The sequence below is a fragment of the Pelagibacterium flavum genome (assembly GCF_025854335.1).
Taxonomy (GTDB): domain Bacteria; phylum Pseudomonadota; class Alphaproteobacteria; order Rhizobiales; family Devosiaceae; genus Pelagibacterium; species Pelagibacterium flavum.
On sequence record NZ_CP107716.1, the window covers coordinates 3,686,574 to 3,801,916 of the forward strand.

The following is a 115,343-nucleotide window of genomic DNA, read 5'->3' on the forward strand; positions in this document are numbered from 1 at the left end:
GCACCATACACGCTCAATCTGCGCCATTTGCGTCTTGTGCTTGCCGTTGCCCAGACGGGTTCGGTCACAAAGGCCGCACAGATATGCAATATTTCCCAGCCGGCGGTGACCCAGGCGCTCAAGAAGCTCGAAACCCATTTCGGCAGCCCGCTGTTCGACCGCAACCTGAACGGCGTTTTCGTCAATGCCACCGGCCGCATTCTCGCCTCGCGGGTGGAGCGGGCTATGGACCTGCTCGACCGGGCAGTGAGCGCTCTTGGCACGGCGCCAAGGCTGACGGCGAGCACAGCCCGTCTCAAGGCGCTGATCGAGATGGCTCATTCTGAAAATTTTTCCATAGCGGCGCGCAATCTAGGCATCGCGCAGCCGACCATACATCGGGCGATCACCCAGTTGGAGGAGGAGGTTGGGCGCGTGCTGTTTCAGCGCACCCAGTTCGGCTCGATCCCCACGCGGTCGGGCCAAATGCTGGCCCAGGCGGCGCAACTGGCGTTTGCCGAACTGGCGCAAGCCGAGATGGAGATTGCCGAGGCGATCGGACAGGGCACGCTTTCGATCACCATCGGTGGCATGCCGCTTTCGCGCTCCTACGTCCTGCCCGGAACCATCGCAGATTTTCAAACCATGCACCCGCAGGTGCATTTCAGAATTGTCGAAGGGCCCTATGAGACGCTGCTTGCAGGACTGCGGCGGGCGGAAATCGACTTGCTGTTCGGGGCCTTGCGGTCTCCGGCGCCGGTCGATGACATCTTACAGGAGCACCTCTTCAATGACGAGCTGGTGATTGTCGCGGCGCCGCAGCATCCATTGAGTCAGGGCGCAGCACCCGACTTCGCCCAGGCGATGGAATTTCCATGGGTTGTAGCAATCCCGGGCACGCCCGCCCGTGACCAGTTCGATGCCCATATTCTCAAATCGGGGCTATCGCTGCCGGCAACGCTGGTCGAGACAAGCTCGATGATCCTGATGCGCGAACTGCTGCACAAGGGACCTTATCTGGGCGTTGTCTCCCGGCTGCAGGCGGAAAGTGAAATCGGCAAGGGACTGATGACCGCTTTGCCGCTGGGGATAGCGGAAAGCCGGCGCGCAATCGGGCTGACCGTACGCGCCAACTGGAAGCCAACCCGGATACAGAACGAATTTCTCGATCTGATCCGGGCCGAGTTCAAGAGCCGCTAGTTTTTAGAACACCATGCCATCGGCAAGTTTTCGTGCTGTTCTGAGGACGCCTGCGGAGAGGAGCTCTCCGTTCTGGTCGAGCTTTGCGATGACCGTGAATTCGCCGGTCGGGTGTTCGACGGACATGGATTTTTCCTGTCCTTCGGCAATTTGGGCGTATCGAGCCGCAGGTCCCTGGGGCAACAGGCAGGCGCTGGCAACGCTGACCGCAGCCAGAACACCGATCGCCTCGTGGCATTTATGGGGGATGAAGCTGCGTGTGGAAATGGCACCGCCGTTTTGGGCGGGACTGACCAGTGTCATCTTGGGGACCGATTTGGCCGAGACATCGCCCAGATTCATCATCGGGCCAACGGCGAGCCGGATCTCTTCAAGGCGCGCCTTTAGAGGTTCGTTGGCGTCCAGTTCAGCCGGAGACTCGGTGCCGGCGATGCCGAAATCGGCGACATCGAGAATGACGCAGGGCATGCCGTTGTCGATCATGGTGACTTCGATGCCATTGACACTGTCCACGGCGTTGCCGGTGGGCAGCAACGCGCCACAGGTCGAACCTGCCGTGTCCTCGAAAACAATTGGCATGGGGGCCGAAGTTCCCGGAACGCCATCGATACGGGCTTCGCCGGAGTAATCGACAACGCCGCCGGGAGTCTTGACGCTGGCGGTTGCGATCTGGCTGGTGTTTTCCATGAAGATCCGGACGTCGGTGACCCCGTCGCGCGGCGCGACCAGCCCGCGCTCGATGGCGAACGGGCCGACCCCGGCAAGGATATTGCCGCAATTCTGGCCGTCAGTGACGATGGGCTTGTCGACAAAGACCTGCAGGAACAGATAGTCGACGTCGACCCCTTCGCGTGTCGAGGGTTTGACCACGGCGACCTTGGAGGTCAGCGGGTGGGCGCCCCCCATGCCGTCGATCTGGCGTGGATCGGGCGAGCCCATGATCCTGAGCAGCAACGCATCGCGTTCGGCGGTGTCCAAGGGCAGGTCGGACGCAAGGAAGTAGCCGCCCTTTGAGGTACCGCCGCGCATCCACATGGCGCGTGTGCCGCTCTCTTTACTGGTCGCAATTCCGGACGGAAAACCGCTGGGCACTTTTCCTGGAGTTGCTTCAGACATACTTCAAACCCTTTTCGGCGAGCCGCTCGCGCATGCCGTAGATGTCGAGGCCGAGTTCGCCCGCCGCCAGACGCTTGCGCTTGGACTCTTCATTGGCGACGCGCTTCTGCGACGCTTCGAGCACTTCGGCGGCTTCCTCGCGGCGGACAACGCAGACCCCGTCATCATCGGCAACAATGATATCGCCGGGATTGACCAGTTCGCCCGCGCACACGATGGGCACATTGACCGAGCCGAGGGTTTCCTTGACGGTGCCTTGCGCAAAGATTGCCTTGGACCAGACAGGGAATTTCATGGTCGTGAGGTCGGCCACGTCGCGCACGCCGGCATCTATGATGAGGCCCTTGCAGCCGCGCGCCTGGGCCGAGGTGGCCAGCAGATCGCCGAAATAGCCGGCATCGGAGGGCGAGGTCGGCGCAAGGACGAGAATGTCGCCGTCCTTGAGCTGTTCGATGGCCACATGGACCATCCAGTTGTCGCAGGGTGGGGCCGAGATGGTTACTGCCGATGCCGCCAGCCGTGCGCCCGAATAGATGGGCCGCATATAGGCAGCAAGAAGCCCCTTGCGGCCCTGGGCTTCATGCACGGTGGCCACGCCGCATTCAGCAAGACCGGCGATGATTTCAGGATCGGCCCGTTCGATGGTCTGGACGACGACACCCATTAAAGTTCATCCACTGTGCGAGGATAGATCGACTGGAAGCCTTCGGCGTATTTTGCCGCCCGTCCGCCCGACTGTCCGCCCGAGTTGCGGGCGAAATGGTTGGCGCGGTTCTGGGCAACGTTTTCGTAATAGTGCCAGAGGTGCTCCTGGCCTTCCATGCACTGGATGGCCGCCCACTTCTTGTCCCACACCGGGGTGATGTCGAGGAAGGTGTCGGGCTTCCAGTCCATCTGTTCGGTCTGGTGCGGCTCGAACAGATAGACCTGCGGCGCGCCGAGAATCTTCTCGCCCGGGTTGTGGCCCCAGGCCTGCGCGATGGCGCGACATTCGAGGGTCCACTGCGACACATACATGTGGTCGGTGTTGTAGGGATCGTACTTGGAGTGCGTCATCATGAAGGATGGCTGCACCTTGCGCATGACACCGACAAGCCGATCCTTGGATTCGCGGGTCATCTCCAGCGGATAGTCGCCAAGATCGAAGAATTCGATGTCGTGGACGTCGAGCGCCTTGGCGGCGTTTTCGGCTTCCTTGCGGCGCTCGGTCTTGACCTTTTCCAAGGTCATGTCCGCGTGCTTCCAGAGCTTGGCGCTCTCGCCGCGCTCGCCGTAGGACAGGCACACGACGGTGACGTCATAGCCGAGCGAGGCGTGCAGAGCGATGGCACCACCACATCGCCAGACAAAGTCTGCCGAGTGCGCTGAAACGATAAGAGCTGTCTTGTTTGCCATGTGTTTCTGTCCTTGATGTCCTGGAGCGTTGAGCTCCTAGTTGTTTTTCTCCACGGGCGGCGTGCCGTGGGTGTGGAAGGTTTCGATCGTCTTAAGCCCCCAGGCCTGCCCCTTCTTGCGGTCGGCTTCGGTCCAGACCACGGGCTTCCAGTCGGGCGCCAGGATCAGGCGGGCGCCGGCATTGGCCAGTTCCACCCGGTTGCCCGCAGGCTCCCAGACATAGAGGAAGAAGGTGCCCTGGATGGCATGCTTGTGGGGGCCGGTTTCGATATGGACGCCGTTCTCGAGAAAGATATCGGCGGCGCGCAGAACATCCTCGCGCTGATCGGTGGCGTAGGTGACGTGATGGAAACGGCCCTGCCCGCCACCATGCTCCTCGGTGCAGGCAAGGTCATAGGTCTTGTTGTTGACGGTGAACCAGCACCCGCCCAGCCGACCATTGTCGAGCGCGATCATCTCGGTGACGCGACTGCCCAGGCATGTCTCCATGAACGCACGGAACTCGGTGACATCTTCTGCCAAAAGATTGAGGTGATCGATCCGGCGCGGACTGCAGCCCTGCCCATGATAGCGACTGGCCAGATTCTTGAGCGCCGAGGCATCCTCGGGTGCAGGCTCATAGACCCTTGTGTCCCAATAGATCTCGAAGACGTGCCCGAACGGATCCTCGAACCGGAACGCCTTGCCGTGACCGAGGTCACCGTCCACCCAGCCGATCGATTTGAACCGGCTGGCCTCAATGGCTTTCACCCGCCGCATCAGCGCCGCTTCGGACGACGCCCGATAGGCCACATGGCCAATGCCCGTCGTCTCCGAGCGCGTCAGCTTTAGCGTATGGAATTCGTAATCGTCCCAGGCCCGAAGATAAACGCTGTCGCCCTCACGACCGCTTACCTTGAGACCATAAACCCGCGTGAAAAAATCGAAGCTCTCCTCGAAGCGATTGCTCAGAAGTTCAACGTGACCCAAATGGGCGATATCGTAACAAGGCTCAGACAAAAAACCTGACTCCACTGGCTGGATCGAGGGCCAAATATGCCGGCACCGTAGGCGAGGTGGCCCGGCTATCACAAATTGATTTCTAAGCCCTAGATATAACTTTATGCTATACGTAATTGCCATCCAAACCGGGGACGACCATTGATTAGCCTAGCAGAGCGATGACGATGCTATAGCAATGCGCTCTATGAGATATTGAATCTGGCTATTGGCTGCGCTGCATGGTCCAGCTAATGACACCATGAACAAGAGGCGGCGGCAGAGCGAAAGAGGGACAATGCGATCGACCGAACGATCCCACGAAGAAAGCCAAGGCGTCAACAGATCAGCGTGCCGGTCGTGGTAACTGCATCCGACCGAGAGCCCGCGGGGCGGCTCGCGGCGTTTTCCAGCCCAGGCTACCGATTCTACTGGTTCGCCTTGATCCTTAACGGCTTCGCCGTGCAGATTCAGACGGTCGCCGTGGGGTGGTATATCTACGATCTGACCCGCAATCCCCTGGACCTGGGCATTGTGGGGTTGTCGCAGTTCATGCCGGCACTGCTGCTGGTGCTTGTCACAGGGCAAGTGGCCGATCGCTTCTCGCGCCGCTCGATCATGGGCGTGTGCATTGCTGCCGAAGCGATCGTTGCTACGCTGTTGCTGCTGGCCGCGTTGCTTGGCCTTGCGTCTCCGCTGCCGATCTTTGTCATCATTGCGCTGTTTGGCGTGGCGCGCGCCTTTTACAATCCGGCGCGACAATCGATCGTACCCAATCTCGTTCCGCCTGCGCATCTGCCCAACGCCATAGCGGCCAATTCCACCGGCAATCAGTTTGCAACGATCTGTGGCCCGGTCGCCGGGGGACTGCTTTATGCCATCGGGCCCGAATATGCCTATGGTGCGACAATTGGCCTGCTCATTGTGGCTTCGGCGCTGGTCTTCATCGGCGTTCCGCGTCTCAACAGCGCCAGTGGCCGGGCGCCCGCGAGCTGGCAGACCATCAGTGCGGGATTTCGCTATATCTGGAACAACAAGCCTTTGCTGGGCGCGATTTCGCTCGATCTGTTTGCCGTGCTCTTCGGGGGCGCACTGGCGCTGCTGCCGGTCTATGCGCGCGACATTCTGGCTGTGGGGCCCGAGGGGCTGGGGCTGTTGCGCGCCGGACCGGCGATCGGCGCGATTGCCGTGGGCATCGTGCTGATGACCCGCCCGATCCGCAACCATGCAGGCCTTATCATGTTCGTTTCGGTGGCCAGTTTTGGCCTGGCCACGTGGATATTTGCAGTTTCCCAGTCTCTCTGGCTGTCCTTTGCCATGCTGGTGCTGGTCGGCGGTTTCGACATGATCAGCGTCAATATTCGCTCCATACTGGTCCAGGTCTGGACGCCGGATGCGGTACGCGGGCGGGTCAACGCCGTCAACCAGGTGTTCATCGGCGCTTCGAACGAATTGGGCGCCTTCAGGGCCGGCGTGATGGCGGTGTGGGTTGGGCCGATCGCCGCGGTTGCCCTGGGCGGCGCCTTCATCGTCGGCATTTCGGCCGTCTGGGCCCTCATGTTCCCGCAACTCAGACGTGTGCAAAGGCTCGGGGACCAGCCCGGGCGTTAGCCGTGGTTACCGGCCCGGCCCGAGGTTCAATTATGAAACCCAATTCATAAGCCACGGCTATAAGTTGTTGGCAATTTCTCCCGATTGCAGCACCGTTCCAGCTAACACAGTCTGGAGGAAGCATGACCGACACCAATGGCAAATTGGCCCTCGCATTGCGGGGGTTCGGCGAAGCGGCAACGGCCTTTGCATCGGGCTGGAACCGAGACGCGCTGCACTCGCTGCGCGCTTTTGACGAAAAGATCGGTTCGGCAGATGAGCGCCAGGCGATTGTTGACCGGTGCCAACAAAATTCGGTCATCTGTTGCGATACGCCGCGGGAGGCCTATGCCGAGGCCGATATCGTCGTCAGCCTCGTTTACGCGGACCGGGCACTCGATGCGGCAAGAGACACGGCGCAATATCTCAGGCCCGGCACGCTCTATATCGACGGTAACTCATGTTCGCCCCAGACCAAGGCGCGTGCCGCCAGCGCATTGGAGCCGAGCGGCACCGACTATATCGACATGGCCGTCATGGCCCCGGTCTATCCCAAGAGGGAAAAGACGCCGATCCTTCTAGCCGGTCCGAAGGCCGAGCACGCGTCGGCGATCCTTGCGAAGCTGGGAATGGCGCCGCGCGTGGTGGGCGAGCGCGTGGGACAGGCATCGGCTATCAAGCTCACCCGCTCGGTGATGATAAAGGGCATGGAGGCCATTGTCGCCGAGTGCTTTCTTGCAGCGCGGCTTGGCGGTGTCGAAGATGAGGTTCTCGCTTCGCTCGAAGCGAGCGATCCTGAGATCGACTGGCACAAAAAGCGTGCCTATACGATGGACCGCATGACGGTCCACGGACGCCGGCGGGCGGCCGAGATGGTGGAAGCGGCCAATATGGTTGCCGAACTGGGGCTTCCCGACGACATGGCGCGCGCCACTGCGAAATGGGAACAGCTTCTGGGCGATCTGCCGGTCAAAACCGACTCGGTCGATGAGGTTCTTGCCGCTCTAGGCAAGATCTGAAACCCATTCCTGCGGGGTCGAGCGGGCGGGGTTTACCCGATATCGGGCCGCGTGCTCTATCTAGGGCACCCACATGGAACGGGCCATGGCCGTGACCGGCCGCGCCGGAGGAAACAAGATGAGCTTTACCACCCGGCCCGAGCTTTCCGGAACGTTCGGCATGGTGGCATCGACGCACTGGATCGCGTCGGCCACGGGCATGTCGATTCTCGAAAAGGGCGGCAATGCCTATGATGCTGCGGTCGCCACGGCGTTCGTGCTCAATGTGGTCGAACCGCATCTGAACGGTCCGCTGGGCGACCTGGTGGGCATGATCTGGCCGCGGGGAGAGGAGGCACCGACCGCTGTTTGCGGACAGGGCACGGCCCCTGCGGGCGCGACCATTGCGCATTATCGGTCCGAGGGGCTCGAACTGGTTCCGGGTTCGGGGCTGCTGGCGACGGTCATCCCCGGAGCGTTCGATGCGTTGATGCTCATTTTGCGCGACCACGGCACGATGGGGCTCGAAGACGTTCTTGTCCCGGCGATTGGCTATGCCGAAAACGGCCATCCAATGTTGCCGCAGGTCGCCAGTTCCATTTCGGGCCTTGCTGATTTCTTTAGCGATGAATGGCCAAGCTCGGCGCAAGTCTGGCTGAAAGGCGGATCGGCACCAAGGGCAGGCGAGCGTTTTGCCAACCCCGATCTCGCCCGTACATGGACCCGTCTGTTAAAGGAAACGGCAGCGATTGCCGATCGGAACGAACGGATCGAGGCCGCGCGGGACTGTTTTTACCGCGGGTTCGTGGCCGAGGCGATCCAGACCTATCTCGGCGATGCCTGCGTGATGGATGCGACCGGCGAGCGGCGCAGGGGCGTGCTGTCGGCTCAGGACATGGCCGGCTGGCGGGCCGGTTTCGAACCGGCGATTGCCGGGTCCTACGGGCAATGGTCGCTCTGGAAGTGCGGGCCGTGGACACAGGGACCGGTGCTGCTTCAGGCGCTCAACATGCTCGAGGGCACAGGTATTGCCGATGCCGATCCGCGCGGACCCGAGTTCGTCCATTGGGTTACAGAAGCGCTCAAGCTGGCCTTTGCGGACCGGGAAGCCTATTACGGCGACCCGGATCATTTCGATATTCCGTTGTCCACTCTGCTGTCGAAAGATTATGCGGCGCAGAGGCGTGAAATGATCGGCACTACGGCTTCTCACGACATGCGACCCGGAACCATCGATGGTTATGAAGGGTTGGCGCGGGCCGCGATCGAGCGCAGCGGCATGGCCGCAATCGTCGGGGATGGGCCCGGTATTGGCGAGCCGACCATGGCCCACCTTACATCCCGGCGCGGAGATACCGTTCACTTCGATATCGTCGACCGCTGGGGCAACATGATTTCAGCGACGCCTTCGGGCGGCTGGCTGCAATCCTCGCCGGTCATTCCCGGATTGGGCATGCCGCTTAACAGCCGAGCGCAGATGTTCTGGCTTACCGAAGGGCTCCCAACGTCCCTGGCGCCCGGGCGACGGCCCCGCACCACGCTGACCCCATCCATGGCGCTGAGCCCCGATGGGCGGCGACTGGCGTTCGGCACACCCGGAGGAGACCAGCAGGACCAATGGCAATTGAGCTTTTTCCTGCGGCTGGCCGATCACGACATGAATTTGCAGGAAGCAATCGATGCGCCGCTGTTCCACACCGGGCACCTGCAGGCCTCATTTTATCCGCGCCAGTTCAAGCCCGGGCACCTTCTGGTCGAACCGGCTTTCAGCGAAGAGACGATTGGTGTCCTGAGAAGCAAGGGCCACAATATCGAGGTTTCAGCGCCGTGGGCGGCGGGACGTCTGACCGCTGTGAGCCAGGACAGCGGCGGAATTTTCAGGGGCGCTGCAACGCCCCGGCTGATGCAGGCCTATGCCATCGGTAGATGAATAATATTCATCGACCTATGAGATGAAAGAAATTCTATAATACATTAGCACGTGGCAATCTGGTGTCGTCCGCCGAGGAGGGTGGATCTGTCATTCAGGGCGCAGCCTTGGATGTGCAGAATTTCAAATCCATAAGTGCCCGCATCCATGCAGGGCACCGGGAGGAAGACATGAAAGCACATACAATGGGCCGCCGGGCCTTGGGCGCTCTTGCGATTGGTCTGATGGCCACAATCGCCATGCCCGCAGCCGCCCAGGATCTTTCGGGAAAGACCGTCGAATTCGTGATCCCGTTCTCGGAATCGGGTGGTTCTGCCGCATGGGCCAACTTCTTTGCTCCGCTTTTGCGCGAGCATTTACCGGGCAATCCCACAACTGTCGTTCGATATCGGCCGGGCGCGGGCTCGACGGCCGGCGCGAACTGGTTCCAGGAGCAGACAACCGATGACGGCACGCTGATCTTCGGCTCTTCGGGCTCGACTCAGTTCCCCTATCTGCTGGGTGATCCGCGCGTGCGTTACGAATATCGCGACTGGCAGCCGGTCCTTGCCTCGGGCACCGGTGGCGTCGTCTATCTGCCGCCCGATCTGGGCGCGCGCTTCGATGGCGATTTCGACGATTTGCAGGACGAGTTCTTTATCTATGGCTCGCAGGGCGCGACGACGCTCGACCTTGTGCCGCTGCTCTCGTTCAAGATGCTCGGGCTCGATGTCGAGCCGGTGTTCGGTGTCGAAGGGCGCGGTGACGGACGGCTGATGTTCGAGCGTGGCGAAGCCAACATCGATTATCAGACTTCCTCGGCCTACATCCAGAACGTAGAGCCGCTCATCGAGCAAGGCCTTGCCGTTCCGGCATTTACGTTTGGCGCTCTCGATGATGCCGGCAATATCGTTCGCGATCCGACCTTCCCTGACCTTCCGAGCTTCAAGGAAGTCTGCGAAGCGACGGCCGAGTGTGAAACATCGGGCGTTGCCTGGGATGCGTGGAAAGCATTCTTCGTTGCCGGCTTTGCGGCGCAGAAGATGGTGTTTTTGCCCGGCACGGCCTCCGATGAGGTGGTCGAAATGTACTATACGGCCTTTGAGGAAATGACGGCTCGTGACGACTTCGCGGAGATGGCCGAAGCTACACTGGGCGTCTATCCGCAGTTGACCCGCGCCGCCGGCCAGGGCGCTTATGAGGCGGCGATCTCCGTGCCTGCTGAAGCCAAGCAGTATGTGCTTGACTGGCTTGCCGAGGACTATGGCGTGACGCTGGAATAAGTCACAGGGCTTCCGGGACTACCCGGAAGCCCGTTTGCCCTTGCACATCAGCGACGACAAGAGGCCGCCATGGAACTGTTTTCAACCGCGTTGCCCCAGCTTGGCGACGCTCTCGCTCTCGTTCTTCAGCCCGAGCAACTCATGTTCATGCTGGCGGGCGTTCTTTTGGGCCTTTCGGTCGGCGTGCTGCCCGGCCTGGGCGGGATTGCAGGACTTTCCCTGGTCCTGCCGTTCGTTTACGGCATGGATCCGGTATCCGGCCTGGCTCTCATGGTGGGGCTGGTGGCGGTCATTCCCACCTCCGATACGTTTTCATCGGTCCTGATGGGGATTCCCGGATCGTCGGCGTCTCAAGCCACAGTGCTTGACGGATTTCCCCTGGCAAAAAGGGGTGAGGCGACACGCGCATTGTCGGCAGCCTTTGTGTCCTCGCTGTTCGGCGGACTGTTTGGCGCCATTATTCTTACGTTCTTCATTTTGATCGCTCGCCCGATCGTTCTGAGTTTCGGGCTTCCCGAAATGATGATGATGACGTTCCTTGGCATGTCCATGGTCGCTATTCTTGCCGGCCGCGTGCCGCTCAAGGGCGTCGTTGCCGGCGGCCTGGGGCTGATGGTGGGAACGATCGGCGCTGCCGGCGCGGGCGGCAGCCTGCGCATGGCGACATACGACATCCCCTATCTCGTCGACGGCCTGCAACTGGTGATCGTCGGGCTGGGCATCTATGCCATTCCCGAAATCGTATCACTGCTGCGTCAGGACCGGCCCATCTCCAAAACGGAAACGCTGGGCGCGGGGTGGGCGGCCGGCTTGCGCGACTGGTGGATCAATCGCTGGCTTTCGCTGCGCTCGGCAACCATCGGCGTGCTGATCGGGGTCATCCCCGGCCTTGGCGGCTCGGTCGTGGATTGGATTGCCTATGGACACGCTGTCCAAAGCTCGAAAAATCGCGAGAATTTCGGCAAGGGCGACATTCGCGGCGTGATTGCCCCGGAGTCCTCGAACAACGCAAAGGAAGGCGGGGGACTGGTTCCCACGCTCATGTTCGGCATTCCCGGTTCGGGATCGATGGCGGTGTTTCTGGGTGGGCTTGCGTTGCTCGGGCTTTCGCCCGGCCCGCATATGGTGCGCCAGGACCTCAACATCACCTATACGATCGTATGGTCGCTCGCCATCGCCAACGTCATGGGAACGGCCCTTTGCATACTTGCTTCGCGCCAGATCGCGCGGCTGACCACGATCCGGTTCACGCTGCTTGCGCCGTTCCTTTTGCTCATCATCACGTTCGCGGCGTTTCAGGCGCAGCAATCGATCGGCGATCTGATCACGCTTGTGATCATCGGCGTTCTGGGCATTCTTTTGCGCCGGTTCGACTATTCGCGCCCGGCCTTCCTGATCGGCTTCGTTTTGGCTCATCAGGCCGAAAACTTCACCAATTCGGCCATCCAGATTGCCGGCGCCCGGTTCCGGCGCGATCTGGAAACCGGATTTGAGTATATCTTCACGCCCATCACCATCACCTTGCTGGTGATCACGCTTGCTTCGATCTTCATCGGCATCAAGCAGTCCAAAAACATCCGGGAAAACCTCGAGACGCCAACCGGCACCAAGCGGGCGCCGTTGATTTTCCTTCTGGCGATCGCGGCCTATCTTGCCGTGGCAGTGGCTGATGCCTGGTCGATCTCGCGTCTTGGCGACAAGATTTTCCCGCTGGTTGTGGGTTCGGTTACCCTGCTCGCCAGCATCGTGTTGCTGATCCGCATGCGGCTCAGGCCCGAGAGCGACGATGTGTTCATCGACTACGAACTGGGCCAGGACGATGGCAGCGCCCCACACGGGTTATGGCGGACGCTCGGCTGGTTCCTGGGGCTGCTGGCTCTGACTGGGCTGTTCGGGTTCATCATCGGGCTCGTGCTGTTCCTGCCGCTGTTTTTCCGGGTTCGAGCCGGTGTCAGCTGGATGAAGACCATCCTGCTTTCGGCTGGCGGCATCGCGTTCATCCTTGCCCTGGCCTACATTCTGGGCCGCGACTTCCCCGGCGGATTGCTGCAGGCCTATACCAACTTCGGGTGGCCCTTCAGATGATCGACAGCACCATTAGCTGAATGCGGAAAGGCGGACGCCCGCCTTTCCCTCGCAAACCAAATCTTTCGGGACGGCGCGCCGCCTGGCGCGGCGAGCGCAGACCCGAGTCCTTTTCATGCCCAATACAGAGTGAGCAATCGATGAGCACCCCCAAGACCTATGAAGTTCTCGCAAGAGCCTTCGCGCAGGAGCAGATCGACACGTGCTTTGCCTTGCTGGGCGATGCGAACATGAATTGGGGGACGACGCTGGCCGGGCTCGGGACCCGGATGATCTACGTTCGTCACGAACATTGCGCCGTCGCCGCGGCCATGGCGTATGCACGCAAGAGCGGCAAGACCGGGGTTGCCACGGTGACGTGCGGACCCGGACTGACCCAACTGATGACCGCCCTGCCCGCAGCCGTGCGGGCCAATTTGCCGCTTGTCATTTTTGCCGGCGAGGCGCCGCTGAAATCGGGCTGGTACAACCAAGGGATCGATCAGGCGCCATTCATCCGCGCTACGGGCGCGGCCTATCATTCGCTCCATCACATACCACGGATGCCTGAAGCCATTCGCGATGCGTTCCTGCAAGCGCGGATGACCCGGAAGCCCGTCGTTCTGGGTGTTCCTTTCGATTTGCAGGATCGCGACTGGCCGGGCGAGATGAGCCTGCCGGCGCCCTCGGCGGAATTGGTGCCCGATGTCGGGCCCGTCCCGCCAAATCCCGACGACATAGCCCGCGCCGCAACTGTCTTGCGCGACAGCAAAAAGGTTGTCGTGATGGCCGGCATGGGGGCCGTAATGGCCGATGCGGGCGAAGCGTGCAGGCGGCTCGCCGAGAAGTGCGACGGGCTGCTGGCGACGACGTTGCCAGCTCGCGGACTGTTCTACGATGATCCCTACTGCTTCGGCGTCGCCGGCGGTTTTTCCACCGAAGCCGGGCGCAAGCTCATGGCCGAAGCCGACCTCGTCATTGCAGTGGGCACCATCCTGGCCCATCACAATGCCGATGGCGGCAAGCTGTTCGGCAAGGCCCATGTGCTCCAGATCGATATCGAGCCGATTGCCGTGAGCCAGGGGCGTATTGCAGCGCACAGCCATATCCGCGCCGATGCGCGGCTGGGCATCGAGGCACTGACGGAAACAATCGAGGCGCGCGCCCGCCAGTGGCGCACGGAAGAAACGGCAAACCTTATTCGCGAAACGCGGCCCGATCCAGAGCCGTTCACGATCGAGGACGGAGTGCTGGACCCGCGGGCCGTTGTCGATGCTCTCGAAAAACATCTCCCGGCCAACTGGGAGATGGTCAACTCATCGGGCCATTGCTCCTATTTCTTTGCCCAGATGCCCTCGCGTCCGCAGCACCGGTTCCTGACCATTCGCGAGTTCGGGGCGATCGGCAACGGCATCTCGTTTGCGATGGGGGTGGCTGCCGCGCGGCCCAACGATACAGTCGTGCTGTTTGACGGCGATGGCAGCCTGATGATGCATATCCAGGAGATCGAGACCATTGCCCGGCACGGGCTCAATATCCTTATCTGCATTCTCAATGATGGCGCTTATGGATCGGAAATCCACAAGCTGCGCTCCGAGGGCCTGTCCGATGATGGTGCCGTGTTCGGTCGGCCCGACTTCGCCTCAATCGCCAGGGGATTTGGCATTGGCGGGCAAACGATCACCGATCTCGCCACCCTTCCGGCTTTGATCGAGGATTTCCGCGAGAAGGGCGGCGCGGCGATCTGGAATTTTCCGATTTCCGATCAGGTGATTTCGCCAGTGATCCGACGGGCCCACCCGCCGGCTTCTCACGCGTGAGCGTCGTCGACCTCCGAGAGCCGTTTGCGGATCATGGCGAGCAGGCTTTCGGCGGCATCTGACAAGGGCACGGCGCGCCGTGTGACGGCGACGACCGCGCGGGTCAGATCGACATCGTCAAAACTCAAGCCCACCAATTGGTGGGGTGCCTGATACATGGTCAGTCGCGGCAGCACGGTGATGGCGGTTCCCGCCGCCACAAGGTTCATTGCCGTGGCAGCATTTTGAACCTCAAAGCGCCAGTCGAGCTCCCTGCTGACGCTCCCCAGAGAATCCTCGATCAACTGACGGTTGGTGGACTGGGTGCGGATGCGGACCAGCGGCTCACCGAGCAGATCCTCGCGCCGCACGGACTTGCGCCCGGCCAGTCTGTGCTTGCGGTTGACCAGGAGAACATAGGGCTCGGTACACAGATATTCGGATTCGATGTCCCAGGGGGTGGCGCCGGTGATGGTGATGCCGAATTCGGCCTCGCCACGCTGGACGGTGCTGACAACTGCGGCTGCAGGCTGGTCGAGCAAAATGACGCTGAGGCCCTGATTGGCCTCTGAAAAAGTCTGCATCAATCCGGCCAGATAATAGCCGGCAATGGTTGGAACCGAGGCGAAGACCACCTTGCGCATGGCTTCCCTGCCACTGTTGCGCACGGTGCCGTAGAGCTCGGCCAGCGTCTCGAGGCGGCCACGCACCTGCGGCAGAAGGGCCTGACCGGCCATGGTCAGCGAAACCTCGCGTGAGGTGCGCACCAAAAGGCGTGTGCCCAAATCCTCCTCGATCTTGCGGATGCGGTGACTGAGCGCGGTCTGGGTCAGATTGAGCCGCTGCGCGGCGCGCGAAAAGCTGCCCAGCTCCGCCACTGCGACAAACGCTTCGAGCCCAAGATAATCGACGCGCATCGCCATGCCTCCAGATTCGGCGTGTCATACAGCTGTGCCTGGCAAATATGCCCCCTGCAAGCGATGAGCTTACACGGCTGGCAGCGGAAGGGACAGTTTCTTGTTGACTCGCACAAGCAATTTGTACATTTGTACAAGAAAGACGTACTAACGTCCGAATTGGGAGGTTCATGTGTCTCGAGGTAATGTGCGCGAAGCGCTGTTGAGTGCTGCGGTCACGCTGTTTTCATCCAACGGCTATAACGCGGTCTCGCTGCGCGAGATCGCCAAGGCCGCCGGCGCCAATGTCGGGAGCCTGACCTACCATTTCGGGTCAAAGGCCGCCCTTTTGCGAGAAATCTACCAGCGACACACCGAGCCAATGAACAATCGGCGTATGGAATTGCTGGGCGAAGCCCGCCGCATCCATGATCCCGAAGAGCGCCTGATGGCTATCCTGCGCGCCTATGTGCTGCCGGCCTTTTCGTCCTCATCGGATTTCGATGGTGGCGGCGTGGAATTCACGCGTATGCGGGCTGTGCTTTCGGCCGAGGGCAATGAGGACGCGCGCACCATTATTGCCGGAGCGTTCGACGTGACGAGCCGGGCCTTTCTCGATGCAATTGCCGATTGCCTGCCCGGCGCCGACCGCGAAGGTCTGGTCTGGCGCAGCCATTTTCTGCTTGGGGCGCTCTACTACGCCCTGATCAACCCCCAACGTGTCACCCGCCTTTCAGACGGCGCGGTGGACGGAAACGACCGCAATACCGCGGTCAACCAGATCGTGGAGGCCAGCTTTGCCAGCTTCCGCTCTCTGGACACGAGCGGTCGCGAAAAGCGGCCAGACCACGCGGCCTGATGGCCACCTTTTCTTTATGGGAGGTTCTAGCATGAACTTTAAACAACTGCTCGCCGGCGCGGGCCTGGCGATCGGACTTCTGGCCTCGCCAGCCCTGGCCCAGGAGCGCGTCTCCATCGGCACGGGCGGCACCGGCGGCCTGTTCTACATCATCGGCGCCGGCATGGCCGAAGTGCTCAACCAGCACATGGAAAACACCACCGCGCGCGCTGAAGTAACCGGCGCCTCGGTTGAAAACATCCGCCGCGTCGCGGCCGATCAGATGACCTTCGGGTTCTCCTCGTCCTCGACACTTTACGAGGCCAGCGTGGGCGAGGGTCCGTTCGAGGAAGCGCTTCCGGTGGCCGCCATGGCCTATCTCTATCCGGCCGTGCTCCAGATCGCGACAACCAGCGATACCGGTATCACCTCCATGGAGGAGCTGTCGGGAAAACGCATCAACCTCGGCCCTCCGGGTTCCAATTCGGCGGTTCTGGTTCAGCGCCTGATGGAAGCGTATGGCGTCTTTGATCCGGCCAATGCCCAGTTCCTCTCCTACACCGAAGGCACCGCGGCGCTGATGAACGGCCAGGTGGACGCTACTGTGGTTCTGGCCGGTGCCCCGACCGCTGCCCTTATCGATCTGGGTGCGCAGCGCGACATGGTCCTGCTTTCGATCGACGAGGAAACGGTTGCTCCCATGCTGGCGGAATACCCGTTCTATCAGGTCTATGAGATGGCTGCCGGCACTTACGAAGGCCAGGACGAACCGGTCATGGTCATCAACGACCCGGCGACGATCTTTACCAGCCAGTTTGCGAGCGACGAGCAGGTCTATGCCATCACCAAGGCGCTGTTCGACAATCTCGACGAGTTGGCACAGGTCCATCCCGAAGCCGCGAAAATCACTGTCGAGACGGCTGTGAACACGCCCATTGGCCTGCACCAGGGCGCACAGCTCTATTTCGACGAACAGGCCCAGTAACGGAAAGCCTTGATCATGTCGTTCCTGTCCCAACTTTACAGCAAGATCGCGCTGCCCAATGAGCATGGAACAAAGAAGGAGGCGATCATCGCCTCCTTCCTTTACACCATACTTGCCGTCGGCGTGACCGCCATCGTCATCTGGGGCGCCTATTTCGGGGGCATCACCGCCCTTGTCTTGCGCTCGATGTTCTATTCCATGGTGGCAATGGCGGGTTTGTTTGCCGTCAGTCTGGAGACACGGTTCGTCCCAACGCGTGTGATCTTCTACATTCTGGGGATCATCGCCCTGGTGCCAGGGATTTATCTCTGGCACTCCTATTTCGACATCGTCATGCGCGGCGCGCTCTCGACCCAGGTCGACGAGTGGATGTTCATTGCGCTTGTCATCATCACGCTCATTCTGGTGCGCAAGACGCTCGGCTGGGCGTTGCTCATCCTTTCGGTCACTGCACTGCTCTATGCCTATTTCGGCTATGTCATTCCCGGAAAATACGGCCATGGCGGCTATGATCTCGCCCGTCTGGCATCGACATTGTTCCTCTCCACCGAAGGCTTTTATGGCGCGCCGATGGGCGTGGCGGTCGAATACATTTTCCTGTTTGCCCTGCTCGGCACACTGCTCATGCAGATCGGGACCGGCGAAGTGTTCGTCGACGTGGCCCGCGGGGTTACCGGCCGCATCCAGGGCGGGCCGGGGCTTTCCGCCGCCGTATCGAGCACGCTGGTCGGCACCATCAACGGCAGCGCCGTCGCCAATGTGGTGACGACAGGGACATTCACCATTCCCCTCATGAAGCGCGTGGGCTATTCGGCCAAGCTGGCCGGCGCCATCGAAGCGGCTGCATCGTCGGCGGGACAGATATTGCCGCCGGTCATGGGTGCTGCTGCTTTCCTGATGGCGGAAATTATCGGGGTCCCCTATTCAACCATTGCGCTCGCGGCCCTCGTGCCCGGATTGCTTTACGTTCTGGCGCTGCTGGTCGCAGTGCGACTGGAGGCCGGCAAGCTGGACCTGGCGCGCGACACAACCGGCGGCGTCGGGTTTCTCATCGAAACGCTCAAGACGCGCGGCTATCTGCTGCTGCCGCTTATCGGCATCATCGTGCTTTTGTTCATGGGCATGACCCCAACGCGGGCTGCTGTCTACTGCATCGGCTTCGCGCTGCTCATCAGCCCGTGGCGCAAGGAAACGCGGATCGGGCTGACCGGACTTCTGGTTGTGTGCCGCAACACGCTTTTCGCAACACTGCCCATCGTGGCGGCTGTCGCGGCGGCCGGTATCGTCATCGGCGTGCTCAATCTCACCGGCATGGGGCTGATGCTTTCGAGCCTCATCGTTGAGGTGGGTGCGGGCAATATCTGGGCAATCCTGCTGCTAACGGCCCTCGCCTCATTTGTCCTGGGCATGGGGCTGCCGACTTCGGCCGCCTATCTGCTGCTGGCCGTGCTTGTGGCGCCGGCGCTGACGCAGCTCGGTCTGCCGGCGATCTCGGCGCACATGTTCATCTTCTATTTCGGGCTGGTCTCGGCGATCACCCCGCCGGTCGCGCTCGCCGCCTATGCGGCGGCCTCGATTTCGGGCGCCGATGCCAATGAGACGGCAGTGGAATCGATCCGGCTCGGGTTCGTCAAACTGCTCGTGCCATTCCTTTTCGTGACCATGCCAGGGATTTTGATGATCGGCACGCCGCTGCAGATCGTGCTCGGTATCGTGTTTGCAGCGTTCGCCGTCATTTCGATCACCGTCGCCTTTGCGGGCTGGCTGGTTCGCCCCATCTCCTGGCTGGAGCGCGGGGCGCTGGTTGTGGGCACGGCGCTGGTCTGCTGGCCGACCCCGGTGGACGCCACCGATGCGGTAACGCTCGGCGCGCGACTTGCCGGGCTGGCCATCATCGGCCTTTCGATCTTTCGCATGGTCACGGCCGCACCACGTCCCACCATTGAAGTCCAACCCAACTAAGAAGACGCCAATACATGTCCTTGCCTCCCCATCCCTCTCCCAAAAAGCCCGATCTGGTTCTGCCTGAGGGTGCGTGCGATGCCCATTGCCACGTTTTCGGCCCCGGAGACATATTTCCTTACTCCAGCTCTGCGACCTATCGGCCCGAGGACGCACCAAAGGAAAGACTGTTCGCGCTCCACAAGCATCTGGGGCTGTCGCGCTCAGTGATCGTTCAGGCAAGCTGCCATGGGACCGACAACAGGGCGATGGTTGATGCGCTCAGGGCCGGCGCGGGCAATTACCGCGGCATCGCCATGGTGGAGCGCGATGTGACCGAGGCTGAGCTTCAGGACCTTCATGACGCCGGGGTGCGTGGCGTACGGTTCAACTTTGTTGCCCATCTGGGCGATGCCGCCAATCAGGAGGCCGTGCGCGACATCGTTGCCAAAATCAAGCCGCTGGGCTGGCACATCGTTGTGCATTTCGATTCCCACTGGCTAAAGGATCTGGCCCCGTTCCTGAAAGAGCTCGATATCGTTACCGTGATCGATCACATGGGGCGGATCGACGCCGGCGCCGGCGTCGGGCAGCAGGCTTTCCAGCTGCTCCTGGAGTTGATGGAAGACGAGCGCTTCTGGGTCAAGGTTTGCGGTTCCGAGCGGCTCTCGCGATCCGAGCCGCCCTTTCACAAGGCCGCCGAATATGGCCGGATGCTTGTCGAAAAATTCCCCCATCGCGTCTTGTGGGGCACCGACTGGCCGCATCCCAATATCAACGTCAACATGCCAGATGACGGGGAGCTGGTGGATTTGCTCAAGATCATCGCTCCCACGCCAGAAAGCCTGCAGCGACTGGTCGTGGACAACCCGACCCGGCTCTATTGGCCCGAAACGCTGTAATCGAGAGGGGCCGCCGGAGTTTCTCCAAGCGGCCCTTTTGTTTGCGGTCAGTGGTGATGGGCCGGTTCGGACAGGGGGCAATCGGAGGGGTAGCTTTCCCAATTGATCTCCACTGTGGCGTGGCCGATATCATAGCGCTGGGCGAGGGTTCTTTTGACCCGCTCTGAAATCGTACGATAGTCGGCTCCGGGTTTGAGCGAGACTTCCATGGTCGCTGCGGGCTTGCCCGAGGTTATCGACCATACATGGACGTGAGAAACGTCTTCGATATCAGGCACGGTATCGAGAATGTGCCTGCGGAGCGCATCGATTTCGACGTTTCCGGGCGTCCCCTCCATCAGGATTTGCACGGCATTGCGCAACAGCGCCCAGGCGGCGCGCAGAATCAGTACCGATAGCAGTACCGAGAGGATCGGATCGATCGGCGTCCAGCCGGTGAGATAGATCACAGCTGCCGCAACGATCGCGGCAACCGACCCCAGCAAATCCCCAAGGACGTGCAGCAGGGCACCACGAATGTTGACATGGTTGGTGTCGCCCTGGCGAAGCATGAAGAACACGGCGATATTGACGACCAGGCCCAGAACGGCGACCACCATCATGGGCCCGGCCAGAACCGGGTGGGGCATAAACAGGCGCTGAATGGCTTCGTAGGTGATCCAGGCGACCAGCGCAAAGAGCGTGATGGCATTGACGAAGCCCGCGAGCACTTCGAGCCGCATATAGCCGAACGTGCGCTTTGAATCGGAAAGCTTGCGGCCGAACCGAAAGCCTGCCCAGGCGAGCGCCAATGCCGCCGCGTCGGTCAGCATGTGCCCGGCATCGGCCACCAACGCCAAAGAGCCTGAGAGGATGCCGCCGATCAACTCGGCCACCATGAATCCGGCGGTCAGGGCGAACCCTGCAAGGACCACCCGTTCGTTGTTCTCGCCGACTTGGGGCGCATGGCTGTGGTGCCCTTGGCCATGGTGATGGTCGGACTGAGCGTGGCTATGGGGTGCGTCGCCGTGCTGGGTCGTCATTGCGTGTCAAATTTCCGGGTCGATCATTTGTTCCAACATATCAATATATATTCATTTGTAAATATGAAATACGGCGTCGACTGATCGACAGACAGCGGACTTGACGAGCGGCCAACGCTCTGCTCTCATAACAGAACAATGAAATATATTACATAATTATGTATCATTGAACAAAGGGAGCATCGTTATGAAGACTTTTCTCAAGGCAGCGGCCATCGCTGCCCTGGCCGGCATTTCATTGCCAAGTTTTGCCGTGGCGCAAACCGAAGGTGGCGCAATCGACGTCGCGACCATTGGCGAGCCGCCCACCCTCGACCCCATGACATCGACCGCCGATCTGGTCGGCATCATCACCCAGCACATGTTTGAAACGCTCTATACGTTCGATGCCAACTGGGCCGTCGTGCCGCTGCTGGCAGCGGACATGCCGGAGATTTCCGAAGACGGCACCGTCTATACAATCGCGCTGCGTGAAGGCGTTACCTTCCATGACGGCTCGGACATGACCGCCGAGGATGTCGTGGCCTCGCTCGAGCGCTGGCTGCGTATCGCAAGCCGCGGCATGCAGACGGCGGAAACCGTCGAAAGCGTCGAGGCCGTGGATGATTACACGGTGCAGATTACTCTGAGCGGACCCTATGCACCGCTTTTGTCCCTCTTGTCGCTCAACAACTCGGCCGCCATCGTCATTCCGTCGGAAATCGCCAGCGAAGACGTCATGGAAGATTTTGTCGGCACCGGGCCCTACCAGCTGGCCGAACGCCGCCCGGATCAATATATCCAGCTTACGCGGTTCGAGGACTACGCCTCGCGTGACGAAGAGTCCAACGGCTATGGCGGCGGGCGCCATCAGTATCTCGATGAAATCCGGTTCGTTCCCGTCCCCGACCCCAACACCCGCATCGAAGGTGCTGTCGCGGGCCAGTTCGATTATGTAGATTCCATTGCCGTGGAAGCCTATGACCGTATCGCTTCGGGCAATACCGAACCGGTGATGCTGGCTCCGTTCGGCTGGCCGGTGTTCGTGATGAACACTGCCGAAGGCGTCAACTCCGATATCGCCGTACGCAAGGCCATCCAGGCGGCGCTTGCTCCGCAGGACATGCTGCTGGCCGCGTTCGGGTCGGAAGAATTCTTTAAGGCCGATGGGGCGATGTATCCTGAAGGGTATGTCTGGCACACCGAGGCAGGCACCGAACCGTACAAACCGATGGGCGATACGGAACTGGCAAGCCAGTTGCTGGAAGACTCCTCTTACGACGGGTCGCCGCTGCGCATCCTCACCTCGCGCCAATACGAGTTCCATTACACGATGGCTCAGGTTGCCGAAGCCTATCTCGAGGCAGCCGGGTTCGACGTGCAGCTCGACGTTGTGGAATGGGCAACGCTGACCCAGCGGCGCACCGATCCGGCGCTGTGGGACATCTATATCACCCACTCGCCCTTCCTGCCCGAACCGTCTCTGACCGGCATCATGTCGGATTCCTCGCCCGGCTGGTGGGTGTCCGATGCCAAACATGAAGCGCTTGGCGCGTTCAATGCCGAAGCCGATCCAGAAGCCCGCGTCGAACTCTGGGCGGCGGTGCAGGAAGTGATCTATGAGGAAGTGCCTGCCTTCAAGGTCGGCAATTTCAATGCCGTTGCCGCCCAATCGCCGACCCTCGAAGGCATGAACCCCGCGCCATGGCCCTATTTCTGGAACGCCTGGCTGGAAGAATAAGCAATCCTCCTGCGGGCGCTGGCGTTTCCTGTCCTCCGGACAATGGCGGCGCCCGGGGAGATATCGAAGGGAGGGAGGGCCAGCAGTCCATTGCCAGTCCTTTCCGGCATGGCCATCCTTCCCTTCGCGTCCTTTTTTGAAAGTCGTTCCATGCTTGGCGCTGCGCTTAACAGATTGATCGGCATGCTCACGGTGATGGCCATCGTCGTGACGATTGTCTTTATCATTGTCCGGGTGACTCCGGGCGATCCGGCTGCGGTCATGCTCGGCCCCGATGCCACTGCGGCCGATGTCGAGGCACTGCGTCAACGGCTGGGCCTCGATGGCACGATCCTCGAGCAGTTCATCTCCTATGTCGGAGGCATTTTCCGCGGCGATCTCGGCCAGTCGATCTTTCTTGGCCAGCCGGTGACAACCGCGCTATGGATGCGGGCCGAGCCGACCTTTTTCCTCACCATCTTCTCGCTCGCCATTGCCACGGTGATCGCGCTGCCGATCGGTGTCGCTTCGGCCTATTGGCGCGGGTCGTGGTTCGATCAGGCCATGACCTCGCTGGCCATGTTCGCGGCTTCGGTTCCCAGTTTCTGGCTGGGGCTGATCTTCATCCAGACCTTCGCAGTGAGCCTTGGTTGGTTTCCGACCTCGGGCTATGGCGGGCCCTATTCGCCACTTGGCGAGCGGCTCTATCATCTGGTTCTGCCCGCCACGACGCTGGGGATCGTCTCGTCGGCGCTCATCATGCGCTTTACCCGCGCCTCAATGCTCGACGTTCTCAACGATGATTATGTGCGCACGGCGCGTTCCAAGGGCATGAGCGAGTGGCGCGTCGTCGTCCGCCATGCGCTCAAGAATGCTCTGATCCCAATTCTCACTGTTGTCGGGCTGACGGCGGCGCTGCTGATTTCAGGCGCCATCGTCACAGAGACGGTGTTCGCGCTACCCGGCGTCGGCAACCTGATCGTTTCGGCGGTGTTGCGGCGCGACTATCCGGTTATCCAGGGGGCGCTGCTGATCGTTGCCGGGCTCTATGTTCTGGTCAATTTCGTCATCGACATGCTCTATCTGCTCGTCGATCCGCGTGTGAGGTACTGATGGCCGCGCTCGCTTCGTCCGCACAGGGCAAATCACCCAACCTCTTGATCCGCCTTCTGGCGAGACCCACCGCTGCCGCCGGGCTGGTCGTCATCGTGCTGGTGGTGCTGGCCGCGATCCTTGCGCCGCTGCTTACGCCCCACAGCCCAAGCCAGCTTTCGATCGTCAACCGTCTGACCGCGCCCAACAATCAGTTCTGGCTGGGAACCGACGATCTGGGTCGCGATATTCTTACACGGGTACTCTATGCCGGGCAGACTTCGCTTTCGGTGGCCTTTTCGGTGGTTATCGTCGCCTCGCTGATCGGCATCGTGCTCGGGCTCGTGGCCGGATTTTTTCGTAAAGCCGACGCGCCGGTCTCGCGGGTGATCGATGCCATGATGGCGTTTCCCGATATCCTTTTGGCCATTGCGCTGGTTGCGGCGCTGGGCGCTTCGGCGTTCAACGTGGTTCTGGCCCTGGGGATCGTTTATGCGCCGCGCATGGCGCGGGTGGTGCGCGCCTCGACGCTGGTGATCCGGGAATTGCCCTATGTGGAGGCGGCCCGCGCGCTGGCGGTGCCGACCCCGGTTATTCTCGTGCGACACGTCTTGCGCAATGTCACCTCGCCGCTTCTGGTACAGGGCACCTTCATTTTCGCGCAAGCCATTCTGGCCGAAGCAGGATTGTCGTTTCTCGGAGTGGGCATTTCGCCCGATATCCCGACCTGGGGCACGATGATTTCGGCTGGCCGGCAATTCATGAATTCGGCAAGCTGGCTGCTGTTTTATCCGGGCCTCGCCATCGTCATCACCGTTCTGGCGCTCCAGCTTTTGGGCGACGGCCTGCGCGACCTCCTCGACCCCCGTCTTGCAAAGGACATCTAAATGATCGGCAATCAGTTTCCCCCCGCCGAAAAGCCGCTTCTGATCCGCAACGCAAAGCCCGTCGGTTTTGCCGGCGTTAAGTCGTCGGCCATCGATATCCTTGTCGGCAAGGACGGGAAGATCATCGAGACCGGAACCGCCATCGCCGTGCCCGATGACGCGGAAATCCTCGATGTTGGTGGCAGTTTTCTTTCGGCCGGCTGGACCGATATCCACACCCATATCTGGTATGGTGGTACCGATATTTCGCTCAGGCCCGAACAGTGCGGCGCGCGGCATGGAGTGACCACGATGGTCGATGCCGGCTCGGCGGGCGAGGCCAATTTCCATGGTCTGCGCGAGCTGATGATCGAGCCGGCGCTGGAAAATGTCTATGCGTTCTTAAACATCGGCTCGATCGGTCTGGTCGCCTGCAACCGGGTGACCGAGCTTCAGGACATGCGATCGATCGATATCGACCGGATCGCCGCCACTGTCGAAGCCAATCGCGACGTGATCGTCGGGCTCAAAGTCCGGGCCAGCGCGGTGATTTCCGGTGGCTGGGATCTGGTGCCGGTCAAGCTGGCCAAAAAGCTCGGCCGGGTGCTCAAGCTGCCGATCATGGTGCATGTGGGCGAGCCGCCCCCGCTTTACGATGATATTCTTTCGCTGCTGACCGAGGGCGACATCGTCACCCATTGTTTCAACGGCAAGGTGGGTGGCTCGATCCTCGAAGACGAAGATCTTTACGCTCTCGTCGAGGATGCGGCGGCGCGTGGTGTGGTGCTCGACGTCGGGCATGGCGGGGCGTCATTTTCGTTCGAGGTGGCCAAGGCAGCGCTCGAAAAGAACATGCTGCCCCAGACCATCTCGACCGATCTGCACAATCGCTCCATGGATGGCGCGGTTTGGGACATGGGCACCACCATGTCCAAATTGCTCTCGCTGGGCATGGGGTTTGAGCAGGTTATCCACGCGGCAACCATTGCCCCGCGCAAGGCGATACGGCGCGATCACACCGACCTGCTCGCCAAGGGAAAGCCGGCGGAATTTACGATTTTTGATCTCGAAAAAAGCGATATCGAAGTCAAGGATTCCAAGGGCATCACATCGACGCTGCACGAGATTTTCGAGCCGCGCCACGCCGTTCTCGGTGCGCGAGCCATCGCTGCGCATCGCTACCAGCCGGCGCCGGGTGCGCAACTGGCCAACTGCCCCCATTGCGGGTGGGCGCTATGAGAGAGCTTGCCCCCGATACGATCCTTTCGGTGCGCGATCTGCGCACGTGGTTTACGACCAAACGGCTGACGGCCAAGGCCGTTGACGGGGTGACGTTCGATCTCAAGCGCGGCCAGACGCTTGCTGTTGTGGGCGAGTCGGGGTCGGGGAAATCGGTGACCTCACTTTCGATCATGGGCCTTTTGTCCCGCCCCGGCGAAATCGAAAGCGGGGACGTGCTGTTCCGGGACTCCAAGGGCACTGTCCACGACCTTGCCAAGACGTCGCCGCGCAGTTTTCGCAAGCTGCGCGGCCGGGAGATCGCCATGATCTTTCAGGAGCCGATGACCAGTCTCAATCCGCTTTATACGGTGGGTGACCAGATCGGGGAAATGATCGCGCTGCATGAAAATATCAGGCGCGAAGATACCCGCAAGCGGGCGCTTGAGATGCTCGGGCACGTGGAAATCCCCGACGCGGCCAACCGGCTTGACGATTATCCGCACCAGATGTCGGGCGGCATGCGCCAGCGGGTGATGATCGCCATGGCGCTGGCCTGCAACCCATCGCTGCTGATCGCCGACGAGCCCACAACGGCGCTCGACGTCACCATCCAGGCGCAGATTCTCGATCTGTTGCGCCGGCTGCAGACCCAGTTCGGCATGTCGATCCTGTTCATTACCCACAATCTCGGCGTGGTTGCCGAAATCGCCCATGAGGTGGTGGTGATGTATGCCGGACGCGTTGTGGAGCAGGCGCCGGTCATCGAACTGTTTCAAAAGCAGAAGCATCCCTATACCGAGGGACTTCTGGCCTGTACGCCCAATGCGGAGCGCGATCTGGCCGCCGATGGGGAGCGCAAGGCGCTTTATTCCATTCCCGGCTCGGTGCCGCCCATTACGGCCCTGCCGCCAGGTTGCGCGTTCGAGCCAAGATGCCGCTACGCGATTTCTGCCTGCACCACCATCCCGCCCCAGCTCGAAAGCGCCGGTTCCGGTCGACTGTCGCGCTGCCTGAGGAGTGCCGAAATATGAGCGTCGCAATGGAAACGGCTCCGCTGCTGGCCATAGAGGGACTGGTCAAACGTTTTTCGGGACGTGGCGGCAGGACCGTTCATGCTGTCGAGGATGTGAGCTTTTCGATCAAGCGCGGCACGACCGTGGGGCTGGTGGGCGAATCGGGATCCGGCAAGACCACGGCCGGACGCACCCTGTTGCGGCTGATCGAGCCCACCGGCGGCAAGGCGGTGTTTGACGGCGTCGATATCTTTGCGCTGTCCGAGCGCGACATGCGAGCCTATCGCCAGCGCATGCAGATCATTTTTCAGGACCCGTTCTCCTCGCTCAACCCGCGCATGCGGATCGAGGCGATCCTTGGGGAGGCGCTCGACGCCTGCAATTACCCCAAGGGCGCAAAACGCAAGGAGCGGGTTGCAGAGCTTCTGACGCTTGTGGGACTTGCCCCCGAGCACGCCAGACGGTTCCCGCATGAATTTTCCGGCGGCCAGCGCCAGCGCATCGGGATCGCCCGGGCGCTTGCGGTCGAGCCTGAATTCGTGGTCGCCGACGAACCGGTTTCGGCGCTCGACGTCTCGGTGCAGGCGCAGGTGCTCAACTTGCTCAGCGATCTGCAGAAACGGCTGGGCCTGACGCTGCTGTTCATCGCCCATGACCTCTCGGTCGTTGAATATCTCTGTGACGAGGTGGTGGTGATGTATCTGGGGCGTGTCATGGAACGGGGCCCGTCGCGGACGGTCTATGCCAATCCGCGCCATCCCTATACGAAGGCTCTGCTGGCCACGGCGCCGGTCCCCGATCCGACGCGCCGCCGCGAACATGTACCGCTGGCCGGCGACATCCCCAGCCCTATCAACCCACCATCGGGATGCGTGTTTCGCACCCGCTGCCCGCATGCCGTCGCGGCGTGTGCCGAAATCATCCCGCCTACCGACCATCTGGGCGGCGATCACCACGTTGCCTGCATCCGCCACGAAGAGTTGGCGCAGGCGTCCTAGAACCCCAGCCCAGTTGAATTGGGCTAGGGTTCCAGGTCCTTGTTTTGTCGTGCGATCGAACCGGAAAAGTCCGCAACTTTTCGCTTCGCGGCCCTCCGGGTCCTGATCGCACTCTAACTGGAGTTTCCTATGACTGTCTCCGAGGCGAAAAAGCGCGCGGATCAAAGCCCCTACGACCGGCTGACCGCTTTGGGGCTGACCTTGCCCCCGGCCGCGCCGCCGATCGCCAACTTCGTCACCCATGTGATTGAAGGCAATATGCTCTATCTCTCGGGCCAGGGGCCGACCTATCCCGATGGCCGGCGCCATTCGGGCAAAGTGGGCGATGCCGTCTCCACCGAGGAGGCCTATGAACACGCCAAACTGACCGGACTCAATCTGATTGCCGTGATGGAGGAGGCGCTGGGCGATCTGGGCCGGGTGCGCCGCATCGTCAAGGTGCTGGGCATGGTCAATGCCACCGCTGACTTTATCGAGCATCCGCAGGTCATCAATGGCTGTTCGGACCTGTTCAATGCCGTATTTGCCGAGAAAGGCATTCATGCCCGTTCGGCCGTCGGCTTTTCCTCGCTCCCCAATGCGATCACGGTGGAAATCGAAGCCATCGTGGCCATAGACATCTGAGTACAGTTCAATGACCGATACCGATATTCGCAAAACGCTTGGCCTGCGCCCCGTCATCAATTGTTCGGGAACCATGACTTCGCTTGGCGCTTCAATCGTCGTGCCGCATGCAGTCGAGACCGTGGCTGCGGTCCTGTCGCAGTGGACCGAAATGTCCGACCTGCAGCGCATCGCCTCGCGCACCATTGCACGGCTGACCGGGGCAGAGGCGGGGTGCGTGACCGCATCCTGTTCTGCGGCCATCACGCTGGCCTGCGCCGCGGCGATGACGGGCAAGGATCTGGCCGCCATCGAGAGGCTGCCCGATGCGAGCGGGCTCAAGGACGAAATCGTCATCCAGACCGGGCACATGGTCTCCTATGGCGCGCCGGTGGAACAGGGCATCCGGCTTTCCGGCGCAAGGGTGGTGCCGGTGGGTCAGGCGACCAGCGCATATGCTTACCAATTGGCCGGAGCCATAACCGACAAGACTGCGGCGGCGGTTTATGTGATTTCGCACCACGTTGTCGATTACGGGCAGATCCCGCTCGAAACGTTCTGCGAGGTCGCGCATGAAAAAGGTGTGCCAGTGATCGTGGACGCGGCGTCCGAATATGATCTGGAAAAATTCTTGAAGGCAGGCGCCGATCTGGTGCTTTATTCCGGGCACAAGTTTCTGGGCGGGCCGACGTCGGGCATTGTTGCGGGCACTAAGGATTTCGTTGCCGCATGTTATCTGCAGAACCGGGGCGTCGGGCGCGGCATGAAGGTGGGCAAGGAAGGCGTGGCGGGAGTTATTGCGGCTCTTGAAGCCTGGGAGAGGCGCGACCACGCCGGGATCAGGGCCCGCGAGCAAAGGGCTCTCGATCTCTGGCAATCAACGCTGGAAGGGCGGGATGGCATCACCGCCATCATCGACCCTGACCCAACCGACAACCCGCTCGACCGGCTCAAGGTGCTGGTTGATCCCGAGGGCGCCAACATTTCGGCATGGGATCTTGCCGATCGGATGGCGCAAGGGGACAGGCCGGTGATCGTGCGCGACCATGAGGTCGAGCACAATTATTTCTATCTCGATCCCTGCAACCTGCACCCTGACGAGGAGATCGTCGTCGCCGAACGGCTGACCGAGGAACTCGATGCGGCGCGCAAATCCAATACGCCAATCGTTTCCGATTTGCGGCTGCGCATGCTGGCGCAGGAAAGGGCCATTCTCAACTGGCCCGATTGAGGACGCTGTATTTGCGCGCCGGGGAGAATAATGCAAACTGAACCCGGCGCGGCACTCACGGGAGGATCGGCGAAATGAGCACATTGGAAACGTCCAAGGACGCTGTGAAGGCCAAGCGCACGCGGACGAGTGCGCTCGATCGCATTCTGCAGGTGCTCGATTTTCTCCAGAGCAATGATGCGCCGGCGACGGCCTATGAAATCGCCCGCGCCGTGGGGGCGCCGCTTTCGACGGTCTATACGCTGGTCGAGGATCTTGTCGAAAAAGACATGCTGGACCGGTTCGAGGACGGAACGTTGTGGTTCGGGCATCGGCTGTATCATTACGGGCTGACCTATGCGCGCCACGTCGATCTTCTGACCGTCGCCAACCACGAGATGAGCGACCTTGCGCTGGCCTCGGGGGAGACGGTGCAGATTTGCGGGCGGGATGGCGATTTCATGGTGGTGCTGGGGATGGTCGACGGGCCGGACCATTTTCAGGTCGCCTCGCAAGTGGGCAGCCGCACGCCGCTCAACTGGTCGGCGTCGGGACGGTTGCTGGTGGGGCATCTGCCCGAGGATGAGCGGCGCGCGATCTTTTCGCATGCCAGTTGCCCATCGCCCACGGGCCGGGCGGAGACCGATATCGAGATTCTGACGGCAAGTTCGCGCCAGGCGCTCGATGCGGGGCTTTCCATACAGGCGGGGGAATCGGCCTATTCGATTGCCTGTATCGCGGCCCCGATCCTCGATAATGCGGGGACCTGCCGGGCGACGATTTCCATTGTGGTGCCCGATCAGAAGGTCAACCAGACCGATCCCGACCTTAAGGACCTGGTGCGGCAAAGCGCGATCAATATTGCCCGGCGGCTGGGCTGGTCGCGCTGAGCGGGGCGAGCAGGGCTTCGATTTTTTCGGCGATGCGCAGAACCGTCCAGTCGTGCCCGCCGGGGGCGAAGATCATCAGGCCGGTGGCGAGGGGCTGGCTGGCGTGCATCGGCACGGTGGCCGCGCAGCCATCGAGGAAATTGACCGCCGAGGGGTTACGGAGCATCAAGCCGTTGAGGCGGTCGAAATCGGCTTTTACATCGGCAATCAGCGGCGCGACCGTGGGCACGGTGGGGGCAATCAGAACATCGAAGTCTTCCGCCTGAGCGGAGAAAGCGGCGATGGCGGATGCGCGTTGGGCGCGGGCGTCCGCCTCGTCCTGTGGCGTAAAACCCTGTGCGGCGCGGATGCGGCGCAAAACGTTGGGGTCTCCCGCGGTTTCCATGCGGTCGAGATGGCTGGCGTGGATGCGATAGGCTTCGGAGGCGACGATGACGCGGTTGCTGTTGCCGAACCCATCGAGCATGGGCAGGTCGATGTCGGTCAGCGCAAAGCCATTGGCGGCCAGAGTGGCGATGGCGCGCTGAAAATCGGCGGCGACCTGGGCATCGAGCCCTTCGGTCAGGATGCCGGTGGCGATGCCGATGCGCAGGGTTTCATGCTGTTGCGGCGGTGGCGTCGTGGCGGAAAGGACGGCGTGGACGGCGCTGCACTGGCTTATCGTGTGGGCCAGCGGGCCGATGCTGTCGCAGCTCTGGGACAGCGGAAACGCGCCATCGAGCGGGACGGCGGACTGGGTGGGCTTGAAGCCACACAGCCCATTGAGCGCCGCGGGAATGCGGACCGAGCCGCCGGTGTCGGTGCCCAGCGCGATATCGGCGATGCCCAGGGCGACCGACAAAGCGCCGCCCGAGGTCGACCCGCCCGATATCCGGGCGGGGTCGAAAATGTTGCCGGGGTCGCCGAAATGGGGGTTGAGGCCGACGCCGGAAAAGGCAAATTCACTCATTGTGGTGCGGCCGCACCCGACGGCCCCGGCGGCCCGCAGGCGATCGACCGCGGTTGCATCGGCGCTGGCCGGTGGGGCATCGGCAAGAATGGCCGAGCCGACCGAGGTCACCTGGCCCTTTTCGTCGAACAGATCCTTGATCGAGACCAGAATGGCTGCCAGCGGGCCCTTTTGGCGCTCGGTGTCACCGTCGAGGGCCCCGGCCTCGGCCATGATCCGGTCGGCGTCGAACTGGGTGAAGACCGAGCGCCGGACGGCGGGCTCCAGACCCATGGCGATGTCGATGGCGCGACGGGCGCGGTCCCTGGCGCTTGCGGCGGCGTTGCGGAGCGGGGAGATGTCGGCCATTGCAGCGATCCAAAGATTTTGGGGTTTGTGGTGTCCTAGCAGGGTTTTGTGCCGCTGCGCACGCCAAAACCTCCGACGGTCAATGACCTCGGGCTATGATCGCCATTCGAGCTTAGCTCTCATGGCCTTCTCACCTCCAATCGTGCCACCGGCACGATTGGCCGAAGGACGGATCGAAGTAGACGGCATGGGGCGATGAACGCTCCGCATGATTTAGTTTTTATATGAAGCGATCATCGCCCCACGCATCCGGGGTTTTTGGCTTAGTCGCCCTTCAGAAGGCTAGGGTCAATCCCCTCCGGGTTTCCCCGGTACGACGGCGTTAGCAAAATCGCGCCAGCCTCGAAATCGAGATCAGGCGGCCGGTTCACGCCGTCCGGCGCTTGTGACGTTTGGGCCTTCCCTGCGGCGACCCGCAAGGAACCCGGACCGACCCCGCCCAAACGTTCGTTGCGCTTGCGTCCATATGCGCGGGTTCGTGAGAGGGAGTATGGGGGAGGTTGTGGGTGCGGGGATAAGTTTCTTTGCGGCTGGGGCGTGTGGACGCTCATCATGATGGATTCCGGGGGGCCTTCGGCCATAGGCCTCAAGGCGTTCATGCGCTGCCAAAGCTCCACCGGAGCTTTGGCTTCGGCCAAGGCCGAACCGCTTCTCACCCCCGGAATGACAAGGGAGGGGTGGCATGTTCTCCAAAATCCCACACTCCTCCCCGCGTCATCCTCGGGCTTGACCCGGGGATCCGCTGCATTGGGCAGCCGGTGAAGGGGTTGGGAACGGTGAGAGGCCACACGTATCACTTCTGCGGTGCCCAACCGCGGCGTTGCAGATCCCCGGGTCAAGCCCGAGGATGACGACGGGGGTATGGTTGGCGGTGGCGATCGAGACGAGAGCGGGGCCACCGTGCTTAACTGTCCCGGACCCGATCCGGGACCCAGCGGCATCGCCGATGCTCTGGAGCGTGGGGCAAGGCTCATGGGTCCCGGCGTTCGCCGGGGCAGCGAGGGTGGTGGGGAACGCTATGGCAAGGGCGGCATTGGCGGGGGACAGGCACAAGGAGGCGGTGATGTTTTTTGATGGATGGGACGATCTGGTGCGGCTGGTGGTGATCGGGGTGCTGTCCTATGTGGGGCTGGTGGTGATCCTGCGGGCCACGGGCAAGCGCACGCTTTCGAAAATGAACGCGTTTGACCTGGTGATCACCGTGGCGCTGGGGTCGACCCTGTCTTCGGCGCTGCTCAGCCAGGACGTGTCGCTTTCCGAAGGGCTATTGGCGTTCGTCCTTTTATGCGCGCTGCAATATGGGGTGACGTTTTTGTCGGTGCGCTCGGACGCCGTGCAGGGGTTCGTCAAGGCCGAGCCGAGCCTGTTGTATTTCAAGGGGCGGTATCTGGACCGGCACCTCAAGCGCGAGCGGGTGACGCGCGAGGAAATTCTGGCGGCCATGCGGGCGAGCGGGGCGGGATCGCTGGGCGATGTCGAGGCCGTGGTGCTGGAAACCGACGGATCGTTTTCGGTGGTCAGAACGCTGGGGGACGATAAGGGCGCCATGGATACCGTGGAAGGGATGGCGGAGCAATCGGGGGCGTGAGGGCTCCCCTCTTGTGCGGATGCCATCGGCGGGTGGGGCGGCGCCCTGCCCGGTTAGATGCGCTTGAGGGCTTCGGGGGGCGTCCCTGCCGCCAAAGAACAGGTCCAGCGCCTGCAGGCGCGCGGACTGGGCAGGTGCGGCGTGCGCTCCGGCATCTCATCGCGCGTCATCCTCGGGCTTGACCCGGGGATCTGCAACGCCGCTGTTATGCAGCGCAGAAGTGGCGACCCCTCGCGTCTCCCGGCTTCTCAACCCCTTCGCCGGCTGCCAGATGCAGCGGATCCCCGGGTCAAGCCCGAGGATGACGATGGGGGTGGGGGATGTTTGGTGATGGAGCCGAGAGTGTGAGCCTCCCCCATCGCTGTCCCGGACTCGATCCGGGACCCAGCAGCCTTGCCGACCCTCCGGTGCGAGCGGAAAGGCACATGGACCCCGGCGTTCGCCGGGGAAGCGAGGGGGAGGGAAATCGCGGTACACAATCGAAGCGGTGGAGCGATTTGAGCGCCGAACGCCCAAGCGCTATGCGCGCGGGCAGAACCACATCCAATGGTTGCGTTTCTGGCCGGCGCGGAGTTCGGCGAGGGCGGTTTCGTAGATGGGGGCTTGGGCGGTGAGGAACGTTGCGGGTGTTCGTTTTGTCATGGCGCTCCTAGACCGTTAGGGCTTTCGCGAAACCATCCAGTACGTGACCTCCCGTGCGACCCGTGTTCGAAGGTCTTCTAGAGAAAGTCTACGATATTCCGCCGAACGAGGATGGCCTGGTATCTGGCGAAGAAGCGCCTCGCGATCATAACTTGAGTATATCTGCAGCATGCGATCGTATACAGCGATCGGATCAGAATTGTTTTGCTGGCTGCGTTTTTCGGGATCGCCGAAAATGATGTCACCGTACTTTGAAATCGCCGCTTGTTCTCGATCCGAGATCGGAATGGAGATGATGTGTTGTGCACGGGTATGGATATCTTTGACAATAGCCATAGCTTTCTCGCCCATCGAGCTTACATCAGTGACTTTTCCGATGCGGGAATCACCATTAACATCGGGATATTCAACCAGATCACCTATCCCGAAGGTTGCTTCTAGGCGTCCGTCTACGTCCATAAGTTCAGGCGGCGTACCGTCGAACGTTGTTGGAATCTGAGCTACTCCCCGAAAATGGGACGCTGACGTAAGCTACGAATTGTTGTCTGCTGGTCTTCGACGATGGAGATCAGAGATGTCGAAACGAAAGCAGCATTCGCCCGAGTTCAAGGCGAAGGTCGCCCTGGAAGCATTGAAGGGCGAAGAGACGGTATCGGAATTGGCGAGCCGGTTCGGTATCCACCCCACGATGATCCACCAATGGAAGCGGGCGTTACTCGAAGGGGCATCGGGTGTGTTCGAGCGTGGCGGGCGCAAAAAGCCAGAGATTGACGATGAACAGGTCAAGGATCTGCACGCCAAGATCGGAGAGCTGGCCGTCGCCAACGATTTTTTGTCACGAAAGCTCAAGCCCTGGGGCGGGAAGTGAGACGGGGGATGATAGAACCTGATCACCCCGTTCTCTCGATTGGCAAGCAGTGCACGCTGCTGTCGCTCTCGCGTTCCTCGTTCTACTACACGCCGAAAGGCGAGACCGAGATCAACCTCGCGCTAATGCGCAGGATCGATGAGCAATTCCTGGAGACACCCTTCTTCGGAGTCCGGCAGATGACCTGGCACCTGCGCAATGAAGGGCACCTGGTGAACGAGAAGCGCGTGCGGCGGCTGATGCGGCTCATGGGGCTGATGCCAATCTACCAGAAGCCCAATACCTCGAGACCGGCCAAGGGACACAAGGTTTGGCCGTATCTTCTAAAGGGATTGAGGGTGGAACGTCCGAACCAGGCCTGGGCTGCGGACATCACGTATCTTCCGATGCGCCGGGGCTTTCTCTACCTGGTGGCCATCATGGACTGGCACACCCGCAAAGTCTTGGCCTGGCGCATCTCGAACACGCTGGAGGCAGACTTCTGCATCGAAGCATTGAACGAGGCGGTCCACAAGTTCGGCCCACCCGAGGTCATGAACACCGATCAAGGCAGCCAGTTCACGTCCTTTGCCTGGACCGATCGGTTGCGACGAATGGGAGTGCGCATCTCCATGGATGGCAAGGGGCGGTTCCTCGACAATATCTTTGTCGAGCGGCTCTGGCGCACCCTCAAATACGAATGCGTCTATCTGCACGCTTGGGAAACTGGATCACAGGCTCGTGCTGGCGTCCGCGACTGGATGGAATTCTACAATCATCGACGCCCTCATTCCGCCCTTGGCGGTAAACCGCCTGCCGTGATCTATTGGCAGCGCATTGAGCAAAACCAACCCGACCAGCAGGTGCAACGAGTAGCTTAATTTACGCCGAAATCTGTCCAGCGATTGGGGGGTAGCTCAATCTTCTCTACCTCCCTAATGCAATCCAATACCCGTCCAATCTCACGATGATCATCTCTGGCCTGCATCGCCGCTTCTAATTCAACCTCCACTCCATACCTTAGACTCGGAATCTTGAAGCCCAGCAGAAAGGCGACTTGATCCGCTCCCACTGAGTTATCGTCAGCCAAGTGCCCGTGGTTTGTGATAAAAACATACGCGGGAGGGGGTGCCTCGCCGGCGATTCGGAGATCTTGCGCCTCATCGAGGATTTCGGACGCCAGCTTGCCAATATGTTTCCAGGTAGCTTGGTCCAAGGATGCCGCGATAGACAGCTCAAACCAAAACACCGCGTTATCTAGCTGTTTTTTAAGCACCGATGGAGCTGGTCTCTTAGCCACTGGCGGAGTTCGCCAACAAATGCCTCCGAGCGAGGATCAGGACTGGTCCGCCATCCTGACTTGCGTTTTGCCTCTACGGCGTATTGCTTTCCAGAAGAACCAGTTGCCAAGAACTCGGGTGTGCTTTGAACCGACGAGCTTGTCTCGGCCCAGCTCATGGAAAAGCCGGCCAACGCAAATGCGGCAAATACATACGTTTCGTAGGTAGCTGACCAAAATGTCTCCACCGCTCGCAATCGTTTTACTAAATGCGCGGAAGGTCGATCATTGTGCTCGAGAAGGTATAGGCCGTAAGCGAGACGAAATATCGATGATATGTAGCCGGCGTCATTGTGAACGATGATTGTTTGATTGGCGCCAATTTGCGCTCTTCGCTCGGCTTCCATTCTGGTTAGCCAAGCGAATAAGGGATGTGTATCCCCCGATTTCTGTTTCTTGGCTCCCCAGTCCCGGCCCAAGGTTTCCTTTAAAAAATAGAGTAAGAAATCCGTGAAATATAACCAACGCCGTGCCTCACGATAGAACACTCGCTTGCCAACAGCTACGATGCGATGGTCTCCGGCGATAGTGGATACTATGGGTTTTCCGTACCCCTGTTGAATTTGCCGAACTGCATTCCTTGCATCTTGGCGCTGAAACGCACGCGACGCGTCGCCCGCAAGATCGCTCGGGAGCGTATCAAGGCTGAATGCGCCGTGACAGTGCTTGTACTTTCTACCGCTTCTGCAAGGGCATGGCTGATTTCTCCTTATGCCGCTCACCGCACTCCCCTAATGCGCCGCTTCCCAGTTCTCCGCAGCCTTCGCATCCACCTGCAACGGCACTGACAACCGCAACGCCGGCTCCGCTGCCCCCTCCATCACCCGCTTGATAATCGGAATCGCCTGTTCGGCCTTGTCGGCGGGGGCCTCGAAAATCAGTTCGTCGTGGACCTGCAAGAGCATATCGGCGGGCACGTTCTCTTGCGTAAGGATGCGTTCCATGCGGATCATGGCGCGGCGGATGATATCGGCCGCCGAGCCCTGGATGGGGGCGTTGATGGAGGCGCGTTCGATGAAGGCGCGTTCCGACGGGTTCTTGGTGTTGACGTTTTCGAACGGGATCTTGCGGCCGAAAATGGTCGAGACGTAGCCCTGGGCCTTCACGATGCGGCGCTGTTCGGCCATGTAATCCTGAATGCCGGGGAAGCGGGCGAAATAGGTCTTTATGTACTCCCCCGCCTCGCCACGCGAAATGCCGAGCTGGTTGGCGAGGCCAAAGGCGGAAATGCCGTAGATGATGCCGAAATTGATGGCCTTGGCGCGGCGGCGGACCATGGGATCCATGTCCTTGATGGGGACATTGAACATTTCGGACGCCGTCATGGCGTGAATGTCCAGACCTTCCTCGAAGGCATCCTTTAGCGCATCGATATCGGCGATGTGGGCGAGAACGCGCAGCTCGATCTGGGAGTAATCGGCGGAAATCAAAAGATTGCCCGGCGCGGCGACGAAGGCGGTGCGGATCTTGCGGCCATCCTCGGTGCGAATGGGGATGTTTTGCAGGTTCGGTTCGTTGGACGAGAGGCGCCCGGTGGCGACCGAGGCCTGATTGTATGAGGTGTGAACGCGGTTGGTGCGCGCATTGATATAGGTGGGCAGCGCGTCGGTGTAGGTCGAGCGCAGCTTGGTGACGCCGCGCCAATCGAGAATGGTCTGGGCCAGCGGCACCCCTTGCGCGGCGAGATCGTCGAGCACCGAGGCGCCGGTGGCCCAGGCGCCGGTCTTGGTTTTTGTGCCGCCTTCGAGCCCCATCTTGCCGAACAGGATATCGCCCAATTGCTTGGGAGAGCCGAGATTGAACTTTTCGCCGGCCAGCGCGTGGGCGGTTTCTTCAAGTGCCGCGGCGCGCTGGGCGAAATCGCCCGAGAGGCGCGAAAGAATCTGGCGATCGACCGAAACGCCGCGCGCTTCCATGCGGGCGAGGACCGGGGTCAATGGGCGATCCAGCGTCTCGTAAACCGTGGTGACGCCCTGGGCGACCAGGCGGGGTTTGAGGATATGCCAGAGGCGCAGGGTGATATCGGCGTCTTCGGCGGCGTATTTCGCGGCGGGCTCGATTTCGAGCTTGTCGAAAGTGAGCTGGTTCTTGCCGGTGCCGGCGAGGTCGGTGAATTTGAGGCAGGTGTGATCGAGCCAGCGCAGGGCGAGCGCGTCCATGCCGTTGTTGCGGGCGCCATCGAGGGCGTAGCTCATCAGGAGCGTATCGTCGATGGGGGCCATGGTGATGGCATAGCGGGCAAAAATGCCCATGTCGTATTTGACGTTCTGGCCGATCTTGAGGATTGCCGGGTCTTCCAGCACCGGGCGCAGCATGTCGAGGGCGAGGCGCATATCCATCTGGCCCTCGGCGCGGCCGCCGCCGAACATGTCGTCATTGCCGGTGGTGTGGCCGAGCGGGATATAGCACGCCTTGCCGGGGCGGGTGGAGAGGCAAATGCCGACCAGATCGGCGGCCTGGTTGTCGAGCCCGGTTGTTTCGGTATCGACGGCGACATGGCCCGTCGCGATGATATCGGCGATCCAGTTGGCCAGCGCTGTCTCGTCGCGGACGATCTCGTAATCGTCGAGATTGCAGGGGATGGCGCGGATGGCCTCCAGCACCTTTTCGGCGTGGGCATCGGGGCCGCCGGCGCCGGTGGCGGGGGCCGGGCCATCGGAGACATCGACGGCGCCGGGGATCGAGGCGCCCTTGACCGCCAGTTCGGCATCGGGCTCGAAATCGTCGGGGTCGACCTCGAGCAGCGCGGCGATGCGGCGGGTGATGGAGGTGAACTCCATGGCTTTGAGGAAGGGGATCAGCGTTTTGGCTTGAAGCGGTTCGCGGGCCAGGGCGTCGAAGGGGAGTTCGACGGGGGTGTTGCAATCGAGCTCGACCAGCTTGCGCGAGATGCGGGCCAGTTCGGCATGTTCGATGATCGATTCGCGGCGCTTTTGCTGCTTGATTTCCGAAGCGCGGGCGAGAAGGGTTTCGAGATCGCCATATTCATTGATGAGCAGCGCCGCGGTCTTGATGCCGATGCCGGGGATGCCGGGGACGTTATCGACCGGATCGCCGCACAGGGCCTGAACGTCGACCACCTTGTCGGGGGTGACGCCGAATTTCTTGACCACCTCATCGGGGCCGATCCAGCGCAGGGGCGGCTGGCCGGGGCGGGCGATGGTATCGAGCATGCAGACATTGGGGCCGACAAGCTGCATCAGATCCTTGTCGGAAGAGACGATGGTGACCTTGCCGCCGGCGTCGCGGAACTGGCAGGCATAGGTGGCGATGATGTCGTCGGCCTCGAAGCCTTCCTGTTCGATCGAGGGCAGGCAGAAGGCGCGGGTGGCGGCGCGGGTGAGGGGGAACTGGGGGATCAGGTCTTCAGGGGCCTCGGGGCGGTGGGCCTTATACTGATCGTAAAGATCGTTGCGGAAGCTCTTGCCGGAATAATCGAAGATTACCGCGAAATGGGTGGGCTCGTTTTCGCCCTTTAAATCCTCGGTGAGCTTATAGAGCATGTTGCAAAAGCCCGAGACGGCGCCGACCGGCAGGCCGTCGGACTTGCGCGTCAAAGGCGGCAGCGCGTGATATGCGCGGAAGATGAAGGACGAGCCGTCGACGAGGACGAGATGCATTTAGGGCTCCCCGGGGCGCGGACTGGCGCGCCTTTACGATTCTGGTTGGGCGGACTTTCGCGCGATTATGCCGAAGGGGCAAGCGCCGTGGCGATCAGGGACGGCCGGCGGGGGAGCGGACGCCCATGAGCAGGGCCCAATAGGTGCCGTAGGTGTTATAGGTCGTGGCCGGGCCGCGCTCGATGGCGATGCCGAACTGGACGTAATCGGGGTTGACCATTGTCTTGTTGTGCGAGGGCGATTTGAGCCAGCCCACGATTGCCGTATCGAGATTGGGCGGGCCTCCGGCCAGGTTTTCGCCAGCCCCACCGCCAAACCCCATGCGGCGCAGGCGGGTGTGCAAGGTCTGCTCGGGAGCGGCTGTGTGGGCGACGACCGAATTTTCGGCCATCAGGCGCGCCTGCTCTTCGGCGGCCCTTTGCAGGGTCGCGTTGTGGCTCAAAAGCGGCAGGTTGCGCTCGGCGCGCATGGCGTTGAGTTTCCGGGTCGCTTCGGCAATCGAGACCGAGGACACCGGGGTGGCGCGCTCGGTGGTCATGATGACAGTGCCCGAGGAACAGGCCGCCAAAACGAACGCGGCGCCGCCGGATGCGGAAAGGGTGAGGAATCGGCGGCGGGTGATTTCGATCATGGGCGAGACTTTACCCAAACCGGGGCGGTTTGGAAGAGGTTAAAATGGCGCGGGGCCTGTCGCAGATGGGTCTTGCGCTTGGCGGCCATTCTCCCTATAACGCGCCGTCTCCGGTTGGTCCTTTGGGCCAGCCGCAGATTTCTATTGAACGAGCCGTCCGGCCAAAAGGCATGCCGTGGCAGCTCATGAAAGCGGACGTTCGGGAGACCGGACATCCAAGAAGACCAAAAAGGACCCGCAAAATGCCCAAGATGAAGACCAAGTCTGGCGCCAAGAAGCGCTTCAAGGTGACTGCCACCGGTAAGGTCATGGCTGGCCCCGCCGGCAAGCGCCACCGCCTTATCAGCCACAACGCAAAGTACATCCGCTCCAATCGCGGTACCTCGGTCATGTCCGACCCCGATACCAAGATTGTCAAGAAGTACATGCCGTACGACCGGTAAGCGGCTGCCTGCCACAGCGCTCACGTCAGATTTGAGGAATTAAGATATGTCCCGCGTAAAAAGAGGCGTTACCGCCCACGCCCGCCACAAGAAGGTGATCAAGGCCGCCAAAGGCTATTACGGTCGCCGTTCCACCAATTACCGCTCTGCCGTACAGGCCGTCGAGAAGGCCGGCCAGTACGCCTATCGCGACCGCAAGCAGAAGAAGCGCAATTTCCGCGCCCTGTGGATCCAGCGCATCAACGCCGCCGTGCGCAGCCATGGGTTGACCTATGGTCGATTTATCGACGGCCTCAGCAAGGCTGAGGTTGCTGTGGACCGCAAGGTTCTGGCCGATCTGGCAGTGCGCGAACCGGCAGCTTTCGAAGCGCTGGTTGCCAAGGCCAAGGAAGCCCTCGTCTATCTGGGCGACGTCGAAGCGACCACGCACGAGCGCATTTCCGCCTAAAAAGGCACCTGCGACTCCACCAGCCTTTATGGATCGCGTTGTCGAACCGAAAAAACCGGTTCCCACTTTTTCTGACAACGCTCCAGCCTGCTGAGGCCGAATTTGAAAGCCTTGCGCTGCCCCTTTTGGGGTGGCGCGGGGCTTTTTCGTTTGCTACCGCTTCGCCCGCAAAAAGAGTTTCCCATGTTAGAGAACATCATGTCCGACGAGATCGCCGACCTCAGCCAATCGATCCACGCCGCCATTGGAAATGCGCAGGATGAAGCCGCGCTCGAGACGGTGCGGGTTTCGGCATTGGGCAAGAAGGGGTCGATTTCGGCGCTGCTTGCCACGCTGGGAAAAATGACCCCGGAGGAACGCAAGGAAAAAGGCCCCGCGATCAACGGGCTCAAGGCCGAGATCGGCGCCGCCATCGAAACCCGACGCGAGGCGCTGGCTGCAGCCGCGCTCGAAAAGCGCCTGGCCAGCGAAAAGCTCGATGTGACCCTGCCGCTGCGCCCGGCCCCCACCGCCACAGGACGTGTCCATCCGGTGAGCCAGGTGATCGACGAGATCACGGCGATCTTTTCGGACATGGGGTTTGCGATTGCCGAAGGGCCGGACGTCGAGACCGATTATTACAATTTCACGGCGCTCAATTTCCCCGAGGGCCATCCGGCGCGCGAAATGCACGACACGTTCTTTTTCGAGCCCGATGCCGAGGGCAACCGCAAGCTGTTGCGCACCCATACCTCCCCGGTGCAGGTGCGCACCATGGAACAGAGCGAACCGCCGATCCGCATCATCATTCCCGGCCGCACCTATCGCAACGACTCAGACCAGACCCACACGCCGATGTTCCATCAGGTCGAGGGGCTGGTGATCGACAAGCAGAGCCATATCGGGCAATTGCGCTGGGTGCTCGAAGAATTCCTCAAGGCGTTTTTCGAAGTCGAGAGCGTTACGACCCGGTTCCGCCCGAGCTTTTTTCCCTTTACCGAGCCGAGCATGGAAGTGGACGTGCAATGCGACCGCTCGGGCAATGAAGTCAAGATCGGACAGGGCAATGACTGGCTGGAAATCCTGGGCTGCGGCATGGTGCATCCCAATGTGATCGAAGCCGGGGGGCTGGACCCCGATGTCTATCAGGGCTTTGCCTGGGGCATGGGGATCGACCGGCTCGCCATGCTCAAATACGGCATGGCCGATCTGCGCGCCTTCTTTGACGCCGACAAGCGCTGGCTCGACCATTACGGCTTCCGGCCGCTCGACCTGCCGACGCTGTTCGGGGGGCTGAGCGGTCCATGATCGAAAGCGTGACCAATTGGATTGCCGAGAATTGGACCCATATCGCGCCGCTATTCGCAGTGGCTTTGGCATGGATTCTAAGCCGTTATTTTACCGCCGCGCCAAAACTAAAGTATGGGCGAGCAAACAATAGCTTTCACTCACTGGCTCTCCCGGAAGACAATAGAGCTAATATTTATTGCGAGAAGCTGTACTTCCAAAATATTGGCGGAAAGGCTGCGACAAATGTCCAGATCTCCTTCCGCAACGCCCCAACAGACATTTCGACTTATCCGCCACTTCAGTACGAGACGGCGCAGGGCAAGGACGGTCATTTCTTTTTAATGATACCGTCGATCGCGCCAAAAGAGCTAATTATTATTGACACAATTCACGTAAACGCCCCTACCGCTGAGATCATAGCAGTTAGATGCTCGGAGGGTAGTGGCAAAGAGGTTCCGTTTTGGGTACTCCGCAGGTATGGCCGGATTGCAACATTTTTGGTCTTTGGGACGATGCTTCTTGGCGCCTATTATGCGCTTGTCCTCCTTTTCCAGTTCTTCGCAGCGGTGTTCGTATCTCAAGCTTGATAGCTTGACCTGTCGCTGGGCGCTTAAAAACACAGAGTAGCAAGATGAAATTCACGATTTCCTGGCTCAAGGATCACCTCGAGACCACTGCGTCCAATGCCGAAATCATCGACACGCTGACCATGATCGGGCTCGAGGTCGAGGACGTGAGCGATAGCGGCGCGGCGCTCAAAAGCTTCGTGACCGCGCATGTGGTTTCCGCCGAGCAGCACCCCAATGCCGACAAGCTGAGGGTGTGCAAGGTGGATGCGGGCACCGGGGAATTGATCGATGTGGTGTGCGGCGCCCCCAATGCGCGCACGGGGCTGAAATCTGTCTTTGCCTTTGCGGGCACCTATATCCCCGGCAAGGACATCACCATCGGCAAGGGCAATATCCGCGGGCAGGTGTCGAACGGCATGCTGTGCTCGAATGCCGAGCTCGAGCTGTCCGACGATCATGACGGGATCATCGAGTTGCCCGAGGACGCGCCGATCGGCGTGCCCTACCCCGATTATGCGGGGATAGATGAGGTGGTGATCGATATCGGGCTGACACCGAACCGGGGTGACGCCACCGGGGTTTACGGCATTGCGCGCGACCTGGCCGCGGCGGGACTTGGCACGCTCAAGGCAACCGACATGTCGCCGGTGGCCTCCAAAGGCGCCAGCCCCATTGCGCCGCTGCCGCACGAATTTGCCGAGAGCGAGCCCAAAGCCATCCGCAAGTTTGCCGGCCGCTACATTGCCGGCATCAAGAACGGCCCCTCCCCCGATTGGCTGGCGCAGCGCCTGCGCGCCGTCGGGCTGCGCCCGATCAACGCCGTGGTGGACATCACCAATCTGGTCTCTCTGGGCTGGGGGCGTCCGCTGCATGCCTATGACGCGGCCAAGATCGAGGGACAGATGGTGCTGCGCAACGCACGCGGCGAGGCGTTCGAGGCACTCGACAACAAGATCTATACGCTCGACGAAACCATGACGGTCATTGCCGACGACAAGGGCCCGCTCTGCCTTGGCGGGATCATTGGCGGCACCCGGTCGGGCGTTACCGAAGAGACTGTCGATGTGTTCATGGAGTGCGCGAGCTGGGACCCCGAGCTGATAGCCCAGTCGGGCCGCAAGACCGGTATCATCTCCGATGCCCGCTATCGCCTGGAGCGCTCGGTCGATCCGGCCCTGACCGAACCGGGACTGGAGCTTGCCACACGCCTTGTGCTGGAGCTGTGCGGCGGTGAGCCCATGGAGCCGGCCATTTCCGGCGAGGATGTTTTTCCCGATACCGTTGTGGAGTTCCCGCTTTCCGAAACCGCGCGCCTCACCGGGCTCGACGTTTCCCCCGACCGGGTGGAAGACATTCTGGGGCGGCTGGGCTTTGTGATGGAGGGCGACGGGCCCGTTCGGCATGTGACGGTGCCCTCGTGGCGCCCGGACGTGACGATCAAGGCGGACCTCGTCGAAGAGGTGATGCGCATTGTGGGCGTTGACCGCGTGCCGGTCGAACCCTTGCCGCGGCTTTCCGGCGTGGCGCCGAAAATGCTGACCCCGATCCAGAACCGGCGCCGCATCGTGCGACGGACGCTGGCGGCGCGCGGCATGGACGAGGCCATGACCTGGTCGTTCATCTCCACCGACCTTGCCCAAGCCTTCGGTGGCGGCAAGCCCGAATTGCGGCTGGCCAATGCCATTGCTTCGGACATGACCGACATGCGGCCATCGCTGTTGCCAGGCCTGCTCATGGGCGCGGCGCGCAACGGAAATCGCGGGCTGGACGATGTTGCGCTGTTTGAAGTGGGGCAGGTGTTTTTCTCCGATACGCCCGAGGGCCAGCGCACGCACGCAACCGGCATCCGGACGGGCACGTGCGGGATCGGCGGGGCCGGACGGCACTGGCAGGGCAAGGCCGAAAAGGTCGGGGTTTACGACGCCAAGGCAGACCTCGGCGCGGCGCTCGATGCTCTGGGTGTCGATATCGACAAGGTGCAGGTGGTTTCCGAACCGGCACCCTGGAGCCATCCGGGGCGCGGCGGACGCATCCAGCTCGGGCCCAAACTGATCCTTGGCTGGTTTGGGGAGCTGCATCCGGCAATGGCGGCAAAATTTGACCTTGGCGGCCCGGTTGCCGCGTTCGAGATCGATCTCGACGCGCTGCCCGAACCGCGCAAGAAGGCGACACGGGCCAAGCCGGCGCTGGCACTGTCCACGCTGCAGCCGGTGCGGCGCGATTTTGCCTTTGTTGTGGGTACAGATGTCGAAGCCGCAAATATCTTGCGCGCGGCCCGGGGTGCCGAAAAGGCGCTCGTCACCGAGGTGACGATCTTTGACGTTTTTTCCGGTGCTCATGTGGGCGAAGGCAACAAATCGGTGGCTATCGAAGTTACCCTGCAACCAAGGGACAAAACGCTGACCGATGAGGAGATCGAGGCGGTGTCGGGAAAGATCGTGGCGGCTGTAGAAAAAGCGACAGGGGGCGTGTTGCGTGGGTGAGGCTGCCCTCCGCCGGGCTGGAGCGCAGGTTCTGCGAACCGAGTTGAGCTTTGCGGCGCTGTCTGCGGACAACCCCGCACGGCGTCGGCCGCGATCGCCATGGCGTCCCCGTCCGGCCGGTTTCTGGACGGCATTCGAGGACAAGGCGCTTTATTACGACGCGTTCCGGGCCGTGAACGGCAAGGACGTTCTGCTGGTCGGCCCGACACCACTCAATCTTCGGTCCGGGCTTGCGGCGGCGCGCTACAGTGCGCTTCCGTCGGGGACGACGCTCAAGGCCGAATTGTTCCCCTCGCGCTCGACCATGCTGACCCGGCTTGCCGATGTGCCTGCCGATGCACAGGAGGTGCGGGTCGAGGCGTTCGGCGAGACTTTCGATCTGGCCATCCAGCCCAATTTCTCGACTGCCCTTTCGGGCGCGCGAATCCTGTTCACGATCAACAAGAACAACCGGCTCGAATGGATCGCCGATTGGGCGCATTGGCATGCGGCGCTGCATGGCACCGATACGGTGATCCTGTTCGACAACGGTTCGACCGATTATACGATCGATCAACTGGAAGCCACCCTGGCCGGCGTTGACGGGCTCAAGAGGGTGATCGTCATCGACGTGCCGCACAAGTTCGGGCCGATCGACACCTCGGTCCTGGTCACCAAGTTCTATCCGCGCTTCTTGCAGATATCGATGACCAACCTGGCGCTGCGCCGGTTCGGGATGGACGCGGAAGGCTTGCTCGATTGCGACATTGACGAGCTGACCTGGGCGGAGGGCCAATCGGTTTACCAGCGGGCCGGCCAAAGCGCTGTGGGCGTTGTGCGCATGCGCGGGCGGTGGATCGAAGCGGCGCGGGCCCCCGATATGGAGGCTCGCCATCACGCCTTCCGGCACAGGCTGGCCAATTTCCGCCATCGGCTATCGCCACCCAAATGGGTTCTGGATCCGCGCCGCGACTGGGTGAAACCCCTATCGGTCCACCCCTATCTCCACCGCATCCACGGCGCCCCCATAACGGCCCGCCAGCTTGATGACACTGCTATGTTCTTCCACTTCAAAGGCATCAACACCAATTGGAAGGAAGAGCGGACAGGAAACGGGAAAACACCCGGGCAGGTCAGGATCGACGATAGGCTTGCCGCCGCCATGTCGGCTTTCGCCGCGCAAATCAACGGGGCCTGAGCGGGCAGATGTTCGAAGCGATACGCGCGACGCTTTTGGTTTCCGGGTTGGTCTTTCCGGGGATTGCCGCCTATACGGCGGTTTACGTGACCCTGGGCATAATGCTGGCGATGGCGGCGACGGTGAGAAGATCGCATCTTGCCTCCCCCGTGATGTTGGCTGTTTTTGCTGCATTTGGCGCCATCGTGCTTTCCATCCTGCTCAATGGCGGAAGTGCCGGGAATTGGACGACCCTTGCGATGGTCCTTCCTTTCATCGCCGTGCCCCTGACAGGTGCGGGGCTGGTGAGCGTAACGCCGCGCCAGTTCGCGACATTTTGCCTGCTGGGCGCGCTGGCGGCGCTTGTGGTTGGCCTTGTCGATATCTTTGCATTGGACCTTCGCCGGGCCGGGGGCGAGAACAACCCGATCCATTATGCGAGCCTTGCGGGCATGCTGGGGATGGTCAGCCTGATCGGCGCGGTGGGGCATAAAGACCGCCTGCGCTATGTCTTTCTGCTCGGCCCGGCCGCGGCGTTTGCCACGGCGCTGCTTTCGGGATCACGGGGGCCGTTGCTGGCCGATGGGATAATGTTTTTCATCGCGATCGGGGCCGTCTGGAGTGATCGGCGGCTTCTCCAGGCGCTTCTGGTATTTCCGCTGGCGGGGCTGGCCGCGATCATAGTGTCGGGCGAGGGGGAGCGGGCGCTGCTGTTGTTCAGCGGCATTTTTTCCGAAACCACGATGCGATCGGACAGCAACAGGCTGATGATGTATCAGGCGGCAGCGCACATGTTCACGACCTCGCCCTTATGGGGTCATGGATTCGAAAATTTCATGGAAATTGCCGGCACGCTTTATCCGCCCATCGCGCGCTACGACAATTTGCATTCCGATATTTCCAACCTTGTGGCCGTTGGCGGGATATTAGGTGCGATCGGTTATGTGGGGCTGGTCGGCGCTCCGCTTTTCGCGCTTTTAAACCCGCTGGCTCGGCAGAACCGGACGCTTGTGACGCTTGCGTTGATGGTTTCGGTGGGCAATGGCGTTCTGGGACTGACCAATGCCATCATCGGATTGCTGCCGCAAATGACGCTGATGGTGCTCATGACCGGGTATGTGCTTGCCCTCGAGCGCGGGGCAACCGCGCTGAAGGACCAAGGAGCGCTGCATTGAGCCACGCCATCAAAATCCTCGCGATCTATAAATTCGTCGATCAGCCGGACTTTGAATCCCTCAAGACACCGCTGGCGGAGTTTTGTTGTGCGCGGGGGATCAAGGGGACGTTGCTCGTGGCGCCCGAGGGGATCAACGGGACGGTGGCGGGGGCGCCCGAGGCGATCGATGCGCTGGTGGGATGGCTCAATGACGGCAACATCTTCGGCGGGCGGTTCCGGGGAGCCGAGATCAAATATTCGTTTGCCGAAAGCCAGCCGTTCTATCGCATGAAAGTGCGGCTGAAGCCCGAGATCGTGACGCTGCGAGCCCCGGAGGCCAATCCGGGCCGGCAGGTTGGCACCTATGTCGACCCCCGGGACTGGAACGATCTGATCGACCAGGACGATGTGGTGGTCATCGATACGCGCAATGATTACGAGGTGGCGCTGGGAACGTTCCGGAACGCGAAAGACCCGCATACAGCGAGTTTTACCGAGTTCAAGGATTACGTTTCCAAAACGCTGGACCCCAAAAAGCACAAGAAAGTCGCCATGTTCTGCACTGGCGGAATACGGTGCGAAAAGGCCTCGTCCTACATGCTGGCGCAGGGGTTCGAGGAGGTGTTCCACCTCAAGGGCGGCATCCTCAATTATCTCGAACAAGTGCCCGAAGACAAAAGCCTTTGGGATGGGGAGTGTTTCGTTTTCGATGAGCGCGTTTCGGTGCGCCATGGACTGGAAATCGGCGATGCGCAATTGTGCCGGGCCTGCCGTCAGCCCCTGACGCCAGCCGACCGGGACCGCGAAGAGTTCATCGAAGGCGTGCAGTGCCACCATTGCGCAGGCGAAGAGAACGCAGCCAGGCGCCAGGCCGCAGCCGAGCGGCAAAGGCAGATCGAGTTGGCCGCGGCGCGTGGCGAGGCTCATATCGGCGAAGACGTGAGAAAGGCCGCAGAACAGCGGCGGCTGGCCAACAAGGCGCGGCGCGAGGCGGATCGGACCCGAAACCGAAAGGGGTAACCCATGGCGGTCAAACGGATCGTTGCCAATATCGAGGGCTCGCCCGAGACGGCAGCGCGGTTTTATGCAGACCTGCTCGGACTGGACACCATGATGGACATGGGCTGGATCCGCACCTATGGCACCGACGGGCAGATGTCGGTTCAGATGAGCATCATGTCAGAGGGCGGGTCGGGCACGCCGGTGCCCGACATATCCATCGAGGTCGACGATGTCGATTCCGTGCTGGAAAAAGCGCGGGCCATGGGCATTAACATCGAATACGGCCCGGCAGACGAGCCCTGGGGCGTGCGACGCTTTTACGTGCGCGATCCGTTCGGCAAGCTCATCAACATTCTTTCACACGTTCAGTAGCCACGCGGCGGGGCGGGATCGTCGTTGAGGATCAGGTACATATTGACCTGATCGAGCCAACGGCCATGCTTGAAACCCGATTGGGGCAGGATGCCGAGCATCTCAAAGCCATGCCGGACGTGAAAACGGATCGAATTTTCGTTCTTTGAGTCGATGACCCCGACCATAAGATGAAAGCCCTTGGCTTTCGCGTCGTCAATCAGGGCAGCCATCAGCGCCGAGCCCACCCCCCTGCCCTGCGCCTCGTCGCGCAGATAGATCGAATGCTCGACGGTCTTTCTATAGCCCGAGCGCGAGCGATAGGTGCCGTAGCTGCCGTGGCCGAGAACGCGGCCGTCCTCTTCGGCGACCAGAACGGCAAAGCCGTTTGCGTTGCGCTCATCCAGCCATGCCTTGCGATCGGCCAGGGTCTCCTCGGTTTCGCTCCAGATGGCGTCGAGCCTGCGGATGGCATCGTTGTGGATGTCGAGGATCTGGGGCAGATCGCTGTCAGTGGCGGGGCGGATATTCATTTGGGGCAATTGCACCTGTTCAAATCGGAATAACTGATGGTAAAATGAAATGATATAGAAGTATCAATTCTACCAATAGAATTTCCTTATGGATATAGATCAACTCCGCACGTTCGACCGGATCGCGCGCGACTTAAGCTTCACCAAGGCGGCGGCTCGGCTCAACGTGACCCAGGCCACGGTTTCGATGCGTGTACGGGTGCTCGAAGACTTCCTCGGTGTGCAGCTTTTTACGCGCGGGCGCAAGGTGACTCTGACCGATCAGGGCATGACCTTCCTGCCCTATGCGCGGCGCATTCTCAACTCGGTCCAGGAAGGCCGCGAGGCTCTGCGGCGGGTCGAGCGTGGACGGATCACCGTCGCTTCGTTGCGGTCCATGGTGACGCCGCTGATCTCGGAAAGTCTTTTGCGTTTTCAGGAGAGACACCGGGAGGTCGATGTGATCGTGCGCGAGGGGCACCACAATCACGTCACTGCCATGCTGCACGACCGGGTGGCGGAGCTGGGGATCATCGCCTGGCCCAATCTCGACCCGCTTGTGCCCGAGATCTATCCGATTGTGGTGATGCGCGAACCGGTGCCGCTGGTGCTGGCACCGCACCTGGCGGCGCAGCTTGAGCCCAACCCGAGCCTGGCCGATGTGCTGGCGTTGGTTCCAAGGGTGATTTCGCTGCGCTGGTGGCAGGTGGATCCCGAAGGCGCAACCGCGTTGGTGCGGCGAGCCCAGACGAGCGTGGAAATTCCCACGGGGCCGGCAAGGCGGCTGGCGCTGGCCGGAGAGGGGTTGGGGTTTTTCGTGCGCTCAACGGTGCGCCGCGAGATCGAGCGGGGCGAGCTGGTCGAGATCACGCCGCGCGATTTCATGCCACTGCATCGCGACATCGCCATCGTGGCGCTGTCGAAATCGGCTTTCGAGCGCGACATGGTGCGCGATTTCGCACGTGAAGTGGCAAAGGAAGCCGCGGCGCTGGGGACGATCCTTGAAGACCGGCTGAACGATTAGAGCAACCGCTCGATGGTCTGGCGCAGCAGGTCGAGATCGCTGTCACGCGAGAGGCGATGATCGCCATCGGGGATGAGGGTAAAGGTGACCGGATCGGAGACGAGGTGGCTGACCAGTTTCAGCGCGTGAGCCGGGGGCACGTCGGTATCATTGCCGCCCTGCAGGATGGCCACGGGACAGTGCGTGCGGATGGGAGCGCCGAACAGGATATGGTTTTCTCCGTCCTCGATCAGCGCGCGGGTGAGGACATAGGGTTCGTCCGAGTAGTCGGACGGTTGTTCCACCCTGCCCTTTTCCCACAGGTCGAGCAGTTCGGCATCGGTGAAGGTTTCGCGCATCAGATCGCGGGTCATGTCGGTGGCCGGAGCGATAAGCACCATGGCCTTGACCCGATCCACGCCGCGCTGGCGCAGGGCGCGATTGACCAGAAGGGCCAGCCAGCCGCCCATTGACGAGCCGACAACGATCTGGGGACCCTCTGTTGTGTCAAATACAGCCAGCGCCTCTTCGAGCCAGCGCGAAATCGTGCCGTGGAGAAAAGTGCCACCCGATTGCCCATGGCCGGAATAATCGAACCGGGTGACCGCCAGCCCCTTTTGCGCGCCGAAGTCGGCGAGCGCCTCGGCCTTGGAGCCGATCATGTCGGACTTGAACCCACCCAGCCAGAACAGGCCGGGCGTGCCGCCGGGGCGGCGCAGGGTGGCGATTTCGCGCGCATCGTCGCCGTGACCCACGGTCAGGGTGGCAGATCTGTCGCGCATTGCATTTTCCGGCTCGAACACCATATCGGGGATGTAGCCGCTGGGCCGTCAGATCGCAAGACCGCTTCACAGGCGATTGGCGAGCGAGCGGCATGGCGGTATGGCACGAGGTCTGCTTTGCCTGTTGACTTTGGGCCAGTTTACCAAGATTTTAGACGGGTTGCGCCAGCCATGAGCAGGCGTGCGCAGCTATGGGAAACCACTGAAAGGAAATTCAGCCATTCGTCGTCCGATGAGACCCGTGCAGCCCCAAAAGGATGGGCCGCGCTCCAACAATGAAATCAACGTCCCCGAAATCCAGCTTATCAACGCAGAAGGCACCAATGTCGGTGTCGTGCGGACCAGCGAAGCCATTGCCATGGCCATGGAAGCGGGGATGGACTTGGTCGAGATCTCACCCAATTCGGCACCGCCGGTGTGCAAGATCCTCGATCTGGGCAAGTTCAAATACGCCGCCCAGAAGAAGGCCGCCGAGGCCCGCAAGAAGCAGAAGGTGATTGAGGTCAAGGAGATCAAACTCCGGCCCAACATCGACACGCATGACTATGACGTGAAAATGCGTGCGCTGGAAAAGTTCATCGGCGAGGGCGACAAGGTCAAGGTGACCATGCGGTTCCGCGGCCGTGAAATGGCGCACCAGAACATCGGTCTGGAACTGCTGCACAAGGTCAAGGATCAGTTCGAGGAGATCACCAAGGTCGAATCCAACCCCCGGGCCGAAGGCCGACAGATGGTCATGGTGCTCGCGCCGCGCTGAGCCCATTGCCCGATCTGCCGCACGCACATGCAAAGGTGGCCGCAAGGCCGCCTTTTGTCGTTTGGGGGGAAGCGGCAAGTGTATGCAAACCGCAGCGAGCCGGCCCCGGCGAAAGGCCGATAGCCCAAAATTTGGGCACCGGGAAAAATCGGCCCACAAAAGCGCCTGTTTGGGCCAAAAATTGATCCTTCATTAACCCTGCGCGCCCTTACTGGTCCTACGCAATTTCCCAGAAGGGGCAAGGGGGCCGGTATCATGCTGTCCAGACTTAGCGTGGCGCAGCGCATCTATGCGCCGTTCGGCGCCATGATCGCGCTTTTGGCCGCGATCGTGGTGTTTTCCTATTTTGGCGTCAGCGCGGTATCGCAGACCTTTACAGATTACCGCACAGCCGCGCGGCAGACGCTGGCCATTTCCGGCTTTGTCGAACAGCTTTCGGCGGCTCGGCTGGCCGATCTCGACTATCGGCTGGAAACCTCGGCGGAAAAGGCGCAGACACTGGCCGACCGGATTGCAAATCTGCAAACCCATGATCCGCAGGTGATGGCCCTGTTTGAGGGCGACGCCGAGACCGAAACGGCGATAGCCGAATTTGCCAGGTCCGCGCAGGCCTATGAGGCCGCCTTTGTCGAAATGACCGAAACGCAATCGCAGATCGACGCCGGAATTGCCCAGCTGCGCGCCGTGGGCGATCAGTTGCGTGCCGATTCGAGCGCGGCGCTGCGTGCGGTGAGCGGCAATTTCAACGCCACGGGCTCGGCCGGTTTTGGCGTTCAGGCGACAATTCTCACCCAGTTCGAGGTCGAACAGTTCCTGCTGACGGCCGACCCTGCGCGGCTCGAGGCAGCGGCCGAGAATGCGAGCGTTGCCAAGGAGAATTTGCAAAAGCTGCACGATGCGGTGATTTCCAACTCTCAGAAGGCGACGGCCAATCGCATGATGGAGGGGGTCGATGCCTATATGGCGCATGCGGGCAGCGTCGCCGATGCGATCTATGCCCGAAACGCGGTGATGAGCGAGCAGCTCGACGTGCTCGGGCCGCAGATGCAAGAGGCTTTCGGCGCCATGCTGGCATCGGTTCAGGCGCGCCAGGATGCGCTCGGGCCCTCGGGTGCAGCCATCGCCGCCACCACGCTCAACGGCGTTCTTCTGGCTGGCCTTGCGGCGCTTATCGCCGGCAGCCTTCTGGCGGTGATGATCGGCCGGGGCCTGTCGGGCACCATCAAGCAGATTGCCGGGCGCATGCGCCAATTGGCCGATGGCGATCTCGATCTGGACCTCGATCAGCATCAGCGCCACGAAGTGGGCCAGATGGTCGAGGCGCTCACGGTGTTTCGCGACAATGGCCGGGCCATGCGCGACATGGACAGCGAGAAGGCGCAGATGGCGGCACGGGACGCCGAAGAGCACCGGCTGCGCGCCGATCTGCAGGCCCGCATCAAGAGCGTTGTTTCGGCCGCCGTGGCCGGCGACTTTTCCGGGCGTATCGATGTGCGTTACGACGACGCCGAGCTCGAGAGCTTCGCGCAGAGCGTCAACATGGTGATGGAAACCGTGGACCGGGGGCTTTCGGAGACCGGGCAGGTGCTCGCGGCAATGGCCGATGCCGATCTTTCTCTGCGGGTGAGCGGAACCTATGAGGGCGCGTTTGCGCAGCTCAAGGACGATACCAACGCAATGGCCGATACGTTTGCCGACATCGTGGGGCGGCTCAAAGACACATCGCGAGCGCTCAAGACAGCGACAGGCGAAATTCTTTCGGGCGCCAACGATCTGTCGGAACGTACGACGCGGCAGGCGGCGACCATCGAGGAAACCTCGGCCTCCATGGAACAGCTTGCCGTCGCGGTGACCGGAAACGCGCAAAAGGCCCAGGACGCGCTGGACAAGACGCGCGCGGCATCGGAGCTGGCCCAAAAGGGCGGCACGGTGATGGGCGAGGCCAATCAGGCCATGGAGCGCATCACGACATCTTCGGCCAAGGTGTCCGACATCATCAAGATGATCGACGATATTGCCTTCCAGACCAATCTTCTGGCTTTGAACGCTTCGGTGGAAGCGGCGCGGGCCGGCGAGGCGGGCAAGGGCTTTGCCGTGGTGGCCGTCGAAGTGCGGCGGCTCGCGCAATCGGCTGCTCAGGCCTCCTCGGAGGTCAAGGTGCTGATCGAGCAGAGCGCCAGCGAAGTGGGGGGCGGGTCCCGCCTTGTGGCACAGGCCACCGAAACACTGCGGGAAATCCGCGAGGCGGTGACCGAGAATGCCGAGATTATGGGCGGCATTTCCAATGCAAGCCGCGAGCAGGCTTCGGCGATCTCGGAAGTGTCCTCTGCCGTGCGTCTTCTCGACGAGATGACCCAGCACAACGCCGCGCTCGTGGAAGAAACCAACGCAACGATCGAGCAGACCGAGACGCAAGTGACGACACTGGACGGCATCGTTGCGCGCTTTAAGATCAATGGACATGCCATGGGCGATGACGAGGCCCGATGGGAGCACGACGAGCGCGAAGACCTCCCGGCGACGCAGCCTCGTCATGCCAGTGCGGGAAACGCAGCGATTGCGACCGACTGGTCCGAATTCTAGCCTGGGCGTTTCCTTCAGCCTGAACGCGAAAAGGCCCCGCCAGATGGCGGGGCTTTTGTTTGTCGGTTGCCCCTAGGTCAGGCGAGCGGCGCGCGCCGCCGGGCAAAGAAGGGTGTCACCGTGTGCGTGTCGCGGTGATTGCCGCCCGTGACCGCGGCGAACCAGGCGCCGGCGGCGCCAATCGCCAGCGACGCGGCGGTGAGGAAGGCGCCAAGAACACCCACCGCACGCGCCTGATCGGCGGCCGCGGCGATATCGTCCTGCACGGCCTGGGCCTGGGCGATAACCTCATCGACCCGCGCTTCGGCCTGAGCCTGATCGAGGTCGGTGCGCGCGGCGACGAGCTGGGCGAGATAGGCGCGATCGTCTTCGGAAACGCCTTCGCCGGTGACGCCATCGATCAGGATGCGGCCGACTTCGTCGCGTGTCGCGGCAGCATCGCCTTCGGTCGCCGTCGCGGTGCGCAACAGACGGTCAATGGTTGACTGGAACGGGCCCGATTGATCGCTGATCGCCTGTCCGGCTGCCGCTCCTGCGCCCTGCGCGACGCCGCCGACGGCCGAGCCGACGCTGTTGGCAAGGCTGCCGATGCCGCCAAAGGCGAGCACGGCCGTAAAGAGAACGGCAGTCGCCCAGACCAGCAGGCCATGAAAGCCATCACGGATATCGGATTCCTCTTCGGTCGCGTCGTAATTGCGCTTGCGCATGCGGCCGGTGAGATAGCCGCCGATCATCAGCGAAGAGACCTGAACCCAGATAACCCAGATCGCCATGGCTATGGCAATCCAGAACAGGGATACGCCTTCACGACCGAATGGATCGGTCATGCTCAGCCCGATGGCCGAGCCGAAGGCGAGAAGGACAAAGGAAATGGCGGCAGCGGCAATGCCGCCCGCCAGGATGGCCGGCCAATCGACGTAGGAGGACGTTTCCTGGGCGGCTGCCGGCTCGGTGGGGGGTATTGTCGTCATGGGCTTTCAGTCCTTGGGTTGGGCGCTCAAGCAAGGCCGATGAAGGACAGGATGGCCATGACTACGACCACAAGGCCGACGAGATAGATGATCGAATTCATTGGTATTCTCCGTATGTGTTGCCAGCGCACCGGCCGTGACGTCGTGTTTGAATGGATCGACGGGCGCCCTAGAGCACGAAAATCAGAAGCAGGATGACGAGCGGCAGGGGAATGCCGATCATCCAGAGCAGAAGTCCCTTGAACATGAAAACTTTCCCTCACTGCACGCGCTGCGCGGTTGGTGTTGTGAAGGAATAAGAATTTCCGATGCAGCTTGGTTCCAACGGGGCACGCAATCAAAAAGGAGCGCCAACTGCCCAGGACAGGTTGGCGCTCCTGAAAATGCGAGATCGGAAGGGCGGGTGGTTCAGTAATCCTGCTCGTAGAACAATCCCACACCCGAATTGCCCGTCGTGCTGGTCGTGCCTCGGGCGCGCAGTTGCTCGGTGATGTCGAGATCGATGGTGACCCGGCTTTCCCCCGCGCCGGCCTCGACGCCGAGATAGATATTGTCATCGATATAGGTGCCGGCGCGCACGCCGACATTGCCTTGTGCATCGGTGACGATGTCGAGATCGTCGAGCCCCGCGGCCTCGCGCAGCGAGCCCAGGAGCGAACCCGAACCACTGCCGCCGCCGGCCAGTTCGGCCGCCGCGGCCGCCAGTTGCGCCAGTTGCAGCGGCGAAAGTTCGCCCACGCCGCGATCGAAGATCAGCCGGGCCAGAACTTCGTCCTGGGGCAACATGGGATCGGACGAGAATGTCACCTCGGGCGATGATGCGCGGCCTGAAACCGTAACGATGACCGTAATGTCATTGCCCTGGGTGCGGGCCACGAGGTTGATGAAGGGATCGAGATCGCCAATCAGGGTGACGGTGCCTTCGTCGAAATCGATGCGCTGGCCCAGAATCGAGAGGCGTCCGCGGATCAGTTCGAGCGCGCCGACGGGCTGGACATCGGCCACATTTCCGTTGATCTGGACCTGGCCACCCACTTCCGCGTCGAGGCCACGGCCGCGAATGAACACCTGATTGGGTGCAGAGATGGTGATCGCAAGCTCGAGCGGTACGCTGGCCGTCGTGGTGCTCGACGCGCGCTGGTCGATGCGGGCCCGCGCCAGGGTCGCGGCGACCGGCGAAGGCGGGCGGACATGATCAACGTCGATAACGCTCACCGCGCCCCCGAACCCGTCAGGAACCGTGATATCGGCGCGCGCTATGTCGATGTTTCCGGCCAGTCGCCCGCCATTGGCGATGGGGCCGGTGAGCCGCAGGTCGCCGTTGAGGGTGGCGACCACCAGATTGCCATCGGCATAGCGCGCCTGATCGAAAGTGATGGCGATATCGGAATTGAGGCCCGCATCAAGGCCCACAAAGCCTGAGGCCGAGACCGAACCGCCCGTGGCAAGGTTTGCCGTGAGCGTGTTGATGGTCACTCGGTCTGCGTTGAGCGAAGCATTGCCGGTGATGCCGACCAGCCGCAGCGCAAGTCCGGGATCGATGAATTCGCCATCGGCGACTGAAACGGTGCCCGAAAATTGCGGATTGTCGATGCGCCCTGTCACCCGGGCGTCCAGATTCGCCGTGCCTGAAATCTGTGCCCCGCGATCGGCGACGAACCGGTTGGCGAGCGAGAGCGGCGCTGAGCCGTTGATGGCGATATTGAGCCCGGCTCCCTCAAGCGGAACAGTGCCCTGCGCCGTTGCGCTGAGCCCGCCCGATCCATTGGCGCGGGCCTGGGAGAGGGTGATCGTGTTTTCGGCGAAACTGCCCTGAGCGGACAGCGTGAGCGGCGCGATGCCGAAGTCGGAGATCGCTGCGGCGTTGATGCCGTTCGCTTCCACCGAAAAGCTGGCCCGCGGATCGCTGGCTTCGCCCGAGATTTGCGCGGTGCCCGAAACAGTCCCGGCCAACCCCAGATCGGGAACGATGGTGTTGGCGATGGTGAGCGGGAAGGCTGTGACATCGAGCGCGATATCGAGATCTTGTCCCGCGCTGCCCGTGGCGGTTACACGGCCCGAGCCAACCGCCAGCTCGATCCCTGAGAACGAAACCGTCTCGTTGGCGACGGTCAGTTCGGCCGGTTGTGCGAGACTTGCGGCAAGCTGGCCCTGGGTGAGGCGGAAACTTTCGAGCGCTACCCGGTACCCCTCGGCGATGGGCTCGAGCAGACCGGCCAGCGCCAGGTCGGTTCCCGCGTTGAGCGAGCCATCGGCTGAAAACCGTGTCGTCTCTTCGCTTGCGGTTGCGGTGAGCGAAACGGACTGGACATTGGTGCCTGCGGCAACGATATCGGCGCCGTTGATGGACCCGTCGATCACCGGGACGCCGAACAGGTCGGCAATCGTGGCTTCGGCGTTGGCCGAGCCGATTGTGATATCGTTGAACCTGACGGCGTCGAGAGAGGCCGTGACCTCGGCATTCTGGGCTTCACCCTCGGGGTTGAGGATGATATCGGCGTTGACCGTGCCGCTGGCCTCGGCCAGCGCGAGGGCGGCGGCGGTTTCGATATTGGGCGCATCAAGGGTCAGCCGGCCATCGATCAGGCCATCGGCGAAGCGGGTGAGATTGCCCGAGAGCGCCGCGCCGGGAGCATCGAAACTGATATCGGACAGCCGCAGGCGCTCGGCATTGTTGTCGATGTCGCTTGAAAGAGTAACGCGGAAACCGTCAAGCGATGCGGTGCCGGTGAGTGCGCCCACGAGCCCTTCTTCGCTGGAGGTGCCGTCAAAGCCGATATTGGCGTTGCGCAGGGTGCGACCATCGAGCGCACCTTCGGAAATATCGACGTCAGCGGTCAGCGCAATGGTACCCTCAGCACCCTGGGCCGTGCCCGTCGCCGTCAGGCGGCCGGACATTTGGGGGTTGATCAGCGCAAGATCGGCCAGCGCCAGATCGAAGGTGAAATCGGCAGTACCGGTGGCGTAGGTGCCATCGGCGACCATTTCGATCTGGCTGTTGGCAATGCGGAAATCCTCGGCCTCGAGCCCGGCTTCACTGCGCGCCACCCGGCCCGAAAGGGCCACAGTGCCTTCAAGCAGATTGTCGGCGATTTCGTCGTCGACCGAAAGGTTGGTACCATTGCCCAAAAGCGTGAGGTCGAACCCGCCCGACAGGGGCGAAATCGTTCCGGTGGCGCTAAGCGCAATGGCGCCTGAAAGGTCGCGTTCGGCGAGACCCGAGAAAGGGGCAATGGACTCGGTGGTGAGCGCAAGATCGCCGGTAAAGACGTTATCGGCGATCTGGCCGGCGGCTTCGAAATTGAGCGCCTGGGCCACGAGGCGAAGCTGGGCCAGCGTGACGGGCTCACCCGCCTCCCACATGCCGGCCAGGCCAAAGCCGAAAGAGGACCCGAGGGCCTGGGAAATTTCTTCGGACGAGGAGGTAACGCCTTCGAGCCTGCCGTCGCCATTAAAGGTGACGCGACGGGCCTGCGGATTGTCCAGATCGGCGGCGACGCCCGATGTGTCGAGCACCAGGCTCTGCGCCGCGAAATCGGGGGTGGAAAAGCCGAGCAACTCGAAGCGTCCTGACCATTGGTCGGATCCCTCATCGCCGTAATCGACCTCGAAACCGGCGCGCTCGATACGGGTGGAGGCGCCGGGCACCGGCAGTGTGACCGTATCGCCCGAAACCGGGGCAATTTCGCCGCTCATGTCGAGCCGGCTCAAAAAGCCGTCCGCCGTGGTGGCGGCGTTGGCCAGTAGCGACAGTTCGCCGCCCGAAACCGAAAGGTTGGAGATTTCAAAGCCACCGGCATCGCGCATCAGCGCGTCGAGTGAAAGCGCGGTCTGTTCGCCAAAGAAGTCGCGATAGGCTGCGGGCAGGACGGTCGATAGCGGACCACCCAGATCGGCGGCGATCGCGAGACCCTCGGCAGTCTGATCGAGGGTGCCCTCCCCGGTCAGGATACGGTTGCCATCGGCATCGAAGGTCAGATCGATATCGAGATCATCGATGGGTCCGGCGCCTTGCAGGCCCAGCGCAATTTCCGGACGCCCCTCGATGTTGAGGAGATTGGCGACGATACCGTCTTCCGGTTCGATGAGTTCGAGCCCGAGATCGATTTCGCGCGTTTGGTTGGCGTATTGCAGGTCGAGGTCGAGCGTGCCGCCCGGTCCGTCGAGGCGTTCGATATCGAGCCGAGCATCGATGGCGCCACCCTCCAGCGTCATCGATCCGGCCAGCGAGATTTCCGAGCCTAAGCCAAAGACCTGCTCGCCAAACCGCACATTGGGGACCGAGAGGCTTTCGAGAATAACCGCGACGGGCAATTCGGGAACGGAGAACCCGCCCGCCTCGGGGGACGGGGCGGTGGGCGCTTCAGTGGACACCGGATTGCGGATATAGGCGATTGAATCGGCGGAAAGCGACTGGATTTCCAGCCGCCCGAACAGCAGCGCGCCCTGGTTCCACTGCAATTGCGCATTTTCAACAATCAACCAGATGCCCTCGGTGTCCGAAATGGTGATCTGGTCGATCGAGGCGTTCGACGAGAGGGCACCATCGATGCCCGTGAGCCTGATCTGGCGGTCGGGGGTGGATATCTGATCTTCGACGAACCCGACAAGCGCCCCGCGCTGTTCGTTTTCATTGAGCTGGCTGGCGCGGGCCAGCATGTCCATAAGGCTTTCGCGCTCGGGTTCCTGCGCCATGGCCGGGAGCGGCATGGCGAGCGAGACGATTGCGATTGCCGCAAGAACGCGCATCAGAACGATTGTCCTATACCGACATAGAGCGCGTAATCGGGATCGCCCGGGCTCTTGTTCAAAGGCACGGCAACGTCGAGGCGCAAGGGCCCGAGCGCCGTGTAATAACGGATGCCCACGCCGGCTCCCAGCCGGAGCTGATCGAAATCGGGGAAGGTGTCGGCGGCGACATAGCCACCGTCGACGAAGGCGACGGCGCCGAACTGGTCGTTAAAGCGCACACGGCCCTCGACGGAGGCTTCGAGGAGATAGCGCCCGCCAGTCACATTGCCCATGCCATCGTCGACGCCGATCGAGCGATAGGCATAGCCGCGCACCGAGCCGCCGCCGCCGGCGAAAAACAAAAGGTCGGGCGGGATTTCAGTGAGCGAGGGGCCGGCCACCGCGCCGGCCTTGATGCGACCGGCAAGGACATAATTGGCGTCCTCGTCAAAGGCGAAATAGGCGCGGCCCTCAAGTGTCGCGCGGGCGAGGAAATTTTCGTACTCGAACTCATAGAGCGGATCGACCGTCGCTTCGAGATAGAAGCCTTGCGTGGGGTCGAGATCGGAATCGCGATTGTCGAACACGCCGCGCCCGTAAAGACCGGCGGTGGTGAAATTGCGGTTTCCGAAGGTCGCGTCGTCCTCGAAATAGGAATGCTGGAACTGCAAGCCGACGCTGCCGGAAATGTCGTCGCTGAAAAGCTGCTCGATCCCCAACCGCCCCTGAACCGAGGTTTCGGTATAGAGCGGCAGGACCGAGCGGTCGGCGCTGAGCGCGGCGACGAGATCGGTCTCGGGGGTAAAGATGCCCGGCTTGGTGAAGGTGCCGCCAAAGGCATAGTCGAACTCGGCGGTATCGATGGGGAAGCTGATCCCGGCCACCTTGGCGTCGAGCCGCAGCCGCTCGGCCTCACCGAACAGATTGCGGTGCAGCCAATAGCCTTCGACGCCAAGCCCGTCGAGCGTGCCATAGCTGGCGCCGATACCGAAGCGGCGCAGGGCCTGTTCCTGCACGATGATCTGATAGGGCAGCAACCCGTTGGGCTGAACCTGCTGGGCCGCCTCGATGCGCATCGAGCGGAACACGCCCAGCCGGGTCAGCCGCTCGCGGGCCCGCTCGATATCGTCGGGATCATATTCGGCGCCCTGAACCAATCCGGTCTGACGCACGATGAAGGCCGGGCTCATGTTCTGCGTGCCCTGGACCAATATGGAACCGATGGCCGCGTACGCGCCCGGATCAACCACTATGGAGACCTCGAGCGTGCGGCTGGGATGGTCGGCAACCACATCACGCGAGGCGATCTGCGCCTTGGGGTAGCCGAGCTGGCGCAAGGCTTCGACGAGGCGTTGTTCGGCCTGGGCGATGATCGTGGCGCGAGCGATCTGACCGGTCACGAACCCTATTTCAGAGGGCGCTTCGACCCTATCGGCCTCCAGAACAGGCATGGGGGCGCGATTGGTGATGCGCAGGGGGCCGAAGACGAATTGGGGGCCGGGATCGACCGTAACCCTGATCTGGCTGGGTTCGGGCAGGCTGGCGTCGGGCGGGATCGAAGCGGCCTCGCGGCCATTGACCAATATCGAGATCGCGCCGCCATAATAGCCCAGATTGTAGAGCGCGCCGGTCATGCGGGCATAATCGCCACGCGCCTTGGCAAGAAGTCCGGCCACGCCGGACGCTGGTTGATCGCGGTCGCCCCAGAGATTGGATGCAGCGCGCAGGGCGGCATCCAAATCGCCTTCCACGCCGGTCTCGAAAGTCAGATCATAGGTGCGCGGATCGGCGATCACAGCATCGGCGTCGTCGGCTTCCGAGCCGAAGAACTGGATGCCGAACAGCTCGAATCCAAACGCCGGGCCGGTTACGAGCGTTGCGGCCACACAAAGGGCGATCAGGCTATGGCGCTTGCTGGTTTTCACGGCTGGTACGCAATCCACACTATCCATTCCGCTCAACTGGAGCGCCGAGCCACTGGGCCGGCCGCTCCAATTTGATCAAAATCCTAGCACAGAGGGGGTTAACGGCAACCCTGGCGACCACATGAAAGGCACGATTGTGATCGGGGTGTCGCAGACCGGGCACGGTCAGCGCTGCGCGCCGGCCATCGAATCGAGCAGCGCGAAGGTGCTCGTCACCAGATCGATGGAGGGGCGCAACCGGGTGTCGGCGCCCGAGGCGATCGCAGGTGGGGGCACATCGCTGGAGGCGCGGTATTGCGCGTAGGCGAGACGCGCAGGCGCCTGTGGGGCCGCGTCATCCTCTTGGCTTGTGGCAGGAGCTTGTGCCAGGGCTATGGCGTCGAGCGCGTCGGCCTGTGCAGGAGCCGGCTCATCGATCTCAAGCCCCAGCGGACGGGATGGGGGCAGAAAACCGAGCGGGGTGCTTTCAAACACCGCCTCGACCGGCTCGGCTGCGGCGACTTCGATGGTTGGGGCGACCTCGGCCACCGGTGGCGGCGGGGTGACGGCAGCGACCACGGGAGCCTCAAATTGCGGCGGCGCGGGCGCAATGGGGGTCGCCGGGCCGGGGCGCAGGCCGGTTTCCTCGAGCAGGCCGGCAGCCTTGGCTTCGTAGTAATAGCCCTTGGCGTAGAGCTGGACCGCGCGATCGTGACTGCCATTGGCCAAGAGCCACGCGCCGCGCAGATATTTGACGGCGTAGATGAGATTGGTTTCTGCGTTGAGCAGATCGGACGGCTCGCCGCGGAACCCCATGGTGCGGGCCGTTTCGGGGAGAATCTGCATCAGGCCGTAATAGGGACCGTTGCGGGCTGCAGGGTTGAAGGTGCTTTCGCGATTGATGACGCGGCGCACCAGTTCGAGCGGCACGCCATAATATTGGGCGTAGTACTGGGCGAGAATCTCAACTTCGGCACGCGAATGGCTCTGCGCGCTGGCAGGCAGGGCGGAAAGCCCCAGAACGAGGGCGGCAAACAGCGCTATAAGCCGTCTTGCGATCATTGAGACCCGAAAAAGAAACTGAACCCTGAGCAGCGCGCATAGCACACGGCACCCAATAAGGGGAGCGGATGTGGCAAATTGTTGGCCACAATCGGGCAATGGGATAACTTTTCGGCCCGCCCGATTGCTGATAGAGCGTCGGCCATGCTCAATCCCATGCCCAAGACCTTCGACTATCGGCCCCCGACCGACCCCTGGCTCGACATCCTCCATGAGGATGCCGACATCGTCGTGTTCAACAAGCCTTCGGGCCTTTTGAGCGTTCCGGGCAAGGACCCGGCGCTGTTCGACAGCCTGCAAAGCCGGGCGCTTGAACGGTTTGCCGGCGCGGGGACGATCCACAGGCTCGACAAGGACACCTCAGGCATCATCGTGATGGCCAAGCATAAGGGGGCGCACGGCCATATCGGCAAGCAGTTCGAATATCGCCAGACGACCAAGTTCTATATCGCGCGGGTCTGGGGCCATGTGGCCGACGACGAGGGGCTGATCGACCTACCGCTGGCGACGGACTGGGAAAACAAGCCGCGCCAGGAGGTCAATTACGAACGTGGCCGGGCCAGTCAGACCCGCTGGCAGGTGGTCGGGCGCGAAGAGAATGCGACGCGGCTCAAACTCTTCCCCATAACCGGGCGCACGCATCAATTGCGCGTGCATCTCAAAGAGATCGGGCACCCGATCCTTGGCGACGAGTTCTATGCGACCGGAGAGGCGCTTGCGGCCGCCGACCGGTTGCAATTGCATGCGGCGGAACTGGGGTTCAGGCACCCCAGCGGCGGGGAGCCCGTGGTGTTCCGGTCCGAGCCACCCTTCTAAAGCATTGATGGAAACAAAAAAGCCGGCCCCCCGAAGGGGACCGGCTTGTCGTCGCGTTGCCGTCAGAGGCATCCATCAGGCAACACGACGAATGTCGGCTCGCGCCTTGCGTTCGGCGCGCTCTTCCACAAGCCCCTTGTGGAGCGCGATGATCGCGGCGTCGAAGTCCTTTTCCTCGACCAGCACCTGCAGATCGACCTTGCGGATCATGTCGGTCAAACCGATGGGTTCGATCCCGGCCTCGTCAAGGGCGGCAATGGCACGCGGCAGGATGCGGACGCCGCCCAGATCGCGGCCAATGGCCGAAACCATGGAGAGCTTGCGCAGCGTGGTGCTGGCCGTCGGGAAGGCCTGAGCCAGATCGGCCTCGACCCGCTTGATCGCCTTCATCGAACCCTTGAGGTAATGGGTGATGGTGTTGGCGTTCGAGGTCTTGGAGATGATCCAGACCTTGTGGCGCGTCAGGGCCTCGAGGATCTTGGTATCGTAGCCCTTCACGCCGACCATGTCCTGATCGTAGAATTCGAGCGCGAACACGCCCTTCAGACCGGTAATGATTTCGGCGCCCGGCGTCTTGGGTGCCAGATCGCTCATGATGACCGTGCCCGGATGATCAGGTTCGAACGCGTTGGTGACGCGCAGCGGGATACCGGCCTGGCGCAGCGATTTTGCCGCACGGGGGTGAATCGCTTCCATGCCCATATTGGAGAGCTGGTCGGCGACGTCGTAATTGGTTTCCCCGATCACCTGCACCTTGTCGGAACCGACCAGTTTGGGATCGGCCGAGGAAAGGTGGAATTCCTTGTGGATGATCGCTTCCTTTGCGCCGGTCACCACCGCAACGCGAGACAGGGTTACTTCGGAATAGCCGCGGTCATAGGTCTTCATGAGCTGTTCGGCGCACTGGGCATAGCCGGTGACGATGGGCAGCTCGGTGGCGAAATCGACGCCGGAAAACTGGCGCGCGATATGTTCGTCGAGCGGCAATTCGCCGTCCTGACGCCAGCCGGTCAGATCGATGAAGCGGGCGTTGACCCCGTTCTGGTTGAGCAGCAGGGCGGTATTGAAAGCCGATTGCGCTTCGCCCAGGGCCGAGAGCATTTCGCGCACGGTCAAAAGATGGGCTTCGAGCTGGAAATGGCCGAACGAGCACAGGCGCGAAAGGTCGATCAGACATGAGCGCACACCTTCGATCCGCTCGCGGATGAATTTATCGGCCTGCTCGCGGGTTGCGGCGTCGGGGAAGATCTCGGCGTTCTTTTCGACCATTTTCGAGGCAACCGAAGAGAGCGCATCGCCCCATTGCCAGCCGCTTTCCGCGCTCGCAAACAGCGCATAGACGCCGGGCTCGTCGGATTTTTTGTGTTCGAGCAGGGCGTCTGTCATGCCGCCATAGGCGGACACGACGAAAATGCGATTATAGAGCTCAGGGCCCCTCCGGTCGCCGACGAGCACGGTGCGCAAAAGCTCCTGGCTGCGCGACATCGACGTGCCACCGATTTTTTCGACTGTATGGGTCTTGGCTGTCACTTGTTCCCTCCGATTGGGTCGGGGTGCCCGGCGGGACCGTTTAAATCCCGCCGAATGGTTTGGGTGCCTTGTGGCTCTTATTCGAGTTTGCCCGAGACGATTTCGAACGGGCCCTTGGGGTCGCGGTTCGAAAGGAAGTCAGGGCGGGGCTTGTTGGCCGCGAACGGGTGTTCGACACGGTTTGACCAGGCGTTATAGACAAAGAACGCATTGGAACGCGGGAACGGGGTGATGTTGCCGTTCGAGCCGTGCATGGTGTTGCACTCGAAAAGGATCACCGTACCGGCCTTGCCCGAGGCGTATTCGATGCCGAACTTTTCGGCCAGATCGGACAGCGCCTTGTGGCTGGGGACGCCCACTTCCTGCTTTTTGAGCGAGGATTTGTGGTTGTCATCGGGTGTCTCGCCCGCGCAGGACACATAATGCTTGTGCGAGCCGGGCATGAGCATCAGTGGCCCGTTGAGCGCGTCATTGTCGGTCAAAAGGATCGAGGCGGAAATGGCCCGCATGCGCGGCATGCCGTCCTCGGCGTGCCAGGTCTCGAAGTCCGAGTGCCAGTAGAATTCCTTGCCGGTGAAGCCCGGCTTGTAGTTGAGCCGGCTCTGGTGAAGGTAGAGGTCGTCATCGAGCAGGAAACGAATTTTCCCGGCAATCCGCTCGTCACGGGCAACGCGGTTGAACAGCGTGCTCTCGTCCTCAAGACGGAAAATGGTGCGCACCGCATCCGAATCGGGTTCGGTCACCACATTATCGGAGTTGAGGCCTGCCTCGCCGGACCGCAGGCGGCGCGATTCAGCCTGGAGCTTGGCCACCTCGGCGGGGGAAAATACGTTGTTGAGGACCAGAAAGCCATTCTTGTCGAATTCTTCGGTCTGGGCACGGGTCAGCGGCGCTTGGGGTGTCCAGTTGCCCCAGAATACCGGGTCCTTGCGCTCAAGCCAGTTTTCTTCGGCAAGTCGTGTCGGATAGGCGTCCGATCGGGTGTGAACTGCAGAGAGTGTCATTGCTTCCTCTACTCCTTGGTTCGGGGTTTGTGGGTGCGCCTTACGCGCTCTTTGCCAACTCGGCGGCCGGGGCATACGAGCCATCTTCACGATGGACTTCGGTGCCGGTCACCGGCGGGTTGAAGCAGCATGCCATGACCATCTCCTCGCGGGCGGTCAGGCGGTGCCGGTCGTTCTTGTCCAGCGCGTACATGACGCCGGGCTTGATCTGATAGACCGTGCCGGTTTCGAGGTCCTCGATCTCACCATCGCCCGAGACGCAATAAACGCTCTCGAAATGGTGCTTGTAGTGGAACTCGTGGCTGGTGCCCGCGTGGATGCGGGTGATATGGAACGAAAAGCCCATGCCATCGCCGGCCAGCAGCAGGCGGGTGGAATCCCAGCCGTTGGAATTGACGAGCCGATCGCCCTGGCGGGCGTCTTCGAGGTCACGAACGATCATTTTGTATTCCTTCTTTCTTCTTCTGGTCGCGCTCCTAGATCGTTTCACCGTTTCGCGGAACGGCGCACGACCTAAGTCTTTGTTTTGTCGCGCTTCCGAACCGGATAAGTGGCAGCCACTTATCCTGGAAACGCTCTAGTGGCCGCGCTCATTCAGCGGCGGCGCGCGAAACGTCCTTGGCAAGCACGGCTTCGAAAGCGTCCTCGATGATGTCGAGGCCCTTGTCGAGCTGTGCGATATCGATGGTGAGCGGGCAGAGCACCTTGACCACTTCGTCACGGCCGCCCGAGGTCTCGATGATGAGGCCCTGTTCAAAGCATTTGGCGCAGATGTCGGATGCAACATCACCGTTTTCAGTGTTGATGCCCATCATCATGCCGCGGCCGCGCAGGGTCAGTTCGTAGCGCTTGGCAATGGCGCCGAGACGGGTCTTCAAATGCTCACCCTTGGCCTTGACCGAATTGGCGAAGGCGTCGTCGCGCCAGAATTTTTCCAGCGCCACGCGAGCGGTGACAAAGGCATGATTGTTGCCCCGGAAGGTGCCGTTGTGTTCGGCGGGCTTCCAGATGTCGTGCTCGGGCTTCAAAAGCGTCAGAGCGAAGGGCAGACCCATGCCCGAAAGCGATTTCGCCTGAGTGATGATGTCGGGGTCAAGGCCGAACTCTTCGAACGAAAAGAACGTGCCCGTGCGCCCGCACCCGGCCTGGATGTCATCGAGGACGAACAGCGCGCCGTGCTTTTTGGCGATTGTCTGGATCTTTTTGAGCCATTCGCCCGACGCAGCGTTCAGGCCGCCCTCACCCTGTACGGGTTCGACAAGGATCGCGGCGGGGGCATCGATGCCGCCCGACGGATCGTCGAGCATCTGCTCGAGCATATCGGCGGTATCGACGTCAGGACCGAAATAGCCCTCGAAGGGCGCGCGATGGACGCCATTGAGGTCGATACCGGCACCGCCGCGCTTGCCGGCATTGCCCGTCGCGGCGAGCGCGCCAAGGGTCATGCCATGAAAGCCGTTGGTGAAGGCGATCACATTGGTGCGGCCGGTCACCTTGCGGGCCAGCTTGATGGCCGCTTCAACGGCGTTGGCACCAGTGGGACCTGTGAACATGAGCTTGTAGTCCATGCCGCGCGGCTTGAGGACGATGTCCTCATAGGCCACGAGGAACTCTTCCTTGGCCTTTGTGAACATGTCCAGCCCGTGGGTGATGCCGTCGGACGTGACGTAATCGACCAGAGCCGCCTGCATGTCGGGGTCGTTGTGACCGTAGTTCAGCGAGGAACAGCCGGCGAGAAAATCGATATATTCGCGGCCGTCGTCGCCGTAAATGATCGAACCCTTGGCCTTGCCGAAGAGTTTGGGAAAGCTGCGCGAATACGAGCGAACCTGGCTCTCGACGCGATCGAATGTTTCGTGTGTCGTAGTCATTGTGCCTTGTCTCCTTGTTTCTCTCGTATCGCGCTCCCGATCGCCAAAAGTGTCTTCCACTTTTGCCGGGGACGCTTCGAGCGGGACGGCGGAATTTGGAATGAGCGGAATTCTTGCCTGCATGAGATCTGATGGCGCCGCCGGTCCGCAGTCAGTGGCGGCAGCGCCCCTTGTCTCTTTAGGCGGCAGAACGAACGGGCAGAGCCGCGCGCTCGAACGGGCCAATGGTGACAAGAAATTCGGTGTCGTGCAGGCCGGCGAAATGGTCGTCGCGCTTGAAGTGCGGCTGACGGACCAGATCGGCATCCAGCGTCTCGGCAATCGACCCGAACAAGGCCCATGAGGGCTTGTTGTCCTTTGTGATGGTCGACTGAACCTGAGTGACGTTGGCACAGACCTTGCGGGCCAGCACGGCGTTGATCAGGCGCTTGGCCATGCCTTTGCCGCGCGCCTTTTCGGCCACGCAGACCTGCCAGACGAAATAGGTGTCGGGATGCTCGGGCGGGATATAGCCCGATACCCAACCAACGATTTCGCCATCCATTTCAGCCAGCGCGCAGGTGGACGCGAAGTGGCTGCACTGGAGCAGGTTGCAATACATCGAATTGTCGTCAAGCGAGGTCGTATCGGCGATGAGCTGCCATACACCGGCGCCATCCTCGCGCCTGGGAGCGCGAATCTTGATGGATGAGCGCGGGTCGGCGCTGAGGTCCGTGTCGCTGACTGCTGCGAGTTTCATGGGATGCCTCCATTTACGTTCACGCAGTTAGTTAGCTTGTTCAAACTAAATGTCAACCCTCAGAAATCGTTCCAAATTTCCGCGCTATCCATTTTATCTATCTATTTCAGCGACATATCGCGTTAAATGATAATTATTCGACATTCGCCTTCGCCTGGGGAAAGGTGGGATGGCTTGCCAAATTTGTTAGGCTTATCTAAATGAATTTGTCAAAACACCACAGGTTGGGGCTTGGGAGAGCCGGCAAGCAGAGGTAAAGACCATGAACACACTCGTGCTGGAGCCAAACCGCGCCGTGCAAGCCCCGACAAAGACTGCGCTTTCGGCGCTGCGCAAAATCCTGCGCAAGACAGAGCTCAATTCAAAGGCGCTGATGCGCGAGACGGGGCTGACCCCGTCCCAGCTCATCTTCATGCAGTTGCTCGATGATGGCCTTGAACATACTGCCGGTTCGGTCGCGGCGCGCATGGGCATTACCCAGGCAACGACAACCGCGCTGATCCACAAGCTCGAGGCGCTCAACATGGTGGCGCGCCGCAAGGGGCAGACCGACCGGCGACAGGTCTGGCTGAGCCTGACCGAGAAGGGCCGCAAGATCCTCGAAATCGCGCCCGACGGCGCGCACGCGCAGTTTCACGACGCGTTTTCCAATCTCGAGGAATGGGAACAGCTCATGCTGATCGCGGCGCTGGAGCGGGTCGCTTCCATGCTCGATGCCGAGGACGACGCCGCGGCGGTCCTGGCATCCGATCCGGTGCTGGCTCCGCGTGCGGAGCCAGGCGCCTAGAGCACCATCAAATCGTCGAACATGTCGTCGCTGGCCGGGGCGGCCGCGCTGGCCACGGGGGGGCCGAACAACGTGTCGTGCACCGCGCGCTCGGCCTCCATCGTATAAAGACGGCGCAGGCCGGCGATAAGCCCGGTCAGTTGGGCCGACTGTTCGGAAGGTATCTCGTCCGGTGCCAGATCGGCGATCTGCATCCTGATATCGTCCATGGCCTCTGAAAGCGCGCCAAGCCCGTCCAGCCCGTTTGCCGCCTTCTGGAGCAGGGCGATGACCCTGGTGCCGTCGGTGTCGAGGCTGGAGAGGGCGGTGGCCAGTTTCTGATCGAGCCCGGAGAGCAGTTCGAGAGCGAGCGTAGCGCCCTGTTCGAGGCCCCTGCCCTCGCCCGCGCCATCGGTTGCCGTCGTGGCGCCGAAGGCATCGGCCAGAGCCGCCGACTGGCTCAACCAGTCGACAGCGCTTTCGGCGGCGACCACGGTTTCGCTGGTCAACTCACGCAATTGGGTTGCAATGACCGTGAGCGAGGCGCCGCGCGGACCCAATTGGGCGCAGCGCACGGCGGCGTTGAGGCTGACGAGCCGCATATTGGCTTCGATGTCCTGAACCGCCTCGACGTGGCCGAGCAATATGCCCACCGTTTGCTGCACGGTTGCCGCTACCGCCTCGAGCTTGGCGCGTTCGGCTTCAAAATTGCCCAGAAGGGCCACTGCGGCCCGCAGCTGGTCACTGAGGCTGGAAATGGCGGAGGATTTACCGGCATCGGAGCCATACTGCCCGCGGCTGCGGGTCATGATGGTTTCGGCATCGGCGGCCAGCGCTGCAAGCGATCGCTCGGCATCGTCGACCTCGCCCCCGAAATCGCGCGCCGTTTCGGCCAGCTGGGCCTGTTCGAGCGTGGCGATCGCGGCAAGCGCATGGGTGCGGTCTTCGGATGTGAACGCGATATCGAACACGGGCTCGCCCGAGAGAATTTCGGCGAGATGATGAAAGCCGGTTTCAATGTGTTCGAGCCGCTGGCGCGTGGCGTCTCCGACCTGAAGCGCCATGACCGCGTTGCCGATCTGACCGACGATCTGGCGGGACAGCCTGCTGGTTTCCGCGCTGCCTTCGACCGCCGATGTGCGCTGGCTTTCCAGGGCGCGCAACGTGGCGGCGAGGCGACCGGCAAGATCGGACAGGGTATGGGCGTGAGCCCCTTCGAAGCGGTTGCGCTGGCTGACGGCGGCATCGACTTCGATGACGAGCTGGCGATAGACCTGCGAAAATTCCTTGAGCGTGCGGGTGGCCGATTCCGAAAGCGTCGCGATATCGGTGGTGAACACATCGAAATCGTCGGTGTCCTCGGCAATGCTCGCGGCGGTCACACGCGCATTGATCGAAACGATGCCCATCATCTTGATGGTTCGGTGCAGATCGGAGATCGGCAGATTGGCGGCGCGGACCACCTCGAACAGGCGTTCGAGACCGGCCCGTTCCTGCCCGAAGGCGTCAGAGAGTGCGGCGGCCCGGCTGGCCACCGCCTCGAGATGGCCGGTCGCTTCTTCGACCTCTGCGCCCCGCAAGGCGTCGGGGAGTGCATCGAAGAGCTTTATGAGCTTGTTGAGAAGGGCGGCGCCCTCGGTCAGGCAGCCGCCGACCGAAACGAAGGCGGTTTCTATCTTTTCCCGGTGCCCGGCCAGATCGGCGGCAAGCTGGTTTACGGCTGTGGGTGTGGCGGATACGCTCATCAGACATGTTCTCCGGGCCGGGCGGCCTTGTGGCCGAACGCCACGATTTCGTCGGCGATCCTGGCAAGCGGAAGGACCCGCCCGGCAGCGCCGCGCTGGATGGCTTCCTTGGGCATGCCGAACACCACCGAGGTCTCTTCGTCCTGGGCAATGGTGGGGCTGCCCATCTCGCGCATTTCGAGAAGTCCGCGCGCGCCGTCGTCACCCATGCCGGTCAGGATGATGCCCAGGGCGTTGCGGCCTGCCGTCTGGGCGGTGGAGCGAAACAGGACGTCAACCGATGGACGGTGACGCGAGACGTGCGGACCGTCCGCGACCTTTACGGTGTAGCGCGAACCGTTGCGCACCAGCATCATGTGGTAGTTTCCCGGAGCCAGCAGCACCTGTCCGGGCCGCACCAGTTCGCCATCCTGCGCTTCGCGGACCGAAACCGCGCAGCCGGCATCGAGACGCCGGGCGAAGGCGCTGGTGAATTTTTCCGGCATGTGCTGGACGATGAGGATGGGCGGGCAGGCCGCGGGCAGGGCTTCAAGGATTTCGCGCAACGCCTCGGTGCCACCGGTCGACGCCCCGATCGCAATGATCGGTTCTGTCACGGGGATGCGCTCGATCAGGCTCTTGCGACGGGTCTCGGAAATGGCGGGCAGGATCGCATCGGCGGTGAGCTTGGATTCGACCGCGAGGGCCGGCGCCTGCTTTTTCATGCCGCCCATCTTGGCGTGGGCGGCGCCCTTGGCCGCATCGCAGATGCGCATCCGCGATTCATTGAGGAACTGGGCAGTATCGACACGCGGCTTGGCCACAACATCGACAGCGCCCGCTTCGAGCGCCTGCATGAAGGTGTCCGAACCGGCTTCGGCCAGGCTCGAACAGATAACGACGGGGATGGGCCGCTGGGACATGATCTTGCGCAGGAAGGTCAGCCCGTCCATGCGCGGCAATTCGATGTCGAGGAAAATGACGTCGGGCACCTCCTGGCGGATGCGCTCGGCGGCGACATAGGGATCGGACGCCGTGGCCATGACCTCGAGGTCAGGGTCGGCGGAAATGATATCGCTGAGCGTTAAACGCACCGAGGCGCTGTCATCGATAATCAGAACGCGGATTTTTTCGCTCATTGGGCCACGCTCCCGGCCTTCTGGAATACGGCGGGGGCCACCTGGCGCATGGTCACCGAGGTGCCGATCATCGATTCCGAATGGCCGAGCAGCAGATAGCCTCCGGGGCGCAAATGGCTCACCAAACGGTTGATGACGGCTTCCTGATCGGGTTTTTCGAAATAGATCAGGACGTTGCGCAGCAAGATGATGTCCACGTCCCGGTCGAAGGGATAGGTGTCATCCATCAGGTTCAGGCGCTGGAACCGCACGAGACGACGCAACTCGGGCACGATCCGCACCTCTGGCCGTGATCCGGCCTGGCGGGCGAACATCAGATAGCGGCTCTGCTTGGTTGGCGGTACGGGTGCGATCTGGTCGGCCGGATAGACGGCGCGACGACCCTGTTCGAGAACGTCGGTGGAGATGTCGGTGCCGAGCAGGGCAAAGCGGAAATCGCGACGCTGGGCGCAGATGTCGGCCAACACCATGGCGGCGGTATAGGCTTCCGCGCCGGTCGAGCTTGCCGCGCTCCAGACCTTGAGCAGTGGCATGCGCTCATTGCGTCGGGCATCGAGGAGATTGGGCACCATCATCTTTTCCATGAGCTCGAAATGTTCGGGCTCGCGGAAAAAATCGGTCTTGTTGGTGGTGACGGCGTTGATGAGGTAGGGCAGCTCGCTCTCGAGTCCGCCCTGCCGGAACAGATGGTCGCCATAGGCCGAAAAACTGGTCAGCCCCAAGCCCCGTATCCTGCGGCGCAGTCGACCTTCCACCATCAGGCGCTTGGCGGGCGGGAGCTTGATGCCCACTTCGCGGCCGATCAGCGCCGAAATGCGCTTGAAATCGGCTTCGCTGAGGCGGTCGTCGTCATCGATTGTGGTGTTGAGGCGGGCTAAGGCGGACAAAACTAACTCCATGGCGTGCGGCCGGCCGGGACTTCCGGCCAGCCGAAGGCGTAATCACGCTGCGAGGATCGGCTGCTTGACGATGTCACCGAGCAGGCCGTCGAGATCGAGCACCGTAACGAATTTGCCATTGCGGCGGCCGATGCCCGCTATGCAGTGCCCGCTCCAGCCGGCACTGATGGCAGGCGCCGGATCGAGCGTTTCGGCGTCGAGCACGGTGACCTCGAACACCTTGTCGGTGCGCAGGCCCAGCGTGACCGGTCCCTCCGGGCCCTTGATGGTCAGGACCACGATCCGGGTGTTTTCGGTATCGTTGGCCGGAGCCATGCCAAGGGTCAGACGCAGATCGAGCACCGGCACACCCTTGCCTCGCACATCGATCATCCCGAGCAGATTTTCGGGCGCGCGCGGCAGGCGGGCTATGGGCAGCATGTCCAGAATTTCCTGGACCGTGGCGACCGGCGCCGCGAAGATTTCCTCCGCGACACTGAGCGTTACATACTGGATTTGCTCAGCCATGGCTGCGCCCGGGCTCAGGCCGCGCCGCGACGGGAAAATTGCCCGTCCAGCTCGTCCTGGCCTTCGCCCAGATCCAGATCGAACCCGCCACCGGACGACGCCGACGCCTTTGCGGGGGCCTTTGTCATGTGCGGGGCGCGGGCCATGATCTCGCGCTTGAGATCAGGCTTGGCCGAAGGTGCCGAAACCGAGTTGGCGGGAGCGGGCACGGCATTGGCATCGATGCGGAAGTAACCGATCGCGGCCTGGAGCTGTTCGGCCTGGCTGGCCAGTTCCTCGGAGGTCGCCGACATTTCCTCGGCGGCCGAGGTGTTTTGCTGGGTGACCTTGTCGAGCTGCTGGATGGCGGTATTGATCTGGGCCGCACCGGCATTCTGTTCGCGGCTGCCGGCCGAGATTTCCTCGACGAGTTCGGCAGTGCGCTGAATATCGGGAACCAGCTTGGAGAGCATTTCGCCAGCCGACTGAGCTGCCTTGACCGTATCGCCGGAGAGGGTCGAGATTTCGGCTGCGGCGGCCTGGCTGCGTTCGGCGAGCTTGCGCACTTCGGACGCCACGACCGCAAAGCCGCGGCCATGCTCGCCCGCACGGGCCGCCTCGACGGCTGCGTTGAGAGCAAGCAGATCGGTTTGGCGGGCGATTTCCTGGACCACCATGATCTTTTCGGCGATGGTCTGCATGGCGCTGACCGCGTTGTCGACAGCCTGACCGGAGGCGATGGCATCGGCCGCGGACTGGCGGGCGATCTTTTCGGTCTGGGAGGCGTTGTCGGCCGACTGCTTGATGGTTGCAGCCATTTCCTCCATGGACGCCGAGGCTTCCTCGGTCGAAGAGGCCTGTTCGGTCGCGCCCTGGCTGAGCTGTTCGGCGGTTGCCGACATTTCCTGCGAGCCAGCGGCGACGTTGCGGGTTGCGGAGGTGACCTCGGCGACCACTTCGCGCAGCTTGGCGGTCATGGCGTTCAGAGCCTTGATCAGATCGCCCACTTCGTCGTCGGACTTGTTGTCGGCGGTGGCGTTGAGATTGCCGTCGGCGACATCGTTTGCGAGACGCACGGCGCTGGAGAGGGCCCGAGAGATGGTAACCACGATCCAGATGGCGGCAAGCAGGGCGATGAGGGCGGAACCGACCAAAAGGCTGATCAGCAGCAGCATCGAGTTCTCATAGAGCGCCTGCGCGTTGGCGCTTGCCTGAACCATGATATCGCGATTGCGATCGATCATGGCCTGCAGGATCGCATCTGCCTCGAGGCGCAGCACGCTGGCGGTTTCCAGCTCCTCCATGGCAAAATAGTCGCCGTTTTCGACGCTGATGGTCACGGCGCTGTCCATGGCAGCGACCATGGCGTCATAGGCGTCGCGAGCGGCGTTGAACAACGCCATGTCCGACATCGGCATGGTGCGCTGCATGTCCGGGATTCGTTCGGCATTGGCTTGCACGCCGGTCAGATAATCGGCGTGCCAGGTTTCCTGGAGCTCACGGTCCTGCGATGCGGCCAGAAGCACGTTGCGCTGCTGGCGGAACATGTCGGTACCGGTCAGGAACATTTCGGTGGCGGCCCGATAGGCGGGGAAAGCGGAAAGATCGCCAGCGTCGACCTTGCGCTGCAACGAGGTCCGAAGCGCGGCCATGGTCTCCTCGAACACGCCAAGCGTACCGCTGCCGTCACTGCGGCTGACGGCCAGCGCGGCGGCATCGGAATTTTTGAGCGTCAACTCGGTCGCCCGGTTGACCGAGGCCCACAGCTCTTCAAGCTTTGTGCCGAATGCCGGCAGCTGGTCGCGGATGAAGGGGTCTCTTGCGTTGGCATCGAGGGTGGCAAGACCATCGACCAGTTCGTCGTAGTCGCTGCGGATCGAGGCGACATAATCGTCCTTGACTGCGGGGTCGGTGGTCAGAATCTGGGCGCGGATGCGCGAGCCAAGGCTTTCAAGGCTGGTCTGCATTTCCGCCGAGGTGACCAGATTGGCCGAACGGACATTGACGATGGTTTCGAGCTCGGTGTTGAGCTGACCGAGATTTTGCAGGGCAATGAACATGCTTCCTGCCGAAAGGGCGACGACTACGCCGAAGACGGCCGCCAGTTTTGTCTTGATCGTTAGTCTCACAATGCAGACCTTTCTTCTGATGCTGCAGCGGGCGAATTTCTATCGCCCGGTGTTTCAAATATCCGTTCCATGTCCGGGATGATGATGAAGCCGCCATTGCGCTTGCCGATGCCCTTGACGAATTCGGGCCTCCAGCGCATGCCGACCTTGGGTGCCTCTTCGATCGAGGCGGCTTCGATGTCGGTGACATCGTGGACCTTGTCGGCAAGGATGCCGGCAACGGTGGGCTCGCCGCCGATGTTGACTTCCATGACGACGATGCGGGTGTCCTCGTCGGGTTCGGGCCGTTCCATGCCGAACATCACGCGCAGATCGGCGAGCGGAACGACGCGTCCGCGCACGTTGATGAGCCCGCCCACAAAGGCAGGGGCATTGGGCACCTCGGTAATCGGCACGAGATCGAGAATCTCACGCACCTGGCTGGCCTCGACCGCAAAAAGTTCATCGTCGAGGCGGATGGTCAGGGCGTTCATTGATGTGGCCGGCGCGCTCATGCGGCTCTCCCGCTCAGGCTGTAGCTGTCGCTCTGGGGCTGGCCGGAAGCGACCAGATGAGCGGTATCGAGGATCAACGCCACGGTGCCATCACCCAGAATGGTCGCGCCCGAGAAGGACTTGATGGACGAGTGCAGCTTGGAGAGCTGCTTGATGACCGTCTGGTTGTTGCCGATGATCTGATCGACCACCAGACCGACCCGGCCATCGCCCGAGGAAACGATAACCACCTTCTGGAAGGGTTCTGGAGGCGCCGAGGTGCCGAACACTTCGCGCAGGCGCAGATAGGGTACGAGCGAGCCACGGATATCGAGGAAGTTGCGCCCCTTGGCGTGCGCCTCGATGCCTTCGGGCAGTTCCACACATTCCTCGACGGCGGCCAGCGGGATCGTGTAGCGGCCATTGCCGACGCGAACCAGCATGCCGTCGATGATGGCAAGCGTTAAGGGCAAACGCAGCGTCGCCGTCGTGCCCTGGCCGGGAACGGTGCTGAGGTCGATCGTGCCGCGCAGCCCGTCGATTGTGAGCTTGACCACATCCATGCCCACGCCACGCCCCGAGAGCGAGGTCACTTCCTTTGCCGTCGAAAAGCCCGGCGCAAAGATCAGGTGATAGAGCTCCTGCTCGGTCAGCTTGGTGTCCGACGTTATCAGCCCGTTTTCCTCGGCCTTGGCGCGGATGCGGGAGGCGTCGAGCCCTGCGCCATCATCGGATACCGAAATGGCGACTTCGGCGCCCGAATAGACAGCCGAAAGCCGGACGGTGCCCTTGGCCGGCTTGCCGGACGCGGCGCGGGCCTCGGCGCTCTCAAGCCCATGATCCATGGCGTTGCGGATCAGGTGAACCAGAGGGTCGGCCAGACGCTCGATCATGGTCTTGTCGAGTTCGGTATCCTCGCCTGAGGTCACGAATTCGATGGGCTTGCCCAATTCGCCGGAAAGATCGTGCACAAGCCGCCGGAACCGGCCGAACAATGAACCGATGGGCACCATGCGGATGCCCATGGAGGTATCACGCAGACCCGACGAGAGCCGCTCGAGCTCCTCGGCAATCGTCTTGAGCGCAGTATCGGAACTCAGCGCTGCGATCTGGGTCAGGCGGGCCTGGGCGATGACCAGTTCGCCAACCCGATCCATCAATTCGTCCAGCCGTTCGGCGGGGACGCGCAAAGAGGTGGCGGCGGTCCGGTCGGGCTCTGTCTTTTCAGCAGCCCTGGCGCGTTTGGGGGGCATCGCAACAGGCGCCGCGGGCGCCTCGGGCAGCACCGTTGCCGCCGGGACATCCTCGATTGCGATGGTTTGGGGCTCGGGCGCTGCATCTTCAAGCGGCGACAGGCTCAGTTCCATGCTGTCGCGCAGGAACATGAAGATGTCATCGATCGCTGCGGCGGGATCGGCGTGCTCGATATCGACCTGCCAGCCGATATGGGGAATCTCAGGGTCCAGGACATCGAGATCGGGGATCCGGTCGGTCAGCGCGGTGATCTTGTGGGGACCGAGTTCGGAAAGTTCCTCAAGCAAAAGAACCGGGTTGGTCCCGAAGGCCAGGCAATCGGCGGGAAGGTAAAAGACCAGCCGCCACCATTTTGCGATGTCCGGCGCGGACGCGCCGGACACGGGCGGGGTCTCAGCGCTCTGCGGAACGCTGGGGGCGGGCGTTCCCCCGTCGACGATGATGCGCAGCGCCGCAAGGATGTCCTCGCCCCCCGAAACCTCGGTATCGGGTTCTTCGATCAGGCGATGGATGTGATCCTTGGCGTTGAGCGCGACTTCGATCAGCGCCTTGTTGGCAGCGCTTTGTCCCTTGCGGACCCGGTCGAAGGCGGTCTCGAATTCATGGACGAATTCGGCAACGCGCGTAAAGCCGAACATCGCGCCCGACCCCTTGATCGTGTGCAACGCGCGGAATGCGAAGTTGATCAGATCGGAATTTGCCGGATCCTGTTCGAGATCGAGCAGACCGGCTTCGAGTTGCTCGAGCAGTTCGCGGGCTTCCTGGCGGAACGTATCTGTGGGATCGGAAACGTTCATGCGCCAACCACCTTCTTGATGATGGCCAGAAGCTGGTCGGGCTTGAAGGGCTTGACGATCCAGCCCGTAGCGCCCGCCTCTTTGGCCTGGCGTTTGAGCTCATCGTCGGATTCGGTGGTCAAAAGGATAACCGGTATCCCCTTGCTTGCCGGGTGGGCGCGATATTTGCGCACGAACTCGATACCGTTGAGAACCGGCATGTTGAGATCGGTCAGGACCGCGTGAACGGGCTGGGCTATCGCCTTGTCGTAACCTTCGGCGCCATCGGCGGCCTCGATGACCTCGAAGCCGGCAGCGGTCAGCGTCATCGATACCATCTGGCGGATGGACGCTGAATCGTCGATGGTCAGAATTGTCTTGCTCATGGTCAGTGTCCCGCCTGGTGTTCATTGGTGCCGCTCCAGAACCCCGCATGGTCCTGGCCGGGGCTCAGAAAGCCGGCAGCGGTCAGCACCGCGATCAGCGGCGCGCCGATGGGCGCCAGCATTTCGAGCGATTTGCCCTGCTGCGCGGCCTTGGCGCGGGCAGCCAGAAGCGTCTGGATTGTGGTGATGTCGGCGCCCGAGAGGGTCTGGGTATCGATACCGATGCTATCGTGTTCGGAAAGGGCCTGGGCGAGGCTGGCTGCGACGTCCTGTGCGGATTTTATGCCGGCGTCGGCGCCCAGAACGAGTGTGTAACAGTCGTCATGGGGCATAGGCGCGGCCCAATGGACGTAAGGGTCTGGATGACATTCTGTCTCTCCTGCCGTTGCGATGGCCGGGAGCAGAAGGCGCAAACCATTCTTGCCGATAGCGACACCACTCAAACGCGGCGCCGATACCCACAGTGTATTCCCCCGGAATATGGAAATACACTCACATCCAATGATTAAACATCGGTTACAATTTTATAGTTTCCATAAATGCTTTATTTGCAAATACAACTATCAAACATGCAGTAAATTTGGTTATTACTTTATTTCTGCAGAATCCTTCCCGAATCCATCGTTTCCGATTCCGAGTCCTTCAGTCTTTGATTCTGAATCGACTCGCGGAGAATGAACCACAAATACTTTGTCCTGCTCTTGATTCCGGGGTCGCGCCAGGCTGCAGCAACCGCCCGAGTGCTTGGCGGACCCTGAAAAACTGCACCGCCGGCAAATCGAATAGGGCAGGTTAGCTGACAGATTTGACGGCGAGGACCGGCCGCCATGATCGCGCGCAGACCCAATGGGTCCGGCTCAACGGCGCCGGCCGATCACAACCACGTTATGAGAAGCGTTTTGGGCGGTTAAAGGCCCGCCACCTGGGGCAGGGTGTCACCGCCGATCAGGGCGTTGATCTCGGGCCATTTGGCGCGGAAGGCCGCAACGCAGGCGGGATCGAAATGGCTGCCGCTGCAGCGTATGATTTCGGCGTAAGCCGCCTCGACCGTCCAGGCCGCCTTGTAGGGGCGCTCGGAACACAGGGCATCGAACACGTCAGCAATGGCCACTATGCGGGCTTCGACGGGTATGTCGGTGCCTGAAAGGCGGTCGGGGTAGCCGGTGCCATCCCAGCGCTCGTGGTGGCTTTGGGCAATCAGTTCTGCGGTCTTGATGAGTTCGGACGTGCCGCGCTCGAGAATGCGCGCGCCGATGGTCACGTGTTCCTGCATCCTGGCGAATTCTTCGGCGGTCAGTTTGCCGGGCTTGCTCAGAATGGCGTCGGCGATGCCGATCTTGCCGATATCGTGCAGGGGTGCTGCCAGGTAGATCATCCGGCACCGGTCCTGGGGCAGGCCGATACCCTCGGCGATCAATTGGCTGATCTGGGCGACGCGCGAGACGTGCTCGCCGGTATCGCCATCGCGATATTCGATGGCGCGCGCCAGCCGGTAGATGATCTCTTCCTCGCGGGCCAGAAGATGGGCGGTGGCGCGCTCGACTTCGCGAGCCAGCCATTGGGCGCGATCGGCCAGTTGCACTTGTGCCTTGCGCAGGGCCAGAAGGTTGGCGACACGGGCCTGCAACTCGGTGGGATCGAAGGGCTTTTGCAGAAAATCGGAGGCGCCGGCCCTGATCGCCTCGATGCGGACCGTCCTGTCGGCGTCCGAGGTCACCATGACGATGGGGACGAGGCTGTAGGCCGGGCGCGCGCGCAGCACCGCGGTGAACTCGATGCCATCCATTTCGGGCATTATGTGATCGACGATCACCAGATCATACTGATGCTCGCGGCAAAGCTGGATCGCCTCGCGCGGATTGAGACAGAGCTCGATTTCGCCAGAAACCACTTCGCCGATTATCGATCCGATAAGCGCGAGACTGGACCGACTGTCGTCAACAATTAGCAAGCGCATGCACCGCCCCCACGGCTTCTGACGCACAGACTATGAGGGGCAACCCTTAGAACAAGCTTAACCGGCTCGAGGCGATCAAAATACGAAGGGTCAGGTCGGCCGGCCAGGCCGCACGAGCGCCATCGAGACTGCGGCCAGGATCAGCGTTGCGGCAAAGAACGCCGTGGCGGCCCGATAGTCACCGAGCCGGTCGTAAGCCAGACCGGCCAGTATGGGCGCCCCCATGGTGCCGGGGACCTGAAAGAACATCAGCGAGCCCTGGACTGTGGCGAACCGGGACTCGCCAAAAAGGTGCGCGCAGAGAAGAAGAACCACAATCGTGGGCGCTCCGGCGCCAATCCCCAGCGCAACGACGATCACCAGCATGGTCACAAAGGACGGAAAGAGCGCGAAACTGGCAATTGCAGCCGCCTCGAACAGCAGCAATCCGGCCAGAAAGAGTGGCAGGATGGCGATCGGGGCGCGATCGGCGATCTGCCCGGCCAGCAGCCGCACCGGGATCGAAAGCAGGATCATGGCGCCAAAGATCGTCCCGGCCAGAGGCGCTGCAAGACCGTTGTCGGTCATCAGCGCAACCAGATGGACCGACAGACCCGTCACCACGGCGGCCTGCGCCATGAACGAAAAGGCAATCAGCCAAAAGACGGGCCGACCGAGCACATCCAGAACGCCGCCTGCATCGGGCACCCGATGGGGCCGCGGGGTGGGGTGCGGGTCGGTCCGCTCCGCACCGAACATGAGCAGCGGAACGGGCAGCAGCGCCAGAACAATCGCCGCCCAGACAAAGCAGGTCTGGCGCCAGCCAATGGTTTCCACAAGAATGGTGACCAGCGGCACCAGAAGCGTGGAGACGACCGCCGCAACCGAAAACCGAATGGCGAGCGCCATGCCGCGCCGTTCCGGAACCGCGCCAACCACTATCTTGTCGAGCGCCACCGTGAAGCCGGCGGCAACGCCGACCGAAACCAACAAGGACCAGGCGAGGTTGAGGCCAGTTTCGGTCCGGACCATCCCGAGCGTAACCAGTCCGACAGCGGTCAGGATCATGCCCATCGCCACGACGGGCCGGGCTCCCGAGAGGTCCGTCAGGCGACCGACCACCGGCGAGATCACCCCCGAAGCCAGCCGGCCCAGCCCGATGGCGGTTGATACCGCGCCCCGTCCGGTATCGAGATCGACGGCTATAGGCTTGAGCAGGGCCGAAACCGCAAAGGCGGCAAAGCCGTGCCCGAATCCTGTCAGTATGCCGGTCGTTGTGACCAGGCCCCAACCGCGCCTCGGCGACAGGTTCACAGACCCGGCAACCACAACACGATGATCGGGAAGGCGATCAGCAAGGCAACATGGAACACGTCGGCGACAACGAAGGGCAAGGCGCCCTTAAAGATCTTGTCGAGCGATATGTCCTTTACCACGCCCGAAAGGACATAGACATTCATCCCCACCGGCGGCGTTATCAGCGCGATCTCGGTCATGCGCACCACCAGCACGCCAAAGAGCACGGCGTCAAAGCCCAGATTCATCATGAGCGGAAAGAACAGCGGAATGGTCAGCGTCATCATGGCCGACGCATCGAGCACCATGCCGAGAACGAAATAGACGGCCAGCACCATCAGCAGCACCGCCATGGGCGGCAAGCCGCTTTCGGTGACGAAGTTGACGATGTGCAGGGGAATCGTGCTCGCCGTCACAAAGGAGTTGAAGACCAGCGCGCCGAACAGGATGCCAAAGATCATCCCGGTGGTCTTGAGGGTCGAATAGATGGCGTGCCGGGCCGCGGCCCATGTCAGCCGCCGCCGGGCCGCTGAAATGATGATGGCGCCGAAAGCGCCGATGGCGCCCGCCTCGGTGGGCGTGAACCAGCCAAGCACGATGCCGCCCATGACCAGGGCGAAAAGCACGATGACCTCGCCGGTATGGGTAAAGCTCCAGAGCTTTTCTCGCCAGCTGTATCGGGGACCGCGCGGGCCGGCGTTGGGGTCGATCCGGCACCAGATGGCAATGGTGATGATGTAGAACAGGGCAAGCAGGATGCCGGGCACGATGCCCGCCGCAAACATCTTGCCGATCGAGGTCTCGGTCAGGATGCCATAGATGATGAACATTCCCGAGGGCGGAATGAGCGAGCCGATGGTGCCACCGGCCACTACGCTGCCCGACGCCAGCGAGGCATTGTAATTGTGCTTGCGCATCTCGGGCATGGCCACCAGCCCCATTGTGGCCGTGGTGGCAAGGCTTGAGGCGCTGACCGCCGCAAAGCCCGAGGATGCGCCGATTGTCGCCATGGCCAGCCCGCCTCTGCGGCGCCCCAGCCAACGGGCCGCGAAATCGTAGAGGTCGCGGCCGATGCCCGAGGCAAACAGCAGGTGTGCCATGAACAAAAACAGCGGGATGGTACCGATGGCGTGATTGGTGGCCAGATCATAGGCGGTAACGCCGATGCGCACCACGGTGGCATCAAGGCTGACGAGCAGAGCAAAGCCTGCGGCACCCACAAGGCCCATGGCAAAGCCGATGGGCATGCCAAGCGCTATGAAGCCGAACAGGAGCCCCAGGCCGGCAAAGCCGATCATGACGGAGGTCATTTGGAATAATCCTGTGCCTGATGATCGTCTTCGATCGGGTGACCGCCAAGCAGTCTGATGGCCTGAAAGACCAGCACGACGCACAAGAGAATAATGGCTGCGGCCATGGCCCAGCGGAACGGAGCGACGGGCACGTTGATGATGGGAGACATTTCGCCCTGCGCGCCACGACGCAGCGCTTCTTTGATCGTTGCCCAGGCAATGCCGACCCAGAACAGGGACCCCAGGAACGTCATGATCCCGTGAAGGCCGCGCCGGATGCGGTCCGAGCGGATGCGATCGACAAAGAGCGTTACGCGTGTGTGCTCGCCCTGCATGGCGGCATAGGCCAGCGAAAAGCTCACCGCGGGAATGAGCAGAAGTTCGGCCAGCGAATATGTGCCCGGAAAGGCAATTCCAACCGCCCTGAAGACAACGGTAACCACCGTGAGCAACATGAGACTGATGATGGCGGCAACGCCGATGAATGCAGCCAGAGCGCAGACACGACGCAGGAAAACTTCAAAAGCGGGCATGGAACCTCCGGTGGCCTGAATAGCGCCGCGCAGCCCAAAGGCAGCGCGGCGCCGGAAGCATCAGTCCTGATGCGCGGAGCGGATCTGCTGGAGAATTTCGGTCCCCGGCAGGCCCTTGGCATCGAGTTGCTGTGCCGCCTCCTGGGCGGTTGCCTCAAAGGCTGCCGAATACTCGGCAATTACGGCTTCGTCCACGGCGTTGAACTGTACGCCCATTTCCTCGCCATAGGCGCGGCCAGCGTCCTCGGCCTCCTGGAACAGCTCGTAATTGGTCTGGGTCCACCACTCGATATTGTCCTCGAAGACCTGCTGGATATCTTCGGGCAGGCTGTCCCAGGTCGCCCCGTTCATGGCGCGCGAGGGATAAGCGCCGCGGCTGTGGGGAAGTTCGGAATAATAGTTGATGACTTCGCCAAAGCTGAGCGACTTGAGGGCCTCATAGGGCGCGATGACGCCGTCGAGCACGCCACGCTGGAGGGACGGATAGGTGTCGGTCATGGGCATGGTAACGCCTTCGGCCCCGAAATTGGCCAGGGCCCCCACATAATCGACCGCCGAGCGGATGCGCAGGCCCTGCAGATCGGCCAATTCCTCGAACGGGGCATTGCGGAGCATCAGGTGCATGGGCGTGCCGACGTTGAACGCGAGCACCTTGACGCCGTCGAGCTCCTCGGCGAACTGGGGATACTGGTTCCACAGGTCGAGATAGACGCTGAGCACGTCCTGGGCATCCTCATAGCCGTAAAAGAACTGCGGCGTCACCCGGCTCAGATCATAGCCCGAACTTGCATAGATCGGGGCGATAAAGGCGATGTCGGCGACGCCGGCCGCCAGCTCGTCGACGCCTTCGCGGCTGGTGATGAGCGAACCACCCCAGAAGGGCGTGATCGAAACCCGACCGTCGGTCTGCTCCTCGATCCGCTCGATCCAGAGCTCATCGGCGGCACCATAGGGATGGGTGGGCGAATAGCTGGTCGAATAGGTCAGCTGAAATTCCTGCGCCAGAACACCACCGGAAAGCAGCGTCAGGCTGGTCGCAGCGATTGCTGCGGTCGTTGCGAGTTTAAGGTTCATGGTTTCCTCCCGTGTTGAACCCATTTCAAGTCCTTGTGCCCAGCGCTCCGGTCGATTGAAGCCGGTCGATCTCGGACTGGGCAAGCCCGAGGTCGCGCAGTATCTGGTCGGTATCGGCCCCCGGCATGCGGCCGAGCCAGCGGACAGGATTTCCCGGCTGCATGCTGACCGGTTGCCCGATCTGGCTGATGGTCCGGCCATCGGCACCGGTGGCGTGCACGACCATGCCGCGCGCCATCTGATGGGGGTCGGACAGGGCCTCGCCGATTTCGTAAACCGGCGCGAACTGGGTGCCTGCCGCTCCAAGGATTGCGAGCCATTCGTCCCGGTCGCGTTCGAGAAAGATCGCCTCGAGCGCAGACCGGATTTCGGGGCGGCGTTCGACATCGTTTTGCAGCGCTATGAAATCGGGCCGCCCCACCGTCTCGCAGAATATCCGCCAATAGCGCGGCTCCATGTCGGTCGTGCATATGAACTTGCCGTCCCGTGTTCGCCACAGGCCCATATCGGCGCGTCGGGTGCCGCGAGGGGGAATGGCTTGGGGATCGGGATGACGGGAAAGAACATTGACCAGAAGGCTCATGGCGCAATCGCTCATGGCGACATCCACATGCCGTCCGCTGCCCGTCGTCCGGCGCTCGTGCACCGCCGCCAGAATGGCGAATGCGGCATGGGTGCCGGTAATGACGTCTGCCGCGGGGATGCCCGCAAAGCCGGGCGTCTCGGGGTCTTCGCCGATCCGCGACTGGACGCCGGCCAGCGAGAGGGCAATCGGGTCATGTCCCGGCTTGTCGCGATAGGGGCCGGTCTGTCCGCAAAGGGTCAGGCTGGCATAGACAAGGCCGGGATTTATGGCCCGCAATGCGTCATAGCCCAGTCCCAAGCCGGCCAATACACCGGGGCGATAATCTTCGACCACGATATCGGCGCTTCTGGCGAGTTCGTGCAGGACCGGCCGGGCGTGCTCGTGCCCGATATCGATCATGACCGAGCGCTTGTTGCGCGAGAGAATGTCGGTTTCGCGCAACCGGGCGCGCGCCTCGGGCTCCAGCTTGTCCCAGCCGAAAACCTTTGCCTGCTTTTCGATTTCGCGCGGGTTTTCGACGCGGATGATCTGGGCACCCATATCGGCCAGCAGCCAGGTGCAATAGGGGCCGGGAAGTAGGCGCGAGAAGTCGAGGACCTTAAGGCCGTCAAGAGGCGCGGTCATGGCACGCTCCAGCCGTCAAAAGCCGACGCGGGCATTGGCGCCTTGAGCGTACGGTCGGGGGCCTGCATGGGAAGACTGGATTTGAAGAGGGGACCGGGAACACGCGAGACGTGCCCGCTTTCTTCGTCGCGAACCTCAACGAACAATCCCCGATCGGCGAGGTGATCGCTCTCGCGCACATCCTGGGGTGTATTGATGACCGAAAGGCCCCAGCCCTTTTCGAGCGACCATTCCCCAAGTTCGGCTCTGGTGTGGCGGGCAAAAAAATCTCCGACCACCTGCTGCCAGCGGTCGATGGTCGGCTGGGGGGTGTCGGCCACCAGGGTGTTGTCCCAGTCGATATCGGCCAATTCTCCTGCGACGCCCTGTTGGGCCAGGACCGAGACCAGCGCGCGCATCATGGGTGGATTGTCGATCATCGACCAGGTCACATGACCGTCCCTGCACGGCCAGACCTGACGAACGCCCGACTTGCCGCGCACCAGAAGGTTGCCCTGGCGCTTTCCGATCCGGCCGGTCCACTCATACATGACCGGCTCGCGGTAATTGGCAAGCGTTGCGCTTTGCAGTGCCGAGAGCGACACGGTCTGCCCCCGCCCGATCCGCCGGCGCGCATAAAGCCCCATCAGTGCCGCGGTCGCAGCCTGGATGCCGGTCAGGGCATAGGCCTGCCGACCGGGAAACCGCAGCGGCGGCGCCTCGGGGTCGCCGATGACGGTCATGAGCCCCGAAAGGGCCATCAGCGTGAGATCGTTGGCCGGACGCCCGTCCATGGGACCGCCATCGGAGAACGGCCTGACGCGGATATGGATTGCGTTCGGCGAAGCACCGAGATCGAAGCGATCGCCCAACCGCTGCCCGTCCAGGATCACGTCGGCCCGGCTGGCAAGCTCCGCGACCGTTTCCGAGCTGTCGGCAACCAGCCGGGTCTTGCCGTGATGAAAAGCCAGCGTACGAGACGGTTCGTCGGCCGCATCGGGCACGATGGCCACGACATCGGCGCCCAGTTCGGCAAGCATATGGCCGCCGAAATCGACAAGGCCGTCGGAAATTTCGAGAACCCTGATGCCATCGAGCAGCTTCATGCCAGTACCCCCTGGGCTTCGAGCGCTTCGACATCCGCACGCGTCATGCCCAGCATATCGACAAGAACCGCGCCGTTGTGCTCTCCCAGCAGAGGCGCCTTTCCGATCGACCATGGGGTCTGATCCATCGTGTAGGGGGGCGCGGGCATTGCCGCCTTGCCCAGTACGGGATGATCGGTTGAAACGAAATGCCGGCCCGCTGCCAGCTCTTCGCTCCGGGCGACATCGCGGCCATCCTGCACGGCGGCTGCCGCAATACCGGCTGCCGCCAGCCGGTCGGCAAGCTCGAACCGGTCAAAGGCCAGGGTTCTGGCTGCAACCGTCTCGCCGGTCACATTTTCCGGCTCCAGCTCGAGGAGCTCTGCCAGCCGGTCCAGTTCGGCCCCGGCACAGGCGGCGATGGCGATCCATTCGTCCTCGCCCCTTGTGGGGAAAACCCCGTGCAGCGCGTAAGTGGCGTCCTCGTTGCCGGCCTTTTCGGGCAATGTGTCGAGGGCGTAGAGATCGGCGATCACATGCACCATGGGTTCAATCTGGGAAATATCGAGGTGCTGGCCCTCACCGGTGCGCGCCTTGTGTTCGAGTGCAGCCAGTATCGCCACGGTCGCGAACATGGGGGCCACCACGTCTCCATAGGCCAGGGGCGGCATATGCGGGTCGCCGCCGGGCCAGCCGGTCAGCGCCGCGTGGCCGGAATGGGCTGCCGCCGAATTGCCGTAGCCCCGGAACCCCGCCATGGGTCCGGTACGGCCAGCCACCGATACGCTGGCGAGAATGATGTCGGGTTTGATCTGCCGGAGGGCATCATAGCCAAGCCCGATCCGCTCCATGAAGCCGGGTCCGAAATTTTCGACGACCACATCGGCCCATGCAACCAGCCTGCGGGCGATATCGACGCCGCGCGGGTCGGAAAGGTTGATCGTAACGCTTTGCTTTGAGGTGTTGGTCTGGGCAAAAAAGGCCGATCCGTCAGGGTCTTTCACCCCGCCGGCAAAAGGCGGCGACAGGCGGCCGAGATCGAGCCGCTTGCGGGACTCGATCTTGATCACTGTGGCGCCATTGTCCGCCAGGTCCTTGGTGGCGCGCGGTCCCGCGCCCACCCAGGAGAAATCGGCAATCTTGAGGCCGTTCAACGCGCTCATGGCGCTCCTCCTTTTCCCGCCGGCTTAAGGCCGATCTAGTTATAAATAATAATGGTTCAGTTTATGAACTATGTCAAACTCTTCTCGCGCAACACCTGGTCGAGCACCGGCGTAATCCGGCCCACCACGGCATCGCGATCCCAGTCGCGCTGGTCGACCATGTCGGACCAGACCTCGATCACCCGAACCCCCTGTGCCTCGAGCGCCTGCTTGGCAAACAGCGAGCCGTGTCCGGAGAACCGGTCGTGCCGGGGAATGAGCATCAGAGCGACGTCGATGCGGTATTTTCTGGCCTGTTCGACCAGCCAGGCATTGACCCAGGGGGGCTGATGCAACTGCTCGTTCATTGCGGAAACCCTGGCCGCCAGCGCCCGCAACGGATCGCCATGATCGGCCCGGATGTATCCGTCAGCCGCGAAAGGGAGATACATCGACCACGCAAAGACAGCGCCATGGCTTTCCTCGAACGCGCCATAAAAGCTGGTGTCGAACCAGAGCCCGGCACCGATCCACATCATGCGGATGCGCTCATCGGCAACCACCGCCTCGCCATCGGCGATGCGCGCCCCCAGTTCGTCGCGGAACCGGCGCGCGTGATCGAGCGCCCAGTCCGATCCGCGATGCCATTGGGGGATCATCACGTTGGGAATCTGGTCGTTGATGCGGATGGGGCAGCGCGGAGCTGCCGCGATCATCTCGCTGGCCTGCTCGAATATCTTTTCCTGCCGATCGATGGCCGCCATGTAATCGCTGAAGGCCTCCCGGTCGAAATTGCGGCCTGTCAGGGCCTCGAGCCGGGCGATCAGGTCCTCGAACTCGGCGACCATGAGGTCGAGCCGGTCGGTATGGTAGAGGTCTTCCCAATCGCTGCGCGCCTCTACCCACCAGTCGGGCCGGGCATCGGGCACGGCCGGGGCGGACAGCAGCACCAGCGGCGCGCCGGTGCTTTGCGACCAGAGCGAAAAGATCTTCTGGTGGTCGTCGGCACTCTGGCGGGCGCACAGAATGGCCGGGGCCGGCAATCCGCCCCAGGGCTGGCGTTCCACATCGCCTTCGAGCTCGGCAATGAGCGGCAGGCTCGAATAGCGCGCCAGCCGCTCATGAAAGCCGATGGCCTGCATGTGGTCGAAATAGAACTCGGACAATTGCTTGGCGGCAATGACGGCCGACCACCATTGATTGGTCACGATGGGCATGCCCATGGCATGGAACAATTCGTGAGGCGTATCGGCATTGACAAAGCCATATTGAGCGCCCGAGGTGATCTGCGCCCGCAGCCCCTTGGCCCAGTCGCGCTGGTGATCTGTCGCAGCCCGTGTCGATTGCAGCGGCGCATAGCTCATGGGCGGGTCTCCAGCGCCTGCCCGATCAGTTTGCGGGCGCGTTCGATCCAGGCCGGTCCCGGCACGGCGTCGCGAAAGCCCAGATTGACAAAGCCGATGTCGCGCGCCTGCAGCGCCTTGGCCAGTCCCGGGATTTCCCAGCCGAAAGTATCGTCGGTCTGTGCCAGCTGGCAGAGCACAAGGTCGCACTTGGCCGCTTCGATCGCGTCCAGCATTGCTTGGCGATGACGCTGCGGCGGTGAAATTCTGAGGCAGAACGGATCACCGGCCATGAGATCGCGCATGGTCGCGCGAGAAGGCTCGCATTCCCAGGGGCCCGGCCATATCTGCCCGAAGGGCTGGAGATCGCAAACGATGTCACCGAAACCGGCGAAGGCCGCATAGGCATCGGCGGACGCAAGCCCCGACCCCACAAGGCCGAGCCGCAGGGGCGCGGGAGGGCTCGCGTCCTCGACGATTGCCGCTTCAAGCAAGTCGGCGTGCCGCTCTGGCGCAAGGAAGCGGCCGGCATTGCGCCAGACCATGGCCCGTGCCCCGCGGGCGGAGTGCGAGACGCGCTCGAGCGCACGCTGGCGCCTGACTGCCTGCGCTGTCGCTCCGGCTAATCCGGCCTCGGGATCATCGAGCCCGATGGCGGTGAGAAAGCTCACCAGCTTTTCGATCTGAATGTCATTGAAGGTGCGAACCGGATCGCTGGCCGCGTGCACGAGGTTGAACAGGAACAGCGGCGGGGTCCCGCGCGGCGCCCGTCCCTGCCGCACCCATTCGGTGGCATATTGATAGGCGGTGAGCGCTGCTGCATCGTCGCGGACAAAGACGATCCCGGCAAAGCCCGTAAAGGCGCCGGCGGCAAACCGGTTGAGAAAGATTCTCACTTCATGATCGACGAACGGCTCGATCAGCTGATCGATAGCCCTGACACCCGAGCCATCCAAACGCCCGAAATTGACGTGCACAGGGACAGCGCCACTTGCCGAGATGAGCGTCTCGGGCGCGCCGTGACCGAAAATGCCAACCAGGGGATGGTCGAGCCCGGCCGCCGCGCCGTCGGCAGCCTCGAACGCTGCGTCCAGCGCCTGTCCGGCCAGCATTTGCCGGTCATCGATCATCACCATGCACGCGCCTCCTCTTTAGTTCACTTTATGAACTATATATATCCGGAGTCAACCCGGTTCGGTTGCGCGCGTGTTTGACTCGGGGCCGATCCGCGGATAGTCACCATCAGCCCAGCGACAAGGAGTTGCCATGAGCAAGGCCGAGCCCGGTGACCCGCAGGCCCAAGGCGTAAATCTCGGCGCCCTGCGGCAGAACCTGCCCTTTCTCACGCGCGCCCTGCGCGCCTATATCCGCGCGGAGAACGCCGCCTTTTTCGCCGACTTCGAAACCGAGCAGGGCGAAATTGCCGTCATCAGCCTGATCGGGCTCAACCCGACGATTTCGCAAAACGAGGTTGCCGCAACCCTTGTGCTCAAGAAGTCGGCAGTCACAAAAGTCATCAAGGGGCTCGAGGAGCGCGGTCTGGTCCAGCGCGAAAAGGTCGAAGCCGACAAGCGCTTCAATGCACTCACGCTCACAAGGACCGGCAGGGCCAAATACGCGCAGATCAACGCCCGCATGGCCGATCAACACGACGCCCTGCTTACGCCCTTTGATGCGCAGGAGAGGACCGAGCTTTTCGACCTGCTCAACCGGCTGCACCAGCATCTGGTGGAGCGCAACAGGGACCGGACCGGCTCTGCCGAAGGCATTTCGGGAAGCGCCACCGACTGACCGGGGACTTGACACCCCTCCTCCATTTAGTTCATTTAGTGAACTAAATGGAGGAGCAGAACCTTGGCCCAACCCCTGGCCGGCGTCCGTATTGCCGATTTCAGCCATGTCATTGCCGGCCCGCTTGCAACGCATTTCCTGCGGCTGCTCGGCGCCGAGGTCATCAAGGTCGAGCCGCCCAGCGGCGATGTGTTGCGCAACTATACGCAACGACGCGAGCTGCGCGGCATGTCCGAGCCGTTCATCGGTGCCAATGCGGGCAAGAAATCGGTGGTGCTCGATCTTAAATCCCGGTTCGGCCGCGATGCCGCCCGCAAGCTGGTGGCCACAAGCGACATCCTGGTCGAAAATTTCCGGCCCGGGGTGATCGACCGGCTGGGCCTGGGCTATGACGAGGTCAAAAAGGACAATGGCGGGCTGATTTTCTGCTCGATTTCGGGATACGGGCAGACCGGCCCGATGCGCGACTATCCGGCCATCGACCAGATCATCCAGTCGGTTTCGGGCCTTATGGGGCTTTCGGGCGAACCGGGCAACGGCCCGATGCGGGTCGGATTTCCCATCGTCGACACCTACAGCGCGCTCCTTGCCGCCTTCGCCATCCAATCGGCCTATATCCAGCGCGAGCGCGATCCGCAGCGGCGCGGCCAGCATATCGACATGTCCATGCTCGATGCCTCGCTCGTCATGATGGCCTCGGTCATCAATCCGCTGGTGATCTCCAATATCGAGCCACGCCGGACGGGCAATCGCGGCTTTTCGCTTGCCCCCACCGCGGACACTTTTGCCACGCTCGACGAACCGATCACCATCGGCGCCGTCCAGCAGAACCAGTATGAACGTCTGTGCAAGGCACTCGAGCGCCCCGATCTCCTCACCGATCCCCGGTTTTCCGACCCCGACCAGCGCATGGCCCATGACAAGGAATTGCAGGGGGAGCTTGCCCGGAGTTTCAAGACCCGCTCGGCACTGGACTGGGAGCGGCGGCTGGCAGATGCCGGCGTTCCGGCGGGCGCGGTGCGTCCCTTGCGCGACGTTCTGGACCTGCCGCAACTGGAGGGCCGGGGCCTGCGGCTCGCTATCGACGTTCCCAATGAGGCGGTCGGGCAGACATCGATCCTCAATGCCGGCTTCAAATTCGCCCATGACGGGCCGGGGGTCAGTGCGCCCCCGCCGCAACTGGGACAGCATACCGCCGAAGTGCTGGCCGAGCTGGGATTGTCCGAGCCGGCGCTATAGCAGCGCCATGAGCGGTTCGACGCCATCCTGCTCCAGTCTTGCAATGGCGGCAAAATAGGCTTCAAGCGACATCGAGCGGCCACGGGCCCGAAAGCAATCGGCGACCTTGGGCCAGAGGTCGTCCAGCGTCACATCGGCGGTGCTCCAGATGGGAACCTGGGCAATTGTTTCCCGATGCACCGCCCCGCTGGCGAGGCTCACCTCGTATATGGCGTCGAATCCGGCATCGCGTTCGAGCGATGCCATTCTGACGCGACCGGCCAGGGCAATGATTTGGGGGTCTGCCAAATGGCTGTGCGAGAAGGAATTGAGCGCAATAGTGCCGTGCTTGATGGTCTGGGCGAAAACGAAGGGAATTGAGAATTTGGCGCCGATCGGCGTGCGCGGGACACTGGCCTGCGGTCCGGGTCCGAACAGCATGTCATTGGGCGGCGTTACCACCACCTCGACGCGGGCGATGGCTTCGGGCGCAACGCCTTTGTCGCGCAGGGCACGGGCCGCCATAATCGCACTGTGGGTGCCGCGGCAGCATGGCCAGCGCTTAAGCGCGACCGCCGGGCCGTAAAGCTGCTCGCCCAGCCCGTCCAGCATCGGGCCGGAGCGCGGAGGCGCGCCGGTGAGAAGGTGAAAGACCCCGCTTTGTCCTTCGAGTGGATGGTCGAGCGCCCGAACCCCATGGCGGGCCAGCAGAACCGCTTCGACCGCGGCGCGCGCCGCCAGCCCCTCGCGCACGGCGCGCAAATGCGATTGCGGCGAGCGCTTGAGTTCGTCCGAAAGCATGAACTGGGCCGCAAACAGGCCCAGTGCGTCGAGCATTTGTTGCTCGGTCAGTTGCGCGATCACGGCGGCGCCAAGGGTCGCGCCCAGTCCCGAAAGGATGGGAGGATGGTACCAGCCCTTTTGGGCCGGATCCCCGTCGAGCGCGAGGGACAGCCGGCAGGCAAAGTCACACCCCAAAGCCAATGCCCTGAGAACCGTGCCCCCCTCGGCCCGCTCGCTCTCGGCCAGAGCCAGCACGGCGGGAACAAGCGAGGCGTTGGGATGGATCATGCCCGCTTCGAACGTATCCTCGAAATCGAGCGCATGGGCCAGCGCTCCATTGGCGAGCGCGGCCAGGGGCGCCGAACTTTTTGCGCCGGTGCCGATGATCGATGCGCGCCCTGTCCCGCCCAGCGCCGTTGCGTGATCGGCAAAGGGCTGGGCTGCCGGCTCAAGATCGACAGCCGCCACCATGACCGCGAGGCCATCGGCCAGCGCGATCTGTGCGGCGGCCAGAGCATTTTTATCGAGGGGCCGGTCGAGAACCGACCAGTATCTCTCGATGACCGCCCGGCTCGAAATCATTGGCGATGCCGGACAATCAGCCGATCGCCATCCCTCTCGATGGCCGACCCAAGGCGCTCATGGTCGGAAATGTCGGCGAGATAGCGCCGTATCCGCTCGAAATCGGGGTCGCCGGGGTCGACGATGCGCGGCATGGCATCCTTGCCGATCATGATCGGAACCAGGTGAACGTCTCTGATGCCCTCTTTGCTCAACCGGGCTTCAACCATCACGCTCATTGCCGAATCCGGCGGGAAATTGTAGCGGGAGGAGAAATCGGGCACCCAATCGGGATTGAGCTTCTGGATTTCCTTGAATCCCCTTGATTTGGCGTGGGCCTCGTCCATCAGCAGATCGATGGCGAAATTGGCAAGGCTGTAGGCGATGGTCTTGCCCTTGTAGATTTCTATTCCCTTGAGAATATGGGCATGGTGACCGAGCACCAGATCGGCTCCGGCATCGATAACCGCATGCGCCACCTCCCGCTGGTAGTCGGGGATGACCGCCGGCACGAAATGAATGCCGGCATGATGGGATACGATCACGACGTCCACCTGCCGGCGCAGGCTTTTCACGCCCTCGACGAGCGCAGCAAGATCGCCGCGCTGGGCATAGGTCACGATCCTTGCCGGCGTTCCGGGTTGATCGTGCTCGATCTGCTCATAGACCGTGTGAGCCCGCAGCGGCGCGCATCCGGCCCGGCGTTCATCGGCCCAGTAATTCATCGGCAGGATGGAATTGACCGCCAGCACGCCCACGCTGATCCCGCCGCGCTCAATGATGGCCGGACGCCGCGCTGCATCGAGCGTCGGACCGGTGCCGACCTGGACGGCCCCTGCGCTTTCGAGCGTTGCAATCGTGTCGAGCAGCCCTTCCTCGCCCCAGTCAAGGCAGTGATTGCCGGCAAAGGATATGATCTCGAAACCCGCCTGCACCAGGGCGGCGCCGATCTCGGGCTTTCCGCGTATGGTGTGCCGGGCCTGGGGGAGACGCGCTCCCCGTTTCGTCAGGTTCACTTCGAGCTGGCAAAAACCCAGATCGGCGGCGCGGATGCGATCCCTGACCGCATCGAAAATGGTTTCGGGATCATCCCTGTCGGGGCCGACATCGCCCACGGCGACAAAATCGAGGCTCATTGCGAACGCTCCGGCGCCAGTAGGTGGCAGGCGGCGAGCCCACCATGGGGAGCCGGCAGCATGGGGGGCCGCTCGACCGCGCAGACATCCATGCTGAGCGGACACCGCGTGTGGTAGGGGCACCCCGAAGGGGGATCGAGAGGGCTGGGCAATTCTCCCTGCGGCGGCAATTCGGGCTCGGGTGCATCGGGATCGGGCGGTAGCGCAGCAGCCAGCATGGCCTTGGTATAGGGGTGGCCGGGCCGGGTGCAGATCGCCTCGGCGCTACCGCGCTCTATGACGCGCCCCAGATACATGACCACGACATCGTGGGCCATGAACCGGACAGTTGCCAGATCGTGGGAGATGAACACGCATCCCAGCCCGTATTCGTCCTGGAGATCCTTGAGAATATTGAGGATCTGCGCCCGGATGGAGATGTCCTGGGACGATACGGGCTCATCGAGCATGAGAATTTGCGGTTTCGAGGCGATGGCCCGCGCAATGGCGATGCGCTGACGCTGACCGCCGGAAAATTCGTTCGGGAATCGCCGGGCGTCCTCTGCCCTGAGCCCCACCGCCTCGAGCACTTCGGCCACCCGGCGCGCAATATCGGCTTTGGACAGATCGGGTATGGTCGAGAGCGGCTCGGCTATGATCTTTCCCACCCGCATGCGGGGATCGAGCGACGAAAAGGGGTTCTGGAACACCGGCTGGACCGCCCGTCTGAAATCCCGGCGCTCGGTGGCCGACATTTCGGAAAATGTCTTGCCCCTGAACCGCACCTCGCCGGAACTGGGCGTATCGAGCAGCAACAGCATGCGGTTGAGCGTTGTCTTGCCGCAGCCCGATTCCCCGACAATGCCCAGCGTGCGTCCGGGCTCCAGCGAAAGATCGAGTTCGGTGACCGCGTGGAGGTCCTGCATGCGGCCGCGATGCCGAACCTTGAAGACCCGGCCAAGGCCCCGGGCGGAGAGGATCGGTTGGGTCATGCCGCACCTGCCTGTGCGCCGAGGGGAAACCAGCAGCGCGCCGTGTGCCCGGCGCCCAGCGTCACGGTTGGCGGCGCCGTGCGGCACTGCGGCTGTGCGTTGGCGCAGCGGGGATGAAAGCGACATCCGGCCGGGCGGGCGCCCACGGTGGGCGGGCTGCCCGGAATGGTGGGCAGCCGATCGAGGGCCGTATCGAGTGTCGGCACGCTATCGAGCAGGGCACGGGCGTACCAATGGGCGGGCCGGGCGAAAATATCGCGCACCGGGCCCTGTTCGACGATCTCCCCGGCATACATGACCGCCACACGGTCGCACATTCTGGCCACCACCCCGAAATCGTGGGTGATAAACAGCATGGCCATGCCCAGCCGCCGCTGGAGGTCCTTGAGAAGGTCGAGAAACTGGTACTGGATCGTGACGTCCAGCGACGTGGTGGGCTCGTCCGCGATCAGCAGCTTGGGTGCGCGGGTGAGCGATATCGCTCCGACGACGCGCTGGCGCATGCCGCCGCTCATCTGGTGGGGGTAGTTGGCCAGCCGCGCCTGCGCAGAGGGTATCTTTACGCTTTCGAGCGCGGCGACGGCCCGTTCCTCAAGACTGCCACTGGCTGTCGCGTGAAGGCGGAGCGCCTCCCTGAGCTGGTTTCCCACGGAAAAGACAGGATTGAGCGAGGCCATCGGGTCCTGCAGGATCATGGAGATCTCGCCGCCGCGGATGGCGGCCAGCTCGTTCTTGCCCAGCCGCGCGATGTCACGGTCCTGATAAAGGATTTCGCCCGACAACCCCTTGTCGAGCAGCGGCGGCAGCAGGCGCAGCAGGGCCATGCCGAGCGTTGTCTTGCCCGAACCGCTTTCGCCCACCAGACCGACCGTCTCGCCGGCCTGGATGGCCAGGTTCACGTTTTCGATCAGCGCGGGCGCGTCCGGCTGTCGACCCAGTTGCACGCTGACGTCGCGCATTTCGAGCAGCGGCGCCCCTTCGCCGCGGGAAGTCTCATGAACCATCAGATATTGCGTCCTCTGAGTGCGGGGTTGATCTTGTCGGCAAGCGCGTCGCCAACGATGTTGACCGACATGACGGTCAAAAGGATCGCGAGCCCGGGGATCATGCACAGCCACCAGGCCGAGGTGATATAGGAGCGGCCATCGGCAACCATCGAGCCCCATGAGGGCGCCGGGGGTGGAACGCCGACACCGAGAAAGCTCAGCGAGGCTTCGAGCACGATCACGACGCCGACCTGGAGCGTGGCGATGACGATGAGCGATGGCGCGATATTGGGCAGGATATGGCGCCCGATGATCCTGAAATCGGACAGGCCCGATGTGCGCGCCAGATCGACATAATCCTCGTTGCGGATCTTGAGGGTCTCCCCACGCGCCATGCGTGCATACTGGCTCCAGAGCACCAGCGAGATCACGATGATGATGTTGGTAAAGCTGGGGCCGGAGATGGCGCCAAGCAACAGCGCCAGAAGAATCACCGGAAACGAGAGCGCCAGGTCAACGAGCCGCATGAAGATCCTGTCCGTCCAGCCGCCGAAATAGCCGGCCAGCGTGCCCACCGCAGTTCCCATCGCCCCCGCGATCGCTATGACCAGCGCACAGACGGTGAGCGAAATTCGCGCACCGGCGATCAGGCGCGAGAGGATGTCGCGTCCCAGCCTGTCGGTACCGAGCGGATGCGTCCAGGAGCCGCCCTCCTGCCAGGCGGGCGGATCGAGCCGTGCCCTAAGGGAGCCGGCAAGCGGATCATGGGGCGAAATGAGCGGTCCCAGAAGCGCCACGAGCACGAAGATCGCCAAGAGCACCATGGCCAGTCGCACCGTCCAGCCGAACTGGCCCCATAGCCCGGCGATTGCCGCAAACTTGCCCTGAAGGCGAGAGGGAGTACCCATCGCATTGGTCTGGATAGGGTCGGTCATCAGCCCCGGCTCCGCATGCGCGGGTCAACGATCACGTAAAGGATGTCGACCAGAAGGTTGGCGAGAATGAACAGGGCGGTGATGACGAGCACGACCGTCTGAACGACGGGGAAATCGCGGGCCAGGATCGACTCGTAGGCCAGCCTGCCAATGCCCGGCCAAGCGAAAACGGTTTCCACCACCACCGCGCCGGTGATCATCACGGCAAAGAACGTCCCCATGAAGGTGATGACGGGAATAAGGCTGTTGGCCAGGGCGTGTTTCCAGACAACCACGGCTTCCGAAAGCCCTTTGACGCGCGCGAGCTTTATGTATTCGCTGCCCAGCGCCTCGAGCATGCTGGCCCGCACCAGCCGGGTGATGGCGGCAAGGGTAAACAGGCCCAGGGTCGCCGCGGGTAGGATATAGTGCTCCCACTGGCCGTAACCGGAGGTGGGCAGCCACCGCAATTGCACGGCAAAGACATACATCAGGACAATGCCGAGCCAGAAGCTGGGAACCGACTGTCCGACAAGCGCCACGAGACGGGCCGCGATATCGACTGGCGTATTGTGCATCACCGCCGCGAAAACCCCGAAAACGATGCCGATGACCAGCGTAAACACCAAAGCGACACCGGCAAGGCTGAGCGAAGCGGGAAGGCGCGAGAGCACGAGATCTATGGACGGCTCGGCGCTGGCGGTCAGCGAGCGGCCGAAATCCCCGGTCAGGGCGTTGCCGATGAAAGTGAGATACTGAACCGGAAGCGAGCGATCCAGACCAAGCTCTGCGATCAATGCCTGCCGGTCGGCCTCGGTGGCACCATCACCGAGCATCAACGCGACCGGGTCGCCGGTGAGCCTGCTGAGCAGGAAGATCACGAGACTCATAAGGAGCAGTGCGATCAGGGCTTCGGTGATGCGGGTTGCGATGAGCTTGAGCATGCCTGTTCCGTGATGTTCCGCCCAAAAACACAGCCCCGGCCCGACCTGCAAAGGGCCGGGCCGGGGCAAAGCAGGAGATTATTGAGCCCTGGTGGCGCGGTCGAAATTCCAGCCATAGGCACCCGAGATGTCCCATTCACCCACCTTGTCGCTGACCCCGTAGGGCTCGTTGGCAAGGGCGATGAACACACCGGCCGCTTCGTCGCGCAGATACTGCCCGATCTCGGTAAAGAGAGCCGAGCGGGTTTGCGCGTCCTCTTCGCTCGAGAACTGCTGGATCATCGCCTCGAGTTCGGGCGAGGTGAAGCTGGCGAACAGGCTGTCCTGCATGAAGCCTGCCTCGAGCCCGTTGGCTGCGCTGGCGAACGGAAAGCCGCGATGGGTCCAGACGTAATCACTGGCCTGCCCCTGGGTCCATGCGGTGCGGATCGAGGGCCAGTCGACCGGCTCGATGGTGGTGTTGACTCCGATGTCCTGCCAGTAGAGCGCCACGGCCTCGGCCATAAGCGGCAGTTCGGCGCCGGGTGCGGTGGTAAAGGTCTTGAGGGTGATGTCAAACCCGTCCGGATAGCCCGCTTCGGCCAGCAATTGGCGCGCCATATCGGGATCATAGGGATAGGGCTCGACCTCCGACCACGCCGGCACCGGCGTATCGCTCGCCGCAATCGTGGCTTCACCCTGGAACAGCTCATCGATGATGGTCTGCTTGTCCACCGCGTAGTTGAGGGCCTGACGCACTTCGCGGCTGGCCCAGGGCGTATCGGGGTTGTACCGCGCGGGGTCGGTCTGAATCAGACCGCCGAAGCGCACCACCGGCGACCACGTCGCCTGTGCCGAGACAATCCGCAACCCTGCATTTTCCACTGTGGGAATGGAATCAAATCCGATCGGGGCAATATCGGCCTCCCCGGTCTGCAACATTGCAACACGGGTCGATTCTTCGGGGACCACGCGGAAGGAGACCGTTTCGAATTCGGGGTTCACACGCCAGTGGTCGCCCACATCCTCGCGCAGTGTCATGAGGATTTCCGAGCCGGACGTGACGTTTTCGAGGACATAGGGCCCGGTTCCGATGGGACGGGCCTGGGCTTCATCGGCCCCCAACTCATCGAAATAGGCCTTCGAGACGATGCCCAGTTGCTGGCCGGAGCCGAAATAGCCCTTGGCAAGCTCGAAATCGGGGACGTTGAGATTGACAACGACGGTGCGCTCGTCCGGCGTCTGCACGGATGCGATGGCGCGGCGCATGGCCGAAGCGGGGCCGGCGCGCGAATCTTCCCCGATCAGGCGGGCGATCGAATAGGCGACGTCCTCGGACGTCAGTTCGCCGTAGCCACCCGCGAATTCGATCCCCTCGCGCAGATGGAAGGTCCATGTCCTGCCATCGGGGCTCATGTCCCAGGATTGGGCAAGGCCAGGAACTGCTTCACCGGTCTCGGGGTCGATATAGGTCAGGTATTCATAGGCAAGATCGAGATAGGTCTTGCGCTGGCCGCTGCCGCCCCAGGGCGTCATGGTTTCTTCCGAAAAGGTCGAAAGCGCGACGACCAGTTCGTCGGCCTGCGCCCAGGCCGGTGTGGCCGGAGCAACGATCAGTGTCGTTGCGCACAGCAGCGCGGCCAGTGTGGTCTTTCTGAAATTTCCGAGCATTCGTTCCATATCTTTCCTCCCTCAGCTATGGCCCGATTTTGGTAATGTTATAGTTCAGAACAAAGAAGTCAACAAAATTGTCGACTATATTGTGTCGCGGCATTTGACTTGCCGCGAGCGGCGGCTGTAAGTTCGCCTCCAATGTCAACCACCACCGGACCCGCCTTGATGGATGAGCCCACGGCCAGCGGCCCGTTACCGACCAGCGCCATCGCAGAACAGATCAAGGCGCGCATTCACAGCGGCGCCTATGCGCCCGGCCAGAGACTCATCGAAGTCGATCTGGCCGAGGAATATGCAGCCGGGCGCGGCCGCATCCGCGAGGTCTTCAAGACCCTGGTCGGCCAGGGCTATCTCGAATTCGTCGCCAATCGCGGCGTCTATGTCCGCCGTTTCACCCGCGCCGAAATCCTTGAAATGGGCAGGGTGCGGGAGGTCCTTGAGGGTCTTTCGGCGCGCCTTGCTGCCGAAACCGAACTCTCGCCCGACCAGCGGGCGGCCCTCCAAGCCCATCAGGCGCGCCTTGATGCCGCTGTCGCCGCTCATGACGTGGACACCTACAACAGGGAAAATTTCGCCTATCACGCCACGATCTGCACCATTGCCGGCAATCGACACATCGAGGAGTTTCTCCATCGCGTCCGCCTGCCTCTTTACCGGCTGCAGTTGCCGCGGAATTTTTCCTCCGATTCCATGGCCAATTCCAACCGGGACCACCAGGTGGTCACCGCCTCCATTCTTGCCGGAAATCCCGATGCGGCCGAGGCCGCCATGCGCGCGCATGTCCGTGCCGGCAACGCTCATGTCATGCGCCTTGCCGCCCACCATTTCAGCTAGCCCCGTTCACCGGCCGGCTCGCGCCGAAAGCGCACCGGCACCGACAGCGGACCGTATTCGGGCCATGTCGTCATGGGGGTCGGGCCAGCCAGTTCCCACCCCGATGTGCGCCTGACCAGTTCTTCGAGCGTGACCCTGAGCATCAGGCGCGCCAGGGGTGCGCCGGCGCATTGGTGCGGACCGAGCCCGAACGCGACATGCTGTTTGGCGTTCGTCCGGTCGAGCCGGAAACTGTCGGGATCCTCGAAAGCCTCCGGGTCGCGGTTGGCAGAGGTAAAGGCAAGCGCGATCGGCTCGTCCTTTGCAATCGTGCGGCCGCCGATTTCCACGTCGGCCTTTGCGGTGCGGGCAAAGCCGCGATAGGGCGTATAGAGCCGCAGCAACTCCTCGAGAGCCGCAGGCACAAGCGACGGATCGTTCTTGAGCAGCGCGAAGTGATCGGGGTTCCGGGCCAGATGGACCGCCATCGAGCCGGTGAATGTCGTTGGCGCGATAATGCCCACCACGAGCAATTGCCGTATCGTGCCCAGGATCATGTCCTCGGGCAGCGCCTTTCCATCCTCGTCCCGTGCCGCCAGCAGCGCGCTTGTGGGGTCGGACGCAGGATCGAGGGGCGCGGCCTTGCGCTCGGCGATGATGTCGCGGGCCACGTCATAGAGAAACAGGCTCGTTTCCTCGAGCTTGGCGGTATCTCTCACCTGCAGCGCCCGATTGAAATCGGCCCCGATATTGCGGATTTTTTCAGCCTGCCGGGGCGGAATATGAAAGAATTCGGCCAGGACGAAAATCGGTAGCCGGTAGGAAAAGTCCACGCAGATATCGGCCTCGCCACGCTCGACCAGCGGCGCGAGCAGATCGGAGACGATGGTGCGAACCACCGGCTCCCAGGCCGCCATCCGGTCGGAGCTGAACAGCGGTGAAATGGCTCTGCGATATGGGGTGTGCTCGGGCGGGTCGAGATGCAGGGGCGGCCGCCGCCCGGAGGTGGCGACCCGAGGGACGACATTCTGCTTTGCCGTCGAAAAGGTCTGAGAATCGGCAAGGACGCGGACGACGTCGGCATAGCGGGTCACGACCCAGAAGCCTTCGAAATCGGCGCTGTGGGCCACGGGGCAGCGGCCCCGCAGATCCTTGAACAGTGCATGGGCATCGTCAAACCCCTCGACCGTATCGGCCTGGAATTCATGAAGGGTGTTTTCCGGCGGAACGAAGCTTTTGGCTTGCGGGCGGGACGATGTCGACATCACTACCATACGCCGCGCGCCGGTGAGTCGCGCAGCCCTTCAGGGTTCAAACGAGCAGGATCGGAAAGGCGTTACCTCACCGCAATATTGTCGACAATAACGTCGACTATATTTTGGTCAAGCCCGTTTTTCGCCTCTGGAGGTTACCGCCAGTACCTGGCCAGCGTGGTGGGGGTGTGCATCGTGCCGTAGAGATAGTGCCAGAATCTCTTGCGCTCTGCGGGCGGCACCTGCTTCCAGACCGCGTCCACGGCGGCGTCGCCGCACCAATAGGCATAAACGAACGGCGCCCTGAGATCGTGATGGAGGAAAGCCAGCCGTCCCCTGACCGTCTCGGTGGTCTGGTAGCCCTGAGCGGCGATAATGGGCACGATCTCCTCGATGGTCTTTTTCTCCTCATGCATCATCCAGGCCGCGTTGCAGCGCAATGCGCTGCGCAGGCGCTGCAATGCGACGGCGACCTGATCGCCGGGTGTATCGAGCCAGTCGAGAAAGGCCATGCCGTTGTCGGCGATACCCTCAAACAGCGCGCTGGACGCCGAACTGGTAACCACCTGCGCGCCGTCGAGCGGCATGGTGCCGTCCGCGACGTAACGCTCGCGGAGCCCCAGATGGCCCGGAAATGCCTCGTGGGTGGCAAGGTGCTTGAGCGCGTAAACTGTATAAGGGAAATCTGTTGATTTCCGCTGAGAAGTGACCCGGTTCAGGGAGATTTTTCCACTGAGAAGTGACCCATGTTTGAACGCTATCCTGCTCGTTTTGGGCGGGAGATTTAGGAGTGTTGGACATGGCGTTTTTGAGCGTTATCCGGCGCTGGCATTTCCGGGACGGTTTATCGATCCGGGAGATTGCGCGGCGCACGGGCCTGTCCCGGAATACCATTCGCAAATACCTTCGGACCGATACGGTTGAGCCGAAGTTCCAGGTTCCAGATCGGCCAAGCAAGATCGATGCTTTTGCCGAGAAGCTGTCAGGCTGGCTGAAGGCCGAGAGCCGCAAGCCGCGCAAGCAGCGGCGCACCATCAAGCAGATCCATGCTGATCTGGTGAGCCTCGGTTTCGAAGGCTCTTATGGTCGTGTGGCGGCCTTTGCCCGTCGATGGAAAGAGGAACGCCAGCGCGAGCAGAATGTGAGCGGCAGGGGCGTTTTCGTTCCTCTTGTTTTTGAGCCTGGCGAAGCTTTCCAGTTTGACTGGAGCGAGGATTGGGCACTGATCGGGGGCGAGCGGATCAAGCTCCAGGTCGCCCATACCAAGCTCTGCTACAGCCGGGCCTTTATTGTGCGGGCCTATCTGCTCCAGACCCACGAGATGCTGTTTGATGCCCACAACCATGCCTTCCGAGTTCTGGGCGGCGTCCCGCGCCGGGGCATTTATGACAACATGAGGACGGCCGTGGACAAGGTTGGCCGTGGCAAGGCACGTCAGGTCAATGCCCGGTTCTCGGCCATGGCCAGCCACTTCCTGTTCGAGCCCGAGTTCTGCAATCCCGCTGCCGGTTGGGAAAAGGGTATGGTGGAAAAGAACGTGCTCGATATGCGGCACCGGCTTTTCCAGCCCTTGCCACGTGCAAACTCGCTCGATGAGTTGAACGTCTGGCTCGAGCAGCGCTGTGTGGCTCTATGGGAAGAGATTGCTCATGGCGCGGAACCGGGTTCGGTTGCCAATTCCTGGTGCATCGAGACGCCGTATCTGATGACCGTGCCGCGGGCCTTTGACGGGTTCATCGAACATACCAAACGGGTCTCGCCCACCTGCCTGGTTCACCTCGAGCGCGTTCGCTATAGCGTTCCGGCCTCGTTCGCCAACAGACCGGTCAGCGTCAGGGTCTATCCGGACCGCATTGTCGTTGTCGCTGAAGGCCAGGCGATCTGCGAGCACAAGAGGATTATCGAGCGGCATCATGGGCAGGGTCACACCGTTTATGACTGGCGCCATTATCTGGCGGTGATCCAGCGCAAGCCCGGTGCCCTGCGCAATGGTGCACCCTTTGCCGACATGCCCGATGGATTCCGGCAACTTCAGCGCCACCTTCTGGGCAAACCCGGTGGCGATCGTGAGATGGTCGAGATCCTGGCTCTGGTTCTCCATCACGACGAACAGGCGGTGCTGGCCGCGGTCGAGATGGCGCTGGAGGCCGGGGTGCCCACCAAGACCCATATCCTCAACCTGTTGCACAGGCTGATCGATGGCAAGCCGGGAACGGTGCCGCCAGTCAGGGCACCGCAGGCCCTTGTGCTGGGCAAGGAACCGCAGGCCAATGTCGAGCGCTACGATACCCTGCGCGCGGACAAGGAGGTGCGCCATGCGTCATGATCCGGCAAGCGCGGCCCTGATCATCATGCTCAAGAGCCTCAAGATGGCAGGCATGGCCCAGGCAATCAGCGAACTCACCGAACAGGGATCTCCGGCCTTTGAATCGGCCGTTCCGATCCTCTCACAATTGCTCAAGGCCGAGATGGCTGAAAGAGAGACGCGATCCATTGCCTATCAGCTCAAGGTGGCGCGCTTTCCAACCTACAAGGACTTGGCTGGCTTTGATTTTGCCAGTAGCGAGATCAATGAGGCCCTGGTGCGCCAGCTTCATGCCGGCGCCTTTATCGACAAGGCCGACAACGTGGTGTTGGTGGGCGGGCCGGGAACCGGCAAGACCCACATCGCCACGGCACTGGGCATTCAGGCCATCGAGCATCACCGCAAGCGGGTTCGCTTCTTTTCGACCGTCGAACTGGTCAATGCGCTGGAGCAGGAAAAGGCCCAGGGCAAGGCCGGGCAGATCGCCAACCGGCTCATCCATTCCGATCTGGTGATCCTTGATGAGCTCGGATATTTGCCCTTCAGCGCTTCAGGAGGAGCATTGCTCTTCCATCTGCTGAGCAAGCTCTATGAGCGCACCAGCGTCATCATCACCACCAATCTCAGCTTTGCCGAATGGGCCAGCGTATTCGGCGACGCCAAGATGACGACCGCGCTGCTCGACCGGCTGACCCATCACTGCCATATCCTCGAGACCGGAAACGACAGCTTCCGGTTCAAAAACAGCTCGGCCCAAACCGTCAAAACCAAAAAGGAGAAAACACCCGGCTTGACCACCTGACCAATCCCAAATCATATCCATGAGGCGGGTCAATTCTCGGTGAAAATACCGGGTCACTTCTCAGCAGAAATCAACACACGCTCCTCTCAGTGATTTTCGGCACGGTGCGCAATGTCTTTGAGCGCAGCATGCCCGCAGAGCTGCAGGCCGATATCCGAAGCCAGCTGGTTGCCATGTGCTTGTCTTACCTTGAGGGTGCTGGCGGTTGACCGCATGATGCTCCAACAAACGAGTTACGTATCCAATGACCGCTTCAGCTTGCCTCGGGACGAAAGCTTCCCGTCCGCAAGCCATCCCGAAATTGCCGGTCTGCCATCGACCCCAAAAGACGTCATTGAAGTATTGAGCCCATTTCTCCAGGAGCGGACGCATCTTTCAACGGATCAGGACAAGCAGCAGGCTGCTGACCACTCCGGCGACCAGGAAGTATGAACCCGAGACGGCCCCATACAGAAGCGGGCGCGGCATGTTGGGATTGATTCCGGTATTGACCGTGGTGGTAACAAGGAAGCCAATGCCCACGATCAGACCATAGGCCAGGCCATCGCCCAGATTGTCGATACCCAGGGCGCGCATCAGAACTGCATTGGCGATCGACGCTACGAGGCCACAGACAAATGGGCCGGCTATGAAGATCGGCGTCATCTTGAAGGGGGGCTGGCCTTCGCGGCCCAGTGCGTAGGTATAGGCCTTGCCGAAGAAGGCAGTGAACCAGAGAGCGCCGAGCACCGCCATGCCAACCGTCGAGGCGGCAACGCCCAGCCAGTTGATCTGGCCGATAACATTAAACATTCTGGATCTCCGGAAAATGACGCGGGCACATCGTCGTCCCCGCTCTTGCAATGGGGAATTAGGAAGCTTGGTAGGCCACGGCGATGTCGAGTACCCAGGTCACACCGAACTTGTCCTTCAGCATGCCATACAGCGGCGACCAGCCGGCGGGCGCCAGATCCTGAATCACGGTTGCACCGTCCTTGAGCTTGTCCCAATAGCCGGTCAACTCCTCGTTGCTGTCGCCCCGGACCGATACGAAGACGGGGATTTCGCCTGGCGCATAGGAAAGGCTAGAGGGAACGTCATAGGCCATGACGGCAAAGCCGGCCTCGGACACGACCTGACCCCACATGATCTGATCTGCCTCAGCGGGGTTCTGCACGGCATTGGCATCCTTATAGGTCACGATGACGGGGAAACCGCCGAAGACGGACTGATAGAATTCCAGCGCAGCACGGGCCTGACCGCGAAAATTGAGATGGGTCGTGGTCTTGATGGTCATTGTCGGTATTCCTGTTGGCTTGTTTGACGCCGATCGGTATACAGCGGCCCAACTGACAATTTCCGGCAGTTTGAAGCGTGGCTCGTCCAGATCGCCTGTTTCGACTTTTGCAGGCCATGCGTGTAATGGCACCACCGATCACGGCTGCTCGCCTTGCCGAGGAGACAGAGGTATCGCTACGCTCGCTCTATCGCGATATCGACAGCCTCCGTGCGGCCGGTGCTCGAATTGAAGGGGAGCGCGGTTACGGATATCGGTTGGTGGAGGACAACTCGTTGCCGCCGCAGGCCTTTGATCGCACCGAAATGGAGGCTATTGCGCTCGGTCTTGCCGAAGTTGGAAGCATGGGCGATCCTGCTTTGGCTAGGTCCGCCCGATCCGCCTTGGCAAAAGTCGTTGCAACTGTCCCCGACGATCGGGAACAGCAACTGATCCACGCTATCTCTCAAATCTACCGGCCCAACGCGCGTATGCACGTCGGCACCGAGATAGAGGTCTTGCGTGAGGCATGCTGGCAGGAGGAGGCACTGGAGATCGGATATACCGACAAGAGCGGCGAGGTTACGCAGCGCTCCATCCTGCCACTATGCTTCATGTATACGGATCGCAAGCTGATCATATTGGCGTGGTGCAACCTGCGCTGCGATTACCGCATGTTCGACATCACTCGGATTGTCCAGCCCAACGCCACCGGCCGCAGCTTCCGACCCCGGCGCGTCGCGATGTTGCGTGAATACCTAGCGAAATTGAAAGCTGGGCAAACACAAAATGAGTGATCCCAACGGGGCTCGTTTTGTGACCGCTTGATGCCGCTGACGACCAAAACCGGACTGTCTGGAAACCACCCCGTTACTGTCGTCGTCTTAGATAAGCCGACTTAGATAAGCCGACCGGCAGCTTCCGGATCGCTTGAGCAGCGGCTAAATGAAGGGAAAGGGGGGCATTGCTGCCGTTCATGCCAACACTCACTGGCATGCCGTGGCGACTTAAAGGTGGCGGATTGAAAGTGGACACGCTCTCCCCCACGAGAAAATTTCGGCGGGTCCACCGGTCAATCCGCAGCCCTGTCCGCTAATCCAAAATCATTTCGGCAGCGCCAGCTTAATGGGGCACTTCATCAACGAGACCGCACGCCCGGATCGATTCGGTCCTGTGCGCCTGGATCTTACTTTGAAGCCTCGCGGCCGCAGTTGGACCGCGTATCGCTGAACCGCTGCGCCGGTCATACGAAAGCGATCGCTAAACTACGGGTTCCAGTGGTAGCAATATGGTTGCAACGCTCGGCCGCAAACTTGAGGCTGAGAGGGCGGCCGCTTAACCGCTTGTTTTTGTAGGGGTTTTTGGCGCACCCGACACGATTCGAACGTGTGACCTCTGCCTTCGGAGGGCAGCGCTCTATCCAGCTGAGCTACGGGTGCCCGGGGCGGAGAACGCCCAAACGGTTCGGCGCGAACCTACTGTAAGCGCGCGCGGCGCGCAACAGGGTTTTGATCGGGTTTTGGGCGAGCCGGTTCGCGCAAAGTTCGGCGCGCGCAGGTCTTGCGGGGCAAGGGTCAGCGTGCATAGATGCGGCCAAACGCATTGGGTTGGGAGGCTCGGTTTTGGGGAAGAATTGGCACATCAATGCCGTCTCGCGGCTGGCAGCAGGCGCTCTGGTGTTCGTCGCCGTCATGGCGGCTCCGGGGCAGGCCATGGCACAGCGGCTCGACGCGCAGGACGTGGTGGTGGGCTGGAACAGGCTGATCCTTGAATTGGTGCGGCATACGCCGACCTATTCGCCGCCCGTCGCCAGTCGCGCATTCGCCTATCTGGGGGTCACCGCCTATGAGACGGTGGCGAGCGGGGACGATAGCTTCGCCACCCTCGCCGGCCAGCTCAATGCGCTCGAACCCCTGCCCAGGCGCGAGCCGGGTGCCGCCTATGACGAAGCCATTCTCCTGCACGCGGCGATGAGTTTCGGCGCCAACACGTTTTTCGGCAATACCGGGCCCACCGGCCAGCGCGCCATGGACACCATGGACAGCCGTACCGCGGCGATGCTGGCCGAGGGTATCGATCCGGAAATCGTTGCGCGCAGCACCGCGCTGGGCACCGCGATCGGCGAGCACATTCTGGCCTGGTCGCTTGATGATGGCGGAGCGGTCATCGAAAATCTGGGTTTCCCCTATGATTTCGAAACCGTTGAAGACCCCTCGCTTTGGGTGCCGACAAACCGCGTGGCCGTGCAACAGGCACCCCTGCTCCCCGGCTGGGGGAACAACCGGCCCTTTGCCATGCCAGAGGGCAACAGCTGCGCGCTGCCCCCGCCGCCCGCTTACAGCGAAGCGCCGGGTTCGCCATTTTACGAGGAGGCCATGGAGGTCTACGACGCTGTGGTCAACCTGACCGCCGAGCAGGAAGCCATCGCCCGGTTCTGGTCGGATGATCCCATGCTCTCGCCCACCCCGCCGGGTCACTGGATATTCCTCACCCTCGATGCGCTTGAAAAAAAGGATGCGGACCTTGCCGAAACCGTTGACGTTCTGGCCCGGCTCGGCGTGGTGCTTGCCGATTCCTTCATCGGGTGCTGGGACGCAAAGTATCAGTACAATCTGGCGCGCCCGGTAACCTATCTCAACAGGCTCGTCGATCCGGGCTGGCAGCCCATTCTCATCACCCCGCCTTTCCCCGAATATCCCTCGGGCCACTCCACCCAATCGGGCGCGGCGGCCAGCATGCTGGAAGACCATTTTGGCGAAAACTTCGCGTTTTCCGACCGCACGCATGCTGATGACGGGCTGGCTGTGCGTCATTTTGCCAGTTTCTGGGAAGCGGCCGAGGAAGCGGCGGTGTCGCGGCTTTATGGCGGCATTCACTTCCGCTCGGCCATCGAACTGGGGCTCGAACAGGGCCGGTGTATCGCCGGGTTCACCAACGCACTCGTCACACGGAGCCCGTCATGATGCGCCTGATGGTTGGATTGAGCCTTCTTGCCGCGCCTGCCATGGGTCAGGAGCCGGCCATTCCCCGCTTTGCCGACGTCACGGCCAGCGCGGGGATCGACAGCGTCTTTTGGGGCGAGTGGGAATATATGGTGGGCGGGGGCGTCGCCGTCTTTGATTGCGACGGAAACCGTAAGCCCGACATGGTGCTGGCCGGTGGCACGGCGCCGGCGAAATTTTACCGCAACACCGGCGAGGTCGGTGGCGCGCTCAGTTTTGCCCAGGAGGCGAGCGGGCTGGAGATGGAGGCCGTTACCGGCGCCTATCCCCTCGATATCGACAGCGACGGCATCATGGATGTCGTCCTGCTGCGGGTGGGCGAAAACCAGGTGATGCGCGGGCTGGGCGATTGCCGGTTCGAAAGCGCCAACACCGATTGGGGGTTTGATGGTGGGGACGGCTGGTCCACCGCCTTTGCCGCCACCTGGGAGGCCGGGCAAAGCTGGCCGACAATCGCCATCGGCAATTATGTCGATCGATATGAAACGATGATGCCCTGGGGATCGTGCACCGACAACTGGCTGCACCGTCCGGATTTCACTGACGATCGTTTCGGCGGGCCGATCCCGCTGACACCGAGCTATTGCGCGCTTTCGATGCTGTTTACCGACTGGAACCGGTCGGGCACGCCATCGCTGCGCGTTTCCAATGACAGGGAGTATTACAAGGGCGGGCAGGAACAGCTCTGGCGCATCCAGGCCGGTTTGGCGCCGGAACTTTACGGCCCCGAGGATGGCTGGCAGCGGCTGCGCATCTGGGGCATGGGCATTGCCGGACACGATCTGAATGCGGACGGCTATCCGGAATATTTCCTCACCTCGATGGCCGACAACAAGCTTCAGGTGCTGTCCGAGATTCCGGAGGCCGGAGCGCCGCTTCCGGTCTATTCCGACCTTGCCTATGCGCGCGGGGTCACCGCGCATCGCCCCTATACGGGCGGGGAGATCAAGCCCTCGACCGCCTGGCACGCCCAGTTCGAGGACGTCAACAATGACGGGCTGGCCGATCTGTTCGTGGCCAAGGGCAACGTGTGGGAGATGCCCGATTTCGCGCTGCTCGACCCCAACAATCTGCTGCTCCAGCGCTCCGATGGCACGTTCCTTGAAGCGGGCGAGGAGGCAGGGGTTGCCAGTCTTCTGACCGCACGCGGGGCGGTGCTGGCCGATTTCAATCTTGACGGGCAGCTCGATCTGCTCGTCGTCAACCGGCACGACAAGGCTCAGCTCTGGCAAAATGTCAGCGACACTTCCGGCAACTGGCTGGCTGTCGCCCCGCACCAGTCCGGGGCCAATCGCGATGCCATCGGCGGCTGGATCGAGGTGCGGACGGGCGATCTCGTCCAGCGCCGCGAGATCACATCGGGCGGCGGGCATGTGAGCGGGATCGCGGGCTTTTCCCATTTCGGGCTGGGCGATGCGCAAAGCGCCGACATCCGCATGCTCTGGCCTGACGGCACCGAAGGCGAATGGCAGGCTGCACAAGCGGGAGGCTTTTACAATCTCGAGCGCGATGCGCCATTGGCGCGCTGGCACCCGGACGCGAACTGAAAATACCATAAGCCAAAATGTCGGCTGGCTAAGAGATGGCTCGTCCTTGGGGCAGGACGCGGGGATTTGCCCCCCGCGCAGTGCGCTCAAAGGAGAGATGAAATGAGAAAGCTCAGTGTTGCCGCATTTGTCAGTCTTGACGGGGTCATGCAGGGCCCTGGCGGCCCCAAGGAAGATACCGATAACGGCTTTACGCTCGGCGGATGGACGGTGCCCTATTTCGACGAAGCCGTCGGCAAGGCCATGGACGCCATTTTTTCCGATCCCTACGATCTGTTGCTGGGCCGCCGGACCTACGAGATCTTTGCCAATCACTGGCCAAAGCTCGAGGGACAGGACGAACTGGCCGACCAGTTCGGCGCCATCAACAAATATGTTGCCACCCGCAACCCCGGCTACACAACGGACTGGCAAAACAGCCATGTTCTCAAGGGCGATGCCGTTGCGGCGGTGCGCCAGCTCAAGACGCAAGAGGGGCGAAACCTTCTCACGCAAGGTTCGGCACAGTTTCTCCAGGCGCTGTTGGCCGCCGATGTGGTCGATGAAATCCACACCCTCACCTTCCCGGTGCTGCTGGGAAAGGGCAAGCGGCTGTTTGGTGGCGATGTGGCGCCCAGCGCGCTGACGCTGATCAGTTCGGTCACCTCGCCCAGCGGGGTCAGCATCAACCGCTACGCGGTTGCGGGCGCGGTCCAGACGGGTAGCTTTGCGCTGGAATAGGCCACCAGGGGCGCCGATCGTTTCGGCGCCCCCATGCCGTCAGCCCATCGACATGATCTCGAGCAGTTCCACTTCGCCCTCCCACTGGGGCCAGTGGGTCTGGTGCAGTTCGAGAAATTTGCGCACCCAGGCAATAGCCTCGGCCTCGCTGTCGAGTTCATAGATGGCAAATCCGGCGACCACTTCCTTGGTCTCGGTGAAGGGGCCGTCCACCTTGAGCTTTCCCTTCCTGATCGCGCCCAGCCCCATTCTGGCCATGCCGCCATTATCGATGAGCCTGGGCCCGGCCTCCTGGGCCAATTGTCCGATCGCCATCATCAGTTCGGCGGGAGGCTGGCCGATTTCGGCCGCGTTGGTGGTGGTCACCATGGTGAGATATTTCATCTGTCCGATCTCCGGTTTGTGCCGACCCGTCATGCGGGCCGACCAAAGGACGACTGGAGCTTAAGCCACCCGACATTTTTTAATTCAGGCAGAAAATCTGGATCAATCGTCCATCTTGAGCGCCTTGATGAAGGCTTCCTGGGGGATTTCGACCTTACCGAACTGGCGCATCTTCTTTTTCCCCTCCTTTTGCTTTTCGAGCAGCTTGCGCTTGCGCGTCGCGTCGCCGCCATAGCATTTGGCGGTCACGTCCTTGCGCATGGCGCGCACCGTCTCGCGAGCGATGATGCGCCCGCCGATGGCGGCCTGGATGGGAATGACGAACAGGTGCGGGGGGATCAAATCCTTGAGTTTTTCGCACATCTGGCGGCCGCGATGCTCGGCCTGGGAGCGGTGTACCAGCATCGAGAGCGCGTCGACCGGCTCGGCATTGACCAGAATACTCATCTTGACCAGATCGCCGGCGCGGTAATCGTCGAGCTGGTAATCGAAACTGGCATAGCCCTTGGAGATCGATTTCAGCCGGTCGTAGAAATCGAACACCACTTCGTTCAATGGCAGATCGTATTCCACCATGGCGCGCTGGCCGACATAGGAGAGGTTGGTCTGGATGCCGCGCCGGTCCTGGCAGAGTTTCAAAATCGCGCCCAGATAGTCGTCGGGCGTCAAGATCGTCGCCTTGATCCAGGGTTCGCGGATTTCCTCGATCTTGACCGGATCGGGCAGGTCGGCGGGGTTGTGCAGCATCACTTCGCTGCCGTCGGTCAGCCGGATTTCATAGACGACCGAAGGCGCGGTGGTGATGAGATCGAGATTGAACTCGCGGCTCAGCCGCTCCTGAATGATCTCGAGATGCAGCAGCCCCAAGAACCCGCAGCGGAACCCGAAGCCAAGCGCGGCCGAGGTTTCCATCTCAAAGGAAAAGCTCGCATCGTTGAGCCGCAGCTTGCCCATGGCGGCGCGCAGATCGTCGAAATCGGAGGCATCGACCGGGAACAGTCCGCAGAACACCACCGGCTGGGCCGGCCGGAAGCCCGGCAGCGGTTCGGCCGTGGGTTTTCTGTCATCGGTGATGGTGTCGCCGACATTGGTGTCGGCCACTTCCTTGATCGAGGCGGTGAAAAACCCGATCTCGCCCGGCCCCAGCTCGCCCACTTCGACAAGCTTAGGGGTAAAAACGCCCACCCTGTCGAGTTCATAGGCGGCGCCCGCCTGCATCATGCGGATCTTCTGGCCCTTCTTGATGCGCCCGTCGATCACCCGGATCAGCACCACGACGCCGAGATACAGATCGTACCAGCTGTCGACCAGCATCGCCTTGAGTGGCGCGTCCTCGTTGCCCTTGGGCGCGGGCAGGCGCTCGACGATCGCGGCGAGGACCTTTTCGATGCCCAGGCCCGACTTGGCCGAAATTTCCACCGCCTCGGAGGCATCGATGCCAATCACGTCCTCGATCTGCTGCTTGACGCGCTCGGGCTCGGCAGCGGGCAGATCGATCTTGTTCAATACCGGCACGATCTCGTGGTTCACCTCGATGGCGTGATAGACATTGGCCAGTGTCTGGGCCTCGACGCCCTGGGCGGCATCGACCACAAGGAGCGAGCCTTCGCAGGCGGCCAGCGAGCGGTTGACCTCATAGGCGAAATCGACATGGCCCGGCGTATCGATCAGGTTGAGCACATAGTGCTCGCCATCGGTGTGCTCATATTCGAGCCGCACGGTCTGGGCCTTGATGGTGATGCCGCGCTCGCGCTCGATATCCATGGAATCGAGCACCTGCTCTTTCATCT

General features: G+C 62.0%; 101 protein-coding genes and 1 tRNA gene (2 of these 102 cut by a window edge). 45 read left to right on the top strand and 57 right to left on the bottom strand.

Features of this window, described 5'->3' with window-relative positions; genetic code table 11:
* Window positions 1-1,179: the 3' portion of a LysR family transcriptional regulator gene (locus OF122_RS18465; protein ID WP_319019378.1), read on the top strand. The gene continues 3 nt to the left of window position 1, outside the view; the window shows 1,179 of its 1,182 coding nt (coding positions 4-1,182); the start codon falls outside the window, past its left edge; it ends in the stop codon at window positions 1,177-1,179.
* A gap of 3 nt (window positions 1,180-1,182) precedes the next feature.
* Here OF122_RS18465 and OF122_RS18470 read toward each other — a convergent pair whose 3' ends face one another.
* From OF122_RS18470 to OF122_RS18485, 4 genes are all read right to left on the bottom strand, one after another.
* Complete coding sequence (locus OF122_RS18470; RefSeq protein WP_264227706.1) at window positions 1,183-2,214, bottom strand: 4-oxalomesaconate tautomerase; 1,032 nt, start codon at window positions 2,212-2,214, stop codon at window positions 1,183-1,185.
* Window positions 2,215-2,287: 73 nt separating this feature from the next.
* The gene (locus OF122_RS18475; RefSeq protein WP_264225640.1) at window positions 2,288-2,959 is read right to left on the bottom strand and encodes a 4-carboxy-4-hydroxy-2-oxoadipate aldolase/oxaloacetate decarboxylase; all 672 of its coding nucleotides are present in this window, start codon (window positions 2,957-2,959) and stop codon (window positions 2,288-2,290) included.
* A complete protein-coding gene (locus OF122_RS18480) occupies window positions 2,959-3,690 on the bottom strand; it encodes a PIG-L deacetylase family protein (RefSeq protein WP_264225641.1) in 732 nt (243 codons plus the stop codon). Before OF122_RS18480 ends, OF122_RS18475 begins: the two co-directional genes overlap by 1 nt.
* A 36-nt stretch (window positions 3,691-3,726) precedes the next feature.
* Window positions 3,727-4,689, bottom strand: coding sequence for a VOC family protein (locus tag OF122_RS18485; protein ID WP_264225642.1), 963 nt, complete (start codon window positions 4,687-4,689; stop codon window positions 3,727-3,729).
* Window positions 4,690-5,019: 330 nt separating this feature from the next.
* Between OF122_RS18485 and OF122_RS18490 the strand changes: the two genes are divergently transcribed.
* From OF122_RS18490 to OF122_RS18515, 6 genes are all read left to right on the top strand, one after another.
* Window positions 5,020-6,279, top strand: a complete 1,260-nt coding sequence (locus tag OF122_RS18490; protein ID WP_264225643.1) for an MFS transporter — start codon at window positions 5,020-5,022, stop codon at window positions 6,277-6,279.
* A gap of 122 nt (window positions 6,280-6,401) precedes the next feature.
* Complete coding sequence (locus OF122_RS18495; protein WP_264225644.1) at window positions 6,402-7,277, top strand: NAD(P)-dependent oxidoreductase; 876 nt, start codon at window positions 6,402-6,404, stop codon at window positions 7,275-7,277.
* A 73-nt stretch (window positions 7,278-7,350) separates the two neighbouring features.
* A complete protein-coding gene (locus OF122_RS18500) occupies window positions 7,351-9,186 on the top strand; it encodes a gamma-glutamyltransferase family protein (protein WP_456299648.1) in 1,836 nt (611 codons plus the stop codon).
* 170 nt (window positions 9,187-9,356) lie between these two features.
* Entirely contained in the window at window positions 9,357-10,448 is a 1,092-nt protein-coding gene (locus OF122_RS18505) for a tricarboxylate transporter (protein ID WP_264225645.1), read from the top strand.
* Window positions 10,449-10,517: 69 nt separating this feature from the next.
* Complete coding sequence (locus OF122_RS18510; RefSeq protein ID WP_264225646.1) at window positions 10,518-12,533, top strand: tripartite tricarboxylate transporter permease; 2,016 nt, start codon at window positions 10,518-10,520, stop codon at window positions 12,531-12,533.
* 140 nt (window positions 12,534-12,673) lie between these two features.
* Window positions 12,674-14,332: a thiamine pyrophosphate-binding protein gene (locus OF122_RS18515; protein ID WP_264225647.1), complete on the top strand. Its 1,659-nt coding sequence runs from the start codon at window positions 12,674-12,676 to the stop codon at window positions 14,330-14,332.
* Here OF122_RS18515 and OF122_RS18520 read toward each other — a convergent pair.
* Window positions 14,323-15,228: a LysR family transcriptional regulator gene (locus OF122_RS18520; protein WP_264225648.1), complete on the bottom strand. Its 906-nt coding sequence runs from the start codon at window positions 15,226-15,228 to the stop codon at window positions 14,323-14,325. The genes OF122_RS18515 and OF122_RS18520 overlap by 10 nt on opposite strands.
* 172 nt (window positions 15,229-15,400) lie before the next feature.
* Between OF122_RS18520 and OF122_RS18525 the strand changes: the two genes are divergently transcribed.
* The 4 genes from OF122_RS18525 to OF122_RS18540 are packed head-to-tail and all read left to right on the top strand — an operon-like array spanning window position 15,401 to window position 19,873.
* Window positions 15,401-16,066, top strand: coding sequence for a TetR/AcrR family transcriptional regulator (locus OF122_RS18525; protein ID WP_264225649.1), 666 nt, complete (start codon window positions 15,401-15,403; stop codon window positions 16,064-16,066).
* Window positions 16,067-16,097: 31 nt separating this feature from the next.
* Entirely contained in the window at window positions 16,098-17,030 is a 933-nt protein-coding gene (locus OF122_RS18530) for a TAXI family TRAP transporter solute-binding subunit (protein ID WP_264225650.1), read from the top strand.
* Window positions 17,031-17,045: 15 nt separating this feature from the next.
* Window positions 17,046-18,992 (top strand): TRAP transporter permease, encoded by a 1,947-nt coding sequence (locus tag OF122_RS18535; protein ID WP_264225651.1) that lies wholly within the window; start codon window positions 17,046-17,048, stop codon window positions 18,990-18,992.
* A gap of 14 nt (window positions 18,993-19,006) precedes the next feature.
* Window positions 19,007-19,873 (top strand): amidohydrolase family protein, encoded by an 867-nt coding sequence (locus OF122_RS18540; protein ID WP_264225652.1) that lies wholly within the window; start codon window positions 19,007-19,009, stop codon window positions 19,871-19,873.
* A 47-nt stretch (window positions 19,874-19,920) separates the two neighbouring features.
* On the opposite strand, the gene OF122_RS18545 is transcribed toward OF122_RS18540, so the two are convergent.
* Window positions 19,921-20,895 (bottom strand): cation diffusion facilitator family transporter, encoded by a 975-nt coding sequence (locus OF122_RS18545; protein ID WP_264225653.1) that lies wholly within the window; start codon window positions 20,893-20,895, stop codon window positions 19,921-19,923.
* A gap of 187 nt (window positions 20,896-21,082) precedes the next feature.
* On the opposite strand from OF122_RS18545, the gene OF122_RS18550 reads away from it, so the two are divergent.
* From OF122_RS18550 to OF122_RS18590, 9 genes are all read left to right on the top strand, one after another.
* Window positions 21,083-22,615, top strand: a complete 1,533-nt coding sequence (locus tag OF122_RS18550) for an ABC transporter substrate-binding protein (protein WP_264225654.1) — start codon at window positions 21,083-21,085, stop codon at window positions 22,613-22,615.
* A 150-nt stretch (window positions 22,616-22,765) separates the two neighbouring features.
* Window positions 22,766-23,707 (top strand): ABC transporter permease, encoded by a 942-nt coding sequence (locus OF122_RS18555; protein WP_264227708.1) that lies wholly within the window; start codon window positions 22,766-22,768, stop codon window positions 23,705-23,707.
* Window positions 23,707-24,573: an ABC transporter permease gene (locus OF122_RS18560; RefSeq protein ID WP_264225655.1), complete on the top strand. Its 867-nt coding sequence runs from the start codon at window positions 23,707-23,709 to the stop codon at window positions 24,571-24,573. Before OF122_RS18555 ends, OF122_RS18560 begins: the two co-directional genes overlap by 1 nt.
* On the top strand, window positions 24,574-25,791 hold the full coding sequence (locus tag OF122_RS18565) for an amidohydrolase/deacetylase family metallohydrolase (protein ID WP_264225656.1): 1,218 nt from the start codon (window positions 24,574-24,576) through the stop codon (window positions 25,789-25,791).
* Complete coding sequence (locus tag OF122_RS18570) at window positions 25,788-26,804, top strand: ABC transporter ATP-binding protein (RefSeq protein WP_264225657.1); 1,017 nt, start codon at window positions 25,788-25,790, stop codon at window positions 26,802-26,804. The genes OF122_RS18565 and OF122_RS18570 overlap by 4 nt, the downstream gene beginning before the upstream one ends.
* On the top strand, window positions 26,801-27,784 hold the full coding sequence (locus OF122_RS18575; protein ID WP_264225658.1) for an ABC transporter ATP-binding protein: 984 nt from the start codon (window positions 26,801-26,803) through the stop codon (window positions 27,782-27,784). Before OF122_RS18570 ends, OF122_RS18575 begins: the two co-directional genes overlap by 4 nt.
* 129 nt (window positions 27,785-27,913) lie before the next feature.
* Window positions 27,914-28,408 carry a RidA family protein gene (locus tag OF122_RS18580; RefSeq protein ID WP_264225659.1) on the top strand — a complete coding sequence of 165 codons (495 nt, stop codon included), beginning with the start codon at window positions 27,914-27,916 and terminating at the stop codon, window positions 28,406-28,408.
* 10 nt (window positions 28,409-28,418) lie between these two features.
* Window positions 28,419-29,618: an aminotransferase class V-fold PLP-dependent enzyme gene (locus tag OF122_RS18585; protein ID WP_264225660.1), complete on the top strand. Its 1,200-nt coding sequence runs from the start codon at window positions 28,419-28,421 to the stop codon at window positions 29,616-29,618.
* Between the two features lie 74 nt (window positions 29,619-29,692).
* The gene (locus OF122_RS18590; protein WP_264225661.1) at window positions 29,693-30,487 is read left to right on the top strand and encodes an IclR family transcriptional regulator; all 795 of its coding nucleotides are present in this window, start codon (window positions 29,693-29,695) and stop codon (window positions 30,485-30,487) included.
* Here OF122_RS18590 and OF122_RS18595 read toward each other — a convergent pair.
* Window positions 30,453-31,784, bottom strand: coding sequence for an amidase family protein (locus OF122_RS18595; RefSeq protein ID WP_264225662.1), 1,332 nt, complete (start codon window positions 31,782-31,784; stop codon window positions 30,453-30,455). The genes OF122_RS18590 and OF122_RS18595 overlap by 35 nt on opposite strands.
* Before the next feature lie 1,063 nt (window positions 31,785-32,847).
* Between OF122_RS18595 and OF122_RS18600 the strand changes: the two genes are divergently transcribed.
* On the top strand, window positions 32,848-33,372 hold the full coding sequence (locus tag OF122_RS18600) for a DUF421 domain-containing protein (protein ID WP_264225663.1): 525 nt from the start codon (window positions 32,848-32,850) through the stop codon (window positions 33,370-33,372).
* A gap of 519 nt (window positions 33,373-33,891) precedes the next feature.
* Here OF122_RS18600 and OF122_RS18605 read toward each other — a convergent pair.
* Window positions 33,892-34,014: a DUF1810 domain-containing protein gene (locus OF122_RS18605; protein WP_264225664.1), complete on the bottom strand. Its 123-nt coding sequence runs from the start codon at window positions 34,012-34,014 to the stop codon at window positions 33,892-33,894.
* Window positions 34,015-34,029: 15 nt separating this feature from the next.
* Window positions 34,030-34,473, bottom strand: a complete 444-nt coding sequence (locus OF122_RS18610; protein WP_264225665.1) for a hypothetical protein — start codon at window positions 34,471-34,473, stop codon at window positions 34,030-34,032.
* A gap of 115 nt (window positions 34,474-34,588) precedes the next feature.
* On the opposite strand from OF122_RS18610, the gene OF122_RS18615 reads away from it, so the two are divergent.
* Window positions 34,589-35,742, top strand: a protein-coding gene (locus tag OF122_RS18615) for an IS3 family transposase (RefSeq protein WP_408636244.1) whose coding sequence is annotated in 2 segments (ribosomal slippage) — window positions 34,589-34,865 and window positions 34,865-35,742 — 1,155 coding nt in all. Because the reading frame shifts where the segments join, the coding sequence is not laid out codon by codon here.
* Here the strand turns inward: OF122_RS18615 and OF122_RS18620 are convergent.
* The 4 genes from OF122_RS18620 to OF122_RS18630 all read right to left on the bottom strand — a co-directional run bounded on the left by OF122_RS18620 (window position 35,739) and on the right by OF122_RS18630 (window position 40,451).
* On the bottom strand, window positions 35,739-36,137 hold the full coding sequence (locus tag OF122_RS18620; RefSeq protein WP_264225666.1) for a hypothetical protein: 399 nt from the start codon (window positions 36,135-36,137) through the stop codon (window positions 35,739-35,741). The two genes, OF122_RS18615 and OF122_RS18620, sit on opposite strands and share 4 nt — an antisense overlap.
* The gene (locus OF122_RS19785; RefSeq protein ID WP_408636268.1) at window positions 36,119-36,922 is read right to left on the bottom strand and encodes an SEC-C domain-containing protein; all 804 of its coding nucleotides are present in this window, start codon (window positions 36,920-36,922) and stop codon (window positions 36,119-36,121) included. The genes OF122_RS18620 and OF122_RS19785 overlap by 19 nt, the downstream gene beginning before the upstream one ends.
* Window positions 36,923-36,931: 9 nt before the next feature.
* Complete coding sequence (polA, locus tag OF122_RS18625) at window positions 36,932-39,820, bottom strand: DNA polymerase I (RefSeq protein WP_264225667.1); 2,889 nt, start codon at window positions 39,818-39,820, stop codon at window positions 36,932-36,934.
* Between the two features lie 94 nt (window positions 39,821-39,914).
* Entirely contained in the window at window positions 39,915-40,451 is a 537-nt protein-coding gene (locus tag OF122_RS18630) for a CAP domain-containing protein (RefSeq protein ID WP_264225668.1), read from the bottom strand.
* 242 nt (window positions 40,452-40,693) lie between these two features.
* Here OF122_RS18630 and rpmI point away from each other — a divergent pair, with 242 nt between their 5' ends.
* From rpmI to OF122_RS18675, 9 genes are all read left to right on the top strand, one after another.
* On the top strand, window positions 40,694-40,894 hold the full coding sequence (gene rpmI, locus OF122_RS18635) for a 50S ribosomal protein L35 (protein WP_264225669.1): 201 nt from the start codon (window positions 40,694-40,696) through the stop codon (window positions 40,892-40,894).
* 46 nt (window positions 40,895-40,940) lie between these two features.
* Window positions 40,941-41,342 carry a 50S ribosomal protein L20 gene (gene rplT / locus OF122_RS18640; protein WP_264225670.1) on the top strand — a complete coding sequence of 134 codons (402 nt, stop codon included), beginning with the start codon at window positions 40,941-40,943 and terminating at the stop codon, window positions 41,340-41,342.
* Between the two features lie 198 nt (window positions 41,343-41,540).
* Window positions 41,541-42,629: a phenylalanine--tRNA ligase subunit alpha gene (gene pheS / locus OF122_RS18645; RefSeq protein ID WP_264225671.1), complete on the top strand. Its 1,089-nt coding sequence runs from the start codon at window positions 41,541-41,543 to the stop codon at window positions 42,627-42,629.
* A complete protein-coding gene (locus tag OF122_RS18650) occupies window positions 42,626-43,198 on the top strand; it encodes a hypothetical protein (RefSeq protein ID WP_264225672.1) in 573 nt (190 codons plus the stop codon). The genes pheS and OF122_RS18650 overlap by 4 nt, the downstream gene beginning before the upstream one ends.
* A gap of 44 nt (window positions 43,199-43,242) precedes the next feature.
* Entirely contained in the window at window positions 43,243-45,663 is a 2,421-nt protein-coding gene (gene pheT, locus OF122_RS18655; protein WP_264225673.1) for a phenylalanine--tRNA ligase subunit beta, read from the top strand.
* A complete protein-coding gene (locus OF122_RS18660; RefSeq protein ID WP_264225674.1) occupies window positions 45,656-46,840 on the top strand; it encodes a hypothetical protein in 1,185 nt (394 codons plus the stop codon). Before pheT ends, OF122_RS18660 begins: the two co-directional genes overlap by 8 nt.
* 8 nt (window positions 46,841-46,848) lie before the next feature.
* Complete coding sequence (locus tag OF122_RS18665; RefSeq protein WP_264225675.1) at window positions 46,849-47,994, top strand: O-antigen ligase family protein; 1,146 nt, start codon at window positions 46,849-46,851, stop codon at window positions 47,992-47,994.
* Entirely contained in the window at window positions 47,991-48,995 is a 1,005-nt protein-coding gene (gene trhO, locus OF122_RS18670; RefSeq protein ID WP_264225676.1) for an oxygen-dependent tRNA uridine(34) hydroxylase TrhO, read from the top strand. Before OF122_RS18665 ends, trhO begins: the two co-directional genes overlap by 4 nt.
* A 3-nt stretch (window positions 48,996-48,998) precedes the next feature.
* On the top strand, window positions 48,999-49,349 hold the full coding sequence (locus OF122_RS18675) for a VOC family protein (protein ID WP_264225677.1): 351 nt from the start codon (window positions 48,999-49,001) through the stop codon (window positions 49,347-49,349).
* On the opposite strand, the gene OF122_RS18680 is transcribed toward OF122_RS18675, so the two are convergent.
* Window positions 49,343-49,861, bottom strand: a complete 519-nt coding sequence (locus tag OF122_RS18680; RefSeq protein WP_264225678.1) for a GNAT family N-acetyltransferase — start codon at window positions 49,859-49,861, stop codon at window positions 49,343-49,345. The genes OF122_RS18675 and OF122_RS18680 overlap by 7 nt on opposite strands.
* Before the next feature lie 88 nt (window positions 49,862-49,949).
* Between OF122_RS18680 and OF122_RS18685 the strand changes: the two genes are divergently transcribed.
* A complete protein-coding gene (locus tag OF122_RS18685) occupies window positions 49,950-50,864 on the top strand; it encodes a LysR family transcriptional regulator (RefSeq protein WP_264225679.1) in 915 nt (304 codons plus the stop codon).
* Here the strand turns inward: OF122_RS18685 and OF122_RS18690 are convergent.
* Entirely contained in the window at window positions 50,861-51,625 is a 765-nt protein-coding gene (locus OF122_RS18690) for an alpha/beta hydrolase (RefSeq protein WP_264225680.1), read from the bottom strand. The two genes, OF122_RS18685 and OF122_RS18690, sit on opposite strands and share 4 nt — an antisense overlap.
* A 220-nt stretch (window positions 51,626-51,845) precedes the next feature.
* On the opposite strand from OF122_RS18690, the gene infC reads away from it, so the two are divergent.
* On the top strand, window positions 51,846-52,382 hold the full coding sequence (gene infC, locus OF122_RS18695) for a translation initiation factor IF-3 (RefSeq protein WP_264227709.1): 537 nt from the start codon (window positions 51,846-51,848) through the stop codon (window positions 52,380-52,382).
* A gap of 255 nt (window positions 52,383-52,637) precedes the next feature.
* The gene (locus tag OF122_RS18700; protein ID WP_264225681.1) at window positions 52,638-54,965 is read left to right on the top strand and encodes a methyl-accepting chemotaxis protein; all 2,328 of its coding nucleotides are present in this window, start codon (window positions 52,638-52,640) and stop codon (window positions 54,963-54,965) included.
* Between the two features lie 77 nt (window positions 54,966-55,042).
* Here the strand turns inward: OF122_RS18700 and OF122_RS18705 are convergent, their stop codons facing one another.
* The 4 genes from OF122_RS18705 to OF122_RS19790 form a co-directional block, all read right to left on the bottom strand.
* Complete coding sequence (locus OF122_RS18705) at window positions 55,043-55,936, bottom strand: hypothetical protein (RefSeq protein WP_264225682.1); 894 nt, start codon at window positions 55,934-55,936, stop codon at window positions 55,043-55,045.
* Between the two features lie 408 nt (window positions 55,937-56,344).
* Window positions 56,345-60,685: a translocation/assembly module TamB domain-containing protein gene (locus tag OF122_RS18710; protein ID WP_264225683.1), complete on the bottom strand. Its 4,341-nt coding sequence runs from the start codon at window positions 60,683-60,685 to the stop codon at window positions 56,345-56,347.
* Window positions 60,685-62,592: an autotransporter assembly complex protein TamA gene (locus OF122_RS18715; RefSeq protein WP_408636271.1), complete on the bottom strand. Its 1,908-nt coding sequence runs from the start codon at window positions 62,590-62,592 to the stop codon at window positions 60,685-60,687. The genes OF122_RS18710 and OF122_RS18715 overlap by 1 nt, the downstream gene beginning before the upstream one ends.
* A 165-nt stretch (window positions 62,593-62,757) precedes the next feature.
* The gene (locus OF122_RS19790; protein WP_264225684.1) at window positions 62,758-63,633 is read right to left on the bottom strand and encodes a lytic transglycosylase domain-containing protein; all 876 of its coding nucleotides are present in this window, start codon (window positions 63,631-63,633) and stop codon (window positions 62,758-62,760) included.
* A 144-nt stretch (window positions 63,634-63,777) separates the two neighbouring features.
* Here OF122_RS19790 and OF122_RS18725 point away from each other — a divergent pair, with 144 nt between their 5' ends.
* Window positions 63,778-64,449, top strand: a complete 672-nt coding sequence (locus tag OF122_RS18725; RefSeq protein WP_264227711.1) for a pseudouridine synthase — start codon at window positions 63,778-63,780, stop codon at window positions 64,447-64,449.
* 75 nt (window positions 64,450-64,524) lie between these two features.
* Here the strand turns inward: OF122_RS18725 and OF122_RS18730 are convergent, their stop codons facing one another.
* The 5 genes from OF122_RS18730 to ectA all read right to left on the bottom strand — a co-directional run bounded on the left by OF122_RS18730 (window position 64,525) and on the right by ectA (window position 69,593).
* Window positions 64,525-65,979, bottom strand: a complete 1,455-nt coding sequence (locus tag OF122_RS18730) for an aspartate kinase (RefSeq protein WP_264225685.1) — start codon at window positions 65,977-65,979, stop codon at window positions 64,525-64,527.
* 77 nt (window positions 65,980-66,056) lie between these two features.
* The gene (gene thpD / locus OF122_RS18735; RefSeq protein ID WP_264225686.1) at window positions 66,057-66,983 is read right to left on the bottom strand and encodes an ectoine hydroxylase; all 927 of its coding nucleotides are present in this window, start codon (window positions 66,981-66,983) and stop codon (window positions 66,057-66,059) included.
* Between the two features lie 40 nt (window positions 66,984-67,023).
* On the bottom strand, window positions 67,024-67,425 hold the full coding sequence (locus tag OF122_RS18740; protein ID WP_014132819.1) for an ectoine synthase: 402 nt from the start codon (window positions 67,423-67,425) through the stop codon (window positions 67,024-67,026).
* A 148-nt stretch (window positions 67,426-67,573) separates the two neighbouring features.
* On the bottom strand, window positions 67,574-68,854 hold the full coding sequence (ectB, locus tag OF122_RS18745) for a diaminobutyrate--2-oxoglutarate transaminase (protein WP_264225687.1): 1,281 nt from the start codon (window positions 68,852-68,854) through the stop codon (window positions 67,574-67,576).
* Window positions 68,855-69,032: 178 nt separating this feature from the next.
* Window positions 69,033-69,593 carry a diaminobutyrate acetyltransferase gene (ectA, locus tag OF122_RS18750; protein WP_264225688.1) on the bottom strand — a complete coding sequence of 187 codons (561 nt, stop codon included), beginning with the start codon at window positions 69,591-69,593 and terminating at the stop codon, window positions 69,033-69,035.
* A 262-nt stretch (window positions 69,594-69,855) separates the two neighbouring features.
* On the opposite strand from ectA, the gene OF122_RS18755 reads away from it, so the two are divergent.
* A complete protein-coding gene (locus OF122_RS18755; RefSeq protein WP_264225689.1) occupies window positions 69,856-70,380 on the top strand; it encodes a MarR family winged helix-turn-helix transcriptional regulator in 525 nt (174 codons plus the stop codon).
* Here the strand turns inward: OF122_RS18755 and OF122_RS18760 are convergent.
* The 19 genes from OF122_RS18760 to OF122_RS18850 form a co-directional block, all read right to left on the bottom strand.
* Window positions 70,377-72,104, bottom strand: a complete 1,728-nt coding sequence (locus OF122_RS18760; RefSeq protein ID WP_264225690.1) for a hypothetical protein — start codon at window positions 72,102-72,104, stop codon at window positions 70,377-70,379. The genes OF122_RS18755 and OF122_RS18760 overlap by 4 nt on opposite strands.
* Window positions 72,104-73,222 (bottom strand): protein-glutamate methylesterase/protein-glutamine glutaminase, encoded by a 1,119-nt coding sequence (locus OF122_RS18765; protein WP_264225691.1) that lies wholly within the window; start codon window positions 73,220-73,222, stop codon window positions 72,104-72,106. The genes OF122_RS18760 and OF122_RS18765 overlap by 1 nt, the downstream gene beginning before the upstream one ends.
* Entirely contained in the window at window positions 73,219-74,109 is an 891-nt protein-coding gene (locus OF122_RS18770) for a CheR family methyltransferase (protein WP_264225692.1), read from the bottom strand. Before OF122_RS18770 ends, OF122_RS18765 begins: the two co-directional genes overlap by 4 nt.
* A gap of 54 nt (window positions 74,110-74,163) precedes the next feature.
* Complete coding sequence (locus tag OF122_RS18775) at window positions 74,164-74,628, bottom strand: chemotaxis protein CheW (RefSeq protein WP_264225693.1); 465 nt, start codon at window positions 74,626-74,628, stop codon at window positions 74,164-74,166.
* 14 nt (window positions 74,629-74,642) lie between these two features.
* Window positions 74,643-76,736 (bottom strand): HAMP domain-containing methyl-accepting chemotaxis protein, encoded by a 2,094-nt coding sequence (locus tag OF122_RS18780; protein WP_264225694.1) that lies wholly within the window; start codon window positions 76,734-76,736, stop codon window positions 74,643-74,645.
* The gene (locus OF122_RS18785; RefSeq protein ID WP_264225695.1) at window positions 76,733-77,230 is read right to left on the bottom strand and encodes a chemotaxis protein CheW; all 498 of its coding nucleotides are present in this window, start codon (window positions 77,228-77,230) and stop codon (window positions 76,733-76,735) included. The genes OF122_RS18780 and OF122_RS18785 overlap by 4 nt, the downstream gene beginning before the upstream one ends.
* A complete protein-coding gene (locus OF122_RS18790) occupies window positions 77,227-79,260 on the bottom strand; it encodes a chemotaxis protein CheA (RefSeq protein WP_264225696.1) in 2,034 nt (677 codons plus the stop codon). Before OF122_RS18790 ends, OF122_RS18785 begins: the two co-directional genes overlap by 4 nt.
* Complete coding sequence (locus tag OF122_RS18795; RefSeq protein WP_264225697.1) at window positions 79,257-79,625, bottom strand: response regulator; 369 nt, start codon at window positions 79,623-79,625, stop codon at window positions 79,257-79,259. Before OF122_RS18795 ends, OF122_RS18790 begins: the two co-directional genes overlap by 4 nt.
* A 2-nt stretch (window positions 79,626-79,627) precedes the next feature.
* Window positions 79,628-80,068: an STAS domain-containing protein gene (locus OF122_RS18800; protein WP_264225698.1), complete on the bottom strand. Its 441-nt coding sequence runs from the start codon at window positions 80,066-80,068 to the stop codon at window positions 79,628-79,630.
* Window positions 80,069-80,532: 464 nt separating this feature from the next.
* On the bottom strand, window positions 80,533-81,582 hold the full coding sequence (locus tag OF122_RS18805; protein WP_264225699.1) for an HD domain-containing phosphohydrolase: 1,050 nt from the start codon (window positions 81,580-81,582) through the stop codon (window positions 80,533-80,535).
* A 90-nt stretch (window positions 81,583-81,672) separates the two neighbouring features.
* Window positions 81,673-82,875, bottom strand: coding sequence for an MFS transporter (locus tag OF122_RS18810; protein WP_264225700.1), 1,203 nt, complete (start codon window positions 82,873-82,875; stop codon window positions 81,673-81,675).
* Complete coding sequence (locus OF122_RS18815; protein WP_264225701.1) at window positions 82,872-84,167, bottom strand: TRAP transporter large permease; 1,296 nt, start codon at window positions 84,165-84,167, stop codon at window positions 82,872-82,874. The genes OF122_RS18810 and OF122_RS18815 overlap by 4 nt, the downstream gene beginning before the upstream one ends.
* Window positions 84,164-84,682 (bottom strand): TRAP transporter small permease, encoded by a 519-nt coding sequence (locus OF122_RS18820; protein ID WP_264225702.1) that lies wholly within the window; start codon window positions 84,680-84,682, stop codon window positions 84,164-84,166. Before OF122_RS18820 ends, OF122_RS18815 begins: the two co-directional genes overlap by 4 nt.
* 60 nt (window positions 84,683-84,742) lie before the next feature.
* A complete protein-coding gene (locus tag OF122_RS18825) occupies window positions 84,743-85,756 on the bottom strand; it encodes a TRAP transporter substrate-binding protein (RefSeq protein ID WP_264225703.1) in 1,014 nt (337 codons plus the stop codon).
* A 25-nt stretch (window positions 85,757-85,781) separates the two neighbouring features.
* A complete protein-coding gene (locus OF122_RS18830) occupies window positions 85,782-86,966 on the bottom strand; it encodes a CaiB/BaiF CoA transferase family protein (protein WP_264225704.1) in 1,185 nt (394 codons plus the stop codon).
* Window positions 86,963-88,051, bottom strand: coding sequence for a CoA transferase (locus OF122_RS18835; protein ID WP_264225705.1), 1,089 nt, complete (start codon window positions 88,049-88,051; stop codon window positions 86,963-86,965). Before OF122_RS18835 ends, OF122_RS18830 begins: the two co-directional genes overlap by 4 nt.
* Complete coding sequence (locus OF122_RS18840) at window positions 88,048-89,193, bottom strand: CaiB/BaiF CoA transferase family protein (protein WP_264225706.1); 1,146 nt, start codon at window positions 89,191-89,193, stop codon at window positions 88,048-88,050. Before OF122_RS18840 ends, OF122_RS18835 begins: the two co-directional genes overlap by 4 nt.
* A 68-nt stretch (window positions 89,194-89,261) precedes the next feature.
* Window positions 89,262-90,536, bottom strand: a complete 1,275-nt coding sequence (locus tag OF122_RS18845) for a 2-hydroxyacyl-CoA dehydratase family protein (protein ID WP_264225707.1) — start codon at window positions 90,534-90,536, stop codon at window positions 89,262-89,264.
* Window positions 90,533-91,651: a 2-hydroxyacyl-CoA dehydratase family protein gene (locus tag OF122_RS18850; protein WP_264225708.1), complete on the bottom strand. Its 1,119-nt coding sequence runs from the start codon at window positions 91,649-91,651 to the stop codon at window positions 90,533-90,535. The genes OF122_RS18845 and OF122_RS18850 overlap by 4 nt, the downstream gene beginning before the upstream one ends.
* A 130-nt stretch (window positions 91,652-91,781) precedes the next feature.
* On the opposite strand from OF122_RS18850, the gene OF122_RS18855 reads away from it, so the two are divergent.
* Together OF122_RS18855 and OF122_RS18860 are read left to right on the top strand one after the other, a co-directional pair.
* Window positions 91,782-92,306, top strand: a complete 525-nt coding sequence (locus tag OF122_RS18855; RefSeq protein ID WP_264225709.1) for a MarR family winged helix-turn-helix transcriptional regulator — start codon at window positions 91,782-91,784, stop codon at window positions 92,304-92,306.
* A 63-nt stretch (window positions 92,307-92,369) separates the two neighbouring features.
* On the top strand, window positions 92,370-93,545 hold the full coding sequence (locus OF122_RS18860) for a CaiB/BaiF CoA transferase family protein (RefSeq protein ID WP_264225710.1): 1,176 nt from the start codon (window positions 92,370-92,372) through the stop codon (window positions 93,543-93,545).
* Here OF122_RS18860 and OF122_RS18865 read toward each other — a convergent pair.
* From OF122_RS18865 to OF122_RS18895, 7 genes are all read right to left on the bottom strand, one after another.
* The gene (locus OF122_RS18865; protein WP_264225711.1) at window positions 93,540-94,889 is read right to left on the bottom strand and encodes an MmgE/PrpD family protein; all 1,350 of its coding nucleotides are present in this window, start codon (window positions 94,887-94,889) and stop codon (window positions 93,540-93,542) included. The two genes, OF122_RS18860 and OF122_RS18865, sit on opposite strands and share 6 nt — an antisense overlap.
* Window positions 94,886-96,004: a CapA family protein gene (locus OF122_RS18870; protein WP_264225712.1), complete on the bottom strand. Its 1,119-nt coding sequence runs from the start codon at window positions 96,002-96,004 to the stop codon at window positions 94,886-94,888. Before OF122_RS18870 ends, OF122_RS18865 begins: the two co-directional genes overlap by 4 nt.
* The gene (locus OF122_RS18875) at window positions 96,001-96,975 is read right to left on the bottom strand and encodes an ABC transporter ATP-binding protein (RefSeq protein WP_264225713.1); all 975 of its coding nucleotides are present in this window, start codon (window positions 96,973-96,975) and stop codon (window positions 96,001-96,003) included. Before OF122_RS18875 ends, OF122_RS18870 begins: the two co-directional genes overlap by 4 nt.
* Window positions 96,972-97,979 (bottom strand): ABC transporter ATP-binding protein, encoded by a 1,008-nt coding sequence (locus OF122_RS18880; RefSeq protein ID WP_264225714.1) that lies wholly within the window; start codon window positions 97,977-97,979, stop codon window positions 96,972-96,974. Before OF122_RS18880 ends, OF122_RS18875 begins: the two co-directional genes overlap by 4 nt.
* Window positions 97,979-98,896 carry an ABC transporter permease gene (locus OF122_RS18885; RefSeq protein ID WP_264225715.1) on the bottom strand — a complete coding sequence of 306 codons (918 nt, stop codon included), beginning with the start codon at window positions 98,894-98,896 and terminating at the stop codon, window positions 97,979-97,981. The genes OF122_RS18880 and OF122_RS18885 overlap by 1 nt, the downstream gene beginning before the upstream one ends.
* A complete protein-coding gene (locus OF122_RS18890; protein ID WP_264225716.1) occupies window positions 98,896-99,819 on the bottom strand; it encodes an ABC transporter permease in 924 nt (307 codons plus the stop codon). Before OF122_RS18890 ends, OF122_RS18885 begins: the two co-directional genes overlap by 1 nt.
* A 78-nt stretch (window positions 99,820-99,897) precedes the next feature.
* A complete protein-coding gene (locus OF122_RS18895) occupies window positions 99,898-101,478 on the bottom strand; it encodes an ABC transporter substrate-binding protein (protein WP_264225717.1) in 1,581 nt (526 codons plus the stop codon).
* Window positions 101,479-101,637: 159 nt separating this feature from the next.
* On the opposite strand from OF122_RS18895, the gene OF122_RS18900 reads away from it, so the two are divergent.
* Entirely contained in the window at window positions 101,638-102,306 is a 669-nt protein-coding gene (locus tag OF122_RS18900) for a GntR family transcriptional regulator (RefSeq protein WP_264225718.1), read from the top strand.
* Here OF122_RS18900 and OF122_RS18905 read toward each other — a convergent pair.
* Together OF122_RS18905 and OF122_RS18910 are read right to left on the bottom strand one after the other, a co-directional pair.
* Window positions 102,303-103,550, bottom strand: a complete 1,248-nt coding sequence (locus OF122_RS18905; RefSeq protein WP_264225719.1) for a cytochrome P450 — start codon at window positions 103,548-103,550, stop codon at window positions 102,303-102,305. The two genes, OF122_RS18900 and OF122_RS18905, sit on opposite strands and share 4 nt — an antisense overlap.
* A 143-nt stretch (window positions 103,551-103,693) precedes the next feature.
* Window positions 103,694-104,125: a hypothetical protein gene (locus OF122_RS18910; RefSeq protein WP_264225720.1), complete on the bottom strand. Its 432-nt coding sequence runs from the start codon at window positions 104,123-104,125 to the stop codon at window positions 103,694-103,696.
* 212 nt (window positions 104,126-104,337) lie between these two features.
* On the opposite strand from OF122_RS18910, the gene istA reads away from it, so the two are divergent.
* On the top strand, window positions 104,338-105,864 hold the full coding sequence (gene istA, locus OF122_RS18915; protein WP_264224548.1) for an IS21 family transposase: 1,527 nt from the start codon (window positions 104,338-104,340) through the stop codon (window positions 105,862-105,864).
* Complete coding sequence (gene istB, locus OF122_RS18920; protein WP_264224549.1) at window positions 105,854-106,645, top strand: IS21-like element helper ATPase IstB; 792 nt, start codon at window positions 105,854-105,856, stop codon at window positions 106,643-106,645. The genes istA and istB overlap by 11 nt, the downstream gene beginning before the upstream one ends.
* Window positions 106,646-107,020: 375 nt before the next feature.
* Here the strand turns inward: istB and OF122_RS18925 are convergent, their stop codons facing one another.
* Window positions 107,021-107,437, bottom strand: a complete 417-nt coding sequence (locus OF122_RS18925; protein WP_264225721.1) for a DUF1761 domain-containing protein — start codon at window positions 107,435-107,437, stop codon at window positions 107,021-107,023.
* A 58-nt stretch (window positions 107,438-107,495) separates the two neighbouring features.
* Window positions 107,496-107,921 carry a VOC family protein gene (locus tag OF122_RS18930; RefSeq protein WP_264225722.1) on the bottom strand — a complete coding sequence of 142 codons (426 nt, stop codon included), beginning with the start codon at window positions 107,919-107,921 and terminating at the stop codon, window positions 107,496-107,498.
* Window positions 107,922-107,998: 77 nt separating this feature from the next.
* On the opposite strand from OF122_RS18930, the gene OF122_RS18935 reads away from it, so the two are divergent.
* Window positions 107,999-108,697 (top strand): helix-turn-helix transcriptional regulator, encoded by a 699-nt coding sequence (locus OF122_RS18935; RefSeq protein ID WP_264225723.1) that lies wholly within the window; start codon window positions 107,999-108,001, stop codon window positions 108,695-108,697.
* Between the two features lie 565 nt (window positions 108,698-109,262).
* Here the strand turns inward: OF122_RS18935 and OF122_RS18940 are convergent.
* Window positions 109,263-109,339: transfer RNA gene (locus OF122_RS18940), tRNA-Arg, on the bottom strand.
* 183 nt (window positions 109,340-109,522) lie between these two features.
* On the opposite strand from OF122_RS18940, the gene OF122_RS18945 reads away from it, so the two are divergent.
* The 3 genes from OF122_RS18945 (at window position 109,523) to OF122_RS18955 (ending at window position 113,169) form a co-directional block, all read left to right on the top strand.
* Window positions 109,523-110,863: a vanadium-dependent haloperoxidase gene (locus tag OF122_RS18945; protein ID WP_264225724.1), complete on the top strand. Its 1,341-nt coding sequence runs from the start codon at window positions 109,523-109,525 to the stop codon at window positions 110,861-110,863.
* On the top strand, window positions 110,860-112,449 hold the full coding sequence (locus OF122_RS18950) for a CRTAC1 family protein (RefSeq protein WP_264225725.1): 1,590 nt from the start codon (window positions 110,860-110,862) through the stop codon (window positions 112,447-112,449). The genes OF122_RS18945 and OF122_RS18950 overlap by 4 nt, the downstream gene beginning before the upstream one ends.
* 102 nt (window positions 112,450-112,551) lie before the next feature.
* Window positions 112,552-113,169: a dihydrofolate reductase family protein gene (locus tag OF122_RS18955; RefSeq protein WP_264225726.1), complete on the top strand. Its 618-nt coding sequence runs from the start codon at window positions 112,552-112,554 to the stop codon at window positions 113,167-113,169.
* 39 nt (window positions 113,170-113,208) lie between these two features.
* Here OF122_RS18955 and OF122_RS18960 read toward each other — a convergent pair whose 3' ends face one another.
* Both OF122_RS18960 and lepA read right to left on the bottom strand, forming a co-directional pair.
* Window positions 113,209-113,553, bottom strand: a complete 345-nt coding sequence (locus tag OF122_RS18960; protein WP_264225727.1) for a YciI family protein — start codon at window positions 113,551-113,553, stop codon at window positions 113,209-113,211.
* Window positions 113,554-113,655: 102 nt separating this feature from the next.
* Window positions 113,656-115,343, bottom strand: the 3' portion of a protein-coding gene (gene lepA, locus OF122_RS18965) for a translation elongation factor 4 (RefSeq protein ID WP_264225728.1). It continues 127 nt past the right edge of the window; only the last 1,688 of its 1,815 coding nucleotides appear in the window; the start codon falls outside the window, past its right edge; it ends in the stop codon at window positions 113,656-113,658.

Bases quoted from the DNA above. Each gene is read 5' to 3' on its own strand.
- OF122_RS18470 (WP_264227706.1), bottom strand. From the start codon at position 2,214: ATGTGGATGCGCGGCGGTACCTCAAAGGGCGGCTACTTCCTTGCGTCC.
- OF122_RS18475 (WP_264225640.1), bottom strand. From the start codon at position 2,959: ATGGGTGTCGTCGTCCAGACCATCGAACGGGCCGATCCTGAAATCATC.
- OF122_RS18480 (WP_264225641.1), bottom strand. From the start codon at position 3,690: ATGGCAAACAAGACAGCTCTTATCGTTTCAGCGCACTCGGCAGACTTT.
- OF122_RS18495 (WP_264225644.1), top strand. From the start codon at position 6,402: ATGACCGACACCAATGGCAAATTGGCCCTCGCATTGCGGGGGTTCGGC.
- OF122_RS18500 (WP_456299648.1), top strand. From the start codon at position 7,351: ATGGAACGGGCCATGGCCGTGACCGGCCGCGCCGGAGGAAACAAGATG.
- OF122_RS18505 (WP_264225645.1), top strand. From the start codon at position 9,357: ATGAAAGCACATACAATGGGCCGCCGGGCCTTGGGCGCTCTTGCGATT.
- OF122_RS18510 (WP_264225646.1), top strand. From the start codon at position 10,518: ATGGAACTGTTTTCAACCGCGTTGCCCCAGCTTGGCGACGCTCTCGCT.
- OF122_RS18515 (WP_264225647.1), top strand. From the start codon at position 12,674: ATGAGCACCCCCAAGACCTATGAAGTTCTCGCAAGAGCCTTCGCGCAG.
- OF122_RS18520 (WP_264225648.1), bottom strand. From the start codon at position 15,228: ATGCGCGTCGATTATCTTGGGCTCGAAGCGTTTGTCGCAGTGGCGGAG.
- OF122_RS18530 (WP_264225650.1), top strand. From the start codon at position 16,098: ATGAACTTTAAACAACTGCTCGCCGGCGCGGGCCTGGCGATCGGACTT.
- OF122_RS18535 (WP_264225651.1), top strand. From the start codon at position 17,046: ATGTCGTTCCTGTCCCAACTTTACAGCAAGATCGCGCTGCCCAATGAG.
- OF122_RS18540 (WP_264225652.1), top strand. From the start codon at position 19,007: ATGTCCTTGCCTCCCCATCCCTCTCCCAAAAAGCCCGATCTGGTTCTG.
- OF122_RS18545 (WP_264225653.1), bottom strand. From the start codon at position 20,895: ATGACGACCCAGCACGGCGACGCACCCCATAGCCACGCTCAGTCCGAC.
- OF122_RS18550 (WP_264225654.1), top strand. From the start codon at position 21,083: ATGAAGACTTTTCTCAAGGCAGCGGCCATCGCTGCCCTGGCCGGCATT.
- OF122_RS18555 (WP_264227708.1), top strand. From the start codon at position 22,766: ATGCTTGGCGCTGCGCTTAACAGATTGATCGGCATGCTCACGGTGATG.
- OF122_RS18560 (WP_264225655.1), top strand. From the start codon at position 23,707: ATGGCCGCGCTCGCTTCGTCCGCACAGGGCAAATCACCCAACCTCTTG.
- OF122_RS18565 (WP_264225656.1), top strand. From the start codon at position 24,574: ATGATCGGCAATCAGTTTCCCCCCGCCGAAAAGCCGCTTCTGATCCGC.
- OF122_RS18570 (WP_264225657.1), top strand. From the start codon at position 25,788: ATGAGAGAGCTTGCCCCCGATACGATCCTTTCGGTGCGCGATCTGCGC.
- OF122_RS18575 (WP_264225658.1), top strand. From the start codon at position 26,801: ATGAGCGTCGCAATGGAAACGGCTCCGCTGCTGGCCATAGAGGGACTG.
- OF122_RS18580 (WP_264225659.1), top strand. From the start codon at position 27,914: ATGACTGTCTCCGAGGCGAAAAAGCGCGCGGATCAAAGCCCCTACGAC.
- OF122_RS18585 (WP_264225660.1), top strand. From the start codon at position 28,419: ATGACCGATACCGATATTCGCAAAACGCTTGGCCTGCGCCCCGTCATC.
- OF122_RS18590 (WP_264225661.1), top strand. From the start codon at position 29,693: ATGAGCACATTGGAAACGTCCAAGGACGCTGTGAAGGCCAAGCGCACG.
- OF122_RS18595 (WP_264225662.1), bottom strand. From the start codon at position 31,784: ATGGCCGACATCTCCCCGCTCCGCAACGCCGCCGCAAGCGCCAGGGAC.
- OF122_RS18600 (WP_264225663.1), top strand. From the start codon at position 32,848: ATGTTTTTTGATGGATGGGACGATCTGGTGCGGCTGGTGGTGATCGGG.
- OF122_RS18605 (WP_264225664.1), bottom strand. From the start codon at position 34,014: ATGACAAAACGAACACCCGCAACGTTCCTCACCGCCCAAGCCCCCATC.
- OF122_RS18610 (WP_264225665.1), bottom strand. From the start codon at position 34,473: ATGGACGTAGACGGACGCCTAGAAGCAACCTTCGGGATAGGTGATCTG.
- polA (WP_264225667.1), bottom strand. From the start codon at position 39,820: ATGCATCTCGTCCTCGTCGACGGCTCGTCCTTCATCTTCCGCGCATAT.
- OF122_RS18630 (WP_264225668.1), bottom strand. From the start codon at position 40,451: ATGATCGAAATCACCCGCCGCCGATTCCTCACCCTTTCCGCATCCGGC.
- rpmI (WP_264225669.1), top strand. From the start codon at position 40,694: ATGCCCAAGATGAAGACCAAGTCTGGCGCCAAGAAGCGCTTCAAGGTG.
- rplT (WP_264225670.1), top strand. From the start codon at position 40,941: ATGTCCCGCGTAAAAAGAGGCGTTACCGCCCACGCCCGCCACAAGAAG.
- pheS (WP_264225671.1), top strand. From the start codon at position 41,541: ATGTCCGACGAGATCGCCGACCTCAGCCAATCGATCCACGCCGCCATT.
- OF122_RS18650 (WP_264225672.1), top strand. From the start codon at position 42,626: ATGATCGAAAGCGTGACCAATTGGATTGCCGAGAATTGGACCCATATC.
- pheT (WP_264225673.1), top strand. From the start codon at position 43,243: ATGAAATTCACGATTTCCTGGCTCAAGGATCACCTCGAGACCACTGCG.
- OF122_RS18665 (WP_264225675.1), top strand. From the start codon at position 46,849: ATGTTCGAAGCGATACGCGCGACGCTTTTGGTTTCCGGGTTGGTCTTT.
- OF122_RS18675 (WP_264225677.1), top strand. From the start codon at position 48,999: ATGGCGGTCAAACGGATCGTTGCCAATATCGAGGGCTCGCCCGAGACG.
- OF122_RS18680 (WP_264225678.1), bottom strand. From the start codon at position 49,861: ATGAATATCCGCCCCGCCACTGACAGCGATCTGCCCCAGATCCTCGAC.
- OF122_RS18685 (WP_264225679.1), top strand. From the start codon at position 49,950: ATGGATATAGATCAACTCCGCACGTTCGACCGGATCGCGCGCGACTTA.
- OF122_RS18690 (WP_264225680.1), bottom strand. From the start codon at position 51,625: ATGCGCGACAGATCTGCCACCCTGACCGTGGGTCACGGCGACGATGCG.
- OF122_RS18700 (WP_264225681.1), top strand. From the start codon at position 52,638: ATGCTGTCCAGACTTAGCGTGGCGCAGCGCATCTATGCGCCGTTCGGC.
- OF122_RS18705 (WP_264225682.1), bottom strand. From the start codon at position 55,936: ATGACGACAATACCCCCCACCGAGCCGGCAGCCGCCCAGGAAACGTCC.
- OF122_RS18710 (WP_264225683.1), bottom strand. From the start codon at position 60,685: ATGCGCGTTCTTGCGGCAATCGCAATCGTCTCGCTCGCCATGCCGCTC.
- OF122_RS19790 (WP_264225684.1), bottom strand. From the start codon at position 63,633: ATGATCGCAAGACGGCTTATAGCGCTGTTTGCCGCCCTCGTTCTGGGG.
- OF122_RS18725 (WP_264227711.1), top strand. From the start codon at position 63,778: ATGCTCAATCCCATGCCCAAGACCTTCGACTATCGGCCCCCGACCGAC.
- thpD (WP_264225686.1), bottom strand. From the start codon at position 66,983: ATGACACTCTCTGCAGTTCACACCCGATCGGACGCCTATCCGACACGA.
- OF122_RS18740 (WP_014132819.1), bottom strand. From the start codon at position 67,425: ATGATCGTTCGTGACCTCGAAGACGCCCGCCAGGGCGATCGGCTCGTC.
- ectB (WP_264225687.1), bottom strand. From the start codon at position 68,854: ATGACTACGACACACGAAACATTCGATCGCGTCGAGAGCCAGGTTCGC.
- ectA (WP_264225688.1), bottom strand. From the start codon at position 69,593: ATGAAACTCGCAGCAGTCAGCGACACGGACCTCAGCGCCGACCCGCGC.
- OF122_RS18755 (WP_264225689.1), top strand. From the start codon at position 69,856: ATGAACACACTCGTGCTGGAGCCAAACCGCGCCGTGCAAGCCCCGACA.
- OF122_RS18760 (WP_264225690.1), bottom strand. From the start codon at position 72,104: ATGAGCGTATCCGCCACACCCACAGCCGTAAACCAGCTTGCCGCCGAT.
- OF122_RS18765 (WP_264225691.1), bottom strand. From the start codon at position 73,222: ATGAGCGAAAAAATCCGCGTTCTGATTATCGATGACAGCGCCTCGGTG.
- OF122_RS18775 (WP_264225693.1), bottom strand. From the start codon at position 74,628: ATGGCTGAGCAAATCCAGTATGTAACGCTCAGTGTCGCGGAGGAAATC.
- OF122_RS18785 (WP_264225695.1), bottom strand. From the start codon at position 77,230: ATGAGCGCGCCGGCCACATCAATGAACGCCCTGACCATCCGCCTCGAC.
- OF122_RS18790 (WP_264225696.1), bottom strand. From the start codon at position 79,260: ATGAACGTTTCCGATCCCACAGATACGTTCCGCCAGGAAGCCCGCGAA.
- OF122_RS18795 (WP_264225697.1), bottom strand. From the start codon at position 79,625: ATGAGCAAGACAATTCTGACCATCGACGATTCAGCGTCCATCCGCCAG.
- OF122_RS18805 (WP_264225699.1), bottom strand. From the start codon at position 81,582: ATGCGCTTGCTAATTGTTGACGACAGTCGGTCCAGTCTCGCGCTTATC.
- OF122_RS18815 (WP_264225701.1), bottom strand. From the start codon at position 84,167: ATGACCTCCGTCATGATCGGCTTTGCCGGCCTGGGGCTCCTGTTCGGC.
- OF122_RS18820 (WP_264225702.1), bottom strand. From the start codon at position 84,682: ATGCCCGCTTTTGAAGTTTTCCTGCGTCGTGTCTGCGCTCTGGCTGCA.
- OF122_RS18825 (WP_264225703.1), bottom strand. From the start codon at position 85,756: ATGAACCTTAAACTCGCAACGACCGCAGCAATCGCTGCGACCAGCCTG.
- OF122_RS18830 (WP_264225704.1), bottom strand. From the start codon at position 86,966: ATGACCGCGCCTCTTGACGGCCTTAAGGTCCTCGACTTCTCGCGCCTA.
- OF122_RS18835 (WP_264225705.1), bottom strand. From the start codon at position 88,051: ATGAAGCTGCTCGATGGCATCAGGGTTCTCGAAATTTCCGACGGCCTT.
- OF122_RS18840 (WP_264225706.1), bottom strand. From the start codon at position 89,193: ATGAGCGCGTTGAACGGCCTCAAGATTGCCGATTTCTCCTGGGTGGGC.
- OF122_RS18845 (WP_264225707.1), bottom strand. From the start codon at position 90,536: ATGAGCTATGCGCCGCTGCAATCGACACGGGCTGCGACAGATCACCAG.
- OF122_RS18850 (WP_264225708.1), bottom strand. From the start codon at position 91,651: ATGGTGATGATCGATGACCGGCAAATGCTGGCCGGACAGGCGCTGGAC.
- OF122_RS18855 (WP_264225709.1), top strand. From the start codon at position 91,782: ATGAGCAAGGCCGAGCCCGGTGACCCGCAGGCCCAAGGCGTAAATCTC.
- OF122_RS18865 (WP_264225711.1), bottom strand. From the start codon at position 94,889: ATGATTTCGAGCCGGGCGGTCATCGAGAGATACTGGTCGGTTCTCGAC.
- OF122_RS18870 (WP_264225712.1), bottom strand. From the start codon at position 96,004: ATGAGCCTCGATTTTGTCGCCGTGGGCGATGTCGGCCCCGACAGGGAT.
- OF122_RS18875 (WP_264225713.1), bottom strand. From the start codon at position 96,975: ATGACCCAACCGATCCTCTCCGCCCGGGGCCTTGGCCGGGTCTTCAAG.
- OF122_RS18880 (WP_264225714.1), bottom strand. From the start codon at position 97,979: ATGGTTCATGAGACTTCCCGCGGCGAAGGGGCGCCGCTGCTCGAAATG.
- OF122_RS18885 (WP_264225715.1), bottom strand. From the start codon at position 98,896: ATGACCGACCCTATCCAGACCAATGCGATGGGTACTCCCTCTCGCCTT.
- OF122_RS18890 (WP_264225716.1), bottom strand. From the start codon at position 99,819: ATGCTCAAGCTCATCGCAACCCGCATCACCGAAGCCCTGATCGCACTG.
- OF122_RS18895 (WP_264225717.1), bottom strand. From the start codon at position 101,478: ATGGAACGAATGCTCGGAAATTTCAGAAAGACCACACTGGCCGCGCTG.
- OF122_RS18900 (WP_264225718.1), top strand. From the start codon at position 101,638: ATGGATGAGCCCACGGCCAGCGGCCCGTTACCGACCAGCGCCATCGCA.
- OF122_RS18905 (WP_264225719.1), bottom strand. From the start codon at position 103,550: ATGTCGACATCGTCCCGCCCGCAAGCCAAAAGCTTCGTTCCGCCGGAA.
- OF122_RS18910 (WP_264225720.1), bottom strand. From the start codon at position 104,125: ATGCCGCTCGACGGCGCGCAGGTGGTTACCAGTTCGGCGTCCAGCGCG.
- istA (WP_264224548.1), top strand. From the start codon at position 104,338: ATGGCGTTTTTGAGCGTTATCCGGCGCTGGCATTTCCGGGACGGTTTA.
- istB (WP_264224549.1), top strand. From the start codon at position 105,854: ATGCGTCATGATCCGGCAAGCGCGGCCCTGATCATCATGCTCAAGAGC.
- OF122_RS18925 (WP_264225721.1), bottom strand. From the start codon at position 107,437: ATGTTTAATGTTATCGGCCAGATCAACTGGCTGGGCGTTGCCGCCTCG.
- OF122_RS18930 (WP_264225722.1), bottom strand. From the start codon at position 107,921: ATGACCATCAAGACCACGACCCATCTCAATTTTCGCGGTCAGGCCCGT.
- OF122_RS18950 (WP_264225725.1), top strand. From the start codon at position 110,860: ATGATGCGCCTGATGGTTGGATTGAGCCTTCTTGCCGCGCCTGCCATG.
- OF122_RS18955 (WP_264225726.1), top strand. From the start codon at position 112,552: ATGAGAAAGCTCAGTGTTGCCGCATTTGTCAGTCTTGACGGGGTCATG.
- OF122_RS18960 (WP_264225727.1), bottom strand. From the start codon at position 113,553: ATGAAATATCTCACCATGGTGACCACCACCAACGCGGCCGAAATCGGC.